Origin of the sequence: Thermanaeromonas toyohensis ToBE (assembly GCF_900176005.1) — a bacterium.
In the GTDB taxonomy this organism is placed as follows: Bacteria; Bacillota; DSM-521; order Neomoorellales; family Neomoorellaceae; genus Thermanaeromonas; species Thermanaeromonas toyohensis.
Window position 1 is genome coordinate 3,187,501 of record NZ_LT838272.1, and the last position, 114,327, is coordinate 3,301,827.

Sequence of the window (114,327 nt, forward strand, 5' to 3'; positions counted from 1 at the left end):
TAAATCTGAATACGGCCCTCCTGATCATATAGGTCGGCGAAAGTGGCTTTGCCATGTTCCCGGATAGCCCGCAGCCTTCCTGCTATGCTTACTTCCTGGCCGTCGAGCTCTTCAAAGTGCTCAATAATATCCCGGGTAGAATGAGTACGTTCATAGCGTCCCCCATAAGGCTCGATACCTGCTTGGCGTAAAGCAGAAAGCTTTTCTAACCTTACCCGAATTAACTCATTGTCTATTTCCAACCTCGATCCCCCTACTTAAAACTTGTTTTTTAGGGCCGGCTTTTATTTGAGATCTCTATTTAAAGGTAATTTTATCCTCATTTACTAATACTTAGGATTTGATAACGAAGAGTCCCGTCTGGTACCTGAATTTCTACAAGGGTTCCTACCTCGCGGCCTAAAAGGGCCTTGCCCACAGGCGATTGAGCAGATATGCGCATTTCCCCAGGATCTGCTTCCAATGAGCCTACTATCTCGTAAGTCAGTTCTTCTCCGCTATCCACATCTTTAACCGTGACTTTAGACCCTAAGGAGACAACGTTATCCGGCAACTCCTGGGTGTCGATTACTCGGGCATGGCGTAAGGTTTTCTCTAAGGCTAAAATCCGCCCTTCGATGAAAGCTTGTTCATTTTTAGCGTCTTCGTACTCCGAGTTTTCGCTTAAGTCTCCAAAGCCTATGGCTTCTTTTATGCGCTCTGCTACTTCTCGCCTCTTAACGGATTTCAAGTATTCTAGTTCTTCCTCTAGCTTTTTCAGACCGCCGAGGGTAAGAAGTACTTCTTTTTCTGGCATATCCCTTCTCTCTCCTTTAGCCTTCTCTTCTAAGGGCAAACCCTAGTTTACCCTTTCTTATAGTCCAGTATATTCCCCTTAAGCGGTTAAAAGCACTGGGGGAAGCCCCAGTGCTCCCTGTCTTTGGCGCTCGTTAATCTTTTATAGGTATTATAGGTTGGGCTATTATCCTTGTCAAGGAGAATCGGGCTCTATCAGGAGACTCCCCTCCACAAATTATCCCTAAAGAATCTTACTTAAGAAAGCTTTAGTACGAGGATTCTCAGGGCAGTTAAAGATCTTTTCCGGGGAACCCTCTTCTACGATCTTACCTTCGTCCATAAACATCACCCGGTGACCCACCTCGCGGGCAAAACCCATTTCGTGAGTTACCACTACCATAGTCATTCCCTCTCGAGCTAGATCCCGCATAACTCCTAAAACTTCTCCTACCATCTCAGGGTCAAGGGCAGATGTAGGTTCATCGAAAAGCATAACTTTAGGTTGCATGGCCAGGGCCCGGGCGATGGCTACTCTCTGTTGCTGACCCCCGGAGAGCTGGTCGGGGTAAGCCTTGGCCTTATCCTCCAGGCCTACTTTTCTAAGAAGCTCGTAAGCTTGTGCCTCAGCCGCTGCCCTATCGAGCTTCTTTACCACTATGGGAGCCAAGGTTATGTTCTCCAGAACATTTTTGTGGGGAAAAAGGTTAAAACTTTGGAAAACCATACCCACCTTTTGGCGTACCTGGTTAATATTGGTTGAAGGATCAGTCAGTTCTACTCCATCAATAACTATAGAGCCTTCCGTAGGTTCCTCTAGCAAGTTAAGACACCGGAGAAAGGTACTTTTACCTGAACCGCTCGGACCTATTATAACCACCACTTCTCCAGAAGCTATGTCACAATCTATACCCCTTAATACCTCCAGACGGCCGAAGCTTTTCTTCAACCCCCTAACGCTTATCATCGTTTATGTCTAATCTCCTTTCTAAGAAGTCTACCAGGCGCGAGATAGAAAAGGTTAAGACCAAGTAGATAAGGGCTACAGTAAACCAGATCTCAAAGGGTCTAAAGGTGCTAGCTATTATTATCTGCCCCCTACGGGTGAGTTCGACTATACCGATTACGGAAAGCAAAGAGGTATCTTTGAGCAGGGCGATAAACTCGTTTCCCAGAGGCGGGATCACCCGTCTGAAAGCCTGGGGTAGGATAACATATCTCATAGCCTGTGTCGGGGTCATACCCAGGCTCCGGGCAGCCTCCATTTGTCCCCTATGGATGGATTGAATCCCGGCCCGAAATATCTCTGCCACGTAAGCACCACTGTTGAGACTGAAAGCAATAATAGCGGCTACAAAGGGAGGAATACGAGTAACGGGCGAGCCCAATTGTTCTAGCAACTGAGGAAAACCGAAATACACGATAAAAACCTGCACCAGAAGAGGGGTGCCCCGTAGGAAATCCACATAGCATGCAGCCAAGAACCGGATAACTCTTTGACCCGATATTCTCCCCAATCCCACAATAAGACCGAATATAGTCCCTAAAGAGACGGCAAAAATGGTTATCTTTAAGGTTTCCACAGCCCCCATGAGCAAATAGGGGAGGGACTTCAAGATCAATCCCAAAGCTGCCACCTCACCCAGTATAATACAAAAGATGCGTAGTGCCACCTCAAAACGACACTACGCACTATATACTACCACAAACTTAAGGTTTATTTGGGGGTTCGCCAGGGAGGAAATCAGGTGGGTTTTCGCCGAACCACTTGCGGTAGATTTCACTGTATTTACCGCTCTCCTTGAGTTTCTTAAGCCCCTCGTTAACTTTCTGCAGCAATTCAGCTTTACCCTTGGGGATAGCAATACCGTAAAATTCGCTGTTGGCTAAGTCTCCCACAATCTTTACCTTAGTGTTGCCCTGCTTGATGAAATAAAGAGACACGGGATAGTCGTTTACAAAGGCATCTACTCCGCCATTAATTAGCTCCATAAAAGCATCGTTAACCGTATTATATTCGGTCACCTGGGCCCCCTCTATGTTGTTCTTGACGTATTTGGCCCCGGTAGTGCCGATCTGTACGGCTATCCTTTTACCCTTAAGATCCTGAAAACCTTTGATGGTGTTATTGTCCGCCCGTACGGCCACGCTCAGTCCGGACTGGTAGTAAGGTAAAGAGAAGTCTACCTGTTGTTTCCTATCGTCATCGATGCTTATGGCGGAGATGGCCATATCTACATTTCCGGTTTTCACCGCCGCTATGATGCCGTCAAAGCCCATATCCTTAAATTCTACGTCGAAACCTTGGACTTCCGCCAAGGCCTTCATAAGCTCGATATCGAACCCTACATACTGACCTGTCTTATCGTCCCGAAATTCGAAAGGAGCAAAAGACGCTTCAGTAGCCACTACATATTTGGGCTTGGACTGGCTCTGCTGCTTGTCAGAGCCCTCTTTGTTCGCCCCTTTCTTAGAACTGCTTTGTCCGCAGCCTACAATAGCTACCGCCAACACTATAGCCGCGGCTAAGAAGATTATGTTCCTTAAAAATGTTTTCACCTAGGTCTCCTCCTTTTGTTTTGTATTTCGACGTCATTTATTCTCAAACGAAAGTGTTATTTCGTCATTACCTTAAGAACTCCTGCCGTCAGAATAAAATTTGATTGACAGCTTAAGGGTGATGATGGGAAAATTAGGCTTGGTGATCTTGGTGGGTAAATCACTTATACCTGGTTTAGCCTTACTAGGAGTTGCGTTTGTTTGGGGCGCAACCTTTTATTTTGTACGTGAAGCCCTAAAGGACATAGCTCCCTTCCACTTCCTCTTTTACCGTTTCATATTAGCCTCACTCTTTCTCCTGGCCCTAACTATAAAGGAGCGGCCCTCATGGACGCGCAAGACCACAACCCACGGTTTTATGGGTTGCTGCCTTTCTCATACAGCTAAAGGTTCAACGTTACCTCTCTGCCGCAGCCACAGCAGTGATACTCGCTACAGAGCCGGTTTTCGGTGCCCTCATCGCCTATACCTTCGGTGGCGAAATCTTAACTTTAAAACAACTTTTAGGATGCGCCCTTATACTTGTAAGCATATTGTTCATACAAATTGCAGCTAAAAAAGTCTAACAAGAAAACAACAAGTCGGCCCTCTTGCTACTTTAGTCCTCTCATATTAATCTGCCAACCGGAAATGGGGGCTAGCTTCATAGGCCAGGCGCAGGGCCTCTCTATACTCCTCCGTTGTAATCCGCCTAGTGAGAAGAGGATAACGGTGGGCCTCCCCTGCTGGGTAATACTGGCTCATGATATTGATATAAGAGTAAGGGGATATCTCCCGGGCGATAAACTCTAAAACCTCTTTAGTACCGGCTAGGCCTCCAGGTAAAACCAAATGCCGGATGATGAGCCCCTTTCTCGCTATACCTCCCTCATCCAATTCCAGATCCCCCACCTGGCGGTGCATTTCTTTAATGGCCTCTTGGGCTACCTGAGGATAATCAGGAACCTTGGATAAGCGCCGACCCACTTCAGCATCGGCATATTTAAAATCAGGCATATAAATATCTATGATACCCTCAATGGCCCTTAAGGTTGCCGTTTCCTCATAACCTCCACAGTTATATACTAACGGTAAACGTAAACCCTGTTCTGCTGCTATGGCTAAAGCTGCTATTATCTGGGGAACATAATGGGAAGGAGTAACTAGATTGATATTGTGGCAACCCCGCTCTTGCAAGGCTAGCATGATACGCGCAAGTTTCTCTAAGGAAACCTTTTCACTCTGCCAACCCCGGCTGATCTCGTAATTCTGGCAGAAAACGCAAGCCAAATTGCAGTGGCTAAAAAATATAGTCCCCGATCCTCCCCGGCCAACTAAGGGAGGCTCCTCCCCAAAGTGGGGACCGTAACCCCCTATCTCTACCTCAAAACCTGCTCGGCAGAATCCCTTCTCCCCTTTCTGCCGGTTCACATGACAATGATGGGGGCAGACAGTGCAGTCCTTAAGGAGATCCATTAATTCTAAAGCTATTTCCTTGAGTCTGCCTCCCTTAAGCTTATCCAAGTAGCCCGGGTAGCTCGCCATACTCCTTCCACCCTGACAAGGATTGGTAAAGGTTTAAGGCTTAAATCCTTGGCGAAATATATTTTAAACCCGAAGGCTCCTCTTTTATTGGCCTCCTCTTTTATTTAAACTTTAGGCCCAGAAATTTTTCTACCACCTCTGATAAAATCTCCTCCCCTAACTGTTCCTCTACCAAATAAGGCAGTCGGTGCTCGCGCACTTGAGGTTGCGGGAAAAAGCCGCTCCATTCAAGCTCTAAAAGGCAACGCCTGGCGATGTTTTCTGGGATCAAAAAAACTCCTGGCGCGATCTCTTCTATCAACCATCCCCGCGCTTCTAAAAAGGCTTTGATCTGACCGGACAGCTCCTCCTTTAGACACCGCACCAGTAACCCGCGTTCAAGATATATTTGCCCCATTCTGGATCCCCAGTCCTCTAGGGAAACACGCACGTTGGAAGGCAGGGGATACTTGCTGTGCTCTTCTAAAAGCCCTAATACGTCCCCCGGCATCCTTCCCTTAAGAAAGCCTCGATAAAGGGTTCTTTCATTGAGCTTAAAAATAAAGGCCCGGTCTGCACTCTTAAGATCAGCAAAGGTAACCACTTCAAAGAGAAGCCCAGGGCTAATCTCCAGGGGCGCCAAGATTTCAAAGTCGGGCTGCACCACTATATCTTCAACCTCGGGAAAATGCTTTTCCAGAGCTTCTTTAAGTTTTTGCACCCGCTCTTCCGGAATCTCTACCCCTTCATCTTCTTTTAAAGATCGCTGGAGAGATTTCTCTCCATATATCAACCCTAGCTGGGATAACCGTATAGCTCCTTTATCTAAATCCCCTTTTAGCTCTATCAATCCCAACCAAGTGAGCTTTTGTATCAGCTCCTTTATGTCCCTTAAGGCTAGCTCTAGGGTAGAACCCGAGTTATAATCAGCTACCAGGCGATATAAATTAGAAAGGGATAGCCACCTATTACGGGGGGCCAGGAAAAGAAAAGACATGATATGCTCTGCCCATACTTGGGAACCCTCAAAATGGGGCTCTAACAACCAGGAAGTAAACATCTCCCATTGTTCAGCCTGGGGCAGCTCCAACCATTCCCAGGCTACTTTCCCTAAGGTAGCTCTCCCTTCTCCCTCCACCAGAAATTGAAGCCCCCAGGCTAGCCTTTCTAGAAGTTCATAGCGCATCTCTTCATTGGGGAAATGCTGAAGGCTCAATATACGCTTGCGGTCCTTTTTATAAATATGCCCGGCCTGGGCCACCTTGACTTCCCACTGCAAAACCGAGGCTAGAAGGATATAGAAATCTAATAAAAGGAATAAACCGTGGCTCTCAAAATCCTGGTCTTCCTTTCTTAACGGTTCTATCAAGGTCCAGATCTTTTGATTATATATTAAATTTCTGACCTCCCGAGGAAGAAGAAAATATTCCCTCTGAAATCGCTCTTGTTTTACAAACACCAAACCGTAATCTAAAACCCGCTTCCGCACTTCCCAAGCTGTATCTTTTCCCCAAAGTCTATTGAGCTTTTCATTTACCCTTAAGGCCTCCGCTCCCGAGGATGAAGAAGAATTAAAATGAACCAGCTCCAAGAAAAAGCGTTCAGGCTCTCCTAGGCTCTGCCAAAGCTTCTCTAGATTTTGGTCTTCCTGGAAAAAGGCAACTAACGCCTCATATAAACTCTTGCGCTCTTCCTGCCGCTGCCCACGCTTATTCTTTTGCTCTCCTGGGATTTTTATATTCAAATTATGCGCTAGGGTGCGTAAAAAATCCAAAGGGGCCTCCGCTAGATATTGGGCTAAATCTTCCATGCTTTATCACCTCATATACACCTTCCGTCGCCTCTGTCTCCTATTCTATAATTCCTTCTGTGTATCTTAAATTTCCTATGTCTATCTTAATTCTCCCTCTGGTCTATCTTAAGCCTCTGTTTAGCCCTTATTTTTTACCCGCCCTCTGTTTCCATTCCGCCAAGCTCACTATCTTACCTCTTTCAGCCTTTTCTACTCCCTGGGAGAGCAAACGTTCGGGTCCTATAATCTCATACCGGTATCCCTGTTCAGTTAAGAAAAGCTGGCGATGCATGGCGTATTGCTGTTCCACTGTATCCCGCGTAACTAAAGAATAGAAGCTTGCGGGTAGCCCAGATTTTTTAGGGCGCAGGATCCTACCTAAACGCTGGGCCTCTTCCTGGCGGGACCCGAAGGTACCCGAAACCTGGATGGCCACACTAGCCTCTGGTAAGTCTAGAGCAAAGTTGGCCACTTTAGAAACTACAAGACAGGGAAGCTTACCCTCCCGGAAAGCCTGATAAAGCTGCTCCCTTTCGCGGTTAGCAGTCTTACCCGTAATTAAAGGTGCTCCTAAACGCTTGGCCAGGCGCTCAAGTTGCTCAAGGTACTGCCCTATCACGAGGATCTGTTCTCCCTTGTGGGCCTCTACAATTGCTTCCACCACAGCATCCTTATCTGGGTTAGTGGCTGCTACCCGGTGCTTTTCCCGGTCGTCAGCCACGGCATAAGACAAGCGGTCTTCCGGCGGAAGATTCAAACGGACTTCATAACAAGTGGCCTTAGCTATCCATCCCTGGGCCTCTAGCTGTTTCCAGGGTATATCATACTTTTTAGGACCAATAAGGGAGAAAACATCATCCTCCCGGCCATCCTCACGGACCAGGGTGGCCGTCAATCCCAAACGACGCCTGGCCTGGAGCTCGGCTGTGATCCGGAAAATGGGGGCTGGGAGAAGATGGACCTCATCGTAAATGATAAGGCCCCAGTCTTGCTGATTAAAAAGTTGAAAATGCGGGTAATCTTCCCCTTTTTTACGCCTATGGGTGATAATCTGGTAAGTAGTAACGGTTACCGGCCTTATTTCCTTTTTCTCTCCTGTATATTCACCCACCAGATCTTCCGGAAGGTCAGTTTTATCCCGGATTTCCGTCAGCCATTGCCGGGCGGCAGTAACGTTGGTAACCAAGATTAAGGTGTAACATTGGGTGAGGGCCATGACCGCCAGGCCTACTATAGTTTTGCCGGCGCCGCAAGGAAGAACAATAACTCCACTACCACCTTTGGAACTGCCGCTAGCATAAAATATTTCAGCAGCTTCTCGCTGGTAATCCCGCAGGTTAAAAGGCTCACCGCTTAAAGTGAACTTGCGTAAGTTAAACTTAAGAGGTGCACCCGGTACATATCCGGCCAGATCTTCCACCGGGTAACCTATCTTAATCAGGGCCTGTTTGACTAGGCCTCGTTCCCAAGGGTCAATGAGAAGGGTACAGTCATCTCGCCGGCCCTTAATATACTCCTTAACCCGCTTGTTGCTCAAAATCTCCAAAGCGATGGCCGGATCCGCTGTAACAAGGCACATCTCCCCGCCTTGAGCCACCAGCTTAACCTTCCCGTAACGGCCCATATATTCCCGGATGTCCGTTACCACATTGGCGGGCAGGGGGTACTTGCTAAGCTCGCTTAAAACCTGTATAACCGTTTCGGCATCCAGCCCGCTGGCCGCCGCATTCCATAAAGAAAGGGGGGTCAAGCGGTAGGTATGCACATGCTCTGGGCTCTTCACTAACTCTGCAAAACGTACAAGATAATCCCGCGCTTCGGTATAAGCGGGATTATCTACTTCTAAAAGAATAGTACGATCGCTTTGAACTATAAGGGGTTTATCCAAGGAAGGCCCCCCTTAAAAACGAGGTTCTTCTTTTTGGGCCTATTTTCCTGCTAAATTTCACACTTTATTTTACATCAAAAACCTTTTATGTTAACCCCCTTTGTTTATTATTTATTTACGTAAGGAATAGTAGAATTCGCCTTGGGAAGTACAACTACCCGGGAATCGCGGGGTAAGCTCTGATCCGCAAGCTTTAGGGCCTCTGTTAAATTGGGGGCGGGCGTAACTTGCATAATCCGGGCCATCTCAGAATCTATACCCTGGCTAACTAAGATGACACGGGCCTTTTTTAGACTGCGACACCATAAATAAGCTTTATGGGCCCCCATGCGGAACTCTTGGGAGGCGAAGTTAGTGAGAACTCCTTCCACTGTGCGCCCTTCCCGCATGGCCTCAACAAAGCGGTCATCCCCAGCCCCTTCCCGGCATTCAGCACATAAGATAATGGTACCCCCCTCTTTCACAATCCGTGTGGCATGGGCTAATCCTTTTTGGGCTTGGTACAGGTTTATATCCTTGGGAAACCCGCCAGGGGAAGCGATGACTAAATCTGCTGGACCCGCTACTGGAACTTCACAGATCTGCCGGGCTATCTCCACCCCCTTACGGTGAGCCTTAAAGTAATGGCCGGCCACAGCCCGCGCGATACGACCTCGGCCGTCAAGGATAACATTAACAATAAGGTTTATCCCGACTCGTCCGCCTATCTCGTCTATATCCTCCCGTGCCGGGTTACCTTCCACCCGACCCAGCTCGCTCCCTGGCAGTTTAAGGAGGGAGTGGTTAGCCCGGATGGTCGCCTCTCCCCCACAGCCAATGACTACTCCTTTAGCCCCACCGCTATATCCCACGATCTGGTGGGGATCGATCATGCCCACTATTATCCGTACTTCGGCCTCCAGGTAGTGGCGATTTATAAAAATCGGCGTGCCCCGGAAAGAAGAGCCAACTTCCCTTAATATCCCGGGAGCATAAGCATTATGGCTTATAACCTCCACTGCGCCTCCCGCTATGGCCTCTAAAGCAGCCAATTCTTCCTGGCTAGCAGGGCGATGTAAACCTGTGCCTACGAGAATTTTTATATGTGAAGGTTTTAACCCCACCTCCATAAGTTTCTGGATTAATGGTGGCAAGATAAGATTATTGGGCACCGGTCTAGTGGAATCGCTTACCACGATAACGGCGTTACTTGCTCCCCGCAGGTCTTCCCAATTAAAATCTAAAGGCCTAGCTAAGGCCCTTTCAATCTCCTCCCTTTCATCTGGCACCCCTGGGTATGGTCGCAATTTTACTTCTTCCACTTCCCAAGGATAAGGCAACTCTGCTGTTTGTATACCTTCACCATAAGGTACTTCTAGGCGCATATCAGTTTTTCCCCCTTTGTGTCCTTTATCACCTTTAGCCTTTAAAGTTTACTCTTCTGGTACAACTTGCCGCTCCACATTTTTAAGGTGCCGGAGCATAGCTATGGAGGCAGCCTCGGGATCACGCCGTAAGAGAGCTTCTACTATTACGCTATGCTCTTCTACTGAGGCCTCGCCCCTCCCAGGTATAGAGAGGGCGCGGGAGCGGATATCAGCTAAGAGATCCATTAAGCTTTCCACAATACGTACCAGTACCGTATTCCCGGTAGCCTTAGCTAAGTTATAATGGAACTGGCTATCATGGCGGGCCAAAAGCGACAGACGACCGCTAGGCAAGTGCTGCAAATTTTCTTTAGTTTGGCGAATTAAGGTGGCTAACTCCTCTAGTTCTCGATCCGTTCCTCGCTCAGCCGCCCAGGCCGCTGCAGCCGGTTCCAGGGTTTTACGGATTTCGAATAGATCTTTTATCGTTTTAGGATTTACAAAAATACGCCTGGCAAACTGCTGGAGGTAATCATCGGGATCCTGTTCGGCTATAAAGGCCCCTTGTCCATGCTTGATTTTTACCAGGCCCTCAGCAGCTAGCATCTTTAAAGCTTCGCGCACAGAGGTGCGGCTCACCCCTAGCATCTCTGCCAATTCCCTCTCCGCTGGAAGCCGGTCTCCCGGCTTAAGGCGACCTTCAAAAATGCGAGTCTTAATTTCATCTACAACCCGGTGATAAACGCTCCGGGGATCTTTAATTATCTGGAATAATTCTTGGGATTGCTCTGCCTTCATTTCTTTCCTCCGGGAATAGATTTAGTTTGGTTATTTCTATGATATTCTAGCACATCTAGCTAATGAAAGAGAAAAAGGCACCCGTTCTTACATTTACTTGCGAACGGGAGCCTAACGAATAAGAAAGGCCAAAACTTGGTCTTTTTAAGCCTCCCCGTCTTCGGTGGCTAGCTCTACCCCGCGGCCACGGAGGTTTAACCATAACCCCCAGGCGATCATAATAAGCGCCAAAGCCATGAAGCTTGCCGCAATAGGCCGGGTGAAGAAAATCCAGGGTGAACCCCCAGAAAGAACCAGCGACTGCTTAAGGGAAGTCTCTAGCATTTGGGCTAGAACAGAGGCTAAAACCATAGGAGCTAAGGGGTAACCTAGTTTGCGCATGAGATACCCTACAAGCCCAAAAAGCAAGGCCATCCAGACGTCGAACATTAAGAAGCGTACGCTATAAGCACCTATAACTGAGAACAAAATAATTAAAGGCCCTAAAATAGGGAAGGGAATAAGGGCGATACGAGCCCATAGACCTACCAAAGGTAAATTTAAGACCAAGAGTATACAATTTCCTATATACATGCTGGCGATTACCGCCCATACTAGATCTGGATTTTCCTTAAAAAGCATGGGTCCAGGCTGGAGCCCATACATCATAAAGCCGCCTAAAAGTACCGCTAAGGCCGGACCGGAAGGGATACCGAAGGAAAATAAGGGGACAAAGCCACCGCTACAAGTAGCATTGTTGGCTCCCTCAGCTGCGGCTACCCCTTCGATGGCCCCTTGGCCGAAAAGATGGGGCCGCTTGGACACCTTCTTTTCTACATCGTAAGCCACAAAGGTAGTCACTGCTGGGCTGCATCCAGGTAACAACCCCAGGAAAAAGCCTATAACGGAAGAACGCAACATAGCCCCTAGGCTCTGCTTAATATCTTGTAAAGTAGGTAACCATCCCCGTACTTTAGTTTCATAAATAAAAGTGGCTGCCTTTTCTATATTCACCAACACCTCACCGATGGCAAATAACCCAATGATGACGCTGATAAAGTTAACTCCAGCCAGGAGGGAAACCGAGCCAAAAGTAAGCCGCGCTTCCCCAGTTAAAGGATCTAAACCCACCATAGCCACCAGTAGACCTAAGGCGGTAGCGATTAAACCTTTAAGCAAAGCCCGGCCAGATAGACTTATCACCAGACTTAAGGCCATGAACATAAGGGCAAAATATTCAGGGGGACCAAAGGCCAAGGCTACACTGGCCAGGGCAGGGGCAAAGAAGGTAAGCCCCACCAGGCTTAAAGTCCCCGCTACAAAAGAAGAGATAGCGGAGATACCCAAGGCAGCCCCAGCCCTGCCCTGGCGCGCTAATTGAAAACCGTCCAAAGCCGTAGGCACCGAGGAGGCTTCCCCGGGGATGTTAACCACAATGGCAGTGGTGGAGCCGCCATACATGGCCCCATAATATATGGCGGCCATCATGATAATAGCCGGTATAGGAGGTAAAATAGTAGTTAAAGGTAAAAGAATAGCGATGGCCGAAGTAGGACCAATGCCTGGTAAAACTCCTACCAGGGTGCCAATTAGACTACCTATTAAGGCATACAGGATATTTATAGGCGTTAACGCTTGGCTAAAACCGTGCCAGAGAAGACTCCAAGAAAACGCCATGTTTCCTGCCTCCTACCATCCTAAGGGGCCTGTGGGAAAGGTTAGCTCCAAAAAGCGAACAAATACTAGGGAAATAGTAACTGCGGTTAAGATCCCTAAGCCCAAGGATATAAACCACCGGTAACGTCCTAAATACCAAGTTAAAAAGGTAATAAAAAGAAAGCTACTTAAGGAAAACCCCAGGGGTTCCAATAAAGCCAAATAGAAAATAATACTTACTAAAGTAACTAATATTCGCTTAAAGCCTCCACGGTCGGGCCAGTCGATGGGCTTATCCCCACCCCGGGTAGCCCAGCTTAAAATAGAAAGAAGGGCCCCTGCTCCTAGAATTACCCAGCTTAAAAGGAGGGGTAGGGTACGGGGATGCAAATGCTCCCCCGTAACCCCGTGGATGCTAAAAGAAGCTACCAGGGCCACAGCGCCCAGGGCTACTAGAGTTAATCCCCCAACTATATCGGCTATACGTTGAGTACGCATAAAGCTTATCTCTCCCCTTTAAGGTAAGGGAGTTACTTTTTAAGCTCAGCTGCTAATCCTTTATATAGCTCAGTAAGTTTTGCGATATGGGCTTTAGATTCCTCGTGACCCAAGCTTAACGGCACAAAACCTTCTTTCTTCATTTGGGCCTGAATATCCGGGTTACGGGCTATTTCTAGGAAGGCTGCTTCAAGTTTCTTAATTATATGGCTGGGTGTACCCGGTGGTACCGCTACCCCCCGGTCTATGCTCTCTACTAGGTCAATACCCTTTTCCTTAAAGGTAGGAGCCTCTTTAAAGGCCTCAAACCGCTCATTTCCAGCAAAGGCTAAGAGGCGAATCTTGTCTTTATATTTGACCAGATCATCAGAGTTACCAAAGATAGCATCTACATGGCCCCCCAGGAAAGCAGTAATCTGGGGCGCTGCACCAGTAAAAGGCACATACTTAAACTTTGTTCCCGTTAACTTCTCCAGCCGCATAGTAGCAAACTGATGGCCAGAGAAAGTCCCCGAACCGCCGATGGATATCTGTCCAGGCTTCTTTTTAGCTTCCGCCAAGAAATCCTCGAGGGTTTTATAAGGGCTAGTATTTAACACAGCCAGACCCAAAGGTGTAGATTGAAAAAGGGCCACGGGTACTATCTGCTCTGTTTTATAACCCGTCTGTTGTTGCATGGGTTGTAGGATAATATGGGGCAAGTTAAAGCCAGCGATGGTATAGCCATCAGGTTTAGAACGAACGAGCTCACTCCAGCCTACTGCCCCACCGCCTCCAACTTTATAGTCTATTACCACCTTCTGGCCTAAAATCTTTTCTAGTAAAGGCTGCTGCCGCCGTGCCTCCCGATCCGACTGACCACCAGGATCGAAGCAAATAAGGTAGGTAATCTGCTTAGTGGGGTAATCTTCTTTAGGGGCAGCCTGTTGCCCTTTAGAACAACCCGCTATTCCCCAAGCGAGTAAAACCAGGATTAAATATAAACCTAAAAAACTCATTTTCTTTTTAAAACTAAAACCCATTTTCTTATACATATACCCCCTCCTCCTATAAGTATATGAGTTCAGTGGTCTTACCACTTTATACTTAATTCGACGCCTCCTAATAAAATCCTTCTTACAAGCCAAGAAAATTCATAAAGGTTTTAGGAGGGGGATAGCATCAGCTTCTTTTGAGCGCGCTCTCGAATAGCAAAGATCTTTTCTTCAGCCAAGGGTCGTTCGAAACTCCGAAGACCCGCCAGGCGGAAACCGTGTTTGCGGGCCAGGCGGCTTATCTCATCCACCTGTTCCACAGTAAGGTCGCGGCCTAAAGTGAAGCTCTCCAGCCTACCTTCCAAAGCCAAGATCATAGTCTCGGCCATGCAGGCGTAAGCCAGGCCGGGCGGGTAACCGAAGTTAAAGCGGAAATCAACTTCCCCGGGCACCTCCACTACACCGCCCTCAATGACCAGTACATCATCCCTTTCCTCTGCCACCCGCCGGGACACGTCCCGCGGCCTTGCTACATCACAGACTACAGCGCCGGGCTTTAAATATTCCGGCTCAATGATAGCTTCCACCGCCGAACTCACCGTAAGGATGATTTCTGCCTCTTTAAGGGCTCCTTTTATATCCCGGGTAACCCGCACATCATTCCCTGTATCCTCTAAAATACGCTGGCGCAAGTTGCCTAGCTTTTCCTCATCTCGGGCTACCAAAGTTAAATTGCGGCATTCTCGGGCCAGGATGCGAGCGCAGACAGAGCCAATAGCGCCAGTAGCCCCTATTACCACCACGGGAGCAGCTTCCATATGGATGCCCATCAGTTCCGCTGCCTTCCGCGTCCCCTCTAAAGCCGTAGCCACTGTATAGCTATTACCCGTAGTCACAGGAATATTTAAATGCCTGGCTATGGTTATTCCGGCATCTCCCACCACCGAAGTCATGGCGCCTAAACCTACGATCTCAGCCCCCAGCTTTTCAGCTAGGCGGCCAGCTTGGATGATACGCTTAAGGACAAAGCTTTCGGGAAGAGTAACCATCTGCCGGCTAGTAAGAGGGCAAGATATGAACCATCCTTCTGTGCTAGCGTATTCTGAACGTACGCCTGTAATGTAAGAGGTCTTAATAGGCGGCAACCACAACAAAAGTTTTTCCACCAGTCGGGAAGGCAAATGAGAAGCTATGGGGAACTTGCGCGCCACATCGCTAACATCTAAGGGGTGGATAATGAAAGCGAATCTATGCAATTTAAGCGCCTCCTTGGAACGAACCTAGCTGTACTAACCAAAACAAAGTAAGTAATTAAGCCCGAGACCCTAAACATTGATTACCTGCACTTAGCAGAATCCCTTTAGGGAAGTCCCTACAGATGTAGTATCCGGGGTTCAAAGCCAAGACGGTCAAGGAGGGTATTATAATCCTCTCGCGTCAGTTCCTCTGGCCGTTTACCGCTTAAAACAACAAGAACCCCCTCTAGTACATTGGTACCAAAGGAACGCCCCTGAAATTCTGGAGTAGTAGTAATTAAGATTTTTACTTGGCGCTTCCTTAGTTCTTCGATATCTTTAGGCGTTACCGTATTGGTAATGATAATTTTACCCGGGAGTCTTTCCGGCATAAACCGGCGGATAAAATGAAAATCACCGGCTATAATCTCAGCTTCTTCATAAAAGCGGGTATACCGGGGCTCGATCTTTTCCTGCTCTTTACCTGTAGGATAAAGCATTTTAAAAGGCAAAAGCCTGACTACTGGCGCCACTAAATAAGCCACTCTACGAAAAGTGGGCAAGGAACGTAAAGGAATAGGAAGGCCCAACCCAAAAATTAAATCTCCACAGGTGACCTGAGCTCCCGCCTCAGCCAGAGCCTCGGCCAAGCCGAAACGATCTACCGCACAGACTACCAAAGTTTTTTTGCCCTGGAAATGAAAACCCTGGGCAGCAAGTTTAGCGATTACCCTACGCTCCAAGGTATCCTTAAGGCCCCCACCATCCACAATGGGCGTCTTTTGGGCTGCCCTTACCACCCGGGCCGCATCGCGCAAAAGATACTTCCGGGAGCCGACTCGTAGGTATAGATCCATGCCTCCTAAACCGAAGGCATCCACTTTACCGTCCATCTCCCGGATTAAGGAGATCATCTTCTCCATATCACCATCGGTCCCAATACGGGATAGCTCAAAAGGTACACCTAAAAATTCCGCGCGGGCCACATGATCCCTTTGGGAAGAACCCAGGCTTATGCTTACTACCCGCTTTAACATTTTTCTCTCCCCTTATTTTCTTCTTAAGAATTAATAGTTACCTGCTTTTAATCGCTCTTAACTCTGATAAGCCGCTTTTTTCTCCCGGCTGGTTAACTGGCGGATAAGGCCACGCAACCTTTCTACATCCACTACCCGATCTTCCCGGATAGGGGAGGTTCCGATCTCTACCCCTACTACCTCCCGGCCCAGCAAGGCCTCACTGAGCCTAATCCGATAGTCAGATCCGATGATAACTACTACGTCATATTCCCTCAATCGAGCAATAATCTCCATAATCTCGTTTATAAGTTGTAGCCCGTTCTTCTGCCGAACATAATCCCAGCGTTCAGCCTCGGTAAGAAGGAAAATATACTCTACCCCTTCCTCTTCTAGCATCTGGTGCAATTCTTCTTTATTGGCCACCGGAAAACCTATAACCGCGATCCTTCGCCCACGCCGAACTTCCCCCAACTTTTCCAGGCGGGAGATAAAGGTGCGGTCTACTGCTACCTTCTGGGCCACTTCTTCTTGGGAAAAACCCTGGGCCCTGAGTTCAAGTATGCGTTCCACAGCAGAATATATCTTACGCCGGTCCAAGAGCTTCTCTCCCACCCGGATAAAATCCATATCCTCTCCTCCGTGCACAAGTTTGTGCACGGTAAATTATAGCAGAGACTCCCCCCGCTAGCAAGTGCTGTTAACACTTAAATTACGCCTAGACAATTTTCAACATGCTTTTTTCTCCGCTTTGTATCCACTACGACAATAAATAAGGCCATGCTCCCTAAACCTTACCTACCCTAAGTAACGCTTATACTCTTCCAAAATTTGGACAAGCCCCAGGAAGCTTGCTTCCCTATTTATAGCTTCCCGGATACGGGCGGCATGGGGCAATCCCTTCAAATAATAACTTAAGTGTTTCCGCATCTCCTTAACCCCGCGCTCTTCTCCCCTGGCTTCTATAGCAGATCTCAAGTGCCTTAAGGCCATATCCAGTCTCTCCCCCGGAGTAGGGGGCGGAGGAAGGGGTTGGCCAGATAAGAGGACACGGATCCGGCCAAAAATCCAAGGATTCCCCAAGGCCCCCCGACCGATCATTACCCCATCGCACCCTGTAAACTCAAGCATACGCAGGGCATCCTCGGGGGTAAAAATATCTCCATTACCTATAACGGGAATATCTATGGCTTCCTTGACCTGCTTTATGATTCCCCAGTCAGCTACTCCGCTATAAAACTGGTCCCGGGTGCGTCCGTGTATAGTTACAGCTCGGGCACCGGCTTCAGCTACTTTTTGGGCGACTTCCACAGCGTTGACTTCTGTTCCATCCCAGCCTTTGCGCATCTTAACCGTAACCGGCACAGGAGAGATAGCTTCTGCTACAGCGGTTACTATGGCCTGGGCCCGGAGGGGATCCCTCATTAGGGCTGCTCCTTCCCCGTTACGGACAACTTTAGGGACAGGACAACCCATATTAATATCTATTAAGGCCGCCCCTGCCCGAACAGCCTCTTTAGCTGCCCAAGCCAGTATTTCAGGCTCCCGACCAAAAAGTTGGACGGCTACCCGTCCTTCCTCTCCTTTTAAATCCAATAACGCCCAGGTAGCTTTATTCTGGTAATAAAGCCCCTGGGCGCTGATCATCTCGGTATAGGTAAGGGCTGCACCGGCTTCCCTTAAAAGCTTTCGGAAAACTTTATCCGTGAATCCCGCCATGGGAGCAGCCAGCACTGGAGGGCTAAGGCTTAAGTTACCCAGTTGTAGAGTAATGTGTACCCGGTTATGCCCTGTTACGTTCATAAACTATACGTATCCCCTCCAGGGTGAGCCAGGGATTAACTCTATCAATGATCGGCGTCTCCGGGGCAATAAGATCAGCTAAACCTCCGGTGGCGACCACTATGGGATCTCCTCCCAGCTCAACCTTCATGCGCTGGACAATACCTTCCACCTGACCTATGAATCCGTACATGATGCCCGCCTGCATACAGGCAATAGTGTTCTTACCGATGATACTGCGCGGCCTTATCAGCTCCACCCGAGGCAGTTTGGCAGCGTGGTAAAAAAGGGCGTCTGTAGAGATACCGATGCCAGGAGCAATGGCCCCGCCCAGATACTCGCCATTGGCTGAAATAGCATCAAAGGTAGTAGCTGTACCGAAATCTACCACGATGGCCGGTCCCCCGTATAGCTCATAAGCCGCCACGCCGTTTACAATACGGTCGGCTCCGATCTCCCGGGGATTATCGAACCGGATAGGCATCCCTGTCTTCACCCCTGGCCCGATGACTAGGGGCTTAGTACCAAAAAGCTCTTCGGCTGCTTCTACCAGGCTCTGGGTCAACATGGGTACTACGGAAGCTAGGGCCACGTCCTTTATATCTTTGGGTATAAGCCCATGGTACTGGCAGAAGTGATACCACGACAAGGTGTATTCATCTGTTGTTTTACGGGGATCAGTAGCCATTCTCCAGTGGCAAACTAGCTCCTTACCCCGGTACACGCCGCATACGATATTAGTGTTACCTACATCTATAGCTAAAAGCATGTTCTCTCCCCCGTCTTAGTATATAAATTAAAACCCCCTATCTAGGGGTTTTAATTTTAAGCTTTGAGTTTATTGCCAGCCTACTTTACACCACGGTTTCATTCTAACATTACTGGCAAGCTACGACAAGAAGCACTTCTTCAGGAATATTTAAGTATAATTTTTTCTCTACTCCGGGGGCAATGTAAAAAAATTTAACTGTTGCAGCGAAGTTGAAGTGGAGAATCTGGATACCCAGGAAATTAGCCACTTTCGTATAGTAAGTCCTTTTGATATCGATGTAGAAAGTGGCGATATATCATATTTGTCACCAATGGGAAGAGCGTTACTGTTAAAGAAGACCGGAGATGAGGTGACAATTTTTTAATCCGCAAAACCTACCTAATCCGCGGCTAGTCAGCGAAAGAGCGCTTTAAACCTAATGGGGAAAAGAAAGGAGACCAGCCTGCTTTAAGATCCGGCGGAGCTTTACGCTTAAAACACTGGCTAAGAGGAGCTTAACCATATCCAGGGGTAAGAAAGGAACTACTCCTAGAAGAAGGGCCTTCTGCCAAGGTAAATGCATCAGATAGGCCAATTGGAGAGCACCTAATATATAAACCACCACTAGACAAAGGAGCATCCCTCCGGCTGCGCGAAGGAAGGTGAATTTATTTCCCTTATCTACTACCCATCCTAGCAGATAAACACCTATTAGGAATCCCCAGAGATACCCGCCTGTGGGGCCCAGCAGGCGAGCTATTCCCGCACCACCCCGGGCAAAAACGGGAAGCCCTATGGCCCCTAAAATCAGGTAAAGTAAAACAGCCAAAGTCCCCAGCCGCCTACCCAAGAGGGCGCCAGTTAAAAATAAACCTAAAATTTGGCCCGTTATGGGTACTGGCGAAAAAGGAAGGGGGATAGCTACCTGGGCCAAAACAGCCATAATCCCGGCAAAAAGGGCTGCTATAGTTAATTCTTTTGTGCGCATACTATCCACTCCTATTTAAACTTTGTTTAAAGAGCCTTTTATAATCTCTTATTCTTTCTTACTAATATGTGCTTTAAGAAACCAATTAAGTTTTGTTAATCACTTAAATAAAGCCTGAACAGAAGCAGGCATGGTACCTAGATCCTTAGAGTTACCTCCCCATAAGTAAAACGCCGCAAGGTATGGTCAGCACCCTCCACCAGGAGCCTCCCTTCCCCATCTATATCTATAGCTCGGCCCTCATATACTTCGTTGCCCGCTTCCACCTTAACCAGGCGGCCTAAGGTTACACTGGCTTTTTTCCAGGATTCCCTAACGGGGACAAACCCTTCTTTTTCCCAAATCTGGTACCAACCTTCCAGGTGATAAAGGAGGGATTGCAAAAGGGGAAGCCTGGGTACTTCCCATCCTAACTCTAGTTTTAGAGAAGTAGCTAAAGGCCAAAGGTCGCGCGTGAAATCCTCTATATCTAGATTTACGTTAAGGCCGATTCCTAAGATCACATACTGGGTAATCTCAACTTCAGCACGCATCTCTGTGAGGATGCCACATAACTTCTTGCCCCTACTTAAAATATCATTGGGCCATTTTATACCTACCTCTAACCCAGTGATCTCCTTTATTGCCGAAGCTACGCCTACGGCGGCCAACAGGCTAAGCTGAGGAAGCTGCCAGGGTGCCACCCGAGGACGTAAGACAAGGGAAAGCCAGATGCCCTTTCCGGCGGGTGACAGCCACCCACGGCCCAGGCGCCCCCGGCCGCTGGTCTGCCCCTCAGCCAGTACAGCGGCTCCGTGGGGTGCTCCTTGCTCCGCCAAGTCCTTGGCCACTTGATTGGTGGAACCTACTTCTTCGTAATAATAAAAAGGTCGCCCCAGCCAAGTGGTTTTAAGGCCGGCTGTAACTTCCTCAGGATACAGCCTATCAGGAATACAGAGAAGAGTATAACCGCGCCGGGTACAAGCGCTGATCTGGTAACCGTCGCGCCGTAAAGCTTTAATATGTTTCCATATGGCGGTCCTGCTTAAGCCCAGGCGACGGCTGAGCTCTTCCCCGGAAACATATTCACCCTTTCTTTTCCGGAGCTCCTCTAATACTTGTTGTTTACTCTTTTCTTTGGTCATGGTAATAGTATATTATACCCAGGGCTTATTGTCAACTATTTTTGCTTCCTATGGTTAACAATTGATAGATTAAGCCTGCCTTGCTTTCGCCAGACTAGATGCGCCAGCTAGAATTGCAGACGCCAAAAACGGGCTTAAGGCAGGGGTTTGTTATGGGCATCCACGAAAACTACCCGGGGTTTAAGGTGCCGGGCTTCTTCATCGGTGTATACGCCATAGGAGATAATTATCACAATATCCCCAGGCTGCACCAGGCGAGCCGCGGCCCCATTTACGCAAATAACTCCGCTACCTCTCTCACCAGGAATAGCATAGGTCTCCAACCGAGCACCGTTATTAACGTTTACCACTTGTACCTTTTCATGGGGAAGGATATCTGCAGCTTCTAAAAGCTCGCTATCGATGGTGATGCTTCCTATATAATGGAGGTTGGCCTCGGTAACTGTGGCCCGGTGGATCTTGGATTTCATCATAACACGCCACATGGTGGGAATTACCCCTCCTTTACAACAAGATTCCTTCTTCGCCGGGGCCTCCCGGCCCCTCCACAGGCCTGGCTTCCCACAGTCCCTGTCTCTTATACTTCTACCACCAGATTATCAATAAGCCTGGTGGAGCCTATCCATACAGCTACCGCAAGTAATACCTTGCCGGAAATCTCCTCCAAGGGGTTTAAGGTCTCTGCATCATTGATACTTACATAATCGATCCTGGCCAAGGGTTGGCTAAGAATCTCCTTAGCCATAGCTTCTCGTACTTTGGATGCCTGCCGTTCCCCCTGGCGAATGAGCCCTTCCCCCAACTTTAGCGCCCTATATAAACTTAAGGCTTGCCTACGTTCCTCTGGAGTTAAATACTTGTTTCTGGAACTTAAAGCCAGCCCATCCTCTTCCCTTACCGTAGGAACGGTGACGATCTCCACCGGGATATTCAAGTCCTGCACCATACGTTTAATAACCATAGCCTGTTGGTAATCCTTAAGACCAAAAAATGCTTTATCAGGTTGTACAATATTAAAAAGCTTGGTCACTATAGTAGCCACACCCCGGAAATGCCCAGGCCGGGAAGCACCACAAAGCACTTCGGTAAGCCCTTCTACTTCCACATAAGTAGCATAGCCTGGTGGATACATCTCCTCTACTTCTGGAGCGAAAACCGCGTCCACCCCTACCTCCTGGGCCAACCTGAGATCCCGTTCCAGGTCGCGGGGATATCGTTCGTAGTCTTCCTGGGGTCCGAACTGGGTAGGGTTTACAAAGATGCTCATAATTACAGCATCGCAAAGATCTTTAGCCCGGCGGACTAAGGTCAAGTGTCCCTCATGAAGGTAACCCATAGTGGGGACTAGGCCTATGCTCTTTCCCTGTTGCCTTTGAGCCTTTACCCATTGGCGGACCTGAGGTATAGTCTTAAACAACTCCATCCCTTTTCTTACCTCCCTACCCTAAAATTAAAAATGCCTTCCAGACGGGACATCTAGAAGGCATATTTTTAGTACGCCTTATTTTTTAATCCCGTCTCGGTCCCTTAAGGATCCAAGCGGAAAATCTAGTTTGAAGGGGTAAAGGTTGCACAGTGTAAACCCCTTTAAAGGTTTCACCTGCGCTTTTCAGTGTACCACACTAAAGGATTAATAAGCAACAATTTTCTCCAACTTCCTATACAACTTCCTATAAGACTTCAAGTTTCCCGTTAGCAGCCTCCCAGGCTGTGAGGAAACGCTCCCGTATGTAAGGGTATTTCGTGGCTAAAAATTTTACCAGCTCCTTAATCTCCTTTCGCCGGGTATGGCCCGCAGCTGGACAAGGATTGGTTAGCACAGGCAGGTTTTCTTTTCTGGTCAAAGCTTCTACAGTGGCTTCCCGGAGGTAAATAAGGGGGCGAATGACCGTAAGCCCGCTCTGGGTTAAATAAGTGGCAGGTAGAAAGGTAGAAAAACGCCCGTTGTATAGCCAATTTAAAAGAAAGGTTTCCAGGAGATCATCCAAATGATGCCCCAAGGCCACCTTATTGCATCCTAAGCGAAGGGCTACCTTATTGAGGGCACCGCGCCGGAGGTGAGAACAAAGGGCGCAAGGGTGCTCCTCCCTCCGATAGTCAAAGACTATTGCTTTAATGACGGTAGGTTCCACGTGGAAAGGTATCCCATGCTCCCGGCAAAAACCCGCAAGGGGTGCGGGATCCAGGCCCCAGCCTAGATCCAGGAAGACAGCCTCAAATTCAAATTCCAAGGGTGAAAAATTTTTAAGGAGCCAGAGAATATAAAGGAGGGCCGAACTATCCTTTCCGCCAGATGCACCTACCAATATCTTGTCTTGGGGCTTAATCATCTCATAGCGCTGGATGGCCCGCTTAACTTTACTCAAAAACCATTTCCCGTAGCTCCGTTTTATCTTATACTGGGTTAGGGCTTGGGTAGCCTCCATTCTAAGTCCTTCTCCTTAAAGAAAATAATATGAGCACTCGCCTTACATTTGAGGGTTGTTAAAATAAGATTATAGACCCCATGCCATAAGTATTAACTAGCCTAAAGGAGGTAAAACTTATGTTTCAGCTAACTGTGCAGTCCCATCAGCGGGTAGAACTTATAAACATTACTTCCCAGGTACAAGCTTTAATTAGCCAACAAAAAATAAATTCTGGTGCTTGTCTCCTCTTCGTCCCCCATACTACAGCTGGAATTACCATCAATGAAAATGCGGACCCAGATGTTGCCCGCGATATTATGGCTACTCTGTCTCGCCTAGTTCCCCAGCGAGGGGACTACCAACACCTAGAAGGGAATAGCGATGCCCATATTAAAGCTGTACTTACAGGTTCTTCAGTAATAGTACCCATCTCCCAGGGCCGGTTGCAGCTCGGTACCTGGCAGGCCATCTATTTTGCTGAATTCGACGGGCCCCGCCGTCGCCAGGTCTTGGTATCTTTCCTGGCTTCTTTAGTATAAAGATGTAGGTTCCCCAAGTTAAAAGTGTGATATATATCATAGCTTCCTGGCTAGAGAGCTTTTAAAATAAAGGTACCCACCCTGGTATAAAAGGCGCAAGAAGGTTTTTAAGGAAGCTAAGTAGCGAAGTAGGGAGGAACCACCATGAGCATCGGGCGTTGCCCAGGCCAGGACCGTAGGTACTGGAAGCCAGAGGATATTTTCGAAGAACCCTGCCCGCACTGCGGTAAATTAATAGAATTCTGGAAGGATGACGTTACTGTACGCTGCCCCCACTGCCGACAATATGTAAAGAATCCTCGTTTCGATCCCGGATGTGCCGCGTGGTGTTCCTATGCTAGCAAATGCTTAGGGCCTTTGGCTCAAGTCTATCAGAGGCAGCCCCGGGTGCTTCGCGACAAGCTAGAAGTAGAAACGCGCAAAAAACTATTAAACCAAAAAGAAGTACTAACTATGGCCCTTCAGGCAGCTTCCTTCGCGGAAAAAATCGCCCGGGAGGAAGGGGTAGAGCCCCTGGTAGCCATAGCCGCCTGCCTCTTATATGATGTAGAGGAGGCAGAAAGGATTATGGCCTCTGTGGGTATAGACGAAGAATTGGCCCAGCGGGTGATGGGGGTATTGGTTTCCCGCAACAAAAATCCAGGTGATCCCGCTTGGGCCGTAGTCCAGGACGCCAGGAAGCTCGCCAAGCTACAACTTGCCGCACCTGAGCCAGAAGCTAGAAACTCTATACTCCTTAACGATTTCTATACGGAAACGGCAAAACGCTTAAGTCAAAACCTTTAGGAGAAGCCTTTACAAGATAAAATCCCAACCCACCCGGCGGTAACGAGCTACCCGGGAGCTTACTAGCTCTTCCGGTTGTTTTGGTAATAGCTCCTTAAGGTGATATACCAGCCTCTCCTTAATCCTCTCCGCCATGCCTGTTTTATCTCGGTGAGCACCACCTAAGGGTTCCAGGATTATCTCATCGATTAAATTTAGCTCATATAGATCCCGGGCCGTAAGTTTTAAGGCCTCGGCTGCCTCCCGCGCCCGGCTAGGATCCTTAAAAAGGATGCTAGCGCAGCCTTCAGGGGAAATCACGCTAAAGAAAGCATTTTCGAGCATCAAGATCCGGTCAGCTACCGCCAGGGCTAAAGCCCCACCGCTCCCCCCTTGCCCTATGATAATAGTTATTATAGGGACCTTTAAGGCGCTCATAATAAAAAGGTTCTGGGCGATGGCTTCGCCCTGGCCACGCTCTTCCGCCCCGGTTCCTGGATAAGCGCCTGGGGTATCTACCAGAGTGATAATAGGCCTTCCAAATTTCTCCGCCTGCTGCATAAGCCTCCGGGCTTTACGGTAACCTTCGGGATGGGCCATCCCGAAATTATATTTCATATTTTCTTTAGTATCATTCCCCCGCCGGTTACCTATAACCGTAACCGGTACACCTTCTAGGGTGGCCAGTCCCCCTACTATACTAGGATCATCCCCGAAGGAACGATCTCCATGGAGTTCTAAGAAGTCTGGAAAGATGGCCTGGATATAGTCCATGGCCCCTGGTCTTTCGGGGAGACGGGCCAAGTGGACTCGCTCAAAGGCGCTCAAATTCTGGTAAATTTCTTCCTCAAGCATCCTGATCCTCTCGCGTAAAAGCTTTATTTCAGAAGTTAAATCTATATGGCGTTCCTGGCAAAAGGCTTCTAGCTCATCAACTTTAGTCTTAAGTTCAGCAAAATCGCGTTCATAAACGAGCACTTCTATCCCCTCGTGGATGGAGTCTTAAAAGTCTGGCCAAGGTAGCCTTCATATTCTTTCTAGGCACTATAAGGTCTACGAAGCCCTTAGCCAGCATAAACTCGGCCCGCTGGAAGCCGTCGGGCAACTTCTGACCAATGGTTTGCTCGATAACCCGCGGGCCAGTAAAACATATAAGGGCCCCGGGTTCAGCCAGGATAATATCCCCTAAGGAAGCAAAACTAGCCGTCACTCCTCCAGTGGTGGGGTCGGTAAGCACACTTATGTATAATAGCCGGGCCTGGCTTAACTTGTTGAGGAGGGCCGAAATCTTAGCCATCTGCAAAAGGGAAAGCATCCCTTCTTGCATGCGGGCTCCCCCGGAAGCACAGAAGGCTATGAAGGGAAGGCGCCGCTCTAAAGCTACCTCTATGGCCCGGGCTATCTTCTCCCCTACCACTATTCCCATACTCCCCATCATAAAGTGACTATCCATAACTGCTAGAGCTGCAGGCTCTCCTTCTATCTCACCATACCCGGTAACTACAGCCTCTTTAAGACCCGTAGCTTCCCGGGCCTCTTTAAGCTTCTCCAGGTACCCAGGAAAGGAAAGAGGATCGCGGGAAGAAAGATCCGCATCCCATTCCTGGAAAGTACCCTCATCTACTACCTGACTTAAGCGCTCAGCAGCCGTCAACCGGAAATGATATTCACAGCGCGGGCAAACCTTAAGGTTATCCCATAGCTGCTTTTGCACCAGTATCTCCTTACAGGACGGGCATTTCTCGAAGGGGTGCTCCTGAAAATACCTTTGGGTATCTAGTTCTATATACCTGGTTTTCTTAAGGCCTGGAAACATGAAATTTTTATAGCCTCCTGCTATTAGTTAATCTTAATACCTACTGTTAAATTATAGCATATGCCTTCTCGACCAGCTATAAGCCCCCTCTAAAAACCTTATAAATTGTGAGCTAAATCACAGACTTTGATCCAGAATCCCTCTATCCTTTCCTAATGGAAGGCCGGGAGTTACAAAAGCTTGTTTAAGCATTCCTGTAATGATTTAGGATAGCCGTTGCCAATAAGAAAGCCTCCTGGTAGAAAGGAATTGAACGACAAAACCTCAGATACCAGGAGGCGAGCAAGCGATGCAAAAGGCCGAAAAGAAAGCCTTAGTTTATGGCAACGTGCTGATCGTGGGAGTGGATGTAGCTAAGAAAAACCATTACGCCCGGATATATAACAGCATGGGTATCGACGTAGTAAAACCGTTCTACTTTCATAATAGCAGAGAAGGTTTCTGCCGTCTACTAGGGAAAATAAGCGAAGCCAAGGAGAAAGAGAAGGCGGAACGTATCATTATAGGCATGGAACCCACAGGACACTACTGGAAACCTCTAGCCTATTTCCTAAAAGAGGCAGGTTACACTGTAGTAATTGTAAATCCTTATCACGTTAAAAACAGCAAAGAGATGGAAGACAATAGCCAAGACAAGAACGACCGCAAGGATGCAGGCCTTATAGCCCAACTGGTAAAAGAGGGCAAATTCTTGCACTGCATTTTACCGGAAGGGATATATGCAGAACTGAGGACCCTTTATATTACCCGGCAGCAGGAACACAAAAAACTTAACGCTGCCCTCTGCCAGCTTAAAGCCATAGTAGATGAATATTTTCCCGAGCTAATGGAAGTATTTAAGAGTCTTTTAGGCAAGGCAGCCCAGTGGGTCTTAAGGAACTGTCCCTTTCCTAAGGACATATTAAGCCTAAAGTTAGAAGAACTAGAAGAAGGGCTAAAACAAGCCTCGAACAGTAGAGTAGGGATAAAGAGGGCTCTTGCTCTAAGGCAAGCAGCAGAAAAGAGCATAGGTGTTAAAGAAGGGCTAGAAGGGGCTAAAGTCAAACTTCAAGCCTGCTTGGAAGAAATCGAGTTTTACCAAGGTCAAATAAGGAAGACAGAGGAAGCCATGGGGCGATACCTAGAGGAGACAGGTTTAGCGAATTATCTTTTAAGCATTCCTGGGGTAGGGGTAGTAACAGCGGCAGGCTTTTTAGGGGAGATAGGTGACCCAGCGAAATACCAGCACTGGAGACAGATACGGAAACTAGCTGGTTATAACCTAACGGCCCAGAAATCGGGGAAGAAACAGAAGGCCAAGACCACCATATCCAAGAGGGGTCGGCCGGGGCTAAGGAATCTACTTTACCAGGCGAGCCTTATTCTAGTGGCTAAGAACAAAGAATTTAAAGCGCTATATCACTATTTCCTAAAGAGGCCGGAAAATCCTTTAACGAGGAAGCAGGCTCTAGTAGCTGTGGCTTTAAAGCTAGTGCGGGTGATGTTTACCCTTATTACCCAGAAGAAGGAATATGATGCCAGCAAAGTATTAGGGAAATACCGGGAAGAACAACTAAAGAAAGTAGCTTAAAGAGCTAGGGAGGTTTTGGGTGGGGGAAGCCAAATCCCTCCATAAGGGCATAGACCCTGTAATTAAGTAAAGGCAGGCCCCACCCGCCCCCTTAAGGCAGGACGAAGGAATGAAAGGGCAAGACCCTGCGAGAAATGATAGGGTAGCCTGGGGGCGAATTTTAAGGTGAGGGTCCACCCAAAACCTTAGGATAAAAAATACTCAAAAATACCCATGGTAATTTTTAACCCTTCTCTCTCGTTTCTTAGATGGAGGATGAAAAACTTGAAAATCTAAGAGAGCGAGAGATAGAGGGAGATTTAAGCAAAAAATTGAGATAGGAGGGAAAAATATGTTCTGTTACCAGTGCGAACAGACAGCCGGAGGAACCGGTTGCACTAAGGTAGGTGTCTGTGGCAAAAACGAAGATTTATCAAGCCTCCAAGATACCCTTATTTTGGGAGTTAAAGGTATAGCAGCTTATTCCTTCCATGCGCGGGAACTAGGTTATTATGATGAAGAGATAGATTCTTTTATGGAAGAAGCCTTATTTGCCACTTTGACTAATGTGGACTTTGATATGGATAGGCATCTAGAACTCCTCCTCAAATGCGGGGCCATGAACCTTAAAGCCATGGAGCTCCTGGACAAGGCCCATGTAGAACGTTTCGGTGCCCCCACACCTACTCAAGTCTCCACAGGGACCAAGGCTGGCCCCGGAATTTTAGTTACTGGCCATGATCTTTTGGATCTCTACGAACTTTTAAAGCAGACAGAGGGTACAGGGGTGAACGTATATACCCATGGCGAAATGCTCCCGGCCCATGCTTACCCCGAATTAAAGAAATTCCCTCACCTTGTAGGAAATTACGGTACAGCTTGGCAGAATCAGCGTAGCGAGTTTGAGGAGTTTCCAGGGGCCATCTTGGGTACCACTAACTGTGTGCTTACACCTAAAGACACCTATAAGGACCGCATGTTCACCTGCGGAGTGGCCGGTTTGCCCGGGGTAACCCACATCAAAAACCGGGATTTTACCCCGGTAATTGAAAAGGCCAAGTCCTTACCTCCCCTGCCGGAAAAAGAAGGTAAAACCATAACCACCGGTTTCCACCATACAGCAGTCTTAGGGTTGGCTGATAAAATTATCTCTCTAGTTAAAGCCGGCAAAATCCGCCACTTCTTCTTGGTGGGTGGCTGTGATGGGGCCAAAAAGGGGCGCAGTTACTATACGGAATTCGTCCAGAAAGTACCCCGGGACTGTGTAGTCCTAACCCTAGGATGCGGGAAGTATCGCTTCAACTATCTGGACCTGGGCGAGATCGAGGGTATTCCTCGCCTCCTCGATATGGGCCAGTGCAACAATGCGTATTCTGCTATCCAAGTGGCTTTAGCCTTGGCCCAGGCCTTTAGCTGTAGCGTGAACGAATTACCCTTAAGCCTTGTGCTCTCCTGGTTTGAGCAGAAGGCCGTGGCCATACTTCTTACCCTCTTCCATCTGGGAGTTAGGAATATCCGTATAGGTCCTTCAGCTCCTGCCTTCATTTCGCCCAATGTACTGAAGATACTACAAGATAAGTTTAACCTCCAGCTAATTACTACTCCGGAAGAAGATCTTAAGGCTATTTTAGGTTAAATCTTTAGGTTAAACCTTTCAAGGTAAAATAAATAGTTAAAGGGGGCTTGATTTACCAACAGCCCCCTTTTAGGTGAATTAGCTCCTCTATTTTTAGCCAGGGACTAAATAACCATTTATAAAAACAAAAATGGTACTATTTTAAAGCTGTCTGGTATATTGCATATACGATACCAGCCGCACCTATTAAAACGGCAAAAAATGTACCGACCGCCGCCCACAAAGTATTATTAAGCTTCCCATCAATATGTCTAATATCTTCTTTTAATTCTTGGCGCAAGTTACTAATCTCTTGCTTCATCTCTTGGCGTAGGCCATTTGTCTCTTGCTTCATCTCTTGGTGTAAGCCATTTATCTCCTGCTTCATCTCCTGGCGTAAGCCATTTATCTCCTGCTTCATCTCCTGGCGTAAGCCATTTATCTCTTGCTTCATCTCCTGGCGTAAGCCGTTTATCTCTTGCTTCATCTCCTGGCGTAAGCCGTTTATCTCCTGCTTCATCTCCTGGCGTAAGCCTTCCTTGACCTCCGCTATCTGCTTCTGCAAATCAGTCTTTAATGTAGCTATCCGGTCTACGAGAAGATAAAACCCAAAGTCTACCAACCTCTCTTCCCCAGCGGCAATCTCTTTTTTACTGTGTTCAATTTCTTCTTTGACATCTTCCGGCACGCTAGCCACTCCTTTCCCTCCCCTTACCAGTATTTTACCACAACCAGCTTGGACATTTATTGCTCAATTTATAAAAAAGTCAACGTGCTAAATGCGCCAGGCGGCGTAGTGCGTCCATCTTTTCACTCCGACCCACTTTGGCTTCGGTTAAGGCTTTCTCTAGTATAGCGATAGATCGGTCATACAGCCGGCGGTCTACAGGATAGGGGTGACCGTCTTTGCCACCATGGCTAAAACTATACTTTACGGGATCTCGAAAACTGGCTGGAGCTCCAAAGGCTACCTCTGACACCAGGGCTAAAGCCCGCAAGGTTTTAGGCCCTATACCTTCTATCCCTAGCACAGAAATAAAATCAACAGGCTGGCTAGCGTATAGCTTAAGGAGGGCTTGGTTTAAGTATTCAGCCCGGGGGAGATCATGCCTCCAAGGGAGTTGTAGTAGGGCCGGTTGGTTAAATTGGGAAGTATACTCCACAGTATCCCAAAGGGTTAGTTGCCCATCACCTGGAAGTTCTAAACCCCCAGGTCCGCCAGAAAATACCCCCTTAGCTTCCCCTAAAGGGCACTCCCGGTTTAGGAGCGCTGGCGTTTCAAGTAGAACCTTCTCTGAATTCGAGGGAAGTCTTTCTAGGATTCGGCGATACTCCTTTACTACCTTTTCTGGCTTCTCCCTAGCCAGTTCCGTTACCACCTGGCGAGCCTGTTCGCTCTCCCTAGCCACTAGATTTAAAGCGAACCCTTTTTGGTCACAGCATACTGCAGCATGGGGATCGCATACAAAATCTTTAAGCCTTTCCCCCAACCAATGGTAGCGCCGGGCCAGGCGGGTAGCTTCATTCATACCTTGTTGAACTACAGCCCACTGGCCATCGAAGGTAAAAACGAAGACGTGGTGATAAAGCTGGTACCCATCCTGGAGGGCAGTATTATCCACTTTAGCCGCCATCCGGCTAGCAAAAATAAGATATCCTGGATCTAAGGTGAGGGCATGCTTATCAGCAGCCGCCGCGATCTCCGAAGGCGCCTGCCGGGAGGTGCGGCCTTTACCTCCAGCGATGATAAGTCCTACATCCTTTTCTCTACCCCGTAGTCCTTCCTTAAGGGCGCCACAAACAGTAGTGGTTAGTCCAGATGAATGCCAGTCAAACCCCAGTACACAGCCAAAGGCCTGAAACCAAAAGGGATCGCTTAACCGGCGTAGTACTTCTTGCGGGCCAAATTCTTGGACTATCACCTCTATGATAGCTACAGCCAGGCGTTTCATACGTTCAAAAAGCCAAGGCGGGCAATGCCCCCCATGCAAAGGAAGGCTAGCTACCCCTGTCCGCAAGTCATCACTTCCCTCCGGAAGAAACTCCCCACCCTATAGCCGCTTCTGTTTCCCTTTGGCTTTCTTTCTGCCGGGCGATAAATTCTTCCAGGGCAGGATGGCAGCAACGGCCAGTTGGATTCCGGTACAAGCAATTACCCCCTCGACCTGCTCCAGTACACTCCATAACCGCTTTTACATCCACAGGGCAACCTGAAGCTAAGGCCTCCAAGATATCCTTCCGCGTGACTTCCTGACAATAGCAGAGGGGTACATCTAGGCCATCATCCTTAAGCCATACGCGTACCCGTAGATCTGTTTTAAGGAAGTAAGTTTTATCATCAGGAGAAAAATATACTATCTCGCATTTTTTGTTGGGGCATAGAAAATAATTGACTTCTTTAACCTTAGAAGCCTTTTCCCCCGCTACTAAGCTTTTAACCGTTACATGTTTTACCTTAAACCCTGGGGTACCACAAACTGGGCAGGCTTGTTGGCTAATCTCTTGAGGGTAACACTCACAACAGTTGGCCATCTACTTTAGCCTCCTAAAGAGTTTATATTTTTATAGGTATTCCTGCTTCTTTAAGGTAAAATTTTGCTTAAGTACAGGCCTCGGCTAATATCCTTTCTCCCTCCCAGCGGTAAGGATAAAGTTGGTTTAAAACTTGGGCAACCATTTCCTCCAGGCGAGCCCCTGGGGGAAGCCCGTAATTTAATAAAGCCTGGTATAGAAGGAAATTAATAAGCTGGGTAAATTTAAGCCCTATGGATGCCCCCATGGCCATCAGGGAAGAGGTCGGGTTAAGGGAGGGGGTGCCATTAACGTCAATGATATAAAAATTACCCTGGCTACCTGCACGCAGATCTAGGCGCAGGGCATCCCTGGCCCCCAGGCAGGAAAATACCCGGCCTGCTAAATCGGCAAGGTAATGGTATAGCTCTTCCCCAGCCAGGATAGGAGAATACTGGGCTTTTCCCTTTTTGACGGATATGGTTCTAATTTGGCTTTCTAAGAAAGCCAAGGGAGGTAAAACGTAACAAGGGCTCTGGCCGATGATGCCCACTGTCACCTCCTGGCCAGGAAGGTATTCTTCCACCAGTATAGGTACCTCACCTAAAGTTTGCTTTAGGGACAGAACTTTGCGCTTTAGGTCTTGATAATTAAAACTAAGGGAATCCTCATCGATGCCTAAGCTATTACCTCCACCGTTGGGTTTAACAAAAAGGGGAAAGCCTATTCTTTCTATAGCCTCCTCTAGCTGTTCTACCCAATTATCCTGGCTAAGTTCCACAAGCACATATCGGGGTATGGGAAAGCTATGGTTAGCTAGAACTTCATAAGTTAAGTTTTTGTGCCGGCATATCTCCATGACACCCACAGGGGAGTGGCTAGCAGGAATACCATAATGCTGTAATAAGGTACGGACGGCGGCTGCCCCTGTACCATCATACAGGGTACGCGGCTCCTTTAAGAAACCTTCAGCCAGGACAAAGGCTAAATGGGGTAAGGGTATCCTAGCCAAGTATTTATCCAGTTGCCGGGGACTACGGAGATTTAAAGGGAAAACTTTATGGCCACTTTCTAGTAAAGCTTTATAGATCAGGCGAGCTACATCCCAGGAAAGGCAGTCGCTGTAAGCGCCCTGACGGTCTTTAGCCGCCACAGCGTTAAAAAGGAAAAGGATGCGTAACACAGGCGGCACTCCTTAAACTCTATGTGCATTTAAATTTATTCTGCAGTTTTATTGTAACTTAAAGGATACAGACCTGTACAGGGCCTAAGTAGAATCCTCACATTTTTTACCTTAAAGAAGCAAGTTTTTCCTATACTAGCAGGAGAAAAAACGTTGCTGTCGAATTGAATTTCTTATGAGCGAGCCACAAAATAGAGGTAGGAGATATGGTTAAAGAAACCTTCCCGGCTGCTATATATGCTCTTTTCTTGCAAGATTTTCCAGAAAGCCTTGCAATGAGTTTGCTTGTCTTTAGTATTCTAGGCCTTAAGCTGCGGGATAAGAGGATTATTTACATAGCTTTATTGCAAGCTTTAACTAATTTAGTGCGCCACCTTCCGATTGCTTTCGGGATGCATTCTGTCCTTTTGCTATTCTCCCTTGTTCTCTATACCAGGCTTTTCACCCGGCAGCCCCTAAGTAGGATTTTTCTGGCAGGGTTAGTTTGCTTTACTATATTGGCTATTTCTGAATTACTCTACACTAAGCCCCTCTTAAACTTAACAGGGATTCCGTATACTTATGCCTTTACTAATCCCTTCTTAAGGGCAGCCTTCGCCCTCCCGGGCGAGATAACCTTACTAGTTGTGGCCCTAGGGAAAAATTATTATAACCAAAAGAAGGGGTTAATTTGCTAAGGCTTAACTTAACCCGGCCGGCTGTGGCTTATTTAAGGGATAAGCTAGGTTTAAGCCCGGCGCAGGAAGAGGTAGCCTTGTACGGGCTGCAAATAATTACTTATAGCGCGGCAAACCTCTTCTCTGTGGTTATCGTAGGCCTATTTTTAGATTGCCTGGGGCCAGCCCTGGCTGCCACCGCCGCCGCAGGCATCTTACGTTTGTTTTCTGGCGGGGCCCATAGCCGCTCCCCTTTGACCTGTAATATCTTGGGTATGCTCGTCGCCGGATCCATAGGAAAATTTTCTTCCTTTTTAGCCCCTTTGCTTCCTCCTTCTGGTTTGCTTCTTTTAGTCCTTATGGGGGCAGGGCTCGCTTTCCTTCCTTTTTTATTCCTTGCTCCAGTAGATTCGCCTAGTAAACCCCTTACCTCAAAGGAGCGCAAGAAAATGCGCCGGCTTTCTATAATCTTTTTCTTCCTCATCACTTTTTCGCAGGTAGGAATATTAGCCTTAAGGGGTCCTTCTTCTTTAGTGTGGGCCATAAGTTTAGGGGTCTGGTGGCAAGCCTTCAGCTTAACCCGCGCGGGGCAAGGCTTAGCCACTACTATAGATAAGCTTTTTAGTTTAAATCAAAGGGAGGTCCTGGGAGGATGAAACGCCTGGTCTACCGCCTGCTCCCCACCATATTTTCTTTCTTGGCCTTGGCCGCCGCTGTAGGTGTTAAACCAACTTGTGCATTCTTCTGGTATCAGCCGGAAGTCCCCAAGGCCCTAAGGAAGTAACTTAAGTAAAGGGGTACCGGTTCGCCCCGCCCGGTACCCGAACCAAACAGAAAGTACGCGGGTGGTGACCGGAGGAGAGCTAAACGATGCGCCCATGGGAACATAAAAGAGCAACCGAGATCTCAGAATATGTTATAGTTACACATATTAGCTCTCTTTTAATCTTCCTAATGATTATTTTTAGTTTTTATAACCTACCCTTAGGCTCAGGCTTACCGGTGGCACTAGTATTCGCATTTGTCATTTCTGCCTTGGGAATAACAGTATATACCGCCCGCAAGATATTGCCCAAAATCCTACCCTTAGGGCCATCTAGATTAGATGAAATACTCCTTCTTCTGGTGGTCTTCCCGCTGACCTTCATTTTCTTATGGGTTAGCCATAACTTTTATGGCGCCAAGGTCCTCATCCTGGTCCCCGCTATAATCGCTGCCACCGCCTTTGGTAAGGCTATGGGGACCATCGGAGCCATCCTAGCCTCGGGATTGCTTTTCTTTCTGGATTACAGGCTCTACCTTCACTTTCCTCCGGAAGTGTTTCAAACCGATGTTATTGTGAGCTCTGTGATAATCTTGCTCTCCTGGCTTATGGGAGGATTGATGGAGGTAGAACGCCGGGCTCAAAAAGAATTGTTGCAGCTCGCCGATTACGACCAGCTCACCGGGCTTTATAACCACCGTTGCCTCCAAGAAAAGCTGGCCTTATCCTTAAAGGAAGCAGCGGAAAAAGGCCAGCCCCTTACGGTAGTGCTCCTCGACATAGATCAGTTTAAATACTATAACGCTGTCTATGGATACCAGAAGGGAGACGAAATTTTAGCTGCCATTGGTAAATTGCTCCTAGAGGAGCTACTCTCCCCTTTTTACGCGGCCCGTTATGCCAACGACGAGTTCGCCCTGGTCTTCCCTGGTAAGGAAAAAGAAAGGGCTTTAAAAATGCCCACAGAATTAAAAGAAAAGATCGCCCAGGCAGCTACTTTGTGCTTACTAGAAAGCCATCTGGAGCCCCCTTCCAAGCCTTTCGCTTTAACCATGGGTTCCGCCAGTTTCCCCGATGATGCCGACACAGCTTTACCCCTTATCCGGGCTGCCGAAAACGATCTGTTCAGGGCCAAATCTAGCCAAGGTAAGGCTCGCCTTTACCAGTCCATTTTAAGCGAGATCTGCGCCTTAAAAATTAAGGAAGCCTTCCCTACCTTGCAAACCTTAGTAGCCCTTATTAATACTAAGGACAGATATACCTACGGCCACTCGGAAAGGGTCATGTCTTATGCCCTGGCCCTCGCCGAAAAGTTAAATCTTCCCGAAGAAGATAAAGATGCTCTACGTTATGGCTCCTACCTTCACGACCTAGGAAAGATTGAAATCGAAAGCAATCTCCTTAATAAAAATGGACCCTTAAATGACAAAGAATGGGAGATTATGAAAACCCATCCTATATGGGGAAGTGAACTGGTTAAACCTTTAATATTTTTCCAAAAAATAGCACTTATACTTCGCTATCATCACGAAAACTATGATGGCTCCGGCTACCCGGACGGCCTAAAGGGAAAAGAAATTCCGTTATTGGCCCGCATCGTACGGCTAGCTGATAGCTTCGATGCTATGACCACTGATCGCCCTTACCGGAAAGGCCTTACCTTTGAACAAGCAAGTGAAGAGTTAAAACGACACGCTGGGGTATTCTACGACCCCGAGCTAGTGAAACCCTTCCTAGAAGCTGTAAAAGAAATTTACCAGGCTGAAAAAAGTTAAAAGGTCCGCTTTCTCTCCACTTCTACTCCGCTATAGGCTTCCCTAGCAAGATATTTCCTTAGCTTCGAAGTTCTCGTATCCTTACCCCATAAGCGAGCTCTTCCCCTTCCAAATTGTACAACATATCCCACAAGGCCTCTTGAAAGCTCCCCGGGCCTTGAGCAATTTTCCCCGCCTTCTCCGCTGCCAAGCCATAGTAGGCCAGGGCCGCAGCGCTAGCCACCACCCCGTCAGGTTCTACTGCTCGGAAAGCCGCAATAACAGTAGTAGCCGAACACCCGGTACCCGTAACCCTGCTCAACATTTGATGACCATTATCCACAGCCAGGAGGCGCTGGCCATCGCTTATGTAGTCTGTCGCCCCTGTTACAACTACTACTGTATTTAGCTTTTGCGCTACCTTAGGGGCCATCTCCGCCGGTTCAAGGGAAACCTCAGTAGCATCTACTCCTCTAGTACGGCCACCCAAGCCGCCTACAGAGGCTATCTCTGAAGAGTTACCCCTTAAAATATCTATACGCAGTTCTTGTACTATTTCTCGAGCGATCTCTGTCCGGTAGGGTGTGGCGCCTGCCCCTACAGGATCAAAAATTACAGGTATACCGGCTTTATTGGCTGTCTTACCGGCTAAGAGCATGGCCTCCACCAACACATCATCAGGAGTACCCATATTTAAGACTAGCGCCTGGGCCAAACCCACCATGTCCGCCACTTCCTTTAAGGAGTAGGCCATAACCGGTGCGGCCCCCATTGCCAAGGTAATGTTAGCTGTCAAGTTAGTGACCACTACATTTGTAATGTGATGGATTAAAGGGCGCTCCTCCTTAACCTTCTGTCTAATAGAAGCTACTCGTTTTCCCCAGTCCATTAAAGTCTCCTTCCTTAATTTATTAATATTTTCCAAGGGTGCTAGAGAGCGCAGGTTAGACCCACTTAAGCTAGCTATTTAGCTTCTACTGCAGGGCACGGTAGGCATTAACCCTTCCTACCGGGGTGTCAAACCCTGTAGTAGGATCTACAGCCCTTTCTATCCGCCACCTCACTTCTCCATTTTTCAAGTAGGGATACCGGGCCCATACTAGGGCTGCTGTACCAGCTACATGGGGGCTAGCCATGGAAGTTCCTGATAAATAGTCATACCCTAAGGCTATCCCATACTGGTGAATGTAATTATCATGGTTAGGGGTAGTGGAGAAAATATCCACACCCGGGGCAGCAATGTCTACCCAAGACCCATAGTTAGAGAAGAAGGCCCGGGTATCCTCTTGGTCCGTAGCCGCTACAGCCATACACTTGGGATAGGCTGCCGGGTAGAAGGGGGAAGAAGTATTATCATTGCCTGCTGCGGCTACTATTATAACCCCCTTGCTCCAGGCAAAATCCACAGCTCTCTCTAGGACTTTAGAAGGACGGGTGCCTCCTAGGCTTAAATTGATCACTTTGGCTCCGTTTTCTGCGGCCCAAAGGATACCCCGGGCCACCCAACTGTAAAAACCTTGTCCTTCGTCACCCAAAACTTTAACGTTAAAGAGAACAGTGCGATATCCTAGCCCAGCTACCCCTAGTGCATTATTGGTAACCGCTGAAGCTATGCCAGCCACATGGGTACCATGGCCGAATCTATCATCAACAGTACGGCTATTGCTAAAATTAACATTGGCAACCACCTGGCCAGCCAGGTCCTCATGGTCTTGGTCAATACCAGTGTCTAGGATAGCTATGGCTACTCCTTTGTCTCCAGTGCTCAGGTCCCAAGCTTCCGGGCCCTGGATCTGTGTCATACCCCATTGTTTCGCGAAGTAGGGATCATTAGGTATAAAAACAGCCCTGGCTATATAATCAGGTTCCGCAAACTCAACATGTGGGTTGCGGCTATAACTGGCTGCCTTCTCTGCTGCCTGGCCTTGAGGTACTTCTACTACTTGTACCCCCAATTCAGGGATAAATTCAACTACCCGCCCACCATTCTCCCTATGTACCTTGTCTATTTGGTCCTGGGGTACATTAGAAAAGAATTTAACCAGAACTCGGTCCCCAAAGGAAGCTTGATTTGGAGGCCTAGGCGGAAGGAAAGGTCGGGGAGCCGCCATGCCTTTAAAGGAGGGCCCCAGCCAATACAAGAACAAAAATATAATAACGCCTGCTCCCGTAAGTATTCTAATTAAACTTTTCTGCATTTTTGTCTACTCCTTTCTAGCAGAAGTCTACTTAAAATCTTATTCTCCCGGCCCCTTCAAGACCCTTAAGCATTATTCAAGGTTAAAGCTTTAAATCCATGGCTTAACCTTCCAAGGATAATTTTAACATATCTTTTTAAACCTTTTAAGCCCCCGCCAGTTTTCAAACTTACCCGAAGGGTTTTTAAAAAACATAAGGGTAACCCTAAGGTTTACGTCCTTCGGCAGTGCGGGTATTTTCGGTTACCCCCGCCACCCGCCTGAGGAGGAGATCCAGCTCAGCAGCAGTAACTCTAGGCGAGCCTACATTAATGCGTGGTAAATTTAAGGGATTACTATGGCGTGTAATTACTCCATACTGGGTGGTAAATATAAGCTTAAAACCCAGACGGGCTGCTATATCCCGGGCTTTACTGCTAGCCCGCCCGTAAGGCCAGGCCAAGGCATAAATTGTATGGCCTAGGTTATTCTCTAACTCCTGTTTGGCTTTTGTAAGATCTTGCAAAACCCGTTTCTCAAAGTCTTGGTCTGTCTCCCCCGCCAAAGGTCCCTCTAAAAAGGGACGCAGCACCCCATCCCTTCCCCGGCCAAAATGGTGTTGATTGTAAGTATGGGAATGGATGGCTATCCCTTGGCCTTCCATTTCCCTAGCTTCCAACCAACCAAAATGGTGTAAGTTGTTTATGGTCTTTCCCATATAAGCTCCTATCACAAAGACTACTGCCGGCATCTTACGATACCTTAGTTCAGGAAAAGCTACTTCGTAAACGCTACTGTAACCATCATCTATCGTTATAAGTACAGCGTTAGGGGGAAGGGGACGGCCTTCAAAAAAATTTAGTAAGTCCTCGAGTGTAATAACCCGATAACCTTTACTAGCCAAAAGCTCCAAATGGCTCACTAAACGCTCACGGGAAATGGTAACATCGCTCTCTGGGGAAGCAAAGTGATGATATATTAAGGCCACCACCTTATCCCTGTACAATATCGGACCTTCGGGGGTAGCTGGCCCTTGTCCATTAGTTTTCCCAGCCCTAGGAACTTCAGCAGGAATAATATTTTCAGGAACATTAGACGTTACTAAAGTAGAGGATACCAGATGGCTTCGGTACTCGGCCTTCGCGCGATTAACTTTGGAGTAACGAGCGGCTACGGCCCGATATTGGATGGCCAAAAGGAGAAAGGCTATAACACAAAATATTATGGCAGGATAGAATTTTTTCATAGACTTTCTCTTTCTCCTTATGAATTCAATTTTTTCTCAAGCGGACCGCATCGTAGACTTAGGGTAAAAAAAGAAAGGCCCTAATGTAGACTGTTGGCTATATTCTACCACGTTCTTAAAAAAGAGCCAAGATACAAAAAGCCCGGGTTATCCCTAAGTTCTGTTTTAAGCACCTGCCTGTTAAAACAAATTTCAAGCTTAAAAACGGTCAAGCTTTACGGCCCCGGAGATAAGGACTAAAAAACTATAGTTTGGATGCTGGAAATAAGAAGGAACTGCAGATTCCGTTAGCGAAATAACATTAAAGTAGACCTGGAAATAGCGAAAGGGGGATGGAGATGGGAGATGCTATCTTCGTACAAAAATCAGGGTTATTAGGGGTAGGAATAGTAGCTAGATGCGGTGTTTTAACCCCTAATCAGCTTTCCGGGCTTGCACGGTTGGCCCAGGAGCTAGATTGTAAAGCCTGTAAACTCACTACCCGACAGACCTTAATTTTCCTCCTACCAGAAGATAAGCTCGAGGCATTAAGAGCGGGAGTAGAAGCTTTAGGGCTCCGGATAGGCGTATTCGGGGAGATCGTCCGCAATGTAAAAGCCTGTGCAGGAAGCAGTGAATTATGCCAGCGGTCACTGGCGGATGTGTATGAACTAGCAGGAAGACTACAAGATAGATTTATGAACCGGCCAGTGCCTAATGATTTTAAGATCTCCGTGGCTGGTTGCCACCGGGGTTGTACGGAACCCTTCTGTGCCGACTATGGGGTGGTTGCTACTGGGGAAGACCGTTATAACGTATATTTAGGGGGGCGCGGGGCGAGCAAGAAGCCTGTACATGCCGCCCTGCTAGCAGAAGGTATAAACTCCGAAGGAGTTATTGCCCTCTTAGATTACATATTGGAACGGTATACCGCTTTGGCCCAGCCTAAGGAAAGGTTATGCCATACCATAAGCCGGGTAGGCTGGGAAGCCTTCCAGCCTCCAGAGGAATTATTAAGGAAGTTCCGCCAGGAAGAAGAAAGGGATTTCCTCAATTTCTTGGCTCAAGTATCCATGGGGGAGAAGATAAACAATGTCGGCTAGGGATATAAATGCATCCATCTTACGCCAGGCTGTGGATAAATGCTGTAAGACAATCGAGGAGTGCGGTACCTGTGAAAAAGCTACCTGCCTCATCGGTTTTGCCCAAACTGTCTTAGATTATGCCCGGACTAAAAATACTACCCGTGTGCCCCAAGGCCACAAATTCATCCCAGAAAACGATCTTCGGGTTTACTATGAGGATGAACTCCTAGAGGCCATAAGCGAAGTTCTCCTCCAATGCCAGAGCTGCCAGGATAACCATGAGGAAGATTGTGTAATAAATATAGCCCGCCGGTGCTTGGAAAGAGCCCTTTTAGGTGAATATGTAGATTTTAGCGGGAGTATTACCGCCTACCTCGTTAGAATAGCTAAGTTATACCCAGGGATAGGGCAAAAGCTAATAAACCTTTACCAGGAAAAGAAAAAGGCTCCTACCACCTTAAAATAAGTAAGTTAGTTAACTTTCCAGGGGCAGGCTGGTAACCGGTTGCTGGGAGATGGCTACTTGGGCGAAAGAAGTAACCCTTAGAGCTTGTAGAGGCTTAAGGGGTAAGTTATAAGCCTAAAAGAGTCTACAAACTAAAAGGGCTTACTTTATTTTTACTTTATTTATAGAGATAATTATTGTGGAAGCACAAATTATAAGGATAAAAGAAGGTAAGAGAGAATTAACTGGCCGGCTCAGGAGCTAAGTCCACGAATTTAGTAAACTCAGGCAAAAAGGCCATCTCCACCGTACCGACAGGCCCATTTCTATGTTTAGCCACTATTACTTCAGCAATCCCTTTTTTATCGGTATCGGGATCGTAATACTGGGGACGGTAAAGGAAAATAATTACATCGGCATCAGCCTCAATAGCCCCGCTTTCCAGGAGGTCAGCCATAACCGGCCGCTTATCCTGCCTTTGTTCTACTCCTCGGTTAAGCTGGGAGAGGACCAAAACAGGTACGTTTAGCTCTCTAGCTAAGGCTTTGAGGGCGCGTGAGATTAAGGCTATCTCCTGCTGGCGGTTGTCCACACGCCGGTGGGCCTGCATAAGCTGGAGGTAGTCGATGACCACTAGCCCTAGACCGCATTCAGCTTGTAACCGGCGAGCTTTAGCTCTTACTTCCATGACAGTTATGGCTGGGGTATCATCTATGTAGATAGGAGCCTCAGCTAAGAGGCTAGCCGCACTAACTAGCCGGGCCCAATCATCTTCTTTAAGAAATCCTGTGCGCAGCCGGTGTTGTTCTACCATGGCTTCGGCCGCCAGCATCCGTTGAACCACTTGGTCCCGGGACATTTCGAGGCTGAAGATAGCCACTGGTACTTTCCTTTTTAAGGCCACATTTTGGGCTATATTTAAACAAAAGGAAGTTTTACCCATACCAGGCCGGGCAGCACATATTATGAGGTCTGAAGGTTGGAGGCCAGAAAGAAGCCGGTCTAAGTCGTGGAAAGTAGGCAGGCCTGTAACTTCTCCCTTGTGGGTGGCTACCCGCTCCAGTTGCTGAAAAGTGTTTACCAGAACTTCCCTTATGCTCACAAAACCCTCCCGGTAACGGCCCCCTGCTACTTGTAAAATGAGCCTCTCCGCCTCATCTATTATTTCCGCCACATCGCCATCCTCATCATAGGCCCTTTCCGCTACCCTATGCGCAACCTGGATGAGCTGGCGCAGGGCAGCCTTCTGGGCCACAATACGGGCATAATAACCCGCATTGGCCACACTGGGAACTACTGTAGTCAAGGTAGTGAGGTAAGAAGCTCCCCCTACAGCCTCTAGCTCACCCCGGCGTCGCAGCTCTTCTGTAACCATAAGGAGATCTATAGCTTCCCCCCGGGCCTCCAGGTCCAAAATAGCGCGGTAGATGAGCCGGTGGGCCTCACGATAGAAATCTTCCACCCGCAAGATTTCAGCGACCTGTAAAAAGGCATCCCGGTCTAATAATATAGCCCCTAGAACGGATTGTTCAGCCTCCAGGCTATGGGGCGGCAGCCTCTCTAAAAGTTCCTTCAATCAGCTTCACCCCTTTTTACTTTTGGGGTAGCAGCAAAAATTACTCCAATAAATGTTCTAAGGCTTCGGCCACGGTAGCGACAGGTATAACCTCTATACCCGGCAATTCCTGGGGCACTTCTGCTGCATTGGCTTGGGGAAGGATAACGCAGCGCATCCCGGCTTGCCGGGCGCCATAAATTTTTTCCACAATACCGCCTACAGGTTTAACTTTACCTTGAATGGAAATCTCGCCGGTCACGGCCACATCCTGTTTCACCGGGCGTCTTTGTACAGCACTTATAATAGCTGCAAGAATAGCCAGGCCTGCGGAAGGCCCGTCTATATTGGCTCCGCCTACCACGTTTACATGCACATCATAATCGCTAAGGTCTTGCCCAGTGAGGAGGCGAAAAACAGCTACAGCATTGAAAACAGAATCCCGCGCCATGCTACCTGCCGTTTCGTTGAAACGAAGGTTCCCCTTTCCAGGTTCCCGGGCCGGAAAGGCAATAGCTTCTACTTCTAAGATCGAGCCTACAAACCCTGCTACAGCCAAGCCGAAGACCCGGCCTACCTCCGGTTGTTCCTGGGCCCGGGCAGTAACCAGAGGGGCCAAGCGCGCTGCTCTTACCACTTCTAAAACGTGATCCACAGTAATTACCTTGCGTCGGCGTCCTTTCTTTTTGTATTGTTGGTATAAGGCCAGCCCATAGGCATCGGCCAGGATGTTCACCGCCTTACGGCCTTCTAAAGTATATTCGGCGATAAGTGAGGGAACAGCCGGCTCAAGCTTTACCCCTAATCTCTCTGCCGCTTGCCGGACTATGGTTTCGATCTGGAGAGGAGTAAGGGGCTCAAAAAAGACTTCGGCGCAGCGCGAACGCAAAGCGGGGTTAAGTTCCTCCGGGTCACAGGTAGTGGCCCCTATAAGAATAAAATCTGCCGGGGCTCCTTCTTCAAAAAGCTTCTTTATATACTGCGGGACGTTTTCATCCGTAGGATCATAATACGAGGAATCGAATTTAACCCGTTTATCCTCCAACACCTTAAGAAGCTTATTCAGAAGCAAGGGATCCATTTCCCCGATCTCGTCGATAAACAATACCCCTCCGTGGGCCTCCGTAACCAAGCCCAGCTTGGGTTCAGGCACCCCGCTTTCAGCTAGGTCCCTACGGGCTCCTTGGTAAATGGGATCATGAACCGAGCCCAACAAAGGGTTGGTGACCTCCCGCGGATCCCAGCGCAAAGTGGCCCCATTCACCTCTACAAAAGGCGCGTCTGGTCTGAAGGGGGAAGTACTGATCTTTTTAGCCTCCTCCAGGGCCAGCCGAGCAGCTGTGGTCTTACCTACTCCTGGTGGTCCATATATTAAAATGTGTTGGGGATAAGGAGAAACCAGCTTAGCCAGAAGAGCCTGGATAGCTTTCTCCTGGCCTACGATTTGGTCCAGGCTCTGGGGCCGTAGGACTTCCATGGCTGAACGGGCTAGCTTCACGTGCTCCATTTTTTCTAACGTGGCTAGCTTTTTTAACGTATAAGGGTTCTCCGGTCCCCCATTTTCCTTAAGGATCTGGCGGCGTATCTCCTGAAGGTACTCCTCATGCCGCTCCTGCATTTTTTCGGCTACCCGGCGTTCCAGATTGTCCTCCACCGAACGCCGGGCAATAAAATCAGCCAGTTCCTCCTGGATATCCTGTAAGATCTCGGGTATAGCTTCTAAGGGTGGCACTGTATCTATAGTAGGATCCTCATAGACCAGCTTCTGGAGGGCCAGGACCCGCTCCGGAAGCTTATCGGATTGCAGGAGTTCTAGCGCTTCTAGCTTGCTCGCCTTTAAAACCACCTTATCTGTTCCAAAAATATCACAAAGAATCCCGTACAGGGCGCTGACCTGTCGGGAAAGGAAATCGTACTCTCCATGGAAAAGCGTTCTAGCTTTAACCTTCTTAGACATTCCCTTAACCCCTCTCTGTAACCACCTCAACCGTTATCCTGGCCTGCACTTCGGGATGCAGGCGCAAGATTACGGGATAGGAGCCCAACAACTTAAGGGGCTCCTCTAGTTCAATTTTACGTCGGTCTATGGAAATATGAAAGGTGTTTTCTATTGCCTGGGCTATTTCTTTATTGGTAACTGAACCAAAAAGTTTTCCTCCTTCACCCGCTCGGGCAACTACAGTTATCGTAGAACCCTCTAAAATCCGCGCAAGCCTCCTAGCTTCTTCTAGCTCTTTTTGCTTTTTCTTGGCCTCCCTATCTTTCTCCCGGTGCAGTTCCTCAAGCCGCTCCTCGGTAGCGGTTACCGCTAGTTTTCGGGGCAAAAGATAATTTCTAGCATAGCCATCTGCCACTTCCACTACGCTACCGCGCTTACCCAGCTTGGGAACATCTTCTAGGAGAATAACCTTCATGAAAGTTTTAGCCCTCCCTTTAATTAAGATTATTAGCTGCCGGTGGGCTGCCGTCGCCAGCCTAGCAAGGTATCCATTAAACCCAAACCCATAAGTAGTAAAAGGCCTAAGGGCAGGTTAAGCAAAAGAAAAAGGAATACCATAAATTTTAAAGCTCCTGCCCAGGGAAAACGGTGGACCCAAAAGGCTACCACCGCCAGCCCATTTCCCGCCAGTAAAGGAAAATAAAGATATAGTATGTTCATCCCCGCAATTTTTAAAGTTGTTAGCTGCCAGTAGTCTCCAGCTAGCCATAGGGCTAAACCGGCAATGAAGCCCCATATAGCGTACCAGGGGAGTTGCCAGTACCGAAAAGGAGGAAGGGTTCTCGTCCTTAAATTTAGCCGCCGCAGTATAGCCTCAGCAACCAAGTAATTAATTAAGGCTAAAAGAAGGGAAACCATAACCAGCATACCAGGTATTAAGAGCCTAAGGTAAGTTACAGTAACCTCTAAGGAACGGCGCAGGTCCTCCAGCGTGTTCCCCTGCTGCAAAAACCTTTCGAGTAAACCGGAACGCCGGTAAAAATCTAAGATATGCTCGGGCATATACTGTAGGTCCTTTAAAAACTGAAGGGAAGACCATCCTAAAATTTGGGAGGAAAGAAGTAAGGTAAGGAGCAGGGAAAAAAGGACCATAAGGCTACCCGCTATAACCATGGGCCCTGGCGAAGCTTCCCTTTTAAACAAGTAGCCGTAAAGCAGGCCCAACCCGGCAAACTGAACGAGCAAAAAAAGGGCTGTCAACAATCCGCTGAAAATGCTCACTAAAATACCGGCTACTAAAGTAGCCAATACCCCGGTACGCAGGTCCTGGCGCACCACTAGCACTACTATAGGAACCATCCATAGGACGTTAGTCACTACCTGTAAGGGTGGTAGCAAAATACCTAATAAAGCCAGGACTGCTGCTAAAGCAGCCACTAAAGCCCCCTCAGCTAAAGGGGCCAGAGCACTGCGTTCGCCCAAAGATTAAACATCCTCCCTTTTAAGGCTTATTATAATGGCCAGGGATATAAAGGAAAGAGGGAGCAGCTTAAAGTATAGCCCCCTCCATCCACTCTAGTTCTTCATCCCTTCACATTATAACAAATATCTTCCGGGACGTTATTCCACTGTAAAGGGCAACAAAGCCATGATCCGAGCCTTTTTTATGGCTCGAGTAAGCTGTCGTTGATGCCGAGCACAATTTCCAGTAATCCGGCGAGGTATTATCTTGCCCCGTTCGGTAATGTATTTGCGCAGCCTATTCACATCCTTATAATCCACCTGCTCAATCTTATCCATGCAAAAGCTACAGATACGTTTCCGGCCACGCTTGCGGTCGCGTGCCAAGTTCCCTCACACTCCTTTAAGCTTAACTTTAAAAGGGGAGGTCATCTTCTCCCAACTCTACCTCCGTCCCTAGATCACTTAAGTCAGGGAAATCGCCTATTTCTTCTACACCTGTGCTCGCTGCCCTATCTTTAGGCCAGTCTAGGAAACGGACATCATCAGCTACTACTTCCGTAACCTGCCGCCTCTGGCCATCGGATGTCTCATAAGTACGCACCTGGAGGCGCCCCTCTACAGCCACCAGACGTCCTTTGCCAAGATGGCTAGCACAGGTTTCAGCCAGCCTACGCCATAAGCTTATCCGGATAAAATCCGTTTCTCGCTCACCCTGCTGATTTACGTAGGGGCGGTCTACAGCTAAAGTAAAATTAGCTACTGCCACCCCATTGGGCGTATAGCGCAATTCCGGGTCCCGTACCAAGCGACCAATAAGGATCACCCGGTTTAACATGGCCCTCCCCCACCTTCGGCCAACTTTTTAAATACCTTTTATTCTAAAAAGAACGTTAGCTGGCTTTTTCCTCCAGGCGAGCAATAAGGTAACGGATAACTTCATCGGTGATTTTGAATACACGCTCTAGTTCTTGAGCTATAGCTGGCGTACCCCTAAATTGCATAAGGACATAATAGCCCTCCCGGTATTTCCGCACCTCATAGGCCAGCCGCTTCTTACCCCATTTATCTACCTGGATGATCTCGCCGCCGTTCTTTTCTACCAAATTGGTAAACTTGTTTACCACTGCTTCAATCTGCTCAGCCTCCAGGTCGGGCCTTATAATGTAAAGGGCTTCATAGCTGCGCACATTCTACACCTCCTCCCTATGGACTAAGCGGCCCCACCCTTAAATAGTGGAGCAGGGAAGCATTTTCCGGTGTATTATAGCATACCAGGCCAGCCTAAGCAAGGGCTAAAAAATTTCAAGCCAGTTTTAGCCCCGTTCTAAAGTACGGGTCAACTCATTGATGGCAGCAGTTAAAGTATCAAGCTTCTTTTCAAAGCGAATTAAAAGATAGAAGGCTATAACCATGGGAAATCCATAATTCCCCACATAAGTCCAAAGGTCTTCCACAACGGTTCTCCCCTTCCGTAGAAATTAAACTACAAGCGGAGGGCTCCTCCGCTCCCTTGTCTAATTATTGCTGGGGAGCGTGGAGAGAAACCCTCCGTCTTAAACCATTTCCCTCTTTAAACCATAAAAAATCCCTTAGCCCTTATAGCAGGCCCCTGCGAGAAGGAAAGCCCTATCAAGTTTAAAGTTCTAGGACTAAAATTTTCTAGACTGTAATAAGATCCGTGATCTCTCGGCTCACCACTCGAGCTCCCGCAATGGCTACCAAGTCTCCCCCGCTGGAGGTGAAGATATTGCGGCTAAGGATAAATTCCATGGTAGCCTGCACCTCGCCTGAGGTGAGGTCAGCCCGGGGATCCTGTACCGTCAAGGTTATTCGCCGGCCGGATGCATTCTGGAAGATGAGCTCCAGCCGCTTAGAAAGCATTATGTTCTCCTCCTTTAGTTTCCCTTATTTTTCTGTACTGTTCTTTTCTTCTCCTCTTTTAAGCGCCAGAACTTAGGTTGTTTTCGTTTACCCTGGTGATGGTTGCTACCGGGTGTACCTGAAGCCGGGCTAAGGCCTGGGCTACATCGAAAATATCTTGATCTGAAGCCCCTGGTTTCACCCGGTTATAGGTACGTGCCCGATAGATGGGCTCCCCGCCGTCACCCGTACCTACCTGTAGGGTGAGGCGTAAGGAGCACTCTACAGGTGTGACTACTACTGCCATGACCGCTCACCTCCTTCTGCCTTCCAAGTTTAGCAATCACCACCCTTTTCCAACAAAAAAAGCCCCTTGGAAAAAACAAAAAAGGGAGATAGTAAATCTCCCTTTTTAAGATCTTATTCCATAAAATTATCCTGAGGATACGTAGACTAAACTAAAGTATAATCCCCTACGGAAAGGAGCATAAACCTTAACCTCGCCCGCCAGGCTGTTCTACAACTTTTTTAAGGCTTTTCTCTAATTTAGAGCGCGGAATAAGGATAAGGCGGCCACATCCTAAGCACTTAAGCCTAAAATCCATACCGGTACGCAAAATCTCCCAGCGATTACTGCCGCACGGGTGCATCTTGCGCAATTCTACAATATCGCCTAAATGTAACTCCATTATTAACCCGCCTCTCTCCTAAAAAGCAATCCAGCTTTACCTGTTAAGGCTACTTAGGTACCTTCTAAGGCTTTTAGGGCAACCTTGGCCGAAGTGCGTACCTGCCAAGAAGAGTCTTCCACAGCCCTTTTTAGATAGGGCAAGGCTCTTAAGTACTTTAAGCGGCCTAAAGTATAGGCTGCAGCTGCCCGCACCTTGGGGTCTTCGTCAGTCAAAACACGTAGAAGCTCCTCTCCCGCTTCCTCAAGGCCTGCCTCACCCAGGGCTCGGGCCGCCGCCACCCGAATAGCAGCCTTATGGTTTTTAAGCCCCCAGGTAAGATAGGGCAAAACCTGGGGTCCCCCAATGGAACCCAGGATCTCTAAGATGCGGGCAACAATCTCTGCAGGAACTTTCTCTAAAAGAGAGGCAAGATACGGTATACTCGCCTCTCCAAAGGCCACCAACACCTGGGCCACGCGGGCAGGAGGGATCTTCCCCTGAGGTTCAGCCAAGGCTAGCGCCAAAGGCTCTAGACAACGTGGGTCGCGCAAGTAGACTAGACCCGCGGCAGCAGCCATTTGTACGGCCTCGTCCCGGTCGGCCAGGGCGGAAAGCAAAAGCCCCAGCGCCCGGCTTTGGCCTAAGATACCAAGGAGCTCAGAAACTGAAGCCCTCGCCTCACTAGAACCTGCCTTTAATAGACCTAGCCACTCCTCCACCAGACCTTCTTCCTTAAACCATACTTTAAGGTTTGCTTGGAGCGAGGAACAAAGGCTAGGCCAGCAGGCCAAAATAAGTTCTGCTGCCTTCTCCGGCTTCAAGCGTCGCAGAAGCCGCTTCAACTTAGGTGATAGTCGCCGGGCCTGGGAGAGCTCTCTCTTTAATCTTTCTGGGTCAATATCCTTCTTAACCCACCAGCCGAGCAAAGATTATCCCTTTCTCCTTCTTAAAGGGTTATGACCTTCTCGGCAGCTAGCAGATGTTCCATGATAGTGTACATATTAGTTATGCTACCTACGCAAAGCTTCTCTTTAAGCTGATAGTAATCAAGGCAGGTACCACAGGATAGTATCTCTACCCCCCGCTGTTCCAGGCTAAGAAGGCTGGCCAGGGCCGGTGAACCTTCACAACAAAGCTTTACCCCGCTATTGATGAACAAAAGGCGCCGGGGGATGACTTCGCCCTCGGCTAAAGTTTGGAGAAAGTTGCGCATTAACAATTCGCCCAGTTCTTGCGACCCCCGTCCTAAGGAGTCGGCGGTGATTAAGATGACCTGGCCCGGGTGAAGGCTAAGCTGGGTGGCGGGTACCCCTTCCTTGCGGATATGGATGTAGTAGTCGGTGCCCCTTTGTTCTACCTCCACAGCGCAGTCTAAACTTCGGGCCAGCTTTACTACATTATCCCGCGCTACTTCATTATCTACTATAGTAACCACTTCCCCGCCATCCTTTAAAGCCTCGAGGGCCTTCTTCGTATTAATTACTGGCTGCGGGCAAGCGAGTCCACGGGCATCCACAGTAGTTTCCAAATCCATCCCGCCTTTCATGGGAACTAGAATCCGCTTTAATACTTCGACACGTAGGCCTTTTTACCTCCTCTTTAAAGCAAAATCTAGGGCTTTAGCTCCGCAAGAAGGCTCCATAAGCCCGGTAGGCCATGAAAATATCCACTTTGCTGGCTATCTCTAAGGGAGCGTGCATAGAAAGGAGGGGTGGGCCACAATCGGCCACCTCGGGTCCGAAATAGGCTAAATATTTAGCGATGGTGCCACCGCCACCTTGATCTACTTTGCCTAATTCACCGCTCTGCCAGATCACACCAGCGTTATGGAATATGGCCCGCAATTCAGCCATAAACTCGGCGCTAGCGTCGTTAGCCTCATATTTGCCCCGGTAGCCGGTATATTTATTGAGCACTACTCCGCGACCCAACAGGGAAGCATTATGCTTATCAAAAACCCCCTCATAAGTAGGATCCAAACCTGCCGTCACATCAGCAGAGAGGGCTTTAGAGGAAGCCATAATGCGTCCCACAGTCAAAATATCAACCTGGCCAGCCCGAGCAGCCAGCTCCGTAACCACCTGCTCCAAGAGGCGAGACTGGGCCCCAGTATTACCGGTACTCCCGATCTCTTCTTTGTCTACCCATAATACAATGGCAGTATGCTGGGGATGCTCTATCTCCAGCAGGGCCTGAAGGGCAGTGTAAGCGCATACGCGGTCATCCTGACCATACCCGCCCACCATGCTGCGGTCCAACCCTAGGTCGCGGGCCGGTCCAGCTGGCACTAGCTCTAGTTCAGCTACGATAAAATCCTCCTCTACCAGGCCAAAGCGTTCGTGGAGGATCTTTAGGATATTTAGACGAACTTTCTCTTTTATATCCTCGCCGGGGTAAGGGATGTTGCCCACCACCAGGTTCAGGTCGTCTCCAGTTACGGCTTCTTCCATGTTTTTCTTCATTTGCTCTTTGGCCAGATGGGGGAGCAGATCGCTTATGCTAAATATGGGATCGGACGGGTCTTCCCCGATCACAATTTCCCGCCGGGTACCATCCCTTAAAATGGCTACCCCGTGCAAGGCTAAAGGAAGGGCCATCCATTGATATTTTTTGATGCCACCATAATAATGGGTTTTAAGAAGGGCTAACCCCCCACTCTCGTACAAAGGCAGCGGTTTTAAATCCAGGCGGGGAGAATCAATATGGGCACCCACCAGGCGTAAACCCCGGTCTAAAGGAGCCTCCCCGGCCACACCCAACACCAAAACCTTTTGCCTCCATTCCCAGAAAAATTTAGTTCCTGGCGCAAGCCCCTGACCAGGGGAAAGGCTATTTAGAGCTACAAATCCCTTTTCCCTTGCTAAACTTAAAGCCAACCGTACAGCTTCCCTTTCTGTCTTAGCTTGGGTTAAAAAGCTTTTATATCCCTCACAAAAGTTAAATACAGCCTCCACTTCTCCTGGCGCTAATCTCTCCCAGGCGCTCTTTTCGGGGAGGCCAAGCTCTGCCTTTAGTTTCTTGGCATCTTCTGTCATATCTTTTCCCTCCTTAAAAGTTAAATTTTAACTTTTCTGGGCTCCCCATATTAAATTCTCTCAAAGTCTCACCTATAATCTCGCACCTTCCTTAGATGTTGACTAATCCCCTTAGCCAGGAAAAAAGATCAAGAAGAGGGGGAGTAAGGCGGGAAGCCGATAGTTCCCGGGCTACGGGCAAAAGGAACGGAAACTTCAGAAACCATCCTTTCTCTATCCCTAATTCTAGGATACCTAAAACCAAGGAAAGATATATGGCCTGACTCGCTAAACCTAAGGCTAGTCCTAGCAACCGGCAAGACAGGCCCCAAGGTGCCCATCCCCAGCTATGAGTTAGCCAAAGGCTCAAGCGCCTTAGAATCCAAAGGGAAATATAAAAAAGCACAACCATGGCCAATACCTTAAGCAGCCCTAAAGCCAACTGGCGAGCTAAAGCTTCTCCCAAAGTAACTGGTCTACCCCCATTCTGTTGAATGGCTTCCCATAGGCCGGCCTTAAAAGAAGGCGGCAAGGGCCAACCGGAAAGCCAAGCATCCACCTGTTTTATAACTGGTACGCTCAATTCTTGGTCGAGGATAAAGCGCGGCAAAGGCAAGTAAGGGGCCAGCCAACTGGCCATTTTACCAGAAATTTTCCAGCTATCATCGGCCCAGCGGATGAGGGGCCCCGCTAGGTTTAAGGATATAAAAACACCTACCAGGTACCCCACCAGTCCAGTTGCGAGCTTAGCAAAGCCGCGGCGGTATCCTTGAAAACCTGCCCAACCTAAGCTTAAGATAAGAAAGAGATCTGCATAATTCACCGGTAAGAATGCTCCTCCCCAGGGAAAAGACCTTCCCGCACCTCTTTAGCAATACTCCTCCAAGGCCCTAACGATCTCCCGGCCTATCTTTAGATTCCTTTAAGCTCCAGGCAAGGTTATCTTCCCACGGGCCATTCCAAACTTTCCCCTTTCTTAGAGAGTCCTAGGAGTAATTATAACAAGAAAATCCCCGCTCCGGGGATTTTCTTGGTTCTTCCACCTGTTCGGGGATCTCCGGCGGCGCGGTCCGGGGATGGGGGGTAGTAGCTGGTTGCGGTGTTTCCCCCGGCCATTCCGGGGAATCAATACGATTATACAGGGTACCCACCTCCTTAGAGCCGTCCTAGGCGCCTTCCCAAACTAAGGTGCCTTTCCAACTAAAATATCCCCTTGTGTAAAAGAAGCTATACCCCTCCTTGACCCTTAAGAGTCCAGTAATTGCTTACATAGGCTAGGGAGAGCATATAGCCATACGGCTAAAAAGTCCGGTTCCTTACCTTTGAAGGTCTCCCTTTAACGCAGGTATTCTACCAAATAGACTAATAAAGCAGCTATACCCCCCGCCATAAGGGGGCCTACTGGTATCCCCCCAAAAAAGGCCACACCAATGATAGACCCGATGATCATACCGACCATCATATGGGGGTACCGCTTAAGGAGCTCTAATCCCTGATAATTAAGCAAGGTAGCCAAAAGCCCACTTAAGATGGCTATAAGACCGGTGGTACTGGTAAAGGAACGCAGAATCTCCACCGGCGCCACCCGTCCATAGGTGAAGGGGATGAGAACCGAAACAACTAAAAAGATAAGCCCCACCTCTAGCGCCCGGCGCTCTAGTAAAGGGAAAAAACGCTCTAGACTAGCAAACTCCAAAAGTAAGAGGGCAGCCGCTGCTGCCGCAATAATGTTAGAGCGCCCCAAAATACCTAAAAGCATAATGAGGAGCAGGAGGAGGGTGGAAGTGTTCATAAGGAAATCCCCTTGCGGCCAGGCTTCCTAGGCAATTATATGCCCCTTCCCCTCCCAAATAGTCCCCGCCGGGCTGCCACCAGAAGAGGTATCCGAAATATACTTCCCAAGGTAAGAGGACTTTTTAGAGTTAATCCCCCGCCGAATATTTTTTTACTAGGCCGCCATTATAGACAGGAACTACCTTTAAAATGCCTACTTGGGAGCTGTATTCTAAATCGGGCCCAAAACCCAATTCCAGGAGTTGAGCTCCGTGCAGGCTCTGCTTCAGTACCTTAAGGATGTCCGTCCTGACAGTACGATAAAACTCCCTAGCAGCTAGGGCGCCATCCCTCAATATGTAATTCCCCTTCTTTTCTAGCTCGCTTACAAGTAGACCTGCTGTCAAAAAATCCTCCAAGGAAAAGCGATCCCGGGTTCCCGCGCATAGAATTGTTATATCCCCTCCACCCATCCCGACCACCGCTTCCGCAACTGCTGGAGCATTTATCAAGGCAGCCAGAAGCACCAGGCGAGCTGGGGTCGCCTTCCGGATGGCCCGGGTACCGTTGGTAGTAGTCATGATGATCCTCTTCCCCTGTACTATTTCTGGCGTATACTCCAGGGGAGAATTTCCCAGATCAAAGCCCGGGATTTTTACCGCCCCTCGCTCGCCACCTAAAAGAACCCGTTCATCCCCTAACCGTTCCCTCATTTCGATGGCCTCTTCAGGGGTAATAACGGGTATAATCTCCAGGCAACCCGCATCCAGGGCGGCAGCGATGGTGGTGGTAGCCCTTAAGGTATCCACTACGAGGACAACTTTTCCGTTTAAGCCTTCATCAGTAGCGCTCGTAATGGTGGGAAATACATCTATTTCCAACCCTAACCCCTCCAACCTCGGCTCCTGTAAACTAGAATGGTACTTTGTAATAGTTTAGGGCCTGAGCGAAGATATTCTCCGCCCCGGCCCTGATTCCTCCTCACATACTAAGAAATTGCAGATTTTAAAGTAGCCCTTAAAGTATCGCCACGTAAGCCTACCCGTAAGGCCTCCAGAGCCAAAACATCCTGGGGTTGTACATTACCTAAGTTTACATTGGGACCAAAACGCAAGATAAGCTCCTGTTGTTGGTGCTTTTGAGGTGCTTCCCAAATTATGTCCTCCAGCCGTTCTATTCTGCCAGCCAAAAATTCCAGTTCCTCCTCCTTAAGGGCCCCGCGGCTATCAAAGATAACTACCCCCTGGCCTGATTCCCGGCCTTCTACAATAACCTTATAGGCTCCATCCTCTAAATCCCGCCGGATCTGGGCCAGGATAACTGTATTCTCCAGGCTATCCCGAGGATCCTTTTTGCCCACCTCGCTTAAAACCCCTAAGCCCAGTTCTCGTGCCCGGCGAATAGCATAAGTTCTCATTTCTTGGCTTAAAGGTATAGTCCCATCAGAAACTTCAATAAAAGTATAGCCCAATTCTTTAGCCGTCTGCAAGTAAAGTTCTAGCTTCCCTTGCCAGCAAGCTACTTCCAAGAAAGTACCCCCAGGGAAAATATCTATACCGAAGGAGCGTACCAAGCGGATCTTCTCCCGTAACAACTCTGCCGGGTAAAATAGGGAGGTGCCGAAACCAAGCTTTAAAAAATCAATATAGGGTGCGGCCACCTTTAAAAGGTCATGCAGTTGAGCCAAACCTAGCCCTTTATCAATGACCATGGTTAATCCCTGATCCCGGGGTTTTTGCTGGCGGCCTGGTAAAGGAAACTCTAAAATGCCGTGCCAGCCACCGCAAGGCAAATCCTTCTCTATCACTTCTACTTTCGCCTCCTCGTGAAGCAAAGTTCTAAAACTTAACTTCCTGTTTACTTTATTCTATAGGCTTCCCCGAGGAGACAATCTAACGGTGTAACCCGTAAAAAATAAGGCCCACCCCAGCCAAAATAATAAAAAATTTACCTGGTGCTATCTTCCCCGCCAAACCCCACAAGCCTAGGGCTGTAACAACTATCATTATAGTAGGGCCTACAAGGGCTAAAACAGCATTTATTTTTAAAGCTGTATCTACCCGGTTAAACTTAAGCATAAGATAGGCAGCCGTCATTTCTACCAGGCTAGAAAAAAAGCGTAAGCCTGCCATGCCCAACACGTATTTATCGAGAAAAAAGAAAAACATGGTAGTCCCTCCCGTAAATCTTGTATGCCGGGTCGGGACAAAATAGAAGCAGGACTTAAAAAAGGGGTGATACAGCTTTGCAATCTTCCATGCGGCTTCCCTTTGCCCTCCTGTGCACTGTTCCCTTTATTATGGTGCTGGGAAATTCTATGCTCGTTCCCCTGCTACCTAAGATGAAGGAAGTTATGTCTGTAAGCCTCTTCCAAGTAAGCCTTTTCATTACCGCCTTTTCCCTTCCAGCCGGGATCACCATCCCTTTCGCTGGCTTTCTATCCGACCGCTTCGGCCGCAAAATAATTATGGCCCCCGCTCTTATCCTTTACGGTACTGGGGGGCTCCTGGCTGGAACGGCAGCCCTCCTAACGGCGCGACCTTATTACCTTATCCTAGGTAGCCGCATCCTTCAGGGTATAGGCGCCGGAGGAACTTATCAGCTAGCCATGGCCCTGGTAGGCGATATATTCCAGAGCAACGAACGGGCCAAAGCCTTAGGATTGCTGGAAGCTTCCAATGGGCTGGGTAAAGTTATAAGCCCTATCGCTGGGGCGCTCCTAGGATTAATAGCTTGGTTTGCGCCTTTCTTCGCTTACGGTTTCTTAGCCATTCCTATAGGGCTAGCCATATGGTTGATAGTACGCGAACCCAAGCAGGGCATAGGCCAGCACCGCACTATAGAGAGCTATTTCGGAAGTCTTAAGCAAATATTTAAGGAGAAAGGGGCTGGCTTGCTAGCTTGCTTTCTTGCTGGTATGACTGTACTTTTTCTTTTGTTTGGTATTTTAAGCCTTGTAGCTGATAATCTGGAGGCAAAGGGCTGGGAAGGGCTTCAAATAGGGTTGCTCCTCGCCCTTCCCGTAGGTTCCATGGCCTTGACTTCCTATCTCTGCGGTAGTTACTTACAAAAAAAGAATGCCCAAATATTAAAGATAACCCTGGTAACCGGTTTAAGTGTGGTAACGGGCGCCCTTCTCCTTATGGCTTTTAAACTACCTTTATATCTTTTTTTGATAGTGCTCATCTTTTTAGGTGTGGGTACGGGAAGTGTCCTTCCTGCGGTGAACACCCTTATCACCAGTGCTGCTTCCGCCTCCCAGCGTGGAGGTATCACCTGCCTTTATGGTTCTATGCGGTTTTTAGGAGTAGCCCTAGGTCCCCCTGTTTTTGGTCTTGCAGCCAGGGGGGGCCTCTTTCTTTGGGTTCTGGCGGCAGCTCTAACTTTCGTTATAGCTCTGCTTACCGCTTTCCTGGTCCATGTCCGGGAAATGCTACCGCCCGACCTCCTCACCCAGCCTTAAATTTAGCTTAAGCCTAAACCTCTTTATTCTTAGCCTTAACTCAATCATTTAGCTCCTTTCTTTCCCCAGTTTCCAGATAAATAGCTTCTTCGGCAATGTTGGTGGCATGATCAGCAATGCGCTCTAGGTATCTGCTTACGAACAGGAGATAAGTGGCCTGGGTGATGGTGCGCGGATCCTCCATCATAAAGACTAATAATTCGCGGAAGATTTGGTTGTGCAGATGGTCAACCTGATCATCGCTTTCGGCCACGGCATAGGCTAATTTTACATCACCGTGGACATAGGCATCCAGGGCCTGCTTGACCATATTCTGGGCCAGCTCCGCCATACGAGGTATATCTATCAAAGGTTTAATAAGGGGCTGGCCCGTGGCTATGATTCTATTGGCCGTCCGGGCGATGTCTACTGAATAATCGGCTATTCTTTCTAGATCAGTAATGATCTTAAAGCCAGCAGCGATCTTTCGTAGATCCTTAGCCATGGGCTGTTGAGTAGCGATAAGCTTAAGGCACTGGTCCTCGATCTGAAGCTCCAGCTCATCCACAATAGTATCTCCCTCGATGACTTCATTGGCTATTTTGGAATCCAGCTTAGCCAGGCTTTCCACCGCTTTGGCTATCACCTGCTCCACGATACTCCCCATGCGTAATATCTCCTGCTGAAGGCTTTCTAAGGATTGGTGGAAGCTCTGACGAATGCTACCCGCCATGATCCCATCTCCCTCTAGGGTTTCTGCGGTATTATGCATATTATATTCCACCTCCTTTATTCTGTCACCTGCTGTTCTTTTATGAATATTGTATACTTTGATATTGTATCTCTTGCTTTGTGCTCCTCGCCTAACCAAAACGGCCCGTGATGTAATCCTCGGTACGCTTGTCCCGCGGCCGGGTAAAAATGATGGCTGTATCATCGCACTCTACCATCTCGCCGTTTAAGAAAAAAGCAGTGGTATCCGACACCCGGGCTGCTTGCTGCATATTATGGGTGACAATCACAATGGTATATCTTCCTTTGAGGGACAAAACCAACTCTTCTATTTTTAAGGTGGAGATGGGATCTAGGGCAGAAGAGGGCTCATCCATAAGGATCACTTCTGGCTCTACAGCCAAGCAGCGGGCGATACAGAGGCGCTGCTGCTGTCCTCCGGAGAGGCTTAAGGCGGAAGCCTTCAAGCGATCTGCTACTTCGTCCCACAGGGCGGCAGCTTTTAAGCTCTTTTCTACAATTTCATCTAACTGCCTTTTCTTGGTTATACCGTGCACGCGGGGGCCATAGGCCACATTATCATAAATGGACATGGGGAAGGGGTTGGGTTTCTGGAAGACCATACCTACCCGCTTTCGGAGGGCTATAACATCAGTACCAGGGGCATAAATATTATGGCCATCCAAAAGTACTTCTCCAGAGAGGCGCGTGTTTTCGATAAGATCGTTTAGCCGGTTTAAGACCCGGAGGAAGGTGGATTTCCCGCACCCAGAAGGTCCTATGAGGGCGGTGACTGAATTTTCCTGGATAGTTAAGTTTACATCCTTGAGCGCCCAGGTACTCCCGTAGTAAAAATTTAAATTTCTGACTGTTATTTTAGCTTTAGCCATGAAACCCTCTACCTTACTGCTAGTTTCCCTTGTAATTATAAGGTACTCCTATTAAGGGTGGATTAGTAGTTTGTTAAGCTTAAGTTAAAGTTGATGGGGATGGCAAGCTAGGCATAAAGTATGGTAATGGGCTGGATGAAAAAGCGGTGGCAGGGCTATATTTAACCTGCCACCGCGCTGTAACTCCTCTAAGTTCTTTCGAATTTAGGATAATAACCCGGGTTAGAATAATCCCTTGACCACACCGGTTTCCACGTCCACGTCGATCCTCCGGAAGGCGGGATCCGAAGAGGTACCAGGTACTAACCGGATCTCGCCGCAAAGGGGAACGAGGAACTTGGCACCGGCAAAGACCAGAACATCCCGTATAGGCAAGGTCCAACCCTTAGGTACACCTTTAAGGTTGGGATCGTGGCTTAAGCTTAAGTGTGTCTTGGCCATCATAGTGTAGAAGTCTGGATACTTTTCCTGGAGAACCTTGGCCTTGGCTTCGGCAGCTGGTAGCCATTGCACGCCGTCTGCACCATATACTTCGCGGGCTATGACCTCTACCCTCTGCATGAAAGGCATCTCTAAGGGGTAGAAGAATTTGAAATCTACCTCTTCCCGACAGGCATCGATAACAGCATCGGCTAGTTCCAGGGCCCCATCGCCGCCATACCTCCAATGATTGCTGATGGCGCACCGCGCCCCAGCCTGCTCAACGTACCGCCGTACAAGCCTGTGCTCTTCTTCGGTATCGGTCGGGAAGGCATTAATACATACTACCGGCTTGACCCCCGATTTCTTAACTATACCGATATGATGGAGAAGATTCTCGATACCTTTTTCTAACAGGGGGAGATTTTCCTTGGTATAGGCTTCATCCAGGGGCCGTCCAGGTACCACAGCAGGCCCGCCACCGTGCATTTTAAGGCTACGGACCGTAGCTACAATAACCGAGACATTGGGTTTAAGTCCACTGTGCCGGCATTTGACGTTTACAAATTTTTCAAAGCCTATGTCTGCTCCAAAACCACTCTCCGTACAATGGTACTCGAAAAGCTTAAGGCCTATACGGTCACCTATAATAGAAGATTGACCGACAGCTATATTGGCAAAGGGACCGGCATGGACCATTACGGGCTGGTACTCGGCCGTCCAGCATAAGGTGGGATTAATGGACTCCCGCATAATGGCGCACATGGCGCCAGCTACTTCCAAGTCTTCGGTGGTGATAGGGTTACCTTGCCGGTCATAAGCTACAATTATACGGCCCAGGCTTTCCCGTAGATCCTTAAGGTCCCGGACCATAGCCAAGATGGCCATAAGTTCCGAGGCCACGCTCACCATAAAACCGGACTGCATAGTAACGCCGTCCATTTCATTGCCCAAGCCGATGACAATGTTCCTTAAGGCTTGAGCGCCCAGATCCATCACCCAGCGCTGCTCTATCTTCTTAGGGTGAATGTTAAGCCGTCTTAAACCTCGCTTGGCCAATTCTTCATCGGTATAGTTAGTCTCGTGTTGCATACGGGCCGTTAAGGCTACCATCATGAGATTATGGGCATTGGTGATGTTGTTAATATCACCAGTCAAGCCTAAAGAAAACTCCGTCATAGGTATGAGTAAGGCATTGCCTCCACCAGCAGCAGTGCCCTTGATGTTAAAAGTAGGTGCACTAGAAGGCTGGCGGATACAACCGCCCGCGTTTTTACCCCTTTTAGCCAGGCCCTCTATGAGCCCTAAAGTGGTAGTTGTCTTGCCTTCCCCTAAGGGGGTGGGGGTGACCGCCGTAACTTCGATGTACTTGCCGTCAGGCCTGTCCTTAAGCCTTTGTAGAATCTTCATGTAATCCAACCGGCAAAGCCTACCGTAAGGGATTACCTCATCCTTCTCTAGTCCAAGCCTGTCCGGTACCTCCTCGGGCTTAGGCATGTTTTTTTCTGCTTCTAAAGAAATCTGCCAGTCAGGCATTTGAGTAGGATCCCAGGGCATCGAATTATCAACCTCCCTTGCAAGAAATGGTCTAGCCATCTGGCCGGTTATTCTCCTAAAAATTATTTCGCCAAGAAAGGGACAGTTCCTTCTATAAAACTTTGATATAAAACTTTTATGAGGATAAAAAATTAAACTTAGTAAATCCAAAAAGTAAACCTAAAAAATATGCCCTCCCCAACCACATTAAACTTGTAAAAGCTCCAAACTTAAATCTAGGGCAGAAACGCTATGGGTTAAGGCACCCACAGAAATAAAATCGACTCCTGTGGCGGCCACCTCCGCTACCCTATCCAAAGTAATGCCCCCGGAAGCTTCCACCAGGGCGTATCCTTGAGCCAGCTTTACTGCTTCCCGCATTTCCGCCACCTCCATGTTATCAAGCAAAATAAGATCGGCTCCGCCCTCTAAAGCCTCAGCCACCTGTTCTAGGGTCTCTACCTCTACTTCCACTTTCGTAGTAAGGGGTATGACCTCCCGCACCCGCCTTATGGCCTTAAGAATACTCCCGGCCGCCTTTATGTGATTATCTTTAAGGAGTACGGCATCCCCTAGATTCCACCGGTGGTTGATACCGCCTCCTATACGTACGGCATATTTATCTAGAAGCCTAAGACCGGGCACAGTTTTACGAGTATCGCATATCCGGGCCTTATAGGGTTTAACCTTTTCTACATATAGAGAAGTGAGGGTAGCGATGCCAGACATGCGTTGGAGGAAGTTTAAGGCTACCCGTTCACCACCCAGGATAGCCAGCAAAGGCCCCTCCACCCGGGCCACCTCTTGTCCAGCTTGTACACGCGTACCTTCCGGTACAAGCGGAATAAAAGTACAACCAGGGGGACAAAGCTTAAAGGTAAGCTCAGCCACCGGGAGTCCGGCGATGATACCTTCTTGTTTAGCTAGTATCGTTCCATAGCCCTTGTCAGCAGAGGTAAAGAGGGCCAGACTGGTTATATCCCCTACTCCTAGGTCTTCTTCCAAGGCCCGGCGAACTATTTCCGTTACCGCAAGTAAGTTAAGCATATAGAACTACCAACCCCCCATCCAAGGATTAGTACGTTTTGCAAAGGATACTTGGGGAGGCGAAGGCGTTTTTAATTTTTAACTTTAAGACACGGGACACTCCCGGGCTTCCTTCCCCCGGGCCAAAATTAGGTGCTTACGGTAAAGAGGATTAGGCTCGGGAAAATCCACCCGGTAATGGGCCCCCCGGCTTTCCCGGCGCCAGGCTGCAGCTTCTACTACTAAGCGAGAAAGAAGCAATAAATTCCGCACTTCAGCTTCCCGCCGGCTTCTAACCTCTTTCTTAAATAAGGACCATAAGGAATCTAATTGAGCAGCGGCTTCCTTAAGACCCTGCCCCTGGCGCACCAATCCCACCCAGCGTTCCATTATCCCCTGTATAAAGAACAATTCCCTTTCCTCGTAAGGGGCACCCTCCCCTAATAAGCCATGGGATAAAGGGGGATAACTCCCGGTCTTCCAATTTCTTTCTAGGAGATCGGCAGCTATCCGGCCTCCAAACACTAAAGCTTCCAGCAAAGAGTTGCTGGCTAGGCGGTTGGCTCCATGTACACCGGTACAGGCCACCTCACCACCAGCGTAAAGCCTTTCCAGGTTAGTCCGGCCATAAAGATCTGTACGTACCCCACCCATCCAATAATGAGCGGCCGGCGCTACGGGGATCCAATAATGGTGTACTTCCAAGCCTAGCTTACGGCAGGTAGAGACTACAGTGGGAAAACGCTTTTCGAGCATTTCCGGATCTAGATGGGTAACATCGAGGAAAACACAATTTGTACCCGTACGGGCCATTTCCTGGGCTATAGCCCTGGCCACTACATCCCGCGGAGCAAGTTCGGCCAGGGGATGGTAACGGGGCATAAATCTTTCCCCGGCCTTATTCCTTAAAATGCCTCCTTCCCCCCGTATCGCCTCGGTAATCAGGAACCCGGAAGCCCCTGGGTGAACCAGGACGGTGGGATGGAATTGATAAAATTCCAGATCCATTACTTCCGCCCCAGCCCGGAAAGCCATGGCCACCCCATCACCCGTCGCCACAGCTGGATTGGTAGTCACCGGGTAAAGGCGACCAGCCCCTCCGCTAGCTAACACTGTAGCCTTGGCCAAAATAGCCTTAATTCTTCCGCTCCGGTCCAGGACTAGCGCCCCATAACAACGGCCATCAGCCACTAGGAGATCCAGCGCCATGGTTCGGGGAAGTAAATAGATATTTTTCTCCATGGCCGCCCGGGCAGCCAGGCCTTGCCATATTACTGCCCCTGTGGCATCACCACCAGCATGAAGTATGCGCCGGTGGCTGTGGGCCCCCTCCTTGCCCAGGGCAAGGCGCCCGCCTTCACGGTCAAAGGGGATACCCCACTCTATAAGCTCTTGTACCCGCCTGGGTCCCTCAGTAGCCAAGACCCGGACGGCCTGAGGATCACTTAAACCGGCACCAGCGGTTAGCGTATCCTGAGCATGAAGTTCGGCCGAATCTCCCTCATCTAGAGCTGCCGCAATACCGCCTTGGGCGAGGTCGGTGGAGCACTCTGAGGGATCCTCTTTAGTTATCACCACCACCCGGTACCGGCAAGCCACCTTCAAAGCCGTAAACAGCCCGGCGATACCGCTCCCCACAATCAAGATATCAGTTTGCTCCTGGGGGAGCCGCTTCAAGTCAAAGTTAACCAGGTAGGAAGGCACTTCCCTCATAACTTAAGCCACTTCCAACATACGTTCTAAAGCCTGGTAAGCCCGAACTCGGATATCTTCTGGAACTTTGATTACCGGTCGCATTTCTTTAAGGCACTGGGCTATTTTACTTAGCGTAGTGAGCTTCATATTAGGGCAGATGAGGCCAGGAGAGAGGAGGTAAAATTTTTTCCCGGGGTTCTCCTGCTCCAGGCGATGGAGGATGCCCATCTCTGTACCGATGATAAATTCCTGGGCGTCACTTTCCCGGGCATACTTTAAAATGGCGCTGGTACTCCCCACAAAATCAGCGGCTTCCGTAACCTCCGGACGACATTCGGGATGTACTAATATTTTGGCCTGGGGATGGGCAGCCCGTGCCTCTTCTAGCTCCTCTAAGGTAACCCTATAATGGGTAACACAAAGCCCCGGCCAGGGGATGATTTCTTTATCCGTGAAACGGGCTACATAACTAGCTAGGTTGCGATCGGGTACAAAAAGGATACGGCGATGGGGAAGGGATTGCACAACTTTAACTGCATTGCTGGAAGTACAACAAATATCGCTCTCCGCCTTAACCTCGGCCGAAGAATTTACATAGCATACTACCGCAGCATCGGGGTACTTCTCCTTCTCCCGCTTAAGTTCCTGAACATCGATACTTTCCGCCAGAGGACAACCAGCAAAAATATCCGGCAAAAGGACCGTTTTATCCGGAGCTAAGATACTGGCGCTTTCAGCCATAAAGCGCACACCGGCCAGGACTATCACTTTAGCTTCAGTCTTAGCCGCATAGCGGCTTAGCTCCAAAGAATCCCCTACCAGGTCGGCGATATCCTGCACCACATCTTGCTGGTAATTATGAGCCAGGATCACGGCCTGCCGTTCTTTTTTAAGCTCCTCTATCTCCTTAACCAGTTCCTGCATAGCCTTCCCCCCCTAATAGATAAGCATTAGACATAACAGCTGTCTTGTCACCTTTAAGCCAATTATAAAGCGGCTCCTACCTGGCGTCAATCAAAAGAATACCAGCCCTGGCCAAAGCCCCTTCAATAGCCTCCAGGGCCTCTTCCTTCGCTGCTGTCACCGTATGGAGATGGACACCGTGTTCTGTCAAGGTATAAAGGGGCTTAGCTCCGCTCCTTTGAAGATTCTCTAAAAACTCGTATACCTCCCTCCGCGAGGATAGCATCAAAAAGCCACGTAGCTCCCCGTACACCGGGTGTTCTACCACCACATCCAGAACCCGCCCGCCGTTATCCACTATTATTAAAAGCTCCTGTTCCATACCCTCCATATCATGCCGGCAGGCAAAGGTCCGTCGGTATCCTTCTTCCCTAGGGGCCAAAACATATCCCTGGGGTGTGGCCAAGATGTCGGTTCCGCCAGCCCTTAAAATAGCTACATCCTGCACTATGACCTGCCTACTTACTCCCAAACGCCGAGCCAGTTCCGCCCCTGTGATAGGTTCACCAACCTTTAGGATTTCCAGTATCCTTTCTCGCCTTTCAAGCGCCTTCACTTTATAGTCCTCCCCAAAGGTCCTTTTCGTCCTGGTTTTCCGACCACGGGATCGGCGTAAAATTCCCAAAGGAAAATCCTAAGGGAAAATCTCAAAGAAATAATATAAAATATAATCCCATCCAACCTAGCAAGCTACTATGTTTTCTTTCTCTCTTCTTTACACCTCCTTCAGTTTTGGCATTAACAATAATTCATACTATAATTATAATTACCAACCGAGAAGGGAGGCAACCCTATGCAGTACCAGGCCTGGATGCCCGAAAATTATGTGGAAGCTCTACGAGAAGGATTAAAGTTAGTATATACAGCTTTCCTAAAGCATAACCCCAAATATCTCCCTGAATTAGAAATCCTAACTAAAAAGCTACAAAAATGGGCCCAAGGAAACATCCCTTCCGCCTTGGCTCCTCCCTCTTTAGCCTTAAGTATAAGCCAACTATCCATAGCTGTACAGAATAAGATCCGGGAAGGCCTTCTCTTTAGCGACAAAGCAGTGGCTGAGGTACGTGAGCTTTTCGAAGGAACTGAGGAGTTGTTGGGCCATTTCCAGGATCTTCTGCTTACCCGCAACTCTGTCCTCCGCCAATACATCTTAGGAAAAGCCTCAGAGTTCGAGGAGAAAATGCGCCATTTTGCTACTGAGCATGAAGAAAGGCTCATTAAAGGTATCTGCCTTCCCCGCTCTTCTACTGTATACCTGGCTTTGCTAGATGCCTTCAAGGAGGTATTATGGGGTTTGAAAGAGGCGGCTAGTAAAATGGCCCCGTGATATTTATTTCTGCCTGGCCGCCTCTTTAAAGAGCACCTGGGAGATGCTTTCTTGGTAAGGTGGCCGCAAGATCCCTTTCTCAGTAATTATGGCTGTTATATAATGGTGGGGTGTTACATCAAAGGCCGGGTTAAAGACGGCGATGCCTTGGGGAGCTATCGGCCTTAAGCCCAGATGGGTGATTTCTGCCGGTTCCCTCTCCTCAATGGGGATTTCTTCCCCTGTAGCTAAAGTCAAATCAAAGGTAGAACTGGGGGCTGCTACATAAAAGGGCAGCCCATGTTCCCGGGCTAAAATGGCCAGGCCATAGGTACCTATCTTATTGGCTACATCACCGTTGGCGGCGATCCGGTCGGCGCCCACCACCACCGCCTGTACCCAACCTTTCTGCATAACTACCGCCGCCATGCTGTCGGTGATAAGGGTTACGGGTATACCCGCCTGCTTAAGCTCCCAAGCTGTTAACCTGGCACCCTGCAAGAGTGGTCTTGTTTCATCCACAAAAACGCGCAATACCTTCCCCTGGGTAGCCAGATAATATACGGGTGCTAAAGCCGTACCATAACGGGCTGTGGCTAAAGTACCAGCATTGCAGTGGGTGAGGATGGCCTGGGCTTCCTTCAACAGCTCCGCACCGTAACGGCCTATAGCCAGACACATGCTTTCATCTTCTTGCTGTATAGCCAGGGCCTCCCTTAAGACTAGCTCCTTAATCTTCTCCACACCCAACCCCTGGGCTCTAGCTACTTTTTCCTGTACCCTCTTTAAGGCCCAGAAGAGATTTACCGCTGTGGGCCGGGAAGAAGCCAGGTAATCCGCAGCTTTTTTTAACTGGGCGCAAAGTTCTTCCTCACCCTTGGCCTGGAAGTCTTTAATGGCTAAATACAACCCGAAGGCAGCAGCTATACCTAATGCAGGAGCTCCCCGTACCTTAAGCTCTCTTATGGCTTTCCAAACTTCTTCCACAGTCCGAGGCCGGATAAAGACTAGCTCTTCGGGCAGGCGCGTCTGATCAATAATTTCTAACTCTCCATCCCGCCAAACAATAGGGGATACCGGCTCAGGCATTTCCCCTTATCCCTACCTTTCGTAAGTTAACCTTGACCGAAGTTTGACACCTAAAAAATTAGAAACTCTTTTTAGGCTGTAAAGTTGAAGTTGCTTCCATAAAAATTTCAAGGCTTTCCCAGATCGCCCTCAAACTTGAGCTTCATCAACTTTCTACCTCTTAAGGGTTCTTCTCCTCTTTTATACTTTCCTCCTCCTTTATATTAAAAATTTTACCTTTTGGCAGCAGGGAAAAATAGCTTTATAATTACTTCTAGGAGTAGGAGGTGGTATACCAATGTCCCGCTGCCATGCCTGTGTGTTAACTTGTATGGATTATAGAATCCAGTACCCAGTGAGCCGTTGGCTAGAAAATAAAGGGTTAAAAGAGAACTATGATTACATAGCTCTACCTGGTGCTAGCCGCAATTTTTTATCAGAAGGTAAGGTGGCTATGATAGAAACTTCCATTAGGCTACACCAAATAAAGGAAGTGTATTTAATTCACCATGAAGACTGTGGAGCCTATGGCCTAGGAAACCTCCCAGTTGAGGAGCAGCTTAAAAGGCAAGAAGAGGACATGCGTCAGGCCGCTCAAGTTATAAAGGCACGTTATCCCCATTTGGTTATACACTTGGTTTTTGTCCACTTGGATGGCAGTATACTAGAAGTATGATCTCAATCGGGCTATCTCGTAAGCGTTTTCGGCGGCGCTTTCTGATGGCAGTATACTAGAAGTATGATCTCAATGCGTGATAAAACGGAGTGCTATTAGATTGGAGCAAGTTGGCATAATACGGAGGTGGGGAGTGGGCTGACCGTTGTACGGCTGCCAAAGCCATATGCTAGGACATAAAGTCAAGGTATTTATCACCGGATGTTCCCACCGGGGAGAAGGTTTAGGCCGCCTCCCTTCAGGCCAGATCATTTTTATCCCCTATGCCCTCCCTGGAGAAGAGGTGGAATGCCAAGTAACAGAAGTTAAACGTGACTACGCTCGGGGCCGGTTGGAAAAGATCGTGGCTCCCTCTCCTCACCGCATCGAACCAGCCTGCCCGGTATTTTACACTTGCGGTGGGTGCCATCTGCAACATGCCGCTTACCCCCTTCAGCTAGAAATCAAAAGGCGGCAAGTAGAGGAAGCTTTGTTGCGGTTAGGAAAACTCCAAGGTTATACCCTTAAGCCTGTACTAGGGATGGATTGGCCCTGGAGATACCGTAATAAAGTACACCTACATGTAGGGAAAATAAACGAAACCCTTCGGTTGGGCCTTTATCAAGAAAGATCCCATGAACTAGTAGATACCAGAGACTGCCTGTTACTCCCAGAAGATATGGTAAAAATATGGCAAATCCTGGAAGAAGAAGGAATCCCCCACATCCAGGAAAAAGGTCTCTACGGTGCCCTCCTCCGAAAATCCTTCTCTACAGGAGAAATAATGGTCGGCCTTGTTGGCTATCAAGATCTTTGTCCTGAAGGACGACTGTTCCAGAACCTCCTGAATTACGGGGCCTCCTCGATAGTACAAATTTTACCAGGGAACGGTCTCAAAGTACTAGCCGGGCAAAAATATCTTTGGGAAGAGATAGGACCCTGCCGTTTCCGCCTTTCTCCCACTTCTTTCTTCCAGGTCAACCCCCGTCAAGCTGCTAAGATTTATGAAATCGTTTTAGACTATGCGAGCCTTACTGGGAAGGAAACGGTAATAGATATTTATTCTGGTACCGGAACTATAGCCCTCTTTCTGGCCCCTCGAGCATCTAAAGTATATGGCCTAGAAGTATCTGAGGAAGCTCTAGCTGATGCCCGAGCCAATGCCCAGGAAAATAAAGCAAAAAACGTCTCCTTCCTCTGGGGCCCTGCCGAAAGGTCGCTTCCTCGCCTCCTTGAGAAAGGGACAAAGGCAGAGGTCATAGTCCTCGACCCACCCCGCCAAGGATGCCATCCCCGCGTCCTGGAAACTGTAGCCCGTTCCCGGCCTCGCCGCCTTATCTATGTTTCTTGTTATCCAGCCACCCTGGCCCGGGACTTGCAATACCTCTCCTGCCAGGGGTACTGGATAAAGGAAGTACAACCGGTAGACATGTTTCCCCAAACCCATCATATCGAATGCGTAGCCCTTCTCCTTCCTAAAGACAATAGAAAATCAAAATAAGTGGCAGGAAAAAATCGATTTATGTTGAATTTTCCAGGTGAGCCGTCTGGGGAAAAGCTTTTAGAAAAATTGATGGGTTTATGGGGGAAATGATGATGCCGGGTAAAATTAAAGGGCTGGCTATTTTTTTGTTCGCTTTACAGGGGTTATTAGCCCTTTTCTGGCTATCCAGAGGTTCTCCAACGGTGTTGTCCAGGTTCCCGAGCCTCCCCCCTCCTTCCCCTCCGGCCTGGGAGGGCGCCCTACATCCCCTAAGTTCCCCCGATACCCAGCCTACTGCTATGGCTATAGGAAAGGAATTGCCTTCAGCAGAAACTACTGCGGAATCAGCGAAATCCTCAGTACATAATCCAACGAATAAAACCGGAACCTCTAGAGGTGGCGAGGGAGTTGTTGCTAGGAAGGAAATAAGAACGGGCGGGCGCGGGGAAGAAGCCGGGCCAGGGGAGAGCCCTGTCCAAGCTTTCGTCCCTCCTAAAAAGGGTTACTGGATCGAAGTCTTGGTGGGAAGCCAAAAAATGCGTATCTACCAAGAAGGGCAGCTAAAGAAAGAATGGGTGGTCTCTACCGGTACCCCAGACAAGCCCACCCCTCTCGGAGTATTTGCGATACAAAATCGCGGGGAGTGGTTCTATAATCCCAAATATAACCAGGGGGCTAAATGGTGGGTCTCCTTTAAAGACTGGGGTGTATATCTTTTCCATAGCTTGCCTATGGATCGCGACCAACGGATCATACCGGAAGAGGCCTTAAAGCTTGGTACCCCCGCTTCCCATGGCTGCGTCCGGTTAGAGGTTGATAATGCTAAATGGATCTATGACCATATACCCCAGGGTACTCCCGTATATATACATGAATGAACCATATTTAAAAAGGCCCTGGGGTATAGTCCCCGGGCCTGCCTAAGTATTGGGCTTAGGTGTTTTAGGGCTTCCAGTCTTAAGATCGTGGATAAATTTCTCCCTTTCCGCCGAGATCCCTTCTGAGCGCCTGAGGATAGAACGTACAAATTCCTGGCGCTTCTGCTCCAACTCTTCCCCTAGCCTTTCCGCCTCCCAGCGCTGTTCATCTATTTTTCGGGGGTTATCCTGCAAGCCTTTAGCCTCCTTCCCAAGTTCTAAACCTTACGGTTTCTACCCCAACTTTAACCTACATTAAGAGTACCCCTGGCCTGGTAGGCAAACCTAAAACATTAAGCCTAACCACTAGGGAAAACCCTCACCATAAGGTTTCCTTTAAAGGGCACCCATCTTTATTATTCGCCCTAAAGGAAGACTTTATGGGAAGAAGCAGCAGGTAGATATTCCCCCACTGTAGCCACCAAGAGTTTGGTCCCGTATTCCAGTACCTCTTCGTTAAACTGGAAGCACTCATGGTGCAATGGATAAGTTTTCCCTACCAGATTTCCACAGCCCAAGAAAACCATGGCGCCTGGAACTCGTTCTAAAAAATGAGAGAAATCCTCGGAAACCATGGCCGGCTTCTCTAGCCAAACTATACTTTCCGGCCCCAAAATTTGAGCCGCCGCTCTGGCCACTACCCGATTGAAATCTGGAGCATTTACTGTAACAGGGAAGCCACATAGATAGTCTACCTCCGCCCGGGCACCGTAAGCCCCGGCTATTCCTTCTGCCATCTCTTTAATCCGCTTTTTTAGTTTGGCCCGCAATGTAGGATCTAGAGTCCGCAGGCTGCCTTCTAGTTCGGCCTCACCCGATACGATGTTGTAAGTCGTCCCGGCCCGGAAAACCCCTAGGGAAATTACAGCCGTGTCCAGGGCCGGGGTTTCCCTGCTTATTAGATGCTGGAGGCTTATGGCTATTTGGGCACCTACTAAAAGGGCATCTACCCCTTTTTCAGGCGTGGCCCCATGGGTAGCCTGGCCTTGTACCCATATGCGGAAACGGTCATTGGAAGCCATAAGGGCCCCATCCCGTAAACCCACCTGGCCTAAAGGGAGATCTGGCCATAAGTGCAAGGCCATAATAGCCTCCACCGGTGGGGAATTAAGTATACCAGCCTCTATCATCGGCTGGGCACCGCCAATTTCCTCTTCGGCGGGCTGGAAGATAAGCCGCACCCTCCCGCTCCAACTTTCCCGCATATCTGCCAGAATCAGGGCGGCTCCGGCAAGCATGGCCACATGGGCATCATGTCCACAGGCATGCATAAGGCCCGGCCGCTCTGAAGCATAGGGTAGACCCGTTTTTTCACTCAAGGGCAGGGCATCCATATCCGCCCGTAGGGCAAGGGTGCGCCCCGACCCTTGAGCACCTCCATTTAGGAGAGCTGTAACTCCTGTACCAGCCACGCGCTTTATCTCTATCGGCTGGCAGGCCTTGAGTACCTCTTCCACAGCCGCGGCCGTTCGTTCTTCCTGGAAGGCTCTCTCAGGATAACGGTGAAGGCGGCGCCTAAGCTCCACTATTTTCTCCTTATATTTTTCCCACAGGCTATCAATAAGCTCCTTCTCCATAACGCAAAGCCTCACTTGCCTGTTTAGTCCTTAGGCGCAGCCACTTTATTGGTCAGGGAACCCAGCTCCTCGATATATATCTCAATGGTATCCCCCACCTGCATAGGTCCTACTCCCTCTGGGGTGCCTGTTAAGATCACGTCCCCAGGTAACAAAGTCATTACTTGGGAAATAAAGCTCACTAGATAGGGTACAGAAAAGATAAGCTGGGAAGTCCTACTGTTCTGCTTGAGTTCGCCGTTGAGCCGCGCCTGGATCAAAAGATCATCGGGTTCTACCCCAGTAACTATGTAAGGGCCCAGGGGCAAAAAAGTGTCGAAGGATTTGGCTCTGGTCCATTGCCCGTCCTTTTTCTGTAGGTCCCGAGCGGTAACGTCATTGGCTATAGTGTAACCTAAAATGTATTGCTGCGCCTCTTCTTCCTTGACTTGATGGCAAGCTTTTCCAATAACTACCGCCAATTCTGCTTCAAAGTCCAGCCTTCCTATACCCGGCCAATAAATTATCTCCTCTTCGGGGCCTATAAGGCTAGTGGAAGGCTTAAGGAAAAGCACAGGCTCTTCAGGAAGGGGCTGTTTCATTTCCGCCGCATGACTCCGATAATTGAGCCCTACACATACTGCCTTGCTGGGCTGGCAAGGCGCAAGAAGTTTCACCTCCTTAAGATAATAAGTCTCCCGTTTCTCCCGGTAACCATTAAAAAGATCACCTTCCAAAGCTATGACTACCTCACCTTCCAGGCGACCATATAAGGGTTGGCCGTTGGCTAAAAACCGGACAAATTTCGCCTTTTCTGTCACCCTCCTAAAACACCCCCTGGTAAATTATCCTTCTCCTTTACCCCTTTCCCCTTTTCCTTAAAAGTATAGCACAATAAGGCTGTATCCCGCGAGACTTTATACCCCAATACTTAAAACAGGTTCCTATAGCGAAAACCGGGTGAACTAGTGTATCCCAGTTTCCCTGGGGAAGACCTGCTTAGACTTGGAAGTGGCTATATTTTGGGTATACAATGGAGTATAGAACTTAAGAAAGGGAGAAACCATGGTATACGAAAAAGGGCCAAAAGACGGACGGTGCGAGCTTATCTATCAAGGAAAGGCCTGGCCGCAGGATATTCTGGAAAATACCCCGGCAGCTGTGTTAGAGCCTTTACGCACCTTAGGAGGTAACCCCAGCTGCGCTACCGCAGGTTGGAGCAACATGCTTATTCTAGGGGACAACCTCCCCGTTCTTAAAACCTTGCTCGAAATGAAGGAAAAGGGGACCCTTAGGGACAGCCGCGGCCAGCCAGGTATAACCCTCATTTACATCGACCCGCCTTTTTCTTCCCGGCAGGAATATAGGGCCAGTAGCGGAATTAAAGCCTATGAAGATACCCTTACGGGTCCCGCCTTTGTGGAATTCTTACGCCGGCGGCTTCTCTTCTTGCGGGAACTTTTAACCGAGGACGGAAGCATATACGTACACCTAGATGAAAGGAAAAGCCATTACATAAAGGTGATTATGGATGAAATTTTTGGAGAGGAAAATTTCCAGCGGGAGATCATATGGCGTATAGGGTGGGTATCTGGGTTTAAAACCCGAGCTAAAAACTGGATTCGTAACCATGACGTAATCCTTTTCTACACTAAGTCGCGGAATTTTTACTTCCACAAGCTGTATTTGCCATACCCGCCGGGATACCGGCGACGGGATGGCCAGCCTCCTCGGGGTAAAGGTTACCCCCTCGAAGATACTTGGAACTGCTATCCCCAGGACCGATTGGATTCCATTCAGATCATGAGCTTTTCCGGTGAAAAGACCGGTTTCCCCACCCAGAAAAATGAAAAGCTCCTAGAAAGAATCATACTGGCCTCTTCCCGGAAAGGAGATCTCGTCCTGGACGCCTTTTGCGGCTCAGGAACAGCTTTAAGCGTGGCCGAAAAGCTGGGCCGCCGGTGGATCGGTATCGATAATAGCGAAGTGGCTGTTCAAATCGCCGAAAACAGGCTCTTAACCCTTCGACGGAACATCGGAAACACTGGGGAAAGGCTTAAGCCCCGACCCTTCACCCTTTACTCCACCTACGTGCGCTAATCAGCCCATGATTTCCTCTGGCCGGAAATATAGGTTTATCTCCCTTTCTGCACTTGCCAAGGAATCAGCCCCATGAATGATGTTCTGGCCCGTCTCTAGAGCATAATCTCCTCGTATGGTGCCCGGAGCTGCTTCCTGGGGGTTGGTAGCCCCCATGAGTTTGCGCAGGCCTGAAATCACCCCTGGCCCCTCTAGGACCATAGCTATTACCGGGCCGGAAGTTATATGCTCAACGAGTTCACGGAAAAAAGGCTTCTCCCGGTGCTCAGCATAATGTTTTTCAGCCATCTCCCGCGTCAAGCGTAGCATTTTTAAAGCTACAATACGATAGCCTTTATGCTCGATACGAGTTAATATCTCGCCTACCAATCCGCGGGCCACGCCTTCAGGTTTTATCATACAAAAAGTCCGTTCCTTATCCACTACCATACCCCTTTCAAGCATAGAAGTTGAAAGGTTAGCTTTAACAGAAGGTTTAAACCCTCGCTACGGCCTTGGGGCTGTTTAAAACTAAAGGCTGGGGTTACACCCGGTGTTATACTTACTGCCGCCTGACCCCCGCCCCCAGTAGCTGTGCGGCTGCGGTTGTATTCTTCAATGAGGGCTGTAAATTCCTCGGCCTCTAGGGTTTCCTTTTCCATTAAAGCCTTGGCCACAATATGGAGCTCTTCCATGTGCTCTTTGAGGATCTTTTCTGCCCGGCTATAGCATTCATCAATGATACGCCGGGCTTCCTTATCAATGGAAAAGGCCACGGCCTCACTATAATTGCGGTCTCGGGCCAGATCCCGACCGAGGAAAGGTGTCTCTTGCTTACGTCCAAAGGTTAAGGGGCCCAGTTCATCAGACATACCAAATTCTGTAATCATTTTACGTACCAACTCAGTAGCCCTTTCCAGATCGTTCTGGGCACCAGTGCTAACTTCTTTAAGGACCAAGGCCTCAGCCACCCGGCCACCTAAGAGCATAGTTATCTGGTCTATTATCTGAGACTTCGTCATATACCGCCGATCTTCCTTAGGAAGGAGCAAAGTATAGCCTCCGGCCCTACCCCGAGGGATGATGGAAACTTTATGCAAGGGATCCGTATGGGGAAGGTAATGCCCTAACAAGGCGTGACCAGCTTCATGATAGGCTACTAGCCGCTTCTCATACTCGCTAATGACCCGCGACTTTTTCTCCGGGCCAGCTATTACCCGTTCTATAGCTTCTTCCATCTCCTGCATACCGATCTTTTTCTTGCCCCGGCGGGCGGCGAGCAAGGCTGCCTCATTTACCAGATTAGCCAGGTCCGCTCCAGTGAAACCAGGCGTACGCCGGGCCAAGACATCTAGATCCACACTGGCATCCAGAGGCTTTCCCCGGACATGTACCTTAAGAATCTCCTTGCGGCCATTGATATCCGGAACATCTACCACAATCTGCCGATCGAAGCGTCCTGGCCGGAGCAAGGCAGGATCTAATATATCAGGCCGGTTGGTGGCCGCTATGATGATAATACCCTCGTTAGGGTTGAAACCGTCCATCTCCACCAAAAGCTGGTTTAAGGTCTGCTCGCGCTCATCGTGACCTCCACCTAGACCTGCTCCGCGCTGCCGACCCACAGCATCGATCTCATCAATAAAAACGATGCAAGGAGCATTCTTTTTGGCCTGCTCAAAAAGATCCCTCACCCGGGAAGCCCCTACACCTACAAACATCTCCACAAAGTCTGAACCGCTGATGCTAAAGAAGGGCACCCCTGCTTCCCCGGCCACAGCCCGGGCAAGTAAAGTCTTACCTGTACCGGGTGGACCATAAAGAAGCACACCTTTAGGTATTCTAGCCCCCAATTCATTGAACTTGCGGGGGTTCTTCAAAAACTCTACTATCTCCTGCAGCTCTTCCTTTACCTCATCTACGCCTGCCACATCATCGAAAGTAATCCGCCTCTTATCGTCGGGCGTATGAAGTCTAGCCCGGCTCCGGCCAAACTGCATGACCCGGGAGCCTCCGCCCTGTGTCTGCTGCATCATAAAAAATACCAAGCCCACCAACAAAAGGATGGGCAAAAGGCTGCCCAAGAAGTTAGTCCACCAGGGGGGTTCGGGGGCAGGTAAAGTCTTGGTAGGTACTCCTTTGCTGGCCAGCCGCTCTATCAAAGCCGGCGAAGCTGGAGCGTTAACGGAAAATTTAGTCCCGTTTTTTAGAGTACCAGTTATCTTAAAAATTTCCTTTTCAGGAGTTATAGTTACTTCCTGAACCTGTCCTTGATCAATTAACTGGTAAAATTTAGTAAAATCTAGCTCCTCCGTAGCCCTTTCCACCGGTGTCGAAATCCGCAAGATGGAAACGGCCAGCAAAACTATTAGTAAATAGACGGCCAGATTTTTAAAAACACGGTTCAAGGATAAAGCCCTCCTCTCGCCCTGCCCCATCATCCAGGAGATTATATTTTAACATAAGAAAAATATGAATGCAATTTAATCTAAAGCTTCCTCTTCCAAAATAAGGTGAAGGGCCCAGCGGGTCTCGGGTGTTATTTTAAAATCCTCAGCCAGTCGTACCCCCGCTACCCACACGATATTCTCTCCGGAAACCACAACAGGTAAACGCCTGCGTTCCCGTGTATTAATACCAGCATCTACAAAGAGATCCTGAAGTTTCTTTGTCCCTTTCATGCCCAAAGGACGGAAACGATCACCAGGCCGCCAGTTGCGGGCCCATAAAGGCCCTGGAAGTTTATCCCGATCCACCCAAGCTTCCCAAGGGGGGGTAATAACTTTAGCCGGCGGGGGTAATATTTCTATTCGAAGGCGTCTACCTATTTCAGGCAGGGGAGTCACCCCTGGTACCTTAAGGGGATGGCAAAAAAGGATCTCCTCTTCTCCCTTTACATTAGGTTCTTTAAGGAGTAAAAACCCGTGGCTGACCTTAGCCTGTAAACCTTGGGGCAAGGTTAAAGCACCAGAACCGGCCCGTAGAAGCTCTCGTAAGTGCTCCACATGATAAAATTCCACCCCCCCACCTAAACTTAATACCGCGGCCCGTAAAACCCGGCGTTCCAAAGCCGGGGGTAGACTGAGCAACCCTTCCCGCTCTATTTGTAAATATCCTCGGCCCTGTTCTTTAATAACTTTGGCCAAGCTTTCCCGGGTTACTTCTTCTAAAAAGGCTTCTTCCTCGGCTAACAGAACAGCGGTCCGCGCCAGCACCCGGACAATAGCAGGATTAAACTCCCTAGCTAGCCACGGAATGAGTTCCTGCCGGATCTTGTTCCTCCGGTAAGCCGGATCCAGATTGCTGGGATCGCGGCAGGGTACTAGCCCCTTATCTCGGCAGTAGGCTTCGATCTCTTCCCGAGTAATAAAAAGCAGCGGCCTGATGATCCCCTCCCGGTGAGGGAGCATAGCTTTAAGGCCGGTAAGGCCGCTGCCCCGGAGCAAGTTTAAAAGTAAGGTTTCCGCCTGATCATCAGCTTGATGCCCTACCGCGATTTTAGTAGCCCCTACCTTTCCCGCCACCTCCCGTAAAAAGCGGTAGCGCACTTCCCGCGCAGCTTCTTCCAAAGAAAGCTTGTGCTCCCGCTGGTAAGTACGCACATCCCGGGCTTCCACTGTGACCGGCAGGCCCCATTGTTGGGCTAGCCTTCGCACATAAGCCGCTTCTTGGGCAGAATTTTCTCGCAAACGATGATCTAGGTGGGCTACGTGAAGGCTAATCCCTAACTCCTTTTGCAGTTCTAACAAAGAGCAAAGCAAGGCCAAGGAATCTGGCCCACCCGATACCCCCACCACTACTTTTTCTCCAAAATCTAGCAGCTTATACCTTTGTATAGTCAGGCGCACCTGTTCCAGAAGAGCTGCCATCCCCTTATTTTTCCAACCACCTTCCCTGTAGGTAATATTTCGGCATGGCCTTTTGCTTTTCCTCCTCGCCTTATGAGTTTTTGCGACATCTAGGACACCTGTATCCGAGCTACAGCCACGCTCATATCATCAACCGGGTGACCCCCAGCCAGGGCTACAGCTTGCTTTAACAGACGCTCAGCTAATTCCTGGGGATGGCACTCTGATACCCGTCTTAAGGCCGCTACCAACCATTTATCCTTTTCCGACAAATCGCGGTGGGCCTCCAGCACACCATCGCTCACCATCACTAATATATCCCCTGGCTGTAATTCTTCCTCCACTACCTCTACCGGAATATCTTCTAAAATACCTACCGGTAGGGATTGCGGCTTTATAGTTAAAACCTGGGTATCCCGCAACAGAAAAGTAGGGCAAGCCCCTAGCTTGGTAAACATGCCCCGCCCCTGGATTAAATCCAGCACAGCTACATCTAAAGTGGCAAAGCTCTCCAATGGGGAGCGTAACAAAAGGACCAGATTCACCAGACGTAAGGCTAACTCCCGTGGAAAGCCGGCTACCAACAAATCTTTCAGAAGCTCCACAGCCGTACGGCTCTCCTTCCGAGCCTCGCAGCCAGCACCCATACCATCGCTTAACACCAATAAGTATTTACCTCGACCTAAAGGTGTCGAAAGAAAAGAATCTCCACAGGTGAAGTCTTGGTCCCGGGCACAAGAGGCATATCCTATCTCCAAGGTAAAATAAGGATCTAACTCTTCCTCATCTGTAGCCGAGGCTTCGCTTACCATTTCCTCCAAAAGGCGGGCTAGAGCTTGAAATTGGGCACCTAATAGGAGACCTAAGGGAGAAGCGACCTTATCCGATGCACAGCCCCAGGGCTGGGCAGCTAAAGCTTGTGCCAGTTCCCGAGCTTTACCGCATCTACTTTTAAGCCACTCTGGTAGCTCAGAGACTAAAAGGGGTCCTCCTTTTTTTAGCAACCCCTTCAAAACTTCCCTCAGCTTGTCCCCTTCCAGCTCCCAGCATACTTTGTGGGCAGGACATCCGTGGCAAACAAGGCGATCTATTTGCCTTAAAGCTATGTTCAGGCTGGTAGTACCATTGTTCCCCCCGGCTTCCAAACTCTCCCCCAAGCGTTTAAGGGCAGCGGCTACCTGCCCCCAACGTTTAGGGATAACAAAATTCTCCCTTCTGATATTCCCGTTATTCACATTGGTTATGCAAGCAGTTAAGCCTTTTAGAAAACTTCCTGGCAGGAGAAGAACAACCAAAGCTACCAGCCCACTTTCTTTTAAGGCTAGATTAGCCCCTTCCGCTCCCAAGAAATAACTGGAAAGCAAAAGATGGGCTAAAATAAAGCCCCCCACTACTCCTAACTTACCTAGATTATAAAAAGCTCCTGCCGTCAAACCAACCAGGGCCAGCAACCCGGCCAAGGCTGGTGCAGTTAAGGAAGTCAGGCTGGGAAGAAATCCTAAAACCGCTCCTGTGGCTGCCCCAGCGCCAGCCCCTCCGATTAAAGCGGCCAGAAGTATAAATAGACGCCCTACCAAGCTTTGGACGGACATACCGCCCACCCGCCATTCTTGTAACCCTAAAAGCAGGCCCAAAGCCAGAAGGCCCAATCCCAGGAGTTGTTCTTCCCGGTAACGACTTACAGCTGCTGCACTCCAGGCCAGCGCCAGTCCAGCCGCCAAAAGAGCCTCAAAAATAAGGAGCATCCAGCCATAAAAGGAAGGCCCTAAAATAACCTGACTTAAACCCCGGACAAGTATGACAGTCGCCGCACCCAAGGCAACAAGAGCTCCCGGAGGCCTGGATACCCTATTTCCTCGGTATAATGTATAAGTAACCCCCAAACTGAGGAGGGTGGCGAGGCGGATCCAACTGTCCAGGCCAGGCAAGCCCCAAGCGCTCCCTATTCCCGCACTTACCACTACAGGCCATAATAATCGTGGCCTAAGCCCAGCTACAGCCATGACTATCCCTGGCCCAAAAGGCTTTAATTCCGCAAGGATAGTAGCCCGAGACAGTATAAAGGCTACTCCTAACCAAGCCACGGCCCCCAACCACTCAGCTCCCCCAACCCTCGACATCCGCTGTACACGCTCCGCCAACATATACCACCGCCCTTTTTTTACTGAGAAAATTATATCTTAAGGGTTTATGCAATTCTTGTCGCCAAAGGGAAGGGGGCCGGGACAAAGTTTCGACATAGTCTACTTTACCCCTACTGTAAGGGCAACTCTTCATCTAAGGAAACATGCCTCACATTGCTTAAGTCTTCCTTGGCCCGCTTTATCCCTGCTGTAGGTGTAGGCCTACTATAAATAATAAACCCCCCTTCCGGGACACCGGATTTTTTCAGGGGGGTTAGTCCGAAAAACTTAGGTTTTTCAATGATTGGTGACCCGTGCGGGATTCGAACCCGCGTTCCCGGCTTGAAAGACCGGTGTCTTAACCCCTTGACTAACGGGCCGCACTCATAAAAATGGTAGCGGTGGTAGGACTCGAACCTACGACACAGCGGGTATGAACCGCTTGCTCTAACCAGCTGAGCTACACCGCCACGTGTTGCGATTATATTATGCCTGAAAGTCCATCCCCTTGTCAAGGGGCCTAAAAAAGCCAAAAAATTATTGACCCAGGTAGCACCTCTATTTTATAATATAACCGAATGAATGTTCATTTTGGAGACTCCCCTATGCGACGTTATGCTGCTTACCAGGCGGGAGGAGAAAGCCAAATCAAACAGAAAATTTTTGCTGCCGCCCGCCGTCTCTTTGTAGAGAAGGGCTATCATAACACTAGCATTCCTGATATCGTAACTGAAGCCGGGGTAAGCATAGGCGCCCTTTATCACTATTTCGAAAGCAAGGAAGCGCTGGCCAAAGCTATCCATATCCATGCTGTCCAAGAATTCCTCCAGCGCTTTCATCGCCAGGTAAAAAGCAAGCACACCACCCGCGAAAGGATCCAGGCTTTCGTAGAAATGATGTTTTCCTGGACAGAAGAGGACCCAGTCATGGTGGAGTATCTTCTTTATGCCCGGCCCAAAGAGGTTTTAGATCGGGCGATGTCTATATGTTCTGAAGAAGGCTTACAAGCCGTAAAAGAAATAATGATAGAAGGGATGCGCCGGGGCGAAGTAAAACAGGTAGATATTATGCTATTAGTAGCCCCTGTTTCTGGTACTATAATCCGCCTTATCGAACTTAAGTTAGATGGTCTTTTGTCTTATCCCCTTACAGAAGTAGCAGAGACAGCCGCCCAGATCATATGGGAGGCTGTTCGAGCTTAAATTTTTTTACCCTTACTTGTGAGTGTTCAAACAGGGTTTAAGTTTGGCCCTTTGCGAACGATCATTCTTTCGGAAAAGGAGGAGAAATTATGCCAAAAGAGCGAGAGGAGAGCCTTCAAAAGGATCTGCTTCAACATTTCGGCGACCGTGTATCTTTTAACAAAGTAGAAAGGTTAGTGTATTCCCACGACATGGGTGTTATCCCCGAACAAATACGACGCTTAATTCAATTCTTACCAGATGCAGTTGTCCAACCCATCTCCCGCGATGAACTTGTTAAACTCACCCAACTGTCTAGAGAATATTCCATCCCCCTCGTACCCCGGGGTGCGGGGACCAGCGGCTTCGGAGGAGCTGTTCCTACAAGAAAGGGTATTGTCGTAGATTTTTGCCGGATGAAACACAGGATAGAAGTAAACGAAAAAGAGCTCACCGTCACCGTAGATCCTGGAGTCGTTTTTGAAGATCTTCAAAAACATCTTCAGGCCCGTGGGTATGATCTTCGTATCTTCCCTTCCAGCGCACGGTCAGCTACAGTAGCTGGATGGGTGGCCCAGGGAGGTTCAGGTTATGGTAGTTTCGAATATGGGGACCTTAAAAACAACCTTAAGGAAGTAGAACTGGTGCTCCCCAACGGACGAATTGTTACTCTGCAAGGCCGCGAGCTGGATCTGGTATATGGCCTCTGTGGCATCACTGGGCTTATCTCTTCCGTAACGTTATATATACGCGAAAAGGATAATTATGTGGTCAACCTGGCTTCTTTCAGCAATCTAGCTGATGTCACCAGGGCTCTTCTTAAGATAAGGGATCAAGGTGTACCTTTATGGTCAGCTACCCTTTCCACCCCTTCCTTCATCCAGCTTAAACAAAATGCAGCCCAGCATTTCGTGCTTCCCCAGGACCGGTACCTCCTACTCGTTGTTTATCCCCACCAGCGTAAAGCAACAGTGGAAGCTGCCCTGGCTAAAATCATCACCGAAAGCGGTGGCGAATTCCTAAGCCAGCGCTTGGCCCAGGAAGAATGGGAAGATCGCTTCTATCCCATGCGTTTCAAGAAATTAGGGCCTTCCCTGGTAGCCAGCGAGGTTCTAATTCCCATAGAAAAACTAGGCGAACTGGTGTCCGAAATCGAGCGCCGTTATAAAGGGGAATTTGCCTTAGAAGGTACCATGGCTAGCCGGGACACCATTGCCCTGCTAGGCTTCATGCTTACCGATGAGCGAAAAGCGGGTTTCCCCCTGGCCTACGCCAATTCCCTGACCGTAATAAGCCTGGGCGAAAAATTAGGTGGACGGGTTTATAGCATAGGTATGTACTTTGTAGACCGGGCGGAGACCATGTTCGGCCGGGAGATCCTGGAACGGGTCTGGTCTTGGAAGAAAGAAATCGATCCCCAAGGCCTGATGAACCCAGGCAAGATCCTACCACCTTCCCTAGACAAGACCTCGCCTGTCAAAGCCCTGGTAGCTGCCCTTAAGGCTGCTGACGCCACTAAGAGTATTGTAGGCTTAGCCGGCAAACTAATGCTTAAAATGCAGGGAGAAAACTTTACATCTCCTTTCAGTGAAGAGCTTACCCGAGATACCCTGGCTTGCGCCCTTTGCGGGTACTGCCGCAATACTTGCACTGTATTCGATGCCTATCCTTGGGAGAGCCGTTCCCCCCGAGGCAAGTATTACCTGCTCAATCAAATAATTAAGGGGAATCTTTCCTTGGATGAGGAAGTGGCCGCGGCCCTCTTCCAGTGCACCACTTGCAAGCGCTGTGATCTGGTCTGCCAAGTAAAAAGCCATAATGCTGAAAACTGGATCTCCTTACGTCCCTGTTTCCACGCAGCCGGTCTGGAAAACTTGGGCTTAAAAGCAGTGCGGGAGAACGTTCTCCGTACAGGTAATTTCTTCGGTATCCCAGCCGCAGAGAGAATTAAGTGGCTTAAAGTACCGGTACAAGAACGAGGGAAAATAGCCTTCTGGTCAGGCTGCTGGGCTAGCACCATTATGAGCAATATGGCTTACTACTTCACCAGCATACTGGATAAAATCGGCGTGGACTTCGTCCACTTCAAGGAACAGGAAGGATGTTGCGGCCTGTACCTCGCCCTAGGCGGATACACCGAGGACTTCGCTGCCAATGTAAAACGGAACCTATCCCTTTTTAAAGAGGCAGGTATAGAAACCCTAGTCTTGGCTTGCCCAGGATGCTATGCTACCTTCTCTGAAAACTATCCCCACGTAGCCGCACAATTAGGGCTAGAATTCAATATTAAAATTAAACATACCACCGTATTCCTCTACGAACTAATCCAAACAGGCAAGCTCAAGTTCGAGAAGCCCCTTTCCTGCACTGTCACTTACCATGACTCTTGCCATGTGGGGCGCTGGTTCGGGATTTACGAGGAACCGCGTGCTATTATCCGCTCTATACCCGGTGTAGAGCTTAAGGAAATGGAACACAATCGGGAAAACTCCCTCTGCTGCGGATTGATGCTGGCCTTCGACTATCTTCCAGGAGTAGTCCATTGCGGGCAGAGGAAACTGGCCGAAGCGGAGGCTACCGGTGCCCAGTACCTAATCACTAACTGCGCCGGGTGCGGAAGCCAGTTCCACACCACCCTAACCCTGGCCAATTCTAAGGTAAAGCAACTTGATCTCTCGGAGCTGGTAGCCATGGCCCTAGGTATCCCTACCGTGAACCAAACGCCCACTATACTTGCCTTTATGGAAAAGGTCACCGAACAGATGCGGGAAAGCAGGATGGTTAAGACCGGCTAGACTGGCTCTTAGGACAAAAGACTAACTTCAGCGCTTGATGTGATGTCAAAAAAGTTTAGGGAGGGCTCCCTTGACCCTGGAGCCCTCCCCCTCTAAACAACCTTCGCCGACGTCTTAAGTCTCTTGGAGCCCGTAAAAAGCTTAAGCAGGGCTATGTTAAAAATCTCGTTAGCCTGTACTTTGGCTAGCTCATAGGGCCCCAGCACAACTGAGGTGGGGCTGTACTCCCCGCAAACATCCACCCCTATTACCCGGGCCTTATTTTTTAAACTCCTAAGTAAGTAAAAGATAGGTCCTGGATGGAGCTCCCCCTGGTCCCAAGTAGTCCAGGCAAAGGGAGGGGCCAAAACATCTTTATCTAGGGAGATATATACCATTCGCCCTTCTACTTCCTGGGGCACCACTCGGATCGCTAGCGGGAAAGTCCTAGCCGGATAGATCTTAAACTTAACCATTTCGCCAGCGGAGCGGAGATGGCCTGAAACCCCAGGTAGCATTTCTTCCTGGACTCCCAATACATAAACTTCCTCCACCTGAGAAAGATTTAGAGCTTCCCTTAACCAGGAGCCACAGGAAACAAAGCCTGGTGGAGCAGTATTTAAATCTAGGTGCCAATCCAGGACTATCAAGGTAAACGGTAAAGGGATCTTCTTTAAAAAAAGCAAAGTAAGATGGTGATAATCTCCACTGCCCAAGAAACTTAAGCCCACCGGGACTTGGCTTAAGTTTAGGTTTACTTCCTCTAGGACCTTCCTAGGGCTCATAAATCGGAGGCTCCGCACCTGGCTTAAATCTACCAGGGCATCTCCTGCCTTAAGGAGCTTATTCTGCCATAACAGGGTAGCGTCGGTATTCAGCAAAGAAACGTACATGTTCACTACCAACACCCCCTACATATTCTTCAACATAAGGCAGGCTCCCGAGGCCAGAAGGGCTAATCCCAAAGCCTTCCACCAAGTAAACGGTATTTTTTCTAATCCAAAAAGGCCCCAGTGGTCGATAATAAGGGCGGTGGTAACCTGCCCTACTATTATAGCTGTAGTGGCCAGGGCCACTCCTGCTCGGGGTATACTGGCCACCACTCCATACGTAATAAGAACTCCTATAATACCCCCTAACAGCAAATACCAAGGGGCCTGGATAATTTTCCCTAAACTTCCTGGGCTTAAAGGAAAAAGGAGCAGAAGAACTACCGTAATAGTAGCGGTAAGGTGTACTACTAAAGTAGCTTGGAGGAGCCCTGTAATCTTCGCTAAGGCAGCATTTAGAGATCCCTGGACAGCCATAGCTACTCCAGAAAGGAGGGCTAAGACAAGGGCGAAGAGCATTGCACTTTAACACCTCTTTGTATCTTCTACAAGCGCCCCCTGGCCGGTTACCAGCTTCGAGTACGGCACTAGCGCATAGCAAGCCTTTAAAGCCCTTCCCCTTTAGTATGCCGCCCCAAGCCCACACCTAGACCTCTTGCCACCTAAAGTTTCTCCCTTGAGAGTCCCCCTACTTTTCCTAACTTTAAAGGGCTGAAATATTCCTTCCCTTTGTTGCGCACAATAACAAGTTGAGGCAGAAATTAAAAAGCGGGAGGAAAAACAAGTGGGGATATACCGGGAAACTATGGTTTTTACACTTGTCCTAATGCTTACCCTATGGTTATGGCCTTATCCCTCGGCCTTAAGTAAGGAGCGCTGTAACTGTAGCGGAGAAAACCGCACCCTTATCTATACTTCCCCACCCCTCCAAGGGCAGGATGTAATAGAACTGCAATTCCGGCTGGCTCAGCTCGGCTATTATTTTGGCCCGCTCACCGGCTTATATGATTGGAGCACCTTCCGCGCCGTAACAAATTTTCAACGACATCGGGGCCTTCCCGTTTCTGGGGAAGTAAACTCAAGCCTTTGGGAAGCTCTGCGCGGAGATATCCACCCTACAGCCCAGGCCACTACCCCTGGTCCTCCAGCCGGTAGCACCCTCAAAATACTGGTGGATACGGAAAAGCTACGCTTATATCTTTTAGTGGACGGCCAGATATTCCGAGAATACCCTATAGCTATAGGAAAGTATAGCACACCTTCACCTGTGGGAGAATGGAAAATAAGGGAAAAAACCTACGAAACCGGAGGCCCCCTAGGTACCAGGTGGCTAGGGCTTAATGTCCCCTGGGGAAATTACGGTATCCATGGTACCAATCGACCCTGGTCCATAGGCTGGGCAGCCTCCGCTGGTTGTTTTCGCATGTTCAATGAAGATATAGAGGAAATATTTCCTTGGATACCCCTTGGTACACCGGTGATCGTAAAGGGACCTTATGTTTTACCCACCCGACCCCTGAAACCCGGCTCCCAGGGACCCGAAGTGGTAAGTTTACAAGCCCGCCTTAGGGAGAAAGGCTTTTACCTCTTCGGGCCCACAGACGGGGACTATGGAGTCATGACTTCCCTGGCCATAAAGCAGTTCCAGCTGGCCCAAGGTTTAAAACCTACCGGCATAGCTGATAAAGAAACCTTAGAGGCCCTAGGTTTTGAGCTTCCCCTAGAACAAGAAAAAGCAAGATAAGGTTCGACAATCAAAAAGCAAACCCCCGCAAAATCCCGTACAAGTATAGAACTAGCAAACACAAGAAAAAAAGGGGCAACTGCCCCCTAACCTGACTTAAACCACACCCTTCTTAAGTTATTCAGCCACTACAGGCACAAATTTAAACTCCAAAGTATCTACTAGCCCCCGATTGGTGAGCCGAAGCTCGGGTATGACTGGTAAAGACAGGAGAGCCATAGTCATAAAGGGTGAAACGAGCTCGCACCCTAGCTTCCGCCAAGCCTTTAAAACTTCCTCCACTTGCCCTGCTACCACCTCCACAGGTTGATCAGACATAAGTCCCGCTACAGGTAAAGGGAGCAAGGCCAGCACTTGGCCGTCCTGCACCGCTACTAAGCCCCCGCCGCAGGTAGCCAAGGTATTACCAGCCAAGGCCATATCTTCTTCATTCACGCCTACAATCAAGAGGTTGTGGCTATCGTGGGCTACAGTGGAAGCCACCGCTCCCGCCTTTAAACCGAATCCTTGTACAAAACCCAACGCAATAGTACCTGTCGCCCGGTGGCGTTCCACTACAGCTACTTTGGCTATATCGCGAGAGGGTGAGGCTTTCAAATACCCGTCTTCTGCCTCCATTTCTACTAAGGTATGGCGGGTAAGGACACTGGCTTCGATTATTCTTATAACCCGCACCAATACCTTGTCCCGGCCTGGTGGGGCAGGTATTTGAAAATGGGAGGCTTTTAGGGGCTCCTTTAAGCGTACTGAATTTTTAACCTGAGGAGGATAATTAACGGAGGGCAATTCTATGGTAAGCTTGCCTTTCTCAGCCACTATACGTCCGGCTACCATAACCTTTTCGATCTTCACAGAAGCTAAATCAGAAAGGAACACAATGTCCGCCCAGCGTCCCGGGGCGATACTCCCTAGATCCTGGGCTACCCCAAAGCATTCAGCAGTGTTGAGGGTTACGGCCTGAATAGCGGTCACAGGATTTAAGCCTTCATTAATGGCCCTTCTCACCACATGATCCAGGTGGCCTAAGGAAAGAAGGGTTTCGGGATGGGTATCATCGGTAACCAAGATGGCCCGCCGGGCATCGATGCGATGTTCCGTCAAGCTTTTTACAGTTTCATGGATATCATGCCAGGCGGATCCTTCCCGCATCATAGCATACATTCCCAGGCGCATCCGGGCTAAGGCGTCTACCGCACGGGTAGATTCATGGCAGCAGCAAATCCCGGCCGCCGCATAAGCGGGCAAACCCTTTTCTATATCCGGCAGGGAATAATGCCCGGTAACCGGTTTACCCGCTTCCAGGGTAACCCTTATTTCACCATGGACACCCTCATCCCCGTTAAGAACGCCAGGGAAGTTCATCATCTCCCCTAGGCCAATTATATTTTCCCATTGCATGGCTGTAGCTACTTCTTCTGGACCAAAGGTCGCCCCAGCATCTTCCAGGCCGGGAGCAGCAGGGACACAGGAAGGCATGGTGGCATATACCCTTAAAGGGAGGTTACGTCCTTCTTCCACCATCAGTTTAACCCCTTCCAGGCCCAAAACATTGGCTATTTCATGGGGATCCATAAAAATAGTGGTGGTACCGTGGGGTAACACAGCCCGGGCGAACTGGGTTACCGTCACCATACTGCTTTCCACATGTAAATGCCCATCCAAGAAACCCGGAGCCAAGTAAAAACCGCTAGCTTCTATCACTTTAGTTTCCGGTCCGATGCAGTGATTCACATCACCCACCATAGCGATACGGCCATTCTTAACGGCAATATCCCAGTTTAAAATCTCTCCGGTAAAAACATTTATAACTTTACCCCCGCGTATTACCACATCGGCAGGTAGACGCCCGGTGGCCACGGCTACTAGCTCCTGGGTCATAGCTGCCAAATGGGTGGATGACATATCCCTTTTCCCCCTTTAAATCTTAAATAGCACTATTAAGTGCTATTTAAAGAATAATTTACTGTGTAAAGGTATGTCAACATGGACTCTAACTTAAGGCAGACCCTGGCTATCCCTATAACTCTCCGTTTTAGGTCCGGTCTTAAGTCTAGCCTAATTAGCTTTAGGGCTTTTACAATTTTCTAGCAAGTAGCAGGCAGGAATTTTTACATTAACAGCAAATAAATATATTATAGATTAAGTAAAACTTAAGTGCAGTCCTATTCATACCTGTCTTCGTATATCCCCAGTAATATGGTCTGGGGGTCTCTACCAGGCAACCGTAAATTGCCCGGCTACGAAGGCGGGCCTTAGCTTTAAGGTCCAGCCAGTTAGCCGGGTTAATTATTTTATAAAGTTTTAAGGAACGATTATTTTAAGGGGTAGGTGATAACCAATATGAGGGCCTGCTAAAGGGAAAATCTAAATAGGTATTTCCATGCACAATTAACCAATTTACTCGTTAGAAGGAGGGACTCTTTATTTATGTCCGGGTACGAAGGATTTCTGGAGAGGACTTTTAAACTAAAGGAAAATAATACCACGATCCGCACCGAGGTGTTAGCCGGTTTTACTACTTTCATGACCATGGCTTATATCATATTTGTAAATCCAGCCATCTTAAGCACCACCGGTATGAATTTTGGGGCCGTACTGGTAGCCACCATACTGGCTAGCGCAGTGGGTACTTTAATCATGGCCTTTTTGGCCAATTATCCCATTGCTATAGCCCCAGGTATGGGCTTAAATGCCTTCTTCGCTTTTACCATCGTCAAGCAAATGGGCTATCCCTGGGAAGCAGCTCTGGCTGCTGTGTTCATGAGCGGCGTCATCTTTATCATCTTGACCTTAACCAAGGCGCGGGAAGCTATTGTCAACTCCATTCCCCTCTCCCTTAAACTGGCCATCAGCGCTGGTATAGGCCTCTTTATAGCCCTCATCGGCCTGCAAAGCGCAGGTATAGTAGTATCCAATCCTGATACTCTAGTAAAGCTGGGGAACCTCCATCAGCCTTCAGTATTGCTAGCCATCGTAGGGCTCATCATCACCTCTGCTCTGGTGGCCCTGCGCATTAAAGGAGCCCTCTTATTGGGGATCCTCATCACCACTTTGTTGGGAATACCTCTAGGAATCACTAAAGTCGAAGGTTTGAAGATACTTAGCCTCCCGCCCAGTCTCTCTCCTACTTTGGGAGCTTTCACCCGGGGCTTGGGTAATCTCTTGGCAGCAGGAATTATACCTGTAATCTTTACCCTCACTTTCGTGGATCTCTTCGATACCCTGGGCACTCTAATTGGAGTAAGCAGCAAAGCAGGGCTTTTGGACGAAAAGGGGCACTTGCCCCGGGCAGGACAAGCCCTGATGTCCGATGCCATCGCCACCACGGTAGGTGCCATACTTGGAACCAGTACCTGCGTAGCCTACATTGAAAGCGCCTCCGGGGTAGCCGAGGGCGGCCGGACTGGTTTAACTTCTTTAGTAGTAGCTTTGCTCTTCTTAGCTTCCCTTTTCTTCTCTCCGCTGGTGGGTATGGTCCCGGCCGTGGCCACAGCACCCGTCTTAATCATCGTAGGTATTTTTATGATGGAACCTATAATGAAGATCGATTTTACTAACTTCTTAGAGGCGGCTCCAGCCTTTTTGACTATGGCCATCATGCCCTTCACCTACGATATAGCTCAAGGTATTGTCTGGGGTGTACTGGCTTACGTATTCTTACACCTTATCACTGGCCAGGCTAAAAAAGTAAGCTTAACTATGTGGATTCTAGCGGTCTTATTCCTTATACGTTTCTTCGTTTAACTTTTTGTAGCAAGTCTTTATAGTCCAAATTCTAGGGCCCTGGGAATAAAACCCTACGCCAAACCCCCAGGGCCCCCCTCACTGCCCGCCAGGAATTGCGAACCAGCTCAGCTATATCCCTACGGCTCGCCCCATCTACATGGACTCCGGCCACCACTACTGCTGGTACCCCTAAGCGTGCGGCCAAGAGGAGGGCAACTGGCCGCGCCAATTCGTCATCCTTATGGCCCACTACAGTCAAAACAGAGGCCGTGGAACTAGTCCTCCCGGTACCTTCCAAGCTCGGCCGTGGAACTGCTAAGGCTACCGCCCCCACGTGGGGCCTTTCACCCCCAAAGATATGGGCTACGATCCCGCCTTGGGTAAGAAAAAGGCGGCAGAATACCCGGAAGCGCCCCTTTCCAACCCAGCAAGTGATCAAGATTTCTCCTCCCTAGCAAGAGCCGCTCCCGGCCAGCGCTGGTAGAGCCCATGCTCTATATCCAGCTGATCCAGGATACGGCCTATCAAGTGATCTACTAGATCTTGTAAGCTCCGGGGATGATGATAGAAGGCAGGCATAGGTGGCAAAATAACAGCCCCCAGGCGGGCAAGCCTTAACATATTTTCCAAATGGATAGCATTTAAAGGGGTCTCCCGGGGAACTAAAATAAGTTTCCGACCTTCTTTTAACGTTACATCCGCTGCACGGCTTATAAGGTTTATAGCTAAGCCGTGGGCTATCGAGGCCAAGGTCTTCATACTACAAGGTACAATAATCATGCCCTGGTGCCTAAAGGAACCGCTGGCCAGGGCTGCTCCTAAGTCATCCTCACAGTAAAAGGCAGCCGCCAGTTTCCGCACAGCTTCCACTGTCCAAGAAGTTTCCATTTTTATAGTTTCTTCCGCCCAGCGACTTAAAATAAGATGCGTCTCTAAGCCTTTCTCCTTTAGTACCTCCAGAAGCCTTATGCCATAAATGGCTCCTGTAGCCCCGGTCATGGCCACTATCAACCGCATATCTTTACTCCTCTCCCGCTGCTTTAAGAAGGAGGCCCCACAGGAGATCAGCCTCGCTTATAATAATCTTTTCCGCCTTAAGCCCTCGCAAGATGGCCTCTAAAATAGTCACACCCGCCACTATAATATCTGCCCTCTCCGGTTGGAGGCCAGCTAACTTCCGCCGGGCTTCTAAGGGTAGGCTAAAAAGCTTTTTAAGCCAATAATTAACCCTCTCCTGGGTCAGAGATAGCCCATGTACCAACTCTGGTCTGTATACTCTAAGCCCTAGTTCCAGGGCGGCCAGGGTAGTAGCTGTTCCCCCGGTCCCTATCACCGCATTTTCCCTCTCCTGGGGAAGCTTAAACTGGGAAGGCCCGCATCGGCCACGGAGCTCTTCCAGCACCGGAGCCAAGATCTCCTCTATTTCCTCTAAAGTAGTAGCTTTTTCTGTACACCTTACAGCCCCTAAAGGGACGCTACGGAGGTTTAATTGGCCATTCTCCTCCCAAGCGAACTCCGTGCTGCCTCCGCCCACATCTACAGCCACCAAAGGCCCCTTTATTAGACCTTGCACCCCAGCCTGGACCCCTTTAAAGGTAAGGCGGGCTTCCTCTTCTCCTGCAATTATCTCTACCTTTACCCCTAGTTGGTCTTGTATATCATCCAACAGCTCCCTGGCATTTAAGGCTTCCCGCGCCGCGCTGGTGGCCACAGCAAGGAAATTCTGCAAAGGAAATTTACGCGCTCGCTCGACCAGCCGGCCCGCTGCCGCTACAGTGCGGCTTATGGATTCTGGGCTAAGCCTCCCTTCCTTAAAGCCCGCCATAAGACGGCTACTTTCTAGCTCAGCTAGGAGTGGCCGCACCCGACCACCCTCTACTTCCCCTACCAATAAACGTACAGAATTGGAGCCTATATCCAGGGCACCATAAATGGGCATCCCTTCGCCTTCCTTTTTCCTTGTGATTTACCTAGCCTAAACCTTACGAAGCTTTCTCCTATTTTCTAATCCACGTTTACCGGTAGCATATATCGGCGCCCAATCCCTGGAATTTCTCCACCAGGTTCTCGTAACCCCGGTGTATATGGTGGATACAGCTTATTTCCGTTTCGCCCTCGGCTATGAGCCCAGCTATAACCAGGGCAGCTCCGGCGCGCAGATCGGTGGCTTTTACTGCTGCACCAGTTATTTTTTCTGTTCCTTTGACTACAGCGCAGTGGCCTTCGATAACAATTTTAGCCCCCATGCGCTTTAACTCATGGACATGCATAAAGCGGTTTTCAAAGACAGTCTCTGTGATTACACTGGTACCTCGGGCTACTGTTAAAAGGGCCATAAACTGGGCCTGCATGTCCGTCGGGAAACCAGGGTAAGGCATGGTTTTTATATCCACAGCCTTAAGGGGAAGCTCACTCCGAACCCGCAGACCCCCGTTTTCCTCAATAAGAATAGCTCCTGCCTCAGTTAGTTTAGCCATCACTGCCTTAAGATGGGTGGGGATAACGTTTTCAATGAGAACGTCACCGCCTGTGGCAGCTGCAGCCACCATAAAGGTCCCGGCTTCAATACGGTCAGGGATAACAGCATGGGTAGTACCGTGGAGCTCCTTTACTCCTTCTATTTTAATAACCCGCGTACCAGCCCCCGTTACCCGGCCTCCCATGGCGTTAATGAAATTGGCCAGGTCTACAATCTCCGGCTCTCCTGCTGCATTCTCAATAGTGGTAACGCCTTGAGCCAGGGCGGCCGCCATCATTATATTTTCTGTAGCTCCTACACTAGGAAAATCGAGGTAAATTTGGGCCCCCTGTAAACGCCTAGCCCGGGCCTCCACCCAGCCATTTTTAACCTCGATTTCAGCACCTAAAGCCGCTAACCCCTTAAGATGCAGATCGATAGGGCGGGCACCGATGGCACATCCTCCAGGGAGGGCTATTTTTACCCTGCCTGTGCGGGCAAGTAAAGGCCCTAAGACCAAAAAAGAAGCCCTCATGCGGCGTACAAATTCATAAGGGGGCTCTATACCCTTTATCCCCTCGTTAATTATGGTCAAAGAGCCCTCCCCTGGAAACACCCGCATCCCCAATTCACTAACCACTCCACACATGGTATCCACATCGGCCAGGCGCGGGGTATCCTCCAGCCGGCATTCGCCTTCAGCCAGCAAACAAGCAGCTATAATGGGGAGCACAGCGTTCTTGGCTCCGCTTATAGTAACCCGGCCTTGTAACCGGGCTCCTCCTCTTACTATAATGCTCTCCAAGGTAGGCTATACCCCTTCTGTTAAGAAAAATTCACACCCATGATTATAGCATAGGCTCCTCAATATTCGCCAGCTAAAAGGGGCGAACCCAGGTAAAGGTAAGTTGTACCATCGGAGGCGTGAAAACGCAAAGCTACATTTAGGTTGGCCTTTTGACCAGCTACCTCCACCTTCTGGGGCAAGAGGGGCGAATAAGCGGTAATGCTTAATAATTCTTCCTCTTCCAGGCCTTCGATTTTACTGGCCTTTAGAATAGATAGGACCGACTGGACCTTTTCTTTCCGTTCTTCTAAAGAAAGGTAACCCGGTATCCGGCCAGTTAGCATATAAGTATACCGGGGTTCTGTTCGGCTATGTCCAAAAACCCTTGTCGCTCGTTCCTGCCATTCCTGTATCTGCGCCGCTACTCCTTTTCCTCCTATATTTCCTTCCCAGCTAAGGAGGAGATAGGTTTCCCCCTTACCACTTAAATCTTTTAAGCTTTGTACTGCTAAATATAAAAGTGTTCCTGGTTCTATCTTCCCCTCCCAGGATACAGACCGAAACCCAGGCTGGTTCTCCTTTTTCCAAGGCAAATCACCCTTTAGCCCTAGATCTTGTGCTGTTTCCCTGGCTTTTTTAAGTAGTTCTTCTAAGTCTAGAAAGGTTGGACTTAAAATACCCCAGGCCTCCAGTCTAACACTATCCCCTTGGGCACCCGCCACTTCCAGGGCACGGGCTAAAAGCTCAGGTACCTCTTTAGCTGTGACCGGGGTAAAATTCATTCCCGTAGCTCCATGTAGCTTGTTAAACCTTGCCGTTTCTCCTTTAGAAAGGAGTTTAGAAGTTAAGAAACCGCTTAAGATAAGGCTAAATATAAGGGCAAAACCTACCAGGCACCAAGTTTTCCTCTGACCCTCATTATGTATTCCCATATCCTTACCCCCTATAGAAGTTTATATCACCTCCTATTTTTGCCAGTCAAATGAGCTGTTAACCTGCAGGCTGGAGATAAAATGGAAAGGTAAAACCTAAAAATGGAAAAGAGCAAATTGAAGATAAAAAGAAAAACTTACGAAAGAAGATGGGAAAATATAATAAAGTAAACAAAAAGTGGTGGCGGGACTAATAATTAAACGGGACTAATAATTAAAGAAGAACTAGGGGGTAAGGAAGAAGCTTAAAATGCTAATTTAAGGTGCTAGGTCTTAATATGAGGCTTAATTAAGTTGGCCCGCAGCCTTAAGGCGGGCTATAGCCCGTTTTAAAGCGCTCTCCGCCCGCGCTATATCTAAGCCTGGGGGACGTTCCTTAAGCCTCTGTTCAGCCCTCTCCTTAGCTCGCCACGCCCTCTCCACATCGATCTCCTCTGCCTTTTCCGCAGTGTCCGCAAGAAGAAGTACCTGATCACCGGTTATTTCCACAAGCCCACCGCTTACGGCCAAGCGTTTCTCCTCCCCCCGGTAGCGATAAAAGACTACACCGGGTGTAAGGTGGGTAACCAAAGGAGCATGACCAGGTAACACCCCCAGATAACCGAGGGCCCCGGGTAGAATTAAACTATCTACCTGGGTAGACAAAACAATCCTTTCTGGGGTGACTACTTCCAACCGTAGGGTCCGGCCACTGGTCCCTTTTCCTTCCTCCACCATGGCCGTTAACCTCCCTCTTGCCTAATGTTATTTACATCATTTCTTTAGCCTTCTCTACTGCTTCATCAATGGTCCCCACCATGTAGAAAGCTTGCTCAGGGAGATGGTCATGACGGCCTTCCAGAATCTCTTTAAAGCCCCGGATGGTTTCCTTCAAGGGCACATATACCCCCGGCCGACCGGTGAAGGCCTCAGCTACATGGAAGGGCTGGGAGAGAAAACGTTGGATTTTCCGCGCCCGGGCTACGATCAGTTTATCTTCTTCCGACAACTCATCCATACCCAAGATAGCTATGATATCCTGCAGTTCCTTATAACGTTGCAAAACCCGCTGCACTCCTCGCGCCACCTGATAATGCTCTTCCCCGACTATCCTGGGATCTAAAATACGGGAAGTAGAATCCAAAGGATCTACAGCAGGGTATATACCTAACTCGGCTATCTGCCGGGAAAGCACAGTCGTGGCATCCAGGTGGGCGAAGGTAGTAGCCGGAGCAGGATCCGTCAAGTCGTCAGCGGGAACGTAAATAGCCTGCACCGAAGTAATGGAGCCCTTCTTGGTGGAAGTAATCCGCTCCTGCAAAGCGCCCATTTCCGTAGCTAAAGTAGGTTGGTAACCTACGGCCGAAGGCATTCTCCCCAGCAGGGCTGAAACCTCTGAACCGGCCTGGACAAAGCGGAAGATATTATCAATGAACAGGAGTACGTCCTGGCCTTCGGCATCCCGGAAGTACTCAGCCATAGTCAGCCCTGTTAAGCCCACCCGGAGGCGAGCCCCTGGTGGTTCATTCATCTGCCCAAAAACGAGGACCGTCTTGTCTAAAACGCCAGCCGCTTTCATCTCCAGCCACAGGTCATTCCCCTCGCGGGTACGCTCCCCTACTCCAGCGAATACAGAAAAACCGCCATGCTCATAAGCAATATTACGGATGAGTTCCATGATAATAACTGTCTTGCCCACCCCAGCTCCTCCGAACAGGCCGATCTTTCCGCCTTTAGGATAGGGAGCTAGCAAATCTACTACTTTAATCCCTGTCTCCAGGATCTCGGTGGAAGGTTCCTGCTCTTCAAAGGAGGGAGCTGGCCGGTGGATGGGCAAGCGTTCCGTAGCTTCCACCGGACCTAAGTTGTCGATGGGTTCACCCAATACGTTAAAAATGCGCCCGAGGGTGCCTCGGCCCACAGGTACAGTTATAGGTCCACCTGTATCAATAGCCGTCATACCTCGCTGGAGGCCATCGGTGGAAGCCAAAGCCACGCAGCGCACCGTATTGTTACCCAAGTGCTGCATGGCCTCCATGGTAAGGTTGATCCGGCCATCCTCGGTTTTAATAACAATAGCATTAAGCAGATCAGGTAGGTGATTAGGGAACTCTACATCTACCACCGGGCCAATAACCTGCACTACACGACCGATATTCAAAGGATTCACCCCCAAATTCTTCTCCATCAATCAGTACAGCTAGCCCTATAAATTATCTTAAGGCTTCAGCCCCGGCCACTACTTCCAAAATCTCCCTGGTGATGGCCGCCTGACGGGCACGGTTAAAGGACAGGGTGAGTTTTTCTATCATTTCGGCTGCATTCTCCGTAGCATTGTCCATAGCCGTCATCCGGGCTCCGTGCTCGCTGGCTTTAGCTTCTAAAAGAGCCCGGTATACCTCAATCTCTACATAGCGGGGAAGGAGCTCGGCCAGTAAGAGCTCGCGAGCTGGCTCATACAGGTATTCCAGGGCCCGAGGGGTTTCATCAGCTGGAGGAGAGATAGGTAAAAGCTTCACTACCTGGGGAACCTGTCTTAAAGCAGAGTAAAACCGGCTATAGATAAGGTGGATCTCATCGAGGGCACCTTCCAGGAATAGACGCTCTAGCTCCCGGGCTAACTTGCGAGCGAAGAGAAAATCAGGCACATCTTCTACCCCTGTATACTCGGCTAGGATCTCCACCCCTCGGCGCCGGAAGAAATCCCGCCCTTTACGCCCTACCGTAATAAGGGCGCAAGCTCTATTTTCCTTTTCCAGGCGTTCCTGGGCCAGGCGTATAAGGTTGGCATTATAGCCGCCGGCTAGCCCCCGGTCAGCGGTTATAAGACAATAGCCCACTTTACGAACCTCACGTTTCCTGGCCAAGGGCTGAACGCCACCTTCGCCGCTGGCCAGGAGACGCCCCACCACTTGCCGGATCTTATCCCCATAGGGCCGCCCAGCGGTTACTTTATCCTGTATCTTGCGCAACTTAGCGGCAGCCACCATTTTCATGGCCTTGGTGATCTGCTGGGTATTTTTTATGCTGCGGATGCGGCGTTTGAGATCCCGCATGGTGGGCATGGTCTTTATACTCACCCCTCTTGATTAGCCTTTATAAATCTAAAAAGTGGCCTTCACTTCCCCAATAGCCTGCTTAAGCTGGGCCTCAATTTCAGGGGTAAGCTCCTTTTTCTCCCTAATTCCAGCTAGAACCTCCGGCCTTTGCGAACGGAGATACCGGAGAAATTCTGCTTCAAAGGGTCGTACCCTCTCCACCGGGAGATCATCTAGGTAACCATTTATAGCGGCATAAAGAACAGCTACTTGTTCTTCCACCGGCATAGGCTGGTACTGATCTTGTTTTAGGATCTCTACCATACGCTCGCCCCGGGCTAGCCTGGCCTGGGTGGCCTTATCCAAATCAGAACCGAACTGGGCGAAGGCAGCCAGTTCCCGGTATTGGGCCAGATCCAGACGCAGCCGCCCTGCCACTTGCTTCATGGCTTTAATCTGGGCAGCACCGCCTACGCGGGACACGGAAAGACCCACGTTTATGGCCGGCCGCACCCCGGCGTAGAAAAGATCGGATTCTAAGTAAATCTGGCCGTCGGTAATGGAGATAACGTTGGTGGGAATGTAGGCCGAAACGTCACCGGCCTGGGTTTCGATGATGGGTAGGGCCGTAAGGGATCCTCCGCCCATCTCATCCGAAAGGCGGGCAGCCCTCTCTAAAAGCCGGGAATGTAAGTAGAAAACGTCACCCGGGTAAGCCTCTCTTCCTGGCGGGCGCCTAAGGAGCAGGGAAAGCTCCCGGTAAGCTGCCGCATGTTTAGAAAGGTCATCGTAGATGCATAGCACATCCCGGTGTTGTTCGTACATAAAGTATTCGCCCATGGCGCACCCGGCATAAGGTGCTATATAGAGCATAGGAGCCGGTTCACTGGCGGTGGCGGAAACCACTATGGTATAATCCATGGCCCCGTGCTCTTCTAACTTACGCACCACACCGGCTACTGTAGAGGCCTTCTGGCCGATGGCTACATAGATGCAGATTACATTCTGCCCCTTCTGGTTGATGATAGTATCGACGGCGATGGCTGTCTTACCCGTCTGCCGGTCACCTATAATGAGCTCTCTCTGGCCGCGGCCTATGGGTATCATGGCATCTATGGCCTTGATCCCTGTCTGGAGGGGAGTGTTAACAGGCTGACGGTAGATTACGCCGGGTGCTGGAGATTCTACCGGCCGGAACCGGTCGGTGTGGATAGGTCCCTTTCCATCTATGGGCTGACCCAGGGCATTGACCACCCGGCCGATCAAAGCCTCTCCTACCGGCACCTCAGTGATGCGCCCGGTCCGTTTGACCCGGTCGCCCTCCTTGATGTGGGTATAGGGACCTAGGATCACGCATCCTACGTTGTCCTCCTCTAAGTTAAGCACCATGCCAAAGGTTCCACCAGGAAACTCCAGCAATTCCCCCGCCATGGCCTTCTCCAGGCCGTAGATACGCGCGATCCCATCACCCACCTGGGTGACAATGCCCACCTCAGCTACTTCTACTTCCGCCTCAAATTCTTCTATTTGCTTCTTTAAAATACTAGTGATCTCATCTGGTCGGATACCCAAAGGGGCCTCACCTCTTTGAACTTAAAGCTTTAAGGCTTAAGCTCTACCCGGCGCAAGCTTTCCTTAAAAAGTTCCAGGCGTTTCTTTATACTAGCATCCAAGATGCGATCCCCCACCCGCACTACCAGGCCTCCTAGGATTTCCTGGTCCAGACGGATTTTTAAGCGGACCTTCCGACCTAGCAAGCGGCTTAGCTTCCCTTTAAGTTCCTCTTTAAGGCTTTCCGGTAAAGGGAAAGCCACCGTCACCTCAGCCTCCACAATCCCTTCTGCCCAATCGACCAGGCGCCTAAATTGATAGACGATTTCGGGTAAAAGGCGCTCCCGACGCTTTTCCAAAACCAGACCTAAGAATCTCCTGGTGTCTTGCTCCAGGTGGGGGAAAACTTCCTTGAGGAGCTCCTCCTTTTGTTTTGGCGCTATAAGCTGGTGATAAAGAAGCCGCCGGAAGTCCTCGTTCTTCTCTAGGCTTTCGACAACTTGGCCCAACTCTTCTTTTACCCGGGACAAGTTACCCCTCTCCTGGGCCAAGGAATATAAGGCCTGGGCATATCGCTTAGCTACCCTGGAACTCATTGTAGCCTCTCCACCTTAAGTAGAGACTCTTTTAGGAGCCTCTCCTGATCCTCCGGTGTCAAGGATCTCTCCAGGATCTTTTGAGCCACCAGCACGGCTAATCCAGCCGCTTCATCACGTATAGCTGCTAAGGCCCTAGCCTTTTCTCCCGCAATTTCTGCCCGGGCAGCTTCCAGGGTACGGTTAGCCTCCTCCCGTGCCTGGGCGAGGATCTCTTCCCGCATCTCCTCACCCAGCCGGGTGGCCCGCTCAATTATAGCTTGGGCCTCGCGCCGGGCCCCAGCCAGCTTATCTTCGTATTCTTTAAGAAGCTTCTCCGCTTTTTCCTTTGCTGCTTGTGCATCCTGCAGGGAACCCTCTATTTTGGCCTCTCGTTCGGCCAAGATCTTCCCCAGCGGCTTATATAGCAGAAGGTAAAGGACCCCCATGACTATAAGAAGATCTAGCACTTGCCATAGGAAAGTCCAAAAGTTGAAATTTAGGGCCCGAAAGATGGCCTCCAAAGGGAACCCCCCTTCGACCCGCCTAACTTTAGCCAAAGGCCTAACCCTAGCTAAACCACCTTTTACCTGCAAGCGATGGTCCAGGGGGACAGGCAAGGAACGACTAGCCCTTATAAAGTCCGCCTGTCCACCCCTCCTCGCCTACTACAGTTTGGTCCACATGAGAATAGCTATAACAAAGGAGAACAAAGTGAGGGCCTCCATAAAGGCCAGGGACAGAAGCAAGGTTGTACGGATATCCCCTGAGGCTTCGGGTTGCCGAGCGATACCTTCCATCGCCCGGGCAGCTGCATTACCTTGTCCCAGGGCTGACCCCAAGGCTGCCATACCAATGGCTAAGCCTACACCGATAAATCCGAGCATCTTTTACCCTCCTTTTAGCTTGGTTACGGCCTTAAAATTTAGTGGCCGTGGATGAAGTTAGCTATATAAGTCACGGTTAACAGGGTAAAAACAAAGGCCTGGATGAAACCCATAATAACCCCTAGAAGCATAACCGGCGTAGGCACCAGGAAAGGTACTAGAATAGCTAGTATAGTGACCACCATTTCTTCGCCAAACATGTTCCCAAAAAGACGTAAGGAGAGGGAAACGGGCTTGACCATCTCTTCTATCACGTTTAGAGGGAACAAAAAGGGCGCAGGGGAGAAGAAATGCTTTATATACCCTTTAAGCCCTTTTTTCTTTATAGCGATAAGTTGAACTAGGATTATGGTGGTAACCCCGAAGGCCGCTGTGGTACTTAAATCCATGGTGGGCGGCTTCATACCAGGTATAAACCAAGAGAGGTTTAAGCTTAAGATGAAGATAAAAAGGGTGGCCACTAGAGGAAGATATTTACGGCCCTCCTTGCCCATGGTCTCTTCCAAAAGCCCCAATATAAACTGGAGGACCATCTCCAGAAGATGCTGGGGCCCACGGGGGATAAATTGCAGCTTTCTGGTAAGGAAAAAGACCCCTACAAAGAGAATGACCATCACAATCCAGGTATTTACTACCGTGGAATATACCGGGATAGGCCCTAAGTAGAAAACCACATGGGGTCGGACATGTTCCATAACAGCAGCTAGTTCATGGAGCTTCTCAGCCATCATTTTTTATCCCCCCTCCCTTTCACAACTAAAGCCGGCTTTTCTTAAGGGCCGGGACAAAAAGGGTTACTGCCTCCGCAAGGTAAGCCAGCATGGGCAGAATAAGCCCTCCCAGAACACCCAAAAGAAAAGCCGGACCCTTTACTGCCGCTAAAACTAAAAGAAAGAAGCTTACACTCATCCGCGCTAGAGCACGAGCTAAAAAAGTGTAATAAGCCCTCCCGGGGGAAAGGTGACCTGTTCTCTCCACCGCCCGCTCTAGCCAATATTGAAATAGAAAAGATACTGGAAGGGCCAAAAGGACACCCAGGCTAAAGGATAATTCCTTCAAGAACAATCCTCCGCCTATAAGAACACCTGCCCCCATAAGCATCCCTAGCTTAACTTTTTGGTCCCTGCCTCCCGCCTGGCCTTTCCTCCTTCCCATCTCCTAGAATACCGATCTCCTTTACTATACTATAAAACCCCACCGCAACACCTAGCAGCACTCCTAAAACCATTAGCCAAGGCTGGGTGCCCAGCCGCCTGTCTAGCCATTGGCCAGCCCAGAACCCCAAAAAGATACTTACCCCCAAGGTGATCCCTAGGGAAAAAGCCAAATTAGCATACTTAGCATAGCTCCAGTAATCTTTAGCCCAGCGGGGCTCCTTCAAAAAACCTCTACCCCCTATACATGGTGGTTGGCTGGGCTTAATTAAAACTTACCAGGTCAGTGTTAGGGTTTGCTAAAAGTTTTTGTCACACGAATAGTAGGTATTCGCTTTTTTCATCTAAAATCCTTTTAAAGGGCCCTTAAAATTTGTGGTTTTTTATTATAGCCTTTTATTATAGCCTTCCCTTATCCCTTATTTCTTGCCCTTGCGCTTCACCTAGATAGGTAAACTCTGGCGGTGGAGCCAGGGCAAAGCCAAAATAATAACGCAGGAACCCCCGTATGCGCTTGGAAGCCTGGCCGTCCCCGTAAGGATTGACAGCCTGGGCCATTTTGAGATAACTTCCTTGGTCCTCCAATAACTCCTTAGTGGCCGCCACTATAACTTCCTTAGATGTCCCCACCAGGCGGACAGTCCCCGCCTGTACTGCCTCCGGGCGCTCCGTAACCTCCCGGAGGACCAGCACGGGTTTGCCCAGAGCCGGAGCTTCTTCTTGCAACCCCCCTGAGTCAGTTAGTACCAAATAGGAACGAGCCATGAGGTTTACAAAAGGCTCATAATCCAACGGCTCAATTAAATGCACCCCGGGGATTCCCTTTAGGATTTCCTCAGCCATATCACGAACGCGGGGGTTCTTATGAACCGGAAAGACAATTTCCACCTCCGGGTGCTGTTCCTTTATCTCCCGCAGGGCAGAAAAGATCTCCTGCATAGGGCCTCCCCAATTTTCCCTCCGGTGAGCGGTAACCAAGATTATGCGCTTGGTGAAATCTAAGCTAGCTAGGACCGGATCCGTGAAACTATAATCCTTACGAACAGTAGCCTTTAAAGCATCAATGACCGTATTACCTGTAACATAGATACGCTCAGCCGGTACCCCTTCCTGGAGAAGATTCTGGCGGGCCTTACAAGTAGGCGCAAAATGAACATCGCTTAAGGCCCCTGTCAAGCGCCGATTCATTTCCTCCGGATAAGGGGCATATTTGTCACCCGTGCGTAAGCCTGCCTCTACATGCCCCACAGCCACCTGCCGGTAAAAAGCGGCCAGGGCAGCTACAAAGGTAGTAGTGGTATCCCCATGGACTAAAACCAGGTCCGGCTTCTCCCGGTCCAGCACCCGCACCAGGCCCTCTAAGGCCCGTATAGTTATCTCCTCCAAGCTTTGGCCAGGCCGCATGATATTTAAGTCGTATTCCGGTTCTATAGAAAAAAGCCTCAAAACTTGATCCAGCATCTCTCGATGCTGGGCCGTCACCGCTACCAGGCAATGGAACTCTTCTTTATGTTTTTTAAGTTCTTGTACCACCGGAGCCATCTTTATAGCCTCCGGGCGGGTACCGAAAACGGTAAGGACCTTGACAGGTGGCAAAGTTCCCGCCTCCAGCCCTAATCTAAATATCCTTTGCGTCGGAGTTTTTCCACATGCTCTTGTAAGGCCTGCTGGAGGTCCACCCCATATTGTTCTTCCAGCACAAACATCAAGGATACAGCTGTCTGGGCCACATCCAACAACTCCCGGGTAATGGTTCGCATCACTTCTTTTTCATTTACCTCCACCTTTTCGCCACTTAAGCCCCGGAGCTTACCTATGGCCTGGGCTAATTCGCCAGCTTCCTCCATAAGCTTAAGGGCTGTAGATTCCATGGTGGGGGTGAGCTTGTTAAGCCGCGGTAAGGCGATAATTTTCTGCTGCACAGCCATTCTTCCCTTCCAGCAGGCATCCTGAAGAATTAGGTAAGCGCTATTTGCTTTTTCACTCCTCTTCCTCTAACCCAACCAACCAGTCCTTTAGGGAAACAGAAATTTGCGTAAGCCCAATGCCTTTAAGCTTTAAAAGCTCTAAAGCATACGGGTGCACACGATATTCAGTAGCATAATATATATGGCCTATCCCAGCCTGGATGATAAGTTTCACGCAGTTTAAACAAGGGAAATGCGTAACGTAGAGGCTTGCCCCTTCTGTGGCCACACCAAAACGGGCACATTGGGTCAGGGCATTAGCTTCAGCATGTACAGTACGGATACAGTGGCCTTCCTCCATCTTGCAGCCCACATCAGAGCAATGGACCTCGCCAGAGACCGAGCCGTTATACCCTGTAGCTATAATACGCTTGTCCCTGGTGATAACGCACCCTACCTTAAGCCGCAAGCAAGTAGAACGGGAGGCCAGCAATTTAGCCTGGGCCATGAAATACTCGTCCCAAGAAAGACGCCCCAAAGTTTTATCCTTCCCCCTCCCGTCACTATACCATAAAACGAGTTTACCATAAAATAAAAAAGGCCCGCAAGGACGGCTCTTAAAGTCCCTGGGCTTCAAACTAAAGCGATGCGGGCGGGGCCTAAGCTAACCCTTCATACAACGGAAACTTCCGGCATAGCTCGTCCACAATTTGGCGGGCCCGTTCTAACTTCCTTTCCTCCTTCCCATAGGATAAGGCGAGGTCTATAGCCTCGGCTATCTTCTCCATAGTTTCCTCGTCCATACCCCTGGTTGTTACTGCGGCAGTTCCCAAGCGGATACCGCTAGTAACATGGGGTTTTTGCGGATCAAAGGGGATAGCGTTCTTATTCACAGTAATCCGTACAGAACCTAAAATTTCTTCGGCCTCCCGGCCCGTCACCCCTTTGTTCCTCAGGTCCACTAGAAGGAGGTGGTTATCTGTACCCCCGGAAACCAGGTTAAACCCGTATCTTTTAAGGGCCTCGGCCAAAGCCCTGGCATTAGCCACTATCTTCTGTTGATAGTCTTTAAACTCTGGCTCCATGGCCTCTTTGAAGGCCACGGCCTTGGCCGCTATAACGTGCATAAGGGGCCCACCCTGTATACCCGGAAATACTGCCTTGTCTATAAGTCCAGCATACTCCTTAAAGCAAAGGATAAGTCCCCCACGCGGTCCTCGTAAGGTTTTATGGGTGGTGCTGGTTACAAAATGAGCATAGGGGACCGGGCTAGGATGTACCCCCGCAGCCACCAACCCTGCAATATGGGCCATATCCACCATAAGAAAAGCCCCTACCTCATCGGCTATCTCCCGGAACCTAGCGAAGTCGATGATCCGGGGATAAGCACTGGCTCCAGCTATGATAAGTTTAGGACGATGCTGTCGCGCTAAATTAGCCACCTGATCATAGTCGATATACCCGGTAGAAGGGTCTACCCCGTAAAAAACAAAGTTATAGTATTTCCCCGACAGGCTCACCGGGCTACCATGGGTTAAGTGGCCGCCGTGGGCCAAATTCATCCCCATTACCGTATCTCCAGGCTTAAGGACAGCTAAATATACCGCAGTATTAGCTTGGCTCCCTGAATGCGGTTGCACATTGGCATGTTCCGCTCCGAAAAGGGTACAGGCCCGCTCCCGGGCCAGGTTCTCCACTACATCCACCCACTGGCAACCACCATAGTAGCGACGGCCAGGATAACCCTCGGCATATTTATTGGTCAAAATACTCCCCATAGCAGATAAGACCGCAGGGCTTACAAAATTCTCCGAAGCTATAAGTTCTAAATGGGATTGTTGGCGCTTTAACTCTTGGGCAATGGCCTCTGCCACTTCAGGATCATACTCTTCTAACGGTAAAAGGTTCATGATGGTAAAGCCTCCCTTTTCACCCTATGCTCCCCCACCCCTCGGCATTAGGCACCCAAGCTGGGAAACTATCCTCTAACGGTAAACTGCCCGTTCCCCACCGATCAAAGCTGGCCGGGTACGCGCGAAGGTCAAATGAGCAGCTCCAATAGTTTTAACCTCCAAGCGTACAGGCACGGCCACCGGCTTAAGGTGCATACCGATTAAAGTCCCGCCTATATCCATCCCCGCATGGGCTTGGATGTGGGATACGACTACGGGGCGATGTAACGCCCGGTAAGTAGCCGTAGCCAGCGCTCCGCCAGCTTTAAGGACGGGAACTACAGTAACTTCTTCGAGGCCATAAATTTCTGCTGCCTGGGCCTCGACCACCAGAGCCCGGTTTAAATGCTCGCAACACTGGGCAGCTAAGTATACCTGGTATTCGCGCGTGGCTTTAAGCAAGCCCCGGACTACCTGTTCTCCTATCTCCAAGGAAGAAGCCGTACCTATTCTCTTCCCCGCTATCTCGCTAGTGCTACAACCGACCACCAAAATTTGCCCGGGTTTAAGCCCGGCCACCTTTAAAAATTCCCGCGTCACCTGGGCTACCTGTTCGGTTAAATCTTGTTCATCCAAATCTTGGAAAGAAAGGCTACCTGGCTCGCACCCGCAAGAAACCTTTTCCGAAGCTAAACGGCCAGCATAGTCCCTTTCTATTTCAGCTATCTTAGCCACCCGGCGGGCATGGCGACCTCCCAGGAATCCTGCTTTAAGCCAAACAGCCACAATCTCCCGGGCCAGGGCCGGGCCTATAACCCGGCCTCCTAAGGTTAAAATATTAGCATCGTTATGCTCCCGGGAAGCGCGGGCCGAATAAGTATCGTGACAAAGGGCCGCCCGGATGCCAGGAACTTTGTTGGCGGCAATGGCTACCCCTATCCCGGTACCGCAACAGAGGATCCCCCTATCAAACTCCCCCCGGGCCACTGCCTCGGCTACTATTCTGGCCTGGTCCGGATAATCTACGGCCTCTGGCGAGTAGGTACCAAAATCGTAGTAGCTAAAACCCTCTTCTTCCAAGAATTTTTTAATCTCCTCTTTGAGGGAAAAGCCCCCGTGATCGCTAGCCAAAGCAATACGCAATCTCACTTTAAATCACCCGGCAATTATTAAGTATTATTTAATGTTCGACTTAAAGTTAAAAAATCCTCCTGTAACTAAACTTGCGTATAAAATTATTTCTTATTGCCCCTCTTGCCTTTTGTTCTTTTTCACCCTTCGATTCTAGGGCTCCCTACGGGTTTATCTTGTCTTGGGGGCTTCTTGTGTACTTATAATACCTTAAAACTCCTTGCTTTCCCTTCCTTCTCCTTGCCCCCAACCTTGCTTAAACTTCTCCAGGGCCTGTCCGATAAGTTCCTTAAGTTCCAGGGCACAAGAGCGGTAAATCTCTAAAGGCTCTCCTATGGGGTCCCGGATATCCCCTGGCTGGCCTGTAGCATATTCCTTGAGGGTAAATATTTTACCCCTTATCTGGGGAAAACGGGTCAAAAGAATATCTTTGTGCCTTTCTTCCATGGTAAGGATTAGGTCAGCCTTCTCTACCAATTCGGGGGCTACGCTGCGCGCTTGGTGGTCCTTCAGATCCACCCCCAATTCTGCTGCTGCCTGGATCGCTTCCCAAGTAGCCGGTGCTCCTGGCCAGGCTGCTACACCGGCTGAAAGGATCTCCACCTGAAGCCCTCTCTCCTGGGCCAGTTTTTTGCCTAAGCCTTCCGCCATACTACTACGGCATGTGTTTCCGGTGCAGACAAAGAGGATACCAGGCATAGTTCGTCCTCCCTGCCCTTTTAGCCTACTAGCATCTTCAACCCTATAACCACCAATATTACGCCCCCCAGGACTTCCGCCTTTTCGCCGAGCCTGCGCCCTGCCCGGCGGCCTAGGATAAAACCTAAACCTGTCATGGTACCTGCAATTAATCCCATGAGAAATACGGTAAGGGAAAGGTTTACCTGCAGGGCGCCCAGACCGAACCCCACCGTCAAGGAATCAAGACTTACGCTGCCGGCCAGTAAAAAAATCGCCCCTACCCCCTGGGTAACCCCTCCGAAGGGACCCCCAGGTAAGCGTTTTTCCCCCAGAACTTCACTTAGCATAAGGATACCGAGGGCTGTCAACACGCTAGCCCCTACCACCGCCGCCAATCTCCCCAGGATCCGCCCGACCATGAGGCCCAAGGAAAAACCGAATAAGGGCATAATTACATGTAATAATCCCACCAAGCCGGATAAAAATAAGGCTGACCGACCTTTAAGGCCCGCCATCCCTAAGCCAGCGGCCAGGGAAAAAGCATCTGTGCCCAAGGCCATGGCCACTAGCAACACTGCTGCCACACTATCCATGTCTTATCCTCCCTAGGCCTGGATTACCCGGTAACCGGCAGCTTTGCGCAGTCTGTTCATAATGGCCAGGCCTAGCCCCTCTTCGGGAAAGGTTTCTACTAAGATAACCTCCGCCCGCTGCCGGTCGCAGTTGCGCAGGGCGGCAAAAAGCCGGGCCGCGATTTGAGAAAGATCCTCCCTGCTCCCCAAAACCTCCAGATAATCTGGGCGCGGTTCTTTAAGATAACTGCTTGCTGTCTCCACTGTAGCCAGTACCGCTACCCGCAAACCCTTCCTTTTAAAGGTTTCTACCATTTCCCGGATACGCCTCACCATACGGGGTAAGTCGCCCGCTACAAGGTATACCTCACCCTCTGGGGCGTAATGGGTATACTTCATACCTGGGGCCTTAGGCCGGCTCATCCCCTCTCCGAGCACAGCCGGATCCACAGCCACCTCTCCTAAAACTTCCTCTAGCTGCTCCTTAGTGATACCGCCGGGCCGTAGGATAGTAGGGACAGGTGAAGTGAGATCTAAAACAGTAGACTCCACCCCCACGTACGTCGGGCCCCCATCCACCACAGCATCTATCTTCCCCCGCAGGTCCCGCAAAACGTGGTGTCCAGTAGTAGGGCTGGGACGTCCAGAAAGGTTAGCGCTAGGCGCCGCAACAGGTAACCTTGCCGCTTTAATAAGGGCCAAGGCCACGGGGTGAGCTGGCATACGTATAGCTATAGTATTAAGCCCTGCCGTAACCTCGGGCGGTACCACCTCACTTTTAGGAAGCACTAAGGTGAGGGGGCCAGGCCAAAACCGTTGGATGAGAAGCAAAGCCTGGGGGGGTAGATGGGTGGTCAAGGCCTGCAACATGGGAAGGTTAGCCACATGGACTATCAAAGGGTTATCCTGGGGCCTACCCTTAGCCCAAAATATACGTTTAACAGCCCGGCTATCCAGGGCATTGGCTCCTAACCCGTAGACTGTCTCCGTAGGAAAGGCCACCACTCCCCCACGTTGTAAAATACGAGCCGCTAGCCGGATCTTATGTAACTCTGGCACCCGGGGATCGATTTTTATATATTTAGTCCTTTTAAGCTTAAGCACCTATTTCACCTCTATGTGGATCTTAAGGAGTTTATTCCCCTGGCCAGGCTTTCTACCCGGCGGGCCAGGAAACATCGGGGCCTTCCCCCGTAATCCTGTATTATCTCGCCCTCAGTAAAGGCTCCGGTAGCCCGGACCAATCCTTTAACCCTTTCCCCTTGATCCCAGCCTATCTCTAAAGCCAGCCACCCGCCCGGTTTAAGGAGAGCCGCTGCCTGGGGTAGAAGCCGGGCGATTACTTTAAGCCCATTTTTCCCACCATCAAGAGCCAGGCGCGGCTCATAACCCACTTCCCTGGGTAGTTGTTTCAATTCCTCCGTAGGTATGTAAGGAAGATTAGCCACCACCGCGTCCAGACGTTCCTTTCTGGCGTGCCGGCCGGCTAAAAGGGGTTCCAGGAGATCTCCCACAAGGAAAAAGATGCGGTCCGCCACCCCTGCCCGCTTAGCATTTTCCCGGGCTACTTCTAGAGCCTCGGGGCTTATGTCCAGGGCATAAAGAAAGGCCTGGGGTAAATAATAGGCCAGACTTACCGCTATAGCACCACTCCCTGTACCTACATCGGCTGCTACCCAGGGTTTATCCCGCTCCACCCGGTCTAGCATAGTTTCTACCAAAACCTCAGTATCCCTCCGGGGTATGAGCACCTGGGGGGTAACTTTAAAGGTGAGGCCCATGAACTCCTGCTGGCCAGTCAAATACTGCAGCGGATAACCTTTAGCCCGTTCCTCCACCATCTTCCAAAAAGTGTCTTCCGCTTCTCCCAGCAGGGGTTGCTCGGGCCGGGCGAGGACCTGAGCCCGCGTTAACCCGGTAGCGAAGGATAGCAATACTTCTGCCTCCAGGCGCGGCCGTTCGATCCCCGCCTTCTTAAAGATCTGCGTTGCCCGGGCCAGGGCCTGGGCAAAATTCCTACCCGCCCTGGCTGAGGCACCCAATATAACTTCCACCCCACTTTTTGTTGGTATCCTAACTTGTATTGTTTTGGGGATGCTTTATTACTTTAACTTCTGCTTTTAACCCTATTTCTTTAATCTTTAACCTTACTCTAACTGTTTTAGCCTCTCAGCTTGATCCGAGGCTACCAAAGCATCTATGATTTCATCCAGGTCGCCATCTAAAACCGCATCTAAACGGTGGAGGGTTAAGCCTATACGGTGGTCTGTAACTCGGTTCTGGGGGAAATTATAGGTGCGGATGCGCTCGCTACGATCACCTGTACCCACTTGCGAACGGCGAGCAGCTGCTAGCTCGTTATGCTGCTGTGCCCTAGCCATATCCAAGAGCCGGGCCCGCAGCACCTTTAAGGCCTTCTCCCTGTTCTTAAGCTGAGACCTCTCATCCTGGCAGGTCACCACCAAGCCCGTGGGCAGATGGGTGATGCGTACCGCGGAATAAGTAGTATTTACCGATTGCCCCCCATGACCGCTAGAGCAGAAAGTATCAATACGGAGATCTTCAGGCTTTATCTCCACCTCCACTTCTTCTGCTTCGGGTAACACAGCCACTGTAGCCGTGGAGGTGTGGATGCGCCCGCCAGACTCTGTAACTGGTATCCGCTGCACCCGGTGCACACCGCTCTCGAACTTCAAACGGCTATAAGCTCCCCGCCCTTCTATAGAAAAGACGATTTCTTTGAAGCCCCCCAGCTCTGTAGGATGGGCATCAACCACTTCTGTACGCCAGCCCTTATTTTCAGCATAACGCTGGTACATGCGGAAAAGATCCGCCGCGAAAAGGGCTGCTTCTTCCCCACCGGCTCCAGCCCGGATCTCCATGATAATGTTCTTTTCATCATTAGGATCCTTGGGGAGCAACAAAATCTTAAGCCTTTTTTCTAGTTTTTCCTTCTCTTCCTCTAACCTTTCCATCTCTTCTTTAAGGAGGGCGATGAATTCGCGATCTTGGCTTTCGCCTAGCATTTCGCGCGCTGTAGCTAACTCTTCTTCCACCTGGCGGTAGCGCCGGAAGGTAGTTACAATTTCTTCCAACTCAGTATAAGCTTTAGCCGTCTTCTGTAACTGCTGGGGATCCGCCAAAACGACCGGATCCGTCATAAGCCTTGCCAATTCTTCGTACTTCTCTTCCAGTTCCTTAAGTTTTTCTAGCATTTTATACCACCTCCCCTGCGCCAGCCTCATCCTTAGCGGCTATAAGGGCCCGCAGGGCCACCTCCAGCATTCCATCATCAGGCTCCCGGGTAGTAAGCCTCTGTAACCATAGCCCTGGGGCTATGACCAGCCGTACTATAGGGGATTTTAGATTCCGGCTGGCCAGTTTGATTACTTCATAAGCTGACCCGGCCACTAAAGGTAACAGTAAAATACGGGAAACAAGCCGCCACCAGAACCCGCCTTTACCTAAGAAAGAGAAGAAGAAAATGCTAAACACCAGTACCAGGAGAAGGAAGCTGGTACCGCAACGCGGATGTAAAGTAGAATAAGGCCGTACCTTCTCCAGGGTAAGCTGTTCTCCTGCCTCTAAAGCATTTATGACTTTATGTTCTGCCCCATGATACTGGAAAACCCGCTGGATATCCCTGACCCGCGATATGGCTACTATATAAGCTAAAAATAAGCTTAAGCGCAAGGTCCCCTCTAGCAAATTTTGCCCATAAAGGGGCAGCCAGGGGTGGGCTAACATGGCCACTACAGCGGGCATGACTACAAAGAGGCCTATAGCCAGAGCTAAGGCTAAAACCACAGTCAAAACCAAATCCCGGGGTTTAAGCTCTTCCCCCTCCTCTTCCAGCGCAAGACCAGCCGAAAAGCTTAAATATTTTATACCCAGAACTAGGGATTCCACCAGGGCCACTACACCCCGGAAGAAGGGGAGCTTTAATAACCAATAACGCGAGGCCCAAGAGGCAAAGGGCTGGGTTTCTACCAGAATATCCCCTGCCGGCCGCCGTATAGCTACAGCCAGCCGATGGGGCCCTCGCATCATAACCCCTTCAATAACCGCTTGGCCACCGTATTGTACTTCTGGCATAAACAAAAGCCTCCATATAAGAAAAAGCAGAGCCCCGGGCTCCGCTTCTCCCCTTACTTACCATATTTTTGTCTAAACTTTTCTATACGACCCCCACGTTCCACTACCACTTGCCGGGCGCCCGTATAAAAAGGGTGGCAGTTAGAACACACTTCCACCCGGATCTCCTTCTTAGTGGAGCGGGTTTCAATAACGTTTCCGCAAGCGCATATAATGCGCGCTTTATCGTAAGGGGGATGAATACCGGGCTTCATGAACATCACCTCCGGGCAATATAGGGCTCATTTAAGTATAGCATAGAAGACCGGGCCATGCAAATAGCCGCCAAGGCCGCGCACAAAAAAACCGGCCTAAAGGCCGGCGCTTTTTGGAATGGGGCTATTTTAGAAAACGTAACGGGTTTACAGGTCGACCTTTCTCCCACACCTCAAAATGCAAGTGGGGACCAGTAGCCCTGCCGCTACTTCCTACTTTAGCTATTATTTGACCCGCCTCTACATATTCACCCGGCGCCACCAAGTTAACCTCATTATGGGCATAAAGGGTCTTTAAACCTTGCCCATGGTCCAAGATAACTGTCCGACCGTATATACCATTCCGCCATCCAGAAAACTCCACTGTCCCCGACCAGGCGGAACGGATAAGGCTACCTGCTTCAGCAGCGATGTCTATCCCATGGTGGAATTCTTCGTCCCGCCACCCGAAGAAGGAAGTTATGGGGCCTATCACCGGCCAAAGGAAGGAAAACCTGCTCCGGGAAGCTAGATGGGCCAAATTTCCCCGCGCAGGCTTACGGCCTTCAGGCAAGGTAAGTAAAGTACCTATCTGGAGGGTACGGGGATTGGTTATGCCATTAGCTTCCATGATCTCTTCCACGGTCAAGCCGAAGGCCTGGGCGATTCCCCATATTGTATCTCCCTTTTCTACTTCGTAGGTCCGTCCCCGCTCGTAGGGTAACACCAGAAATTGACCAGTAGTGAGGGTAGCTGCCGGATCCAAGTCATTCATAGCCGCCAGGAGTTCAGCATCCAGATGGTACCGCCGGGCTATATTTTGTATAGTATCCCCCTTCTCTACCTGGTACAGGCGCGTCAACACGTTAACCCGGGAGGCCAGTTCCTCGTACTGGGCAGGCGCCAGGACAGCCGCCACCTGCTGCAAGTCCTCCACGACGGCCGCCTCGGCCTGGTAACCCTCCCTGCTGGTTCCGGGCAGAAAACCTGCTAAAGCCAAAAAGCCAGCCAGGGCCAGGCCTGCTGCCCTGCGTATTAACATAACGTTACCATCACCCCTTAACGGAGGAGTTGCTGGTATGTGTTTCCACCAGCTTGCTAATAGTCTAACCTGTACCAGGCAGGATTATACTAGGAGCTGGACATATCTTATTATGATTGATTTTACACCTTGCTTTCCCGGGGAAATAAGGCAGGTAGGGCGCGCAAGAGATCGCGATTGCTTTTAGTTTTTCGCATGGCGTCGATAAGCATTTCGGCCACTTCCACAGTACCCAGGTGGGCTGTGGCCCGCCGGAAATGCCAGACCAGTTCCAGTTCTTCGGGTGAGAGGAGGAGCTCTTCGCGCCGGGTACCAGAGCGCTTAACATCGATGGCCGGAAAGATCCTTCTTTCCGCCAACTTGCGATCCAGGATGAGCTCCATGTTACCCGTACCCTTAAATTCTTCAAAGATCACTTCATCCATACGGCTACCGGTATCGATAAGGGCCGTAGCTACAATGGTAAGGCTTCCCCCCTCCTCCACTTTACGGGCCGCACCGAAAAACCTCTTAGGTTTGTAGAGGGCCGCCGGATCCACACCCCCTGATAGGGTACGGCCGCTGGGAGGAACGACCAGGTTGTTAGCCCGGGCTAAGCGGGTGATGCTGTCCAGCAGCACCACTACATCCTTCTTATGCTCCACCAGCCGCTTGGCCCTCTCCAGTACCATATCCGCTACCTTGACGTGGTTTTCCGGGAGCTCGTCAAAGGTAGAGCTCACTACCTCTCCCTTAACCGAGCGCTCGATATCAGTAACTTCTTCCGGGCGTTCATCGATGAGCAATATGATTAATACAATATCTGGGTAATTGGTGGTAATACTATTGGCGATTTTTTTTAACAACACGGTCTTACCAGCCTTAGGGGGAGAAACGATAAGAGCCCGTTGCCCCTTACCTAAAGGAGCGATAAGATCGATTATCCGTGTGGAGGGATCGTTATCCGGGGTTTCCAAGGTAAGTCGCTCATAAGGAAATACGGGTGTGAGGGCATCAAAGTGCAGCCTCTGCAGGGCAGTTTCTGGATTTTCGCCGTTAACTTCTTCCACCCTAAGAAGAGCGTAATATCGTTCATTATCTTTAGGCGGGCGTATCAAACCCTTCACCTTATCCCCCGTCCGCAAGTCAAAGCGGCGGATCTGGGAAGGGGAAACATAAATATCATCTTCACTGGGAAGATAAGCGAAGGGGCGCAAAAACCCGTAACCGTCAGGAAGGATTTCCAAGATGCCCTGGGCCTGTAAAGGCTCGCCCGGTTGTTCCTCTGCCCGCTCAAGTACTTCGCTACGCTCCGGTTGCTCAGCCGCCTGTTCTGGTGGTCCTATCTTTAAGGGCTCCCCCTCCCGCTCCCGGATCGCAGCCCGTCCCTCGGGCTGGGCCACCCTTTCGGGTTTCTCTAAAGGTTCCTGTCGGGGACCTGGCCTCTCCAAAGGGACCTCCCGCTTAACTTCTTCTTCAGATTCGCGTTCCAAAGTTCCCTTAGACGGCTGCTTTTCTGCTAAGAGTTTGGCCAGCTCAGCCACCAGTTCTTTTTTGCGTAACCTATAGTACCCCTTAACCCCCATCTCCCGGGCCAGACGCCTAAGCTCGATTATATTTTTAGTTTCCAATTCCCTTAAATGCAAGGAAGAAACAACCTCCATTTTATTTTACTTTAAGCTTTTCCCAGTCAGCTAAAAATCTAGCCAAGCCGACATCAGTCAAGGGATGTTTGATCATTTGAAGAAGGACTGAATAAGGAACAGTGGCGATGTCAGCACCTAAACGAGCGGCTTCAAGTACATGTAACGGATGGCGGATACTGGCGGCAATAATCTCTGTGCTTAATCCATACTGAGCGAAGATGGAAACCACATCGTGTAAAACTTCCATTCCTTCCTGGCCTACATCATCCAGGCGGCCAATAAAAGGGCTGACGAAGGTAGCTCCAGCTAAGGCTGCCAGTAAAGCTTGGTTAGCAGAGAAAACTAAGGTAACGTTAGTTTTAAT

At 49.4% G+C, this 114,327-nt stretch carries 119 protein-coding genes, 2 tRNA genes, 4 pseudogenes and 1 riboswitch (2 of these 126 cut by a window edge); of the genes and pseudogenes, 23 read left to right on the plus strand and 102 right to left on the minus strand.

Going from position 1 to position 114,327, the window contains the following annotated elements; genetic code table 11:
- The 5 genes from lysS to B9A14_RS16065 form a co-directional block, all read right to left on the minus strand.
- Positions 1-242, minus strand: the start of a protein-coding gene (lysS, locus tag B9A14_RS16045) for a lysine--tRNA ligase (RefSeq protein ID WP_084666821.1). 1,222 nt of this gene lie to the left of the window's left edge; 242 of the gene's 1,464 nt are visible here — the first part of the coding sequence; it begins with the start codon at positions 240-242; the stop codon falls past the left edge of the window.
- A 77-nt stretch (positions 243-319) separates the two neighbouring features.
- On the minus strand, positions 320-796 hold the full coding sequence (gene greA, locus B9A14_RS16050) for a transcription elongation factor GreA (RefSeq protein WP_084667214.1): 477 nt from the start codon (positions 794-796) through the stop codon (positions 320-322).
- Positions 797-1,018: 222 nt separating this feature from the next.
- Positions 1,019-1,741, minus strand: a complete 723-nt coding sequence (locus B9A14_RS16055; protein WP_084666822.1) for an amino acid ABC transporter ATP-binding protein — start codon at positions 1,739-1,741, stop codon at positions 1,019-1,021.
- Positions 1,728-2,402, minus strand: a complete 675-nt coding sequence (locus B9A14_RS16060; RefSeq protein ID WP_157110096.1) for an amino acid ABC transporter permease — start codon at positions 2,400-2,402, stop codon at positions 1,728-1,730. Before B9A14_RS16060 ends, B9A14_RS16055 begins: the two co-directional genes overlap by 14 nt.
- 82 nt (positions 2,403-2,484) lie before the next feature.
- Positions 2,485-3,333 (minus strand): basic amino acid ABC transporter substrate-binding protein, encoded by an 849-nt coding sequence (locus tag B9A14_RS16065; protein WP_084666823.1) that lies wholly within the window; start codon positions 3,331-3,333, stop codon positions 2,485-2,487.
- Between the two features lie 124 nt (positions 3,334-3,457).
- On the opposite strand from B9A14_RS16065, the pseudogene B9A14_RS18355 reads away from it, so the two are divergent.
- Together B9A14_RS18355 and B9A14_RS18070 are read left to right on the plus strand one after the other, a co-directional pair.
- Positions 3,458-3,661, plus strand: a pseudogene (locus B9A14_RS18355) (EamA family transporter); the annotation flags it as partial.
- Between the two features lie 46 nt (positions 3,662-3,707).
- Positions 3,708-3,899 (plus strand): annotated as a pseudogene (locus B9A14_RS18070) (EamA family transporter); the annotation flags it as partial.
- Between the two features lie 46 nt (positions 3,900-3,945).
- Here the strand turns inward: B9A14_RS18070 and B9A14_RS16080 are convergent.
- The 13 genes from B9A14_RS16080 to B9A14_RS16140 all read right to left on the minus strand — a co-directional run bounded on the left by B9A14_RS16080 (position 3,946) and on the right by B9A14_RS16140 (position 18,569).
- On the minus strand, positions 3,946-4,857 hold the full coding sequence (locus B9A14_RS16080; protein WP_084666825.1) for a radical SAM protein: 912 nt from the start codon (positions 4,855-4,857) through the stop codon (positions 3,946-3,948).
- 100 nt (positions 4,858-4,957) lie between these two features.
- The gene (locus B9A14_RS16085; protein WP_084666826.1) at positions 4,958-6,646 is read right to left on the minus strand and encodes a helicase-associated domain-containing protein; all 1,689 of its coding nucleotides are present in this window, start codon (positions 6,644-6,646) and stop codon (positions 4,958-4,960) included.
- A 127-nt stretch (positions 6,647-6,773) separates the two neighbouring features.
- Positions 6,774-8,516: a DNA repair helicase XPB gene (locus tag B9A14_RS16090; RefSeq protein WP_084666827.1), complete on the minus strand. Its 1,743-nt coding sequence runs from the start codon at positions 8,514-8,516 to the stop codon at positions 6,774-6,776.
- A 107-nt stretch (positions 8,517-8,623) separates the two neighbouring features.
- Positions 8,624-9,880, minus strand: a complete 1,257-nt coding sequence (gene larAH5, locus B9A14_RS16095) for a nickel-dependent malate racemase, LarAH5 family (protein ID WP_084666828.1) — start codon at positions 9,878-9,880, stop codon at positions 8,624-8,626.
- Between the two features lie 48 nt (positions 9,881-9,928).
- Entirely contained in the window at positions 9,929-10,660 is a 732-nt protein-coding gene (locus B9A14_RS16100; RefSeq protein ID WP_084666829.1) for a FadR/GntR family transcriptional regulator, read from the minus strand.
- Positions 10,661-10,804: 144 nt separating this feature from the next.
- Complete coding sequence (locus B9A14_RS16105) at positions 10,805-12,316, minus strand: tripartite tricarboxylate transporter permease (RefSeq protein WP_084666830.1); 1,512 nt, start codon at positions 12,314-12,316, stop codon at positions 10,805-10,807.
- Between the two features lie 12 nt (positions 12,317-12,328).
- Positions 12,329-12,793: a tripartite tricarboxylate transporter TctB family protein gene (locus tag B9A14_RS16110; protein WP_084666831.1), complete on the minus strand. Its 465-nt coding sequence runs from the start codon at positions 12,791-12,793 to the stop codon at positions 12,329-12,331.
- A 32-nt stretch (positions 12,794-12,825) separates the two neighbouring features.
- A complete protein-coding gene (locus B9A14_RS16115) occupies positions 12,826-13,827 on the minus strand; it encodes a tripartite tricarboxylate transporter substrate binding protein (protein WP_197686534.1) in 1,002 nt (333 codons plus the stop codon).
- Between the two features lie 110 nt (positions 13,828-13,937).
- Positions 13,938-15,023 (minus strand): polysaccharide biosynthesis protein, encoded by a 1,086-nt coding sequence (locus tag B9A14_RS16120; RefSeq protein WP_084666832.1) that lies wholly within the window; start codon positions 15,021-15,023, stop codon positions 13,938-13,940.
- Between the two features lie 116 nt (positions 15,024-15,139).
- Complete coding sequence (locus tag B9A14_RS16125; protein WP_084666833.1) at positions 15,140-16,039, minus strand: quinate 5-dehydrogenase; 900 nt, start codon at positions 16,037-16,039, stop codon at positions 15,140-15,142.
- Positions 16,040-16,096: 57 nt separating this feature from the next.
- Positions 16,097-16,678, minus strand: a complete 582-nt coding sequence (locus B9A14_RS16130) for a transcriptional regulator (protein WP_231967843.1) — start codon at positions 16,676-16,678, stop codon at positions 16,097-16,099.
- 138 nt (positions 16,679-16,816) lie between these two features.
- Positions 16,817-17,821 carry a tRNA dihydrouridine synthase DusB gene (dusB, locus tag B9A14_RS16135; RefSeq protein ID WP_084666835.1) on the minus strand — a complete coding sequence of 335 codons (1,005 nt, stop codon included), beginning with the start codon at positions 17,819-17,821 and terminating at the stop codon, positions 16,817-16,819.
- Positions 17,802-18,569, minus strand: a complete 768-nt coding sequence (locus B9A14_RS16140; protein ID WP_084666836.1) for a type III pantothenate kinase — start codon at positions 18,567-18,569, stop codon at positions 17,802-17,804. The genes dusB and B9A14_RS16140 overlap by 20 nt, the downstream gene beginning before the upstream one ends.
- 214 nt (positions 18,570-18,783) lie before the next feature.
- On the opposite strand from B9A14_RS16140, the pseudogene B9A14_RS18360 reads away from it, so the two are divergent.
- Positions 18,784-18,936, plus strand: a pseudogene (locus B9A14_RS18360) (GreA/GreB family elongation factor); the annotation flags it as partial.
- A 51-nt stretch (positions 18,937-18,987) separates the two neighbouring features.
- Here B9A14_RS18360 and B9A14_RS16150 read toward each other — a convergent pair.
- From B9A14_RS16150 to B9A14_RS16170, 5 genes are all read right to left on the minus strand, one after another.
- Positions 18,988-19,539, minus strand: a complete 552-nt coding sequence (locus tag B9A14_RS16150; RefSeq protein WP_084666838.1) for a biotin transporter BioY — start codon at positions 19,537-19,539, stop codon at positions 18,988-18,990.
- A gap of 137 nt (positions 19,540-19,676) precedes the next feature.
- Positions 19,677-20,663 (minus strand): biotin--[acetyl-CoA-carboxylase] ligase, encoded by a 987-nt coding sequence (locus B9A14_RS16155; RefSeq protein ID WP_084666839.1) that lies wholly within the window; start codon positions 20,661-20,663, stop codon positions 19,677-19,679.
- Positions 20,664-20,797: 134 nt separating this feature from the next.
- Positions 20,798-21,148: an aspartate 1-decarboxylase gene (gene panD / locus B9A14_RS16160; RefSeq protein WP_084666840.1), complete on the minus strand. Its 351-nt coding sequence runs from the start codon at positions 21,146-21,148 to the stop codon at positions 20,798-20,800.
- A gap of 92 nt (positions 21,149-21,240) precedes the next feature.
- Positions 21,241-22,086 carry a pantoate--beta-alanine ligase gene (panC, locus tag B9A14_RS16165; protein WP_084666841.1) on the minus strand — a complete coding sequence of 282 codons (846 nt, stop codon included), beginning with the start codon at positions 22,084-22,086 and terminating at the stop codon, positions 21,241-21,243.
- 247 nt (positions 22,087-22,333) lie between these two features.
- The gene (locus tag B9A14_RS16170) at positions 22,334-23,089 is read right to left on the minus strand and encodes a tRNA lysidine(34) synthetase (protein WP_084666842.1); all 756 of its coding nucleotides are present in this window, start codon (positions 23,087-23,089) and stop codon (positions 22,334-22,336) included.
- 119 nt (positions 23,090-23,208) lie between these two features.
- On the opposite strand from B9A14_RS16170, the gene B9A14_RS16175 reads away from it, so the two are divergent.
- Together B9A14_RS16175 and B9A14_RS16180 are read left to right on the plus strand one after the other, a co-directional pair.
- Entirely contained in the window at positions 23,209-23,610 is a 402-nt protein-coding gene (locus B9A14_RS16175) for a secondary thiamine-phosphate synthase enzyme YjbQ (RefSeq protein ID WP_084666843.1), read from the plus strand.
- A gap of 144 nt (positions 23,611-23,754) precedes the next feature.
- On the plus strand, positions 23,755-24,396 hold the full coding sequence (locus B9A14_RS16180; protein WP_157109992.1) for an HD domain-containing protein: 642 nt from the start codon (positions 23,755-23,757) through the stop codon (positions 24,394-24,396).
- Between the two features lie 9 nt (positions 24,397-24,405).
- Here the strand turns inward: B9A14_RS16180 and B9A14_RS16185 are convergent, their stop codons facing one another.
- Positions 24,406-25,353 carry an acetyl-CoA carboxylase carboxyltransferase subunit alpha gene (locus B9A14_RS16185; RefSeq protein WP_084666844.1) on the minus strand — a complete coding sequence of 316 codons (948 nt, stop codon included), beginning with the start codon at positions 25,351-25,353 and terminating at the stop codon, positions 24,406-24,408.
- Positions 25,340-26,191 (minus strand): acetyl-CoA carboxylase, carboxyltransferase subunit beta, encoded by an 852-nt coding sequence (gene accD, locus B9A14_RS16190; protein WP_084666845.1) that lies wholly within the window; start codon positions 26,189-26,191, stop codon positions 25,340-25,342. Before accD ends, B9A14_RS16185 begins: the two co-directional genes overlap by 14 nt.
- 289 nt (positions 26,192-26,480) lie before the next feature.
- Here accD and B9A14_RS16195 point away from each other — a divergent pair, with 289 nt between their 5' ends.
- Together B9A14_RS16195 and hcp are read left to right on the plus strand one after the other, a co-directional pair.
- Positions 26,481-27,761, plus strand: coding sequence for an IS110 family RNA-guided transposase (locus B9A14_RS16195; protein WP_084664592.1), 1,281 nt, complete (start codon positions 26,481-26,483; stop codon positions 27,759-27,761).
- A gap of 331 nt (positions 27,762-28,092) precedes the next feature.
- Positions 28,093-29,376, plus strand: coding sequence for a hydroxylamine reductase (gene hcp, locus B9A14_RS16200; protein ID WP_084666846.1), 1,284 nt, complete (start codon positions 28,093-28,095; stop codon positions 29,374-29,376).
- 136 nt (positions 29,377-29,512) lie between these two features.
- Here the strand turns inward: hcp and B9A14_RS16205 are convergent, their stop codons facing one another.
- The 4 genes from B9A14_RS16205 to B9A14_RS16220 form a co-directional block, all read right to left on the minus strand.
- Positions 29,513-30,052 carry a hypothetical protein gene (locus B9A14_RS16205; RefSeq protein ID WP_084666847.1) on the minus strand — a complete coding sequence of 180 codons (540 nt, stop codon included), beginning with the start codon at positions 30,050-30,052 and terminating at the stop codon, positions 29,513-29,515.
- Between the two features lie 70 nt (positions 30,053-30,122).
- On the minus strand, positions 30,123-31,373 hold the full coding sequence (locus B9A14_RS16210) for a DUF763 domain-containing protein (RefSeq protein WP_084666848.1): 1,251 nt from the start codon (positions 31,371-31,373) through the stop codon (positions 30,123-30,125).
- Between the two features lie 4 nt (positions 31,374-31,377).
- Positions 31,378-31,887: a copper chaperone Copz family protein gene (locus B9A14_RS16215; protein WP_084666849.1), complete on the minus strand. Its 510-nt coding sequence runs from the start codon at positions 31,885-31,887 to the stop codon at positions 31,378-31,380.
- Positions 31,888-31,954: 67 nt separating this feature from the next.
- Complete coding sequence (locus tag B9A14_RS16220) at positions 31,955-33,049, minus strand: D-alanine--D-alanine ligase family protein (RefSeq protein WP_084666850.1); 1,095 nt, start codon at positions 33,047-33,049, stop codon at positions 31,955-31,957.
- A 206-nt stretch (positions 33,050-33,255) separates the two neighbouring features.
- On the opposite strand from B9A14_RS16220, the gene B9A14_RS16225 reads away from it, so the two are divergent.
- The 4 genes from B9A14_RS16225 to B9A14_RS16240 all read left to right on the plus strand — a co-directional run bounded on the left by B9A14_RS16225 (position 33,256) and on the right by B9A14_RS16240 (position 36,243).
- Positions 33,256-33,726, plus strand: a complete 471-nt coding sequence (locus B9A14_RS16225; protein ID WP_084666851.1) for a hypothetical protein — start codon at positions 33,256-33,258, stop codon at positions 33,724-33,726.
- Positions 33,720-34,361, plus strand: coding sequence for an accessory gene regulator ArgB-like protein (locus B9A14_RS16230; protein ID WP_084666852.1), 642 nt, complete (start codon positions 33,720-33,722; stop codon positions 34,359-34,361). Before B9A14_RS16225 ends, B9A14_RS16230 begins: the two co-directional genes overlap by 7 nt.
- Positions 34,358-34,489 (plus strand): cyclic lactone autoinducer peptide, encoded by a 132-nt coding sequence (locus B9A14_RS16235; protein WP_084666853.1) that lies wholly within the window; start codon positions 34,358-34,360, stop codon positions 34,487-34,489. Before B9A14_RS16230 ends, B9A14_RS16235 begins: the two co-directional genes overlap by 4 nt.
- A gap of 251 nt (positions 34,490-34,740) precedes the next feature.
- The gene (locus tag B9A14_RS16240; protein WP_172839193.1) at positions 34,741-36,243 is read left to right on the plus strand and encodes a bifunctional diguanylate cyclase/phosphohydrolase; all 1,503 of its coding nucleotides are present in this window, start codon (positions 34,741-34,743) and stop codon (positions 36,241-36,243) included.
- Positions 36,244-36,301: 58 nt separating this feature from the next.
- Here B9A14_RS16240 and thiM read toward each other — a convergent pair whose 3' ends face one another.
- From thiM to B9A14_RS16255, 3 genes are all read right to left on the minus strand, one after another.
- On the minus strand, positions 36,302-37,111 hold the full coding sequence (gene thiM / locus B9A14_RS16245; RefSeq protein ID WP_084666855.1) for a hydroxyethylthiazole kinase: 810 nt from the start codon (positions 37,109-37,111) through the stop codon (positions 36,302-36,304).
- Between the two features lie 85 nt (positions 37,112-37,196).
- Positions 37,197-38,420 carry a S8 family peptidase gene (locus B9A14_RS16250; RefSeq protein WP_084666856.1) on the minus strand — a complete coding sequence of 408 codons (1,224 nt, stop codon included), beginning with the start codon at positions 38,418-38,420 and terminating at the stop codon, positions 37,197-37,199.
- 205 nt (positions 38,421-38,625) lie between these two features.
- The gene (locus tag B9A14_RS16255; RefSeq protein WP_084666857.1) at positions 38,626-39,645 is read right to left on the minus strand and encodes a polysaccharide deacetylase family protein; all 1,020 of its coding nucleotides are present in this window, start codon (positions 39,643-39,645) and stop codon (positions 38,626-38,628) included.
- 338 nt (positions 39,646-39,983) lie between these two features.
- Here B9A14_RS16255 and B9A14_RS16260 point away from each other — a divergent pair, with 338 nt between their 5' ends.
- Positions 39,984-40,727 (plus strand): NAD(P)/FAD-dependent oxidoreductase, encoded by a 744-nt coding sequence (locus tag B9A14_RS16260; protein ID WP_084666858.1) that lies wholly within the window; start codon positions 39,984-39,986, stop codon positions 40,725-40,727.
- Positions 40,717-41,175 carry a hypothetical protein gene (locus tag B9A14_RS16265; protein WP_084666859.1) on the plus strand — a complete coding sequence of 153 codons (459 nt, stop codon included), beginning with the start codon at positions 40,717-40,719 and terminating at the stop codon, positions 41,173-41,175. Before B9A14_RS16260 ends, B9A14_RS16265 begins: the two co-directional genes overlap by 11 nt.
- Before the next feature lie 220 nt (positions 41,176-41,395).
- On the opposite strand, the gene dnaB is transcribed toward B9A14_RS16265, so the two are convergent.
- From dnaB to B9A14_RS16360, 19 genes are all read right to left on the minus strand, one after another.
- Positions 41,396-42,730, minus strand: coding sequence for a replicative DNA helicase (dnaB, locus tag B9A14_RS16270; protein WP_084666860.1), 1,335 nt, complete (start codon positions 42,728-42,730; stop codon positions 41,396-41,398).
- Between the two features lie 40 nt (positions 42,731-42,770).
- Positions 42,771-44,666, minus strand: coding sequence for a Lon family ATP-dependent protease (lonC, locus tag B9A14_RS16275; RefSeq protein WP_084666861.1), 1,896 nt, complete (start codon positions 44,664-44,666; stop codon positions 42,771-42,773).
- Between the two features lie 4 nt (positions 44,667-44,670).
- Positions 44,671-45,123, minus strand: coding sequence for a 50S ribosomal protein L9 (gene rplI, locus B9A14_RS16280; RefSeq protein WP_084666862.1), 453 nt, complete (start codon positions 45,121-45,123; stop codon positions 44,671-44,673).
- Between the two features lie 32 nt (positions 45,124-45,155).
- Positions 45,156-46,130 (minus strand): YybS family protein, encoded by a 975-nt coding sequence (locus tag B9A14_RS16285; protein WP_084666863.1) that lies wholly within the window; start codon positions 46,128-46,130, stop codon positions 45,156-45,158.
- Between the two features lie 138 nt (positions 46,131-46,268).
- The gene (gene rpsR / locus B9A14_RS16290) at positions 46,269-46,496 is read right to left on the minus strand and encodes a 30S ribosomal protein S18 (protein WP_084666864.1); all 228 of its coding nucleotides are present in this window, start codon (positions 46,494-46,496) and stop codon (positions 46,269-46,271) included.
- A gap of 28 nt (positions 46,497-46,524) precedes the next feature.
- Positions 46,525-46,947, minus strand: a complete 423-nt coding sequence (locus tag B9A14_RS16295; protein WP_084666865.1) for a single-stranded DNA-binding protein — start codon at positions 46,945-46,947, stop codon at positions 46,525-46,527.
- 55 nt (positions 46,948-47,002) lie between these two features.
- Positions 47,003-47,299: a 30S ribosomal protein S6 gene (gene rpsF / locus B9A14_RS16300; protein WP_084666866.1), complete on the minus strand. Its 297-nt coding sequence runs from the start codon at positions 47,297-47,299 to the stop codon at positions 47,003-47,005.
- 126 nt (positions 47,300-47,425) lie between these two features.
- Positions 47,426-47,566: a YvrJ family protein gene (locus B9A14_RS16305; RefSeq protein ID WP_084666867.1), complete on the minus strand. Its 141-nt coding sequence runs from the start codon at positions 47,564-47,566 to the stop codon at positions 47,426-47,428.
- Positions 47,567-47,771: 205 nt separating this feature from the next.
- Positions 47,772-47,993: a DUF2922 domain-containing protein gene (locus B9A14_RS16310; RefSeq protein ID WP_084666868.1), complete on the minus strand. Its 222-nt coding sequence runs from the start codon at positions 47,991-47,993 to the stop codon at positions 47,772-47,774.
- A gap of 58 nt (positions 47,994-48,051) precedes the next feature.
- Complete coding sequence (locus tag B9A14_RS16315; RefSeq protein WP_084666869.1) at positions 48,052-48,279, minus strand: DUF1659 domain-containing protein; 228 nt, start codon at positions 48,277-48,279, stop codon at positions 48,052-48,054.
- Between the two features lie 187 nt (positions 48,280-48,466).
- The gene (locus tag B9A14_RS16320) at positions 48,467-48,661 is read right to left on the minus strand and encodes a DUF951 domain-containing protein (protein WP_084666870.1); all 195 of its coding nucleotides are present in this window, start codon (positions 48,659-48,661) and stop codon (positions 48,467-48,469) included.
- Between the two features lie 53 nt (positions 48,662-48,714).
- Complete coding sequence (locus B9A14_RS16325; RefSeq protein ID WP_084666871.1) at positions 48,715-49,569, minus strand: HEAT repeat domain-containing protein; 855 nt, start codon at positions 49,567-49,569, stop codon at positions 48,715-48,717.
- Positions 49,570-49,589: 20 nt separating this feature from the next.
- On the minus strand, positions 49,590-50,189 hold the full coding sequence (yedF, locus tag B9A14_RS16330) for a sulfurtransferase-like selenium metabolism protein YedF (RefSeq protein ID WP_231967844.1): 600 nt from the start codon (positions 50,187-50,189) through the stop codon (positions 49,590-49,592).
- A gap of 73 nt (positions 50,190-50,262) precedes the next feature.
- Complete coding sequence (locus B9A14_RS16335) at positions 50,263-51,678, minus strand: aminopeptidase (RefSeq protein WP_084666872.1); 1,416 nt, start codon at positions 51,676-51,678, stop codon at positions 50,263-50,265.
- Between the two features lie 91 nt (positions 51,679-51,769).
- Entirely contained in the window at positions 51,770-52,480 is a 711-nt protein-coding gene (locus tag B9A14_RS16340) for a CvpA family protein (protein WP_084666873.1), read from the minus strand.
- A 513-nt stretch (positions 52,481-52,993) separates the two neighbouring features.
- On the minus strand, positions 52,994-53,449 hold the full coding sequence (locus B9A14_RS16345) for a DUF441 domain-containing protein (protein ID WP_084666874.1): 456 nt from the start codon (positions 53,447-53,449) through the stop codon (positions 52,994-52,996).
- A 130-nt stretch (positions 53,450-53,579) separates the two neighbouring features.
- Positions 53,580-54,311: a 2-phosphosulfolactate phosphatase gene (locus tag B9A14_RS16350; RefSeq protein ID WP_172839194.1), complete on the minus strand. Its 732-nt coding sequence runs from the start codon at positions 54,309-54,311 to the stop codon at positions 53,580-53,582.
- 107 nt (positions 54,312-54,418) lie between these two features.
- Positions 54,419-55,234 carry a phosphosulfolactate synthase gene (comA, locus tag B9A14_RS16355; RefSeq protein ID WP_487251166.1) on the minus strand — a complete coding sequence of 272 codons (816 nt, stop codon included), beginning with the start codon at positions 55,232-55,234 and terminating at the stop codon, positions 54,419-54,421.
- 88 nt (positions 55,235-55,322) lie between these two features.
- A complete protein-coding gene (locus B9A14_RS16360) occupies positions 55,323-55,598 on the minus strand; it encodes a YqhV family protein (RefSeq protein ID WP_084666876.1) in 276 nt (91 codons plus the stop codon).
- Between the two features lie 89 nt (positions 55,599-55,687).
- Here B9A14_RS16360 and B9A14_RS16365 point away from each other — a divergent pair, with 89 nt between their 5' ends.
- Positions 55,688-56,893, plus strand: coding sequence for an MFS transporter (locus B9A14_RS16365; protein ID WP_340631050.1), 1,206 nt, complete (start codon positions 55,688-55,690; stop codon positions 56,891-56,893).
- Between the two features lie 40 nt (positions 56,894-56,933).
- Here the strand turns inward: B9A14_RS16365 and phoU are convergent, their stop codons facing one another.
- The 7 genes from phoU to B9A14_RS16400 all read right to left on the minus strand — a co-directional run bounded on the left by phoU (position 56,934) and on the right by B9A14_RS16400 (position 64,690).
- Positions 56,934-57,644: a phosphate signaling complex protein PhoU gene (gene phoU / locus B9A14_RS16370; RefSeq protein ID WP_277995829.1), complete on the minus strand. Its 711-nt coding sequence runs from the start codon at positions 57,642-57,644 to the stop codon at positions 56,934-56,936.
- Between the two features lie 91 nt (positions 57,645-57,735).
- A complete protein-coding gene (pstB, locus tag B9A14_RS16375; protein ID WP_084666878.1) occupies positions 57,736-58,494 on the minus strand; it encodes a phosphate ABC transporter ATP-binding protein PstB in 759 nt (252 codons plus the stop codon).
- 222 nt (positions 58,495-58,716) lie between these two features.
- Positions 58,717-60,471, minus strand: a complete 1,755-nt coding sequence (locus B9A14_RS16380) for a formate--tetrahydrofolate ligase (protein WP_084666879.1) — start codon at positions 60,469-60,471, stop codon at positions 58,717-58,719.
- Positions 60,472-60,657: 186 nt separating this feature from the next.
- The gene (gene nadC / locus B9A14_RS16385) at positions 60,658-61,497 is read right to left on the minus strand and encodes a carboxylating nicotinate-nucleotide diphosphorylase (protein ID WP_084666880.1); all 840 of its coding nucleotides are present in this window, start codon (positions 61,495-61,497) and stop codon (positions 60,658-60,660) included.
- 84 nt (positions 61,498-61,581) lie between these two features.
- Positions 61,582-63,189, minus strand: a complete 1,608-nt coding sequence (gene nadB / locus B9A14_RS16390) for an L-aspartate oxidase (RefSeq protein WP_084666881.1) — start codon at positions 63,187-63,189, stop codon at positions 61,582-61,584.
- A gap of 3 nt (positions 63,190-63,192) precedes the next feature.
- Positions 63,193-64,095 carry a quinolinate synthase NadA gene (gene nadA / locus B9A14_RS16395; RefSeq protein WP_084666882.1) on the minus strand — a complete coding sequence of 301 codons (903 nt, stop codon included), beginning with the start codon at positions 64,093-64,095 and terminating at the stop codon, positions 63,193-63,195.
- Positions 64,096-64,171: 76 nt separating this feature from the next.
- Positions 64,172-64,690: a transcription repressor NadR gene (locus B9A14_RS16400; protein WP_084666883.1), complete on the minus strand. Its 519-nt coding sequence runs from the start codon at positions 64,688-64,690 to the stop codon at positions 64,172-64,174.
- Between the two features lie 237 nt (positions 64,691-64,927).
- On the opposite strand from B9A14_RS16400, the gene B9A14_RS16405 reads away from it, so the two are divergent.
- The gene (locus B9A14_RS16405) at positions 64,928-65,461 is read left to right on the plus strand and encodes a hypothetical protein (RefSeq protein ID WP_084666884.1); all 534 of its coding nucleotides are present in this window, start codon (positions 64,928-64,930) and stop codon (positions 65,459-65,461) included.
- Positions 65,462-65,464: 3 nt separating this feature from the next.
- Here B9A14_RS16405 and mtnA read toward each other — a convergent pair whose 3' ends face one another.
- Complete coding sequence (gene mtnA / locus B9A14_RS16410) at positions 65,465-66,529, minus strand: S-methyl-5-thioribose-1-phosphate isomerase (protein WP_084666885.1); 1,065 nt, start codon at positions 66,527-66,529, stop codon at positions 65,465-65,467.
- 277 nt (positions 66,530-66,806) lie between these two features.
- Here mtnA and B9A14_RS16415 point away from each other — a divergent pair, with 277 nt between their 5' ends.
- The 3 genes from B9A14_RS16415 to B9A14_RS16425 all read left to right on the plus strand — a co-directional run bounded on the left by B9A14_RS16415 (position 66,807) and on the right by B9A14_RS16425 (position 69,524).
- Positions 66,807-67,184: a carbonic anhydrase gene (locus tag B9A14_RS16415; protein WP_084666886.1), complete on the plus strand. Its 378-nt coding sequence runs from the start codon at positions 66,807-66,809 to the stop codon at positions 67,182-67,184.
- 145 nt (positions 67,185-67,329) lie between these two features.
- The gene (rlmD, locus tag B9A14_RS16420) at positions 67,330-68,664 is read left to right on the plus strand and encodes a 23S rRNA (uracil(1939)-C(5))-methyltransferase RlmD (RefSeq protein ID WP_084666887.1); all 1,335 of its coding nucleotides are present in this window, start codon (positions 67,330-67,332) and stop codon (positions 68,662-68,664) included.
- A gap of 80 nt (positions 68,665-68,744) precedes the next feature.
- Positions 68,745-69,524 carry a L,D-transpeptidase gene (locus B9A14_RS16425; protein WP_084666888.1) on the plus strand — a complete coding sequence of 260 codons (780 nt, stop codon included), beginning with the start codon at positions 68,745-68,747 and terminating at the stop codon, positions 69,522-69,524.
- 42 nt (positions 69,525-69,566) lie between these two features.
- Here the strand turns inward: B9A14_RS16425 and B9A14_RS16430 are convergent, their stop codons facing one another.
- The 3 genes from B9A14_RS16430 to B9A14_RS16440 form a co-directional block, all read right to left on the minus strand.
- Entirely contained in the window at positions 69,567-69,758 is a 192-nt protein-coding gene (locus tag B9A14_RS16430) for a hypothetical protein (RefSeq protein WP_084666889.1), read from the minus strand.
- Positions 69,759-69,928: 170 nt separating this feature from the next.
- Complete coding sequence (locus B9A14_RS16435; protein WP_084666890.1) at positions 69,929-71,140, minus strand: M20 metallopeptidase family protein; 1,212 nt, start codon at positions 71,138-71,140, stop codon at positions 69,929-69,931.
- Positions 71,141-71,163: 23 nt separating this feature from the next.
- Positions 71,164-71,940 (minus strand): fumarylacetoacetate hydrolase family protein, encoded by a 777-nt coding sequence (locus B9A14_RS16440; protein WP_084666891.1) that lies wholly within the window; start codon positions 71,938-71,940, stop codon positions 71,164-71,166.
- 244 nt (positions 71,941-72,184) lie between these two features.
- Between B9A14_RS16440 and B9A14_RS16445 the strand changes: the two genes are divergently transcribed.
- Complete coding sequence (locus B9A14_RS16445) at positions 72,185-73,219, plus strand: DNA methyltransferase (RefSeq protein WP_084666892.1); 1,035 nt, start codon at positions 72,185-72,187, stop codon at positions 73,217-73,219.
- On the opposite strand, the gene ndk is transcribed toward B9A14_RS16445, so the two are convergent.
- From ndk to B9A14_RS16475, 6 genes are all read right to left on the minus strand, one after another.
- On the minus strand, positions 73,220-73,648 hold the full coding sequence (gene ndk / locus B9A14_RS16450; protein WP_084666893.1) for a nucleoside-diphosphate kinase: 429 nt from the start codon (positions 73,646-73,648) through the stop codon (positions 73,220-73,222).
- Positions 73,642-75,606: an ATP-dependent zinc metalloprotease FtsH gene (gene ftsH / locus B9A14_RS16455; RefSeq protein ID WP_084666894.1), complete on the minus strand. Its 1,965-nt coding sequence runs from the start codon at positions 75,604-75,606 to the stop codon at positions 73,642-73,644. The genes ndk and ftsH overlap by 7 nt, the downstream gene beginning before the upstream one ends.
- Before the next feature lie 75 nt (positions 75,607-75,681).
- Entirely contained in the window at positions 75,682-77,067 is a 1,386-nt protein-coding gene (gene tilS / locus B9A14_RS16460; protein ID WP_084666895.1) for a tRNA lysidine(34) synthetase TilS, read from the minus strand.
- An 89-nt stretch (positions 77,068-77,156) separates the two neighbouring features.
- Positions 77,157-79,166: a SpoIIE family protein phosphatase gene (locus B9A14_RS16465; RefSeq protein ID WP_172839195.1), complete on the minus strand. Its 2,010-nt coding sequence runs from the start codon at positions 79,164-79,166 to the stop codon at positions 77,157-77,159.
- Positions 79,167-79,474: 308 nt separating this feature from the next.
- Positions 79,475-79,549: transfer RNA gene (locus B9A14_RS16470), tRNA-Glu, on the minus strand.
- 13 nt (positions 79,550-79,562) lie between these two features.
- Positions 79,563-79,639, minus strand: a tRNA-Met gene (locus B9A14_RS16475).
- Between the two features lie 135 nt (positions 79,640-79,774).
- Between B9A14_RS16475 and B9A14_RS16480 the strand changes: the two genes are divergently transcribed.
- The gene (locus B9A14_RS16480; RefSeq protein WP_084666897.1) at positions 79,775-80,371 is read left to right on the plus strand and encodes a TetR/AcrR family transcriptional regulator; all 597 of its coding nucleotides are present in this window, start codon (positions 79,775-79,777) and stop codon (positions 80,369-80,371) included.
- A gap of 89 nt (positions 80,372-80,460) precedes the next feature.
- Positions 80,461-83,145: an FAD-binding and (Fe-S)-binding domain-containing protein gene (locus B9A14_RS16485; RefSeq protein WP_084666898.1), complete on the plus strand. Its 2,685-nt coding sequence runs from the start codon at positions 80,461-80,463 to the stop codon at positions 83,143-83,145.
- A gap of 92 nt (positions 83,146-83,237) precedes the next feature.
- Here the strand turns inward: B9A14_RS16485 and B9A14_RS16490 are convergent, their stop codons facing one another.
- The gene (locus tag B9A14_RS16490) at positions 83,238-84,017 is read right to left on the minus strand and encodes an arginase family protein (RefSeq protein WP_084666899.1); all 780 of its coding nucleotides are present in this window, start codon (positions 84,015-84,017) and stop codon (positions 83,238-83,240) included.
- Between the two features lie 18 nt (positions 84,018-84,035).
- Positions 84,036-84,473: a DMT family transporter gene (locus B9A14_RS16495; protein ID WP_084666900.1), complete on the minus strand. Its 438-nt coding sequence runs from the start codon at positions 84,471-84,473 to the stop codon at positions 84,036-84,038.
- A gap of 265 nt (positions 84,474-84,738) precedes the next feature.
- On the opposite strand from B9A14_RS16495, the gene B9A14_RS16500 reads away from it, so the two are divergent.
- Positions 84,739-85,698: a L,D-transpeptidase family protein gene (locus B9A14_RS16500; protein ID WP_084666901.1), complete on the plus strand. Its 960-nt coding sequence runs from the start codon at positions 84,739-84,741 to the stop codon at positions 85,696-85,698.
- Positions 85,699-85,815: 117 nt separating this feature from the next.
- On the opposite strand, the gene ade is transcribed toward B9A14_RS16500, so the two are convergent.
- The gene (gene ade / locus B9A14_RS16505) at positions 85,816-87,600 is read right to left on the minus strand and encodes an adenine deaminase (protein WP_084666902.1); all 1,785 of its coding nucleotides are present in this window, start codon (positions 87,598-87,600) and stop codon (positions 85,816-85,818) included.
- 256 nt (positions 87,601-87,856) lie between these two features.
- A riboswitch (purine riboswitch) is annotated at positions 87,857-87,958 on the plus strand.
- 167 nt (positions 87,959-88,125) lie between these two features.
- Here ade and B9A14_RS16510 point away from each other — a divergent pair.
- The gene (locus tag B9A14_RS16510; RefSeq protein WP_084666903.1) at positions 88,126-89,442 is read left to right on the plus strand and encodes an NCS2 family permease; all 1,317 of its coding nucleotides are present in this window, start codon (positions 88,126-88,128) and stop codon (positions 89,440-89,442) included.
- Between the two features lie 31 nt (positions 89,443-89,473).
- Here the strand turns inward: B9A14_RS16510 and lpdD are convergent, their stop codons facing one another.
- The 31 genes and pseudogenes from lpdD to fsa all read right to left on the minus strand — a co-directional run.
- Positions 89,474-89,863 carry a prenylated flavin chaperone LpdD gene (gene lpdD / locus B9A14_RS16515; RefSeq protein ID WP_197686535.1) on the minus strand — a complete coding sequence of 130 codons (390 nt, stop codon included), beginning with the start codon at positions 89,861-89,863 and terminating at the stop codon, positions 89,474-89,476.
- Positions 89,860-90,441 carry a UbiX family flavin prenyltransferase gene (locus B9A14_RS16520; protein WP_084666905.1) on the minus strand — a complete coding sequence of 194 codons (582 nt, stop codon included), beginning with the start codon at positions 90,439-90,441 and terminating at the stop codon, positions 89,860-89,862. Before B9A14_RS16520 ends, lpdD begins: the two co-directional genes overlap by 4 nt.
- 4 nt (positions 90,442-90,445) lie before the next feature.
- A complete protein-coding gene (locus B9A14_RS16525) occupies positions 90,446-91,363 on the minus strand; it encodes a Ppx/GppA phosphatase family protein (protein ID WP_084666906.1) in 918 nt (305 codons plus the stop codon).
- Between the two features lie 76 nt (positions 91,364-91,439).
- Positions 91,440-92,687 carry a UDP-N-acetylglucosamine 1-carboxyvinyltransferase gene (gene murA, locus B9A14_RS16530; RefSeq protein ID WP_084666907.1) on the minus strand — a complete coding sequence of 416 codons (1,248 nt, stop codon included), beginning with the start codon at positions 92,685-92,687 and terminating at the stop codon, positions 91,440-91,442.
- Between the two features lie 59 nt (positions 92,688-92,746).
- The gene (locus B9A14_RS16535) at positions 92,747-93,601 is read right to left on the minus strand and encodes a YwmB family TATA-box binding protein (protein ID WP_084666908.1); all 855 of its coding nucleotides are present in this window, start codon (positions 93,599-93,601) and stop codon (positions 92,747-92,749) included.
- Between the two features lie 285 nt (positions 93,602-93,886).
- On the minus strand, positions 93,887-94,318 hold the full coding sequence (locus tag B9A14_RS16540) for a F0F1 ATP synthase subunit epsilon (protein WP_084666909.1): 432 nt from the start codon (positions 94,316-94,318) through the stop codon (positions 93,887-93,889).
- A 31-nt stretch (positions 94,319-94,349) separates the two neighbouring features.
- A complete protein-coding gene (gene atpD, locus B9A14_RS16545) occupies positions 94,350-95,768 on the minus strand; it encodes a F0F1 ATP synthase subunit beta (protein ID WP_084666910.1) in 1,419 nt (472 codons plus the stop codon).
- Positions 95,769-95,793: 25 nt separating this feature from the next.
- A complete protein-coding gene (atpG, locus tag B9A14_RS16550) occupies positions 95,794-96,645 on the minus strand; it encodes an ATP synthase F1 subunit gamma (protein ID WP_084666911.1) in 852 nt (283 codons plus the stop codon).
- A 39-nt stretch (positions 96,646-96,684) separates the two neighbouring features.
- A complete protein-coding gene (gene atpA / locus B9A14_RS16555) occupies positions 96,685-98,190 on the minus strand; it encodes a F0F1 ATP synthase subunit alpha (RefSeq protein WP_084666912.1) in 1,506 nt (501 codons plus the stop codon).
- A 29-nt stretch (positions 98,191-98,219) separates the two neighbouring features.
- The gene (gene atpH, locus B9A14_RS16560) at positions 98,220-98,765 is read right to left on the minus strand and encodes an ATP synthase F1 subunit delta (protein WP_084666913.1); all 546 of its coding nucleotides are present in this window, start codon (positions 98,763-98,765) and stop codon (positions 98,220-98,222) included.
- Positions 98,762-99,268 carry a F0F1 ATP synthase subunit B gene (atpF, locus tag B9A14_RS16565; RefSeq protein WP_157109998.1) on the minus strand — a complete coding sequence of 169 codons (507 nt, stop codon included), beginning with the start codon at positions 99,266-99,268 and terminating at the stop codon, positions 98,762-98,764. The genes atpH and atpF overlap by 4 nt, the downstream gene beginning before the upstream one ends.
- A 144-nt stretch (positions 99,269-99,412) precedes the next feature.
- Positions 99,413-99,631: an ATP synthase F0 subunit C gene (atpE, locus tag B9A14_RS16570; RefSeq protein ID WP_084666915.1), complete on the minus strand. Its 219-nt coding sequence runs from the start codon at positions 99,629-99,631 to the stop codon at positions 99,413-99,415.
- 38 nt (positions 99,632-99,669) lie between these two features.
- Positions 99,670-100,362 (minus strand): F0F1 ATP synthase subunit A, encoded by a 693-nt coding sequence (gene atpB / locus B9A14_RS16575; RefSeq protein ID WP_084666916.1) that lies wholly within the window; start codon positions 100,360-100,362, stop codon positions 99,670-99,672.
- Positions 100,363-100,387: 25 nt separating this feature from the next.
- Positions 100,388-100,732: a hypothetical protein gene (locus B9A14_RS16580; RefSeq protein WP_084666917.1), complete on the minus strand. Its 345-nt coding sequence runs from the start codon at positions 100,730-100,732 to the stop codon at positions 100,388-100,390.
- Between the two features lie 7 nt (positions 100,733-100,739).
- A complete protein-coding gene (locus B9A14_RS16585; RefSeq protein ID WP_157110000.1) occupies positions 100,740-101,012 on the minus strand; it encodes an AtpZ/AtpI family protein in 273 nt (90 codons plus the stop codon).
- 172 nt (positions 101,013-101,184) lie between these two features.
- Positions 101,185-102,381, minus strand: a complete 1,197-nt coding sequence (gene wecB / locus B9A14_RS16590; RefSeq protein WP_084666918.1) for a non-hydrolyzing UDP-N-acetylglucosamine 2-epimerase — start codon at positions 102,379-102,381, stop codon at positions 101,185-101,187.
- 17 nt (positions 102,382-102,398) lie between these two features.
- Complete coding sequence (locus B9A14_RS16595; RefSeq protein ID WP_084667221.1) at positions 102,399-102,707, minus strand: MazG-like family protein; 309 nt, start codon at positions 102,705-102,707, stop codon at positions 102,399-102,401.
- Between the two features lie 58 nt (positions 102,708-102,765).
- Positions 102,766-103,230: a ComE operon protein 2 gene (locus B9A14_RS16600; RefSeq protein ID WP_084667222.1), complete on the minus strand. Its 465-nt coding sequence runs from the start codon at positions 103,228-103,230 to the stop codon at positions 102,766-102,768.
- Between the two features lie 121 nt (positions 103,231-103,351).
- Complete coding sequence (locus tag B9A14_RS16605) at positions 103,352-104,602, minus strand: serine hydroxymethyltransferase (RefSeq protein WP_084666919.1); 1,251 nt, start codon at positions 104,600-104,602, stop codon at positions 103,352-103,354.
- Positions 104,603-104,677: 75 nt separating this feature from the next.
- Positions 104,678-105,220: a TIGR01440 family protein gene (locus tag B9A14_RS18365; protein ID WP_084667223.1), complete on the minus strand. Its 543-nt coding sequence runs from the start codon at positions 105,218-105,220 to the stop codon at positions 104,678-104,680.
- Positions 105,221-105,286: 66 nt separating this feature from the next.
- A pseudogene (gene rpiB / locus B9A14_RS18370) lies at positions 105,287-105,727 on the minus strand (ribose 5-phosphate isomerase B); the annotation flags it as partial.
- Positions 105,728-105,925: 198 nt separating this feature from the next.
- Positions 105,926-106,414 (minus strand): low molecular weight protein arginine phosphatase, encoded by a 489-nt coding sequence (locus B9A14_RS16620; RefSeq protein WP_084666920.1) that lies wholly within the window; start codon positions 106,412-106,414, stop codon positions 105,926-105,928.
- Between the two features lie 20 nt (positions 106,415-106,434).
- A complete protein-coding gene (locus B9A14_RS16625; protein WP_084666921.1) occupies positions 106,435-106,989 on the minus strand; it encodes a manganese efflux pump MntP in 555 nt (184 codons plus the stop codon).
- A gap of 12 nt (positions 106,990-107,001) precedes the next feature.
- Positions 107,002-108,072: an L-threonylcarbamoyladenylate synthase gene (locus tag B9A14_RS16630; protein WP_084666922.1), complete on the minus strand. Its 1,071-nt coding sequence runs from the start codon at positions 108,070-108,072 to the stop codon at positions 107,002-107,004.
- An 11-nt stretch (positions 108,073-108,083) separates the two neighbouring features.
- Entirely contained in the window at positions 108,084-109,010 is a 927-nt protein-coding gene (gene prmC, locus B9A14_RS16635) for a peptide chain release factor N(5)-glutamine methyltransferase (protein WP_172839196.1), read from the minus strand.
- Between the two features lie 105 nt (positions 109,011-109,115).
- Positions 109,116-110,183 (minus strand): peptide chain release factor 1, encoded by a 1,068-nt coding sequence (gene prfA, locus B9A14_RS16640; protein WP_084666924.1) that lies wholly within the window; start codon positions 110,181-110,183, stop codon positions 109,116-109,118.
- Position 110,184: 1 nt separating this feature from the next.
- Complete coding sequence (locus tag B9A14_RS16645; RefSeq protein ID WP_084666925.1) at positions 110,185-111,063, minus strand: DUF1385 domain-containing protein; 879 nt, start codon at positions 111,061-111,063, stop codon at positions 110,185-110,187.
- Between the two features lie 53 nt (positions 111,064-111,116).
- The gene (gene rpmE / locus B9A14_RS16650) at positions 111,117-111,317 is read right to left on the minus strand and encodes a 50S ribosomal protein L31 (RefSeq protein ID WP_084666926.1); all 201 of its coding nucleotides are present in this window, start codon (positions 111,315-111,317) and stop codon (positions 111,117-111,119) included.
- Positions 111,318-111,441: 124 nt separating this feature from the next.
- Positions 111,442-112,338 (minus strand): peptidoglycan DD-metalloendopeptidase family protein, encoded by an 897-nt coding sequence (locus B9A14_RS16655; protein WP_084666927.1) that lies wholly within the window; start codon positions 112,336-112,338, stop codon positions 111,442-111,444.
- A gap of 122 nt (positions 112,339-112,460) precedes the next feature.
- Positions 112,461-113,981, minus strand: coding sequence for a transcription termination factor Rho (gene rho / locus B9A14_RS16660; protein ID WP_084666928.1), 1,521 nt, complete (start codon positions 113,979-113,981; stop codon positions 112,461-112,463).
- Position 113,982: 1 nt separating this feature from the next.
- Positions 113,983-114,327, minus strand: the 3' portion of a protein-coding gene (fsa, locus tag B9A14_RS16665; RefSeq protein ID WP_084666929.1) for a fructose-6-phosphate aldolase. The gene runs 303 nt beyond the window's last position; 345 of the gene's 648 nt are visible here — the last part of the coding sequence; the start codon falls outside the window, past its right edge; it ends in the stop codon at positions 113,983-113,985.

Coding starts and splice junctions, on each gene's coding strand:
- B9A14_RS16150 (WP_084666838.1), bottom strand. CDS start 19,539: ATGCGCACAAAAGAATTAACTATAGCAGCCCTTTTTGCCGGGATTATG.
- panD (WP_084666840.1), bottom strand. CDS start 21,148: ATGTGGCGTGTTATGATGAAATCCAAGATCCACCGGGCCACAGTTACC.
- B9A14_RS16100 (WP_084666829.1), bottom strand. CDS start 10,660: ATGAAGGCAGAGCAATCCCAAGAATTATTCCAGATAATTAAAGATCCC.
- rpmE (WP_084666926.1), bottom strand. CDS start 111,317: ATGAAGCCCGGTATTCATCCCCCTTACGATAAAGCGCGCATTATATGC.
- atpD (WP_084666910.1), bottom strand. CDS start 95,768: ATGGAGAAGAATTTGGGGGTGAATCCTTTGAATATCGGTCGTGTAGTG.
- B9A14_RS16540 (WP_084666909.1), bottom strand. CDS start 94,318: ATGGTGGAGGAAGGAAAAGGGACCAGTGGCCGGACCCTACGGTTGGAA.
- atpE (WP_084666915.1), bottom strand. CDS start 99,631: ATGCTCGGATTTATCGGTGTAGGCTTAGCCATTGGTATGGCAGCCTTG.
- nadB (WP_084666881.1), bottom strand. CDS start 63,189: ATGAGGGAAGTGCCTTCCTACCTGGTTAACTTTGACTTGAAGCGGCTC.
- B9A14_RS16495 (WP_084666900.1), bottom strand. CDS start 84,473: ATGCTCTTCGCCCTTGTCTTAGCCCTCCTTTCTGGAGTAGCTATGGCT.
- B9A14_RS16380 (WP_084666879.1), bottom strand. CDS start 60,471: ATGCCCTGGGATCCTACTCAAATGCCTGACTGGCAGATTTCTTTAGAA.
- B9A14_RS16620 (WP_084666920.1), bottom strand. CDS start 106,414: ATGCCTGGTATCCTCTTTGTCTGCACCGGAAACACATGCCGTAGTAGT.
- thiM (WP_084666855.1), bottom strand. CDS start 37,111: ATGGACTGGGGAAAACGAGTAGCTTCTATTAGACAGAAGGTTAAGGAG.
- B9A14_RS16315 (WP_084666869.1), bottom strand. CDS start 48,279: ATGGCAGTAGTAGTCACACCTGTAGAGTGCTCCTTACGCCTCACCCTA.
- atpG (WP_084666911.1), bottom strand. CDS start 96,645: ATGCCCACCATGCGGGATCTCAAACGCCGCATCCGCAGCATAAAAAAT.
- B9A14_RS16170 (WP_084666842.1), bottom strand. CDS start 23,089: ATGGAGGCTACCCAAGCCCTAACCCAGTATAAGATAAAACGGAGCTAC.
- B9A14_RS16250 (WP_084666856.1), bottom strand. CDS start 38,420: ATGCAGAAAAGTTTAATTAGAATACTTACGGGAGCAGGCGTTATTATA.
- B9A14_RS16465 (WP_172839195.1), bottom strand. CDS start 79,166: ATGTCGAGGGTTGGGGGAGCTGAGTGGTTGGGGGCCGTGGCTTGGTTA.
- B9A14_RS16445 (WP_084666892.1), top strand. CDS start 72,185: ATGGTATACGAAAAAGGGCCAAAAGACGGACGGTGCGAGCTTATCTAT.
- B9A14_RS16105 (WP_084666830.1), bottom strand. CDS start 12,316: ATGGCGTTTTCTTGGAGTCTTCTCTGGCACGGTTTTAGCCAAGCGTTA.
- B9A14_RS16525 (WP_084666906.1), bottom strand. CDS start 91,363: ATGCCCATTTATGGTGCCCTGGATATAGGCTCCAATTCTGTACGTTTA.
- B9A14_RS16405 (WP_084666884.1), top strand. CDS start 64,928: ATGCAGTACCAGGCCTGGATGCCCGAAAATTATGTGGAAGCTCTACGA.
- B9A14_RS16115 (WP_197686534.1), bottom strand. CDS start 13,827: ATGTATAAGAAAATGGGTTTTAGTTTTAAAAAGAAAATGAGTTTTTTA.
- B9A14_RS16180 (WP_157109992.1), top strand. CDS start 23,755: ATGAGCATCGGGCGTTGCCCAGGCCAGGACCGTAGGTACTGGAAGCCA.
- accD (WP_084666845.1), bottom strand. CDS start 26,191: ATGTTTCCAGGCCTTAAGAAAACCAGGTATATAGAACTAGATACCCAA.
- dusB (WP_084666835.1), bottom strand. CDS start 17,821: ATGAACGTAACAGGGCATAACCGGGTACACATTACTCTACAACTGGGT.
- nadC (WP_084666880.1), bottom strand. CDS start 61,497: ATGCTTAACTTACTTGCGGTAACGGAAATAGTTCGCCGGGCCTTGGAA.
- B9A14_RS16345 (WP_084666874.1), bottom strand. CDS start 53,449: ATGAACACTTCCACCCTCCTCCTGCTCCTCATTATGCTTTTAGGTATT.
- B9A14_RS16080 (WP_084666825.1), bottom strand. CDS start 4,857: ATGGCGAGCTACCCGGGCTACTTGGATAAGCTTAAGGGAGGCAGACTC.
- larAH5 (WP_084666828.1), bottom strand. CDS start 9,880: ATGCGCCTAGAAGTACCTTATGGTGAAGGTATACAAACAGCAGAGTTG.
- B9A14_RS16415 (WP_084666886.1), top strand. CDS start 66,807: ATGTCCCGCTGCCATGCCTGTGTGTTAACTTGTATGGATTATAGAATC.
- B9A14_RS16605 (WP_084666919.1), bottom strand. CDS start 104,602: ATGAACCTTTTACCGTTAGAAGAGTATGATCCTGAAGTGGCAGAGGCC.
- prfA (WP_084666924.1), bottom strand. CDS start 110,183: ATGCTAGAAAAACTTAAGGAACTGGAAGAGAAGTACGAAGAATTGGCA.
- B9A14_RS16580 (WP_084666917.1), bottom strand. CDS start 100,732: ATGCTTATGGGGGCAGGTGTTCTTATAGGCGGAGGATTGTTCTTGAAG.
- mtnA (WP_084666885.1), bottom strand. CDS start 66,529: ATGCCTGAGCCGGTATCCCCTATTGTTTGGCGGGATGGAGAGTTAGAA.
- greA (WP_084667214.1), bottom strand. CDS start 796: ATGCCAGAAAAAGAAGTACTTCTTACCCTCGGCGGTCTGAAAAAGCTA.
- B9A14_RS16175 (WP_084666843.1), top strand. CDS start 23,209: ATGTTTCAGCTAACTGTGCAGTCCCATCAGCGGGTAGAACTTATAAAC.
- phoU (WP_277995829.1), bottom strand. CDS start 57,644: ATGCATAATACCGCAGAAACCCTAGAGGGAGATGGGATCATGGCGGGT.
- B9A14_RS16085 (WP_084666826.1), bottom strand. CDS start 6,646: ATGGAAGATTTAGCCCAATATCTAGCGGAGGCCCCTTTGGATTTTTTA.
- atpB (WP_084666916.1), bottom strand. CDS start 100,362: ATGATGGCTGAGAAGCTCCATGAACTAGCTGCTGTTATGGAACATGTC.
- B9A14_RS16655 (WP_084666927.1), bottom strand. CDS start 112,338: ATGTTAATACGCAGGGCAGCAGGCCTGGCCCTGGCTGGCTTTTTGGCT.
- nadA (WP_084666882.1), bottom strand. CDS start 64,095: ATGCAGGAACTGGTTAAGGAGATAGAGGAGCTTAAAAAAGAACGGCAG.
- B9A14_RS16310 (WP_084666868.1), bottom strand. CDS start 47,993: ATGCTTTCTAAGCGGCTGGAGCTCATCTTCCAGAATGCATCCGGCCGG.
- B9A14_RS16535 (WP_084666908.1), bottom strand. CDS start 93,601: ATGGGAATACATAATGAGGGTCAGAGGAAAACTTGGTGCCTGGTAGGT.
- B9A14_RS16225 (WP_084666851.1), top strand. CDS start 33,256: ATGGTTAAAGAAACCTTCCCGGCTGCTATATATGCTCTTTTCTTGCAA.
- B9A14_RS16125 (WP_084666833.1), bottom strand. CDS start 16,039: ATGTTAAAGCGGGTAGTAAGCATAAGCCTGGGTTCTTCCCAAAGGGAT.
- B9A14_RS16645 (WP_084666925.1), bottom strand. CDS start 111,063: ATGCCAGAAGTACAATACGGTGGCCAAGCGGTTATTGAAGGGGTTATG.
- lonC (WP_084666861.1), bottom strand. CDS start 44,666: ATGTCTAAGAAGGTTAAAGCTAGAACGCTTTTCCATGGAGAGTACGAT.
- B9A14_RS16425 (WP_084666888.1), top strand. CDS start 68,745: ATGGGGGAAATGATGATGCCGGGTAAAATTAAAGGGCTGGCTATTTTT.
- B9A14_RS16195 (WP_084664592.1), top strand. CDS start 26,481: ATGCAAAAGGCCGAAAAGAAAGCCTTAGTTTATGGCAACGTGCTGATC.
- B9A14_RS16480 (WP_084666897.1), top strand. CDS start 79,775: ATGCGACGTTATGCTGCTTACCAGGCGGGAGGAGAAAGCCAAATCAAA.
- B9A14_RS16490 (WP_084666899.1), bottom strand. CDS start 84,017: ATGTACGTTTCTTTGCTGAATACCGACGCTACCCTGTTATGGCAGAAT.
- panC (WP_084666841.1), bottom strand. CDS start 22,086: ATGGAGTTGTTTAAGACTATACCTCAGGTCCGCCAATGGGTAAAGGCT.
- B9A14_RS16260 (WP_084666858.1), top strand. CDS start 39,984: ATGGGAGATGCTATCTTCGTACAAAAATCAGGGTTATTAGGGGTAGGA.
- B9A14_RS16215 (WP_084666849.1), bottom strand. CDS start 31,887: ATGGCCAACTGTTGTGAGTGTTACCCTCAAGAGATTAGCCAACAAGCC.
- ndk (WP_084666893.1), bottom strand. CDS start 73,648: ATGGTAGTGGATAAGGAACGGACTTTTTGTATGATAAAACCTGAAGGC.
- B9A14_RS16255 (WP_084666857.1), bottom strand. CDS start 39,645: ATGAAAAAATTCTATCCTGCCATAATATTTTGTGTTATAGCCTTTCTC.
- B9A14_RS16140 (WP_084666836.1), bottom strand. CDS start 18,569: ATGCTTTTAGCTATAGATGTAGGTAACACTAATATCGTATGCGGCGTG.
- B9A14_RS16510 (WP_084666903.1), top strand. CDS start 88,126: ATGTCCGGGTACGAAGGATTTCTGGAGAGGACTTTTAAACTAAAGGAA.
- B9A14_RS16295 (WP_084666865.1), bottom strand. CDS start 46,947: ATGTTAAACCGGGTGATCCTTATTGGTCGCTTGGTACGGGACCCGGAA.
- rho (WP_084666928.1), bottom strand. CDS start 113,981: ATGGAGGTTGTTTCTTCCTTGCATTTAAGGGAATTGGAAACTAAAAAT.
- ade (WP_084666902.1), bottom strand. CDS start 87,600: ATGTCATCCACCCATTTGGCAGCTATGACCCAGGAGCTAGTAGCCGTG.
- B9A14_RS16435 (WP_084666890.1), bottom strand. CDS start 71,140: ATGGAGAAGGAGCTTATTGATAGCCTGTGGGAAAAATATAAGGAGAAA.
- B9A14_RS16365 (WP_340631050.1), top strand. CDS start 55,688: ATGCGGCTTCCCTTTGCCCTCCTGTGCACTGTTCCCTTTATTATGGTG.
- B9A14_RS16235 (WP_084666853.1), top strand. CDS start 34,358: ATGAAACGCCTGGTCTACCGCCTGCTCCCCACCATATTTTCTTTCTTG.
- B9A14_RS16485 (WP_084666898.1), top strand. CDS start 80,461: ATGCCAAAAGAGCGAGAGGAGAGCCTTCAAAAGGATCTGCTTCAACAT.
- atpH (WP_084666913.1), bottom strand. CDS start 98,765: ATGAGTTCCAGGGTAGCTAAGCGATATGCCCAGGCCTTATATTCCTTG.
- B9A14_RS16520 (WP_084666905.1), bottom strand. CDS start 90,441: ATGCGGTTGATAGTGGCCATGACCGGGGCTACAGGAGCCATTTATGGC.
- hcp (WP_084666846.1), top strand. CDS start 28,093: ATGTTCTGTTACCAGTGCGAACAGACAGCCGGAGGAACCGGTTGCACT.
- B9A14_RS16110 (WP_084666831.1), bottom strand. CDS start 12,793: ATGCGTACTCAACGTATAGCCGATATAGTTGGGGGATTAACTCTAGTA.
- B9A14_RS16265 (WP_084666859.1), top strand. CDS start 40,717: ATGTCGGCTAGGGATATAAATGCATCCATCTTACGCCAGGCTGTGGAT.
- B9A14_RS16360 (WP_084666876.1), bottom strand. CDS start 55,598: ATGTTTTTCTTTTTTCTCGATAAATACGTGTTGGGCATGGCAGGCTTA.
- rplI (WP_084666862.1), bottom strand. CDS start 45,123: ATGAAGGTTATTCTCCTAGAAGATGTTCCCAAGCTGGGTAAGCGCGGT.
- pstB (WP_084666878.1), bottom strand. CDS start 58,494: ATGGCTAAAGCTAAAATAACAGTCAGAAATTTAAATTTTTACTACGGG.
- B9A14_RS16055 (WP_084666822.1), bottom strand. CDS start 1,741: ATGATAAGCGTTAGGGGGTTGAAGAAAAGCTTCGGCCGTCTGGAGGTA.
- B9A14_RS16335 (WP_084666872.1), bottom strand. CDS start 51,678: ATGACAGAAGATGCCAAGAAACTAAAGGCAGAGCTTGGCCTCCCCGAA.
- yedF (WP_231967844.1), bottom strand. CDS start 50,189: ATGAAAGGCGGGATGGATTTGGAAACTACTGTGGATGCCCGTGGACTC.
- tilS (WP_084666895.1), bottom strand. CDS start 77,067: ATGGCAGCTCTTCTGGAACAGGTGCGCCTGACTATACAAAGGTATAAG.
- B9A14_RS16155 (WP_084666839.1), bottom strand. CDS start 20,663: ATGACCAAAGAAAAGAGTAAACAACAAGTATTAGAGGAGCTCCGGAAA.
- B9A14_RS16625 (WP_084666921.1), bottom strand. CDS start 106,989: ATGGATAGTGTGGCAGCAGTGTTGCTAGTGGCCATGGCCTTGGGCACA.
- B9A14_RS16320 (WP_084666870.1), bottom strand. CDS start 48,661: ATGGAGTTACATTTAGGCGATATTGTAGAATTGCGCAAGATGCACCCG.